Source organism: Actinoplanes sp. NPDC049598 (genome assembly GCF_040675435.1).
In the GTDB taxonomy this organism is placed as follows: domain Bacteria; phylum Actinomycetota; class Actinomycetes; order Mycobacteriales; family Micromonosporaceae; genus Actinoplanes.
The window spans coordinates 401,240-514,130 of the sequence record NZ_JBFAOX010000001.1; the positions used below are offsets into that span (position 1 = coordinate 401,240).

Here is a 112,891-nt window from a genome sequence, read left to right on the forward strand (position 1 = left end):
TGGCAGCAGGTGCGCGACAGCGAGGTCCTGCCGCTGATGAAGGAGGTCTCGGGCGACCTCGACCGGATGCGGACGGCCGAGAACGCCGACGCCAGGACGAACGCCGAGGGTGCCCGCTCCGACTACAGCGTGAGCCGGACCATCACCATCGCGCTGCTGATCGTCGGGTCGGTGATCGCCCTGGGCATGGGCTGGTTCGTGGCCCGGCAGATCGTCCGGTCGATGGCCCGGGTCAAGTACGTGTGCGACGGGCTGGCCGAGGGCGACCTGACCCGTACGGCCGGTCTGAACTCGAACGACGAGCCGGGCCAGATGGGGCGCTCGCTCGACGTCGCCATGACCCGGCTGCGCGAGACCGTGATGACCATCAGCTCGTCGGCCACCGCGCTGGGCAGCGCCTCGGACCGGATGTCGCAGGCCTCGGGCGAGATCGCCGTCTCGGCCGACGAGTCCACGGCCCAGGCCGAGACCGTGTCGGCCGCCGCCGAGCAGATCTCGCGCAGCGTGGACGCGGTCAGCGCCGGCAGCGACGAGATGGGCGCGGCCATCCGGGAGATCTCGCAGAACGCGGCCGAGGCGGCCCAGGTCGCCAACGAGGCGGTCGGGCTGGCCGCCAGCACGTCGCAGACCATGACCAAGCTCGGCGAGTCGTCGGCCGAGATCGGTGACGTGATCAAGGTGATCACCTCGATCGCCGCCCAGACCAACCTGCTGGCCCTGAACGCGACCATCGAGGCGGCGCGGGCCGGCGAGGCCGGCAAGGGCTTCGCCGTGGTCGCCTCCGAGGTGAAGGATCTGGCCCAGGAGACCGGCCGGGCCACCGAGAACATCTCGGCCCGGGTCGAGACGATCCAGGCCGACACCGGCGGCGCGGTCGTCGCGATCGAGGAGATCAGCCGGGTCATCGCCCGGATCAGCGACTTCCAGACCACGATCGCCTCGGCCGTGGAGGAGCAGACGGCGACCACGGCCGAGATGAACCGCAGCGTCTCCGAGGCCGCCTCGGGGACCGGCCAGATCGCCGAGAACATCACCGGCGTGGCCGCGGCGGCCCGGCGCACCACCGACGGCATCGCCCGCTCCCGCGAGGCGACGGCCGAGCTGGCCACGATGTCGACCGACCTGAGCGCGCTCGTGTCCCGCTTCCGGTATTGAGTCAGATTCCCCGGCGCCCGGCCGATGGATCAGATGTGACGCGGTCCCTCGAGCCCGGCAGCACGAAATGGGTGCTGGGAGCGCTGGCTGCCTTCTTCACCCTGCTCGCCGCGGTCGACCTGGTCATCTACCACGGCCCGGCCCGGCTGATCCTGGCCGGGGTGGCCTGGGCCAGCGCCGTCGTGCTGGCGATCGCGGCCGTGTTCGTGGCCCGGCCCCGGCGCGGCCGGCAGCCGGCCGCGCTGAGCCTGTTCTCCCTCATCCCGGTGCTCAACGGGCTCGTGCCGCTCTACGCCACCGGCGAGCTGCACCAGACCAGCGGGCTGATCCTGCTCATGGTCGGTATCGGCGTCGCGGTGACCTCGACCGGCATCGCCGTCGCGGGCGCCGCGACCTCCGTCGCCGGCTGGATCGTCGCCGTGGCGCTCCGCGACGATCTGCACACCAGCGAGCTGACCTACTACGCCATCCAGTTCGGCCTGGCCCTGACCATGGGCGCCCTGCTGCGGATCGGCCTGATCCGCCGGCAGCGGCAGATGCGGGTCATGCGCGACGAGCTGACCATGGCGGCCGAACGCTTCCGCGGCGTCTTCGAGGGCTCACCGGCCGGCATCGGGCTGGCCGGGGCCGACGGCCGTTTCGTGACGGTCAACCCGGCGCTGTGCCGGCTGCTCGACCGCCCGGCCGAGGAGCTGGCCGGCACGGACGTCTTCGCCCAGGCCCACCCCGACGACCGCTTCGACCCCGACGAGATCGGCCGCCGGATCGCGGCCGCGCCCGACGGGGTGGCCCGCATGGAGATCCGGTTCTGCCGGCCGGGCGACGACACCCGCTGGGTCTGGCTCACCCTCAGCCGCACCGACAACGACCTCACCCTGGTCCAGATGCAGGACGTCACCGCCCGCTACCAGGCCGAGCGGGCCACGCGGGACTCGGAACGGCTGCTCACGGCCGTTGCCGGCGTCGCCCGGCGGATCCGGACGGGCGAGGACGCCCGGGTCAACATCATCAATGCCGTACGGGACCTGGCCGGCTCCGACGACGTCATGCTGATGGAGCCCGTCAGCGCCACCGAGGAGCTGGTCATCACGGCCGCCTCCGGCTCCCACCTGGTCGGCACGCGGATCTCCCTGGCCCTGACCTCGATGAGCGCCGAGGTCTACCGCACCGGGCAGCCGGTGTTCCGGGCCGACCCGGCAGCCGACCCGGTCGTCTCGCCGGCCCTGCTCGAGCTGACCCGGGCCCGCTCGCTGCTGTGGCAGCCGGTCATCGCCGACGGCGCCGTCATCGCCGTGCTCTGCGTCTCCTGGACCCACCGGCTGCCCGACATCGGCGACCGGCGGGCCCGGGCCGTGGCCCTGCTGGCCGACGAGACCGCGCTCGCCCTCGAACACGAGCAGCTGCTGCGCCACCTCGAACGGATGGCCTACACCGACACGCTGACCGGGCTGGCCAACCGCCGCGCCTGGCAGGCCCAGCTGCCCCGGATCATCGCCCAGGCCCGCCGGACCGGGGCGCCGCTGACCGTCGCCATCGCCGACCTCGACCACTTCAAACGCTTCAACGACACGTACGGGCATCCGGCCGGCGACGCGTTGCTGCGCCAGACGGCGTCCGCGTTCACCGAGGCGCTGCGCGACAGCGACCTGATCGCCCGGTGGGGTGGCGAGGAGTTCGCCATGGCCCTGCCGGACTGCCCGGGGCCGGACGCGGCGCAGGTGCTCGACCGGGTCCGGGCGGCGACTCCCGGCGCCGAGACCTGCTCCATCGGGTACGCGACGTGGGACGGGCGGGAGACGGTCGAGCAGCTGCTCTCCCGCGCCGACGATGCCCTCTACCGGGCCAAGGAGGGCGGCCGCAACGCCGTCCGCGAGGCCGCCGTCATCGTCTCGGGCGCTCCTTTGGAACGGCTCACTTCCGGAGGCTGAACTCGATGCGGGCCCCTTGGCTGTACGTCGTGTCGAGGCGGATCGTTCCCCCATGGTGCTCGACGATCTTCTTGCAGATGGCGAGCCCGATGCCCGTACCGGAGTAGACGTCCCGCGGATGCAGCCGCTGGAAGATCACGAAGATCTTGTCGGCGAACTCGGCCTCGATGCCGATCCCGTTGTCGGCCACCGAAAACGTGTAGAACTCCTCGTCCTCGGCCATCGTGATCACCACCCGCGGCGGCACGTCCGGGCGGCGGAACTTGATGGCGTTGCCCAGCAGGTTCTGCCACAGCTGGCTCATCAACGTCGGGTCGCCCGGCACGGTCGGCAGCTTCGGCCGCTCGATCTCGGCCCCGTTCTCCTCGATCGTCAGGGCCAGGGTGTCCTCGACCCGGCCGACGATCTCGTCCAGGTCGACCGGCTCGCGCTCGTCGTACATCCGCCCGATCCGGGAGAACGCCAGCAGGTCGTTGATGAGCTGCTGCATCCGGGTGGCGCCGTCGACCGCGAACCCGATGTACTGCTGCGCCCGGTCGTCCAGCTGACCGGCGTACCGCCGCTGCAGCATCTGGCAGAACGAGGCCACCTTGCGCAGCGGCTCCTGAAGGTCGTGCGAGGCCACGTACGCGAACTGCTCCAGATCGGCGTTCGACCGGTGCAGCTCCGCCGCCTGCTGCTGGCTGGCCGCGAGACTGTCGGCCAGCCGCCCGCGCATCGCCTCCACGTCCTCGGCCAGCCGGGCCACGTCGACCGGCCCGCGCGGCGTCACCCGATGCCCGAATTCGCCGCCCGCGACCCGCCGCACCGACGCGCTGAGCTCGTTCAGCGGCCGCAGCACGACCACCCGCAACAGCACGGCGATCGAGGCGATCAGCACCAGCAACGCGACGACCAGCCCCAGGAACGCGGTGTTGCGCAGCCGGCGGCTGTCCGACAGGTCGGAGCGGGCCTGCGCGCGCAACGCCACCAGCTTCTGATCCAGGTCGGCCAGCGGCGCGCGGACCTCGTCGAACGCGGTCTTGCTGCGGGCCACCAGCGTCGCATCCTCGCCCCGGGCCCGGACCAGCGGCTCGGCGGCGGTCTCCCGCCACGACGCCATCCGCTCCTCGACCCGGCCCAGATCGGTCAGGGCCGCCGGCTGGCCCCGCAGCAACTCCCGCAACTGCCCGGCCAGCCGGGCCTCGTCGGCTCGGCCCTGGGCGTACGGATCCAGGAACTGCTGCTCGCCGCTGAGCACGAAGCCGCGTACGCCGGTCTCCTGCCCGACAACCGCGGCGGTCAGCTCGGCCACCGCCGTCCGGGCCGGCGCGATCCGGTCGTTGAGGCGGTCGGAGACCTCCGTCGTCCGGGACAGCAGCTCCGCGCCGACCACAGCGGCCGCGGCGATCAGCACCACCATGGCGATGAGGACGGACGCGAACCAGCGCTGACTGGTCCACCGGGCACGCGTGATCACGCAAGCAAGGTACGCGAGGCCGGATCCGGCCCGTGATGACGGATCCGCCACGCCACCGCGGGGCACGGATGATTTGGAAATCCGCTGACGATTCGGGCGTTTCAGGGGAGGGCAGGCCGGGGAAGGACCAAGGCGGAAGGCAGAGTCTCAACGAGGGAGTTGTGATGACAGCGGTGAACAACCCGGCCACCGTGGACGAGTGTCTGCGTGTCGGCGCCGGTTTCTCGCAGGGCGACCGCAACTGGATCGCCGAGCAGTTCGTCACGCTCGACCACCGGCTGGCCGGCTTCCACGCCGACTCGACCGAGCTGGAGGTCATGGTCAAGGACCGCGATGCCCCCGGCCAGAAGGTCACCCTGGAATGCTGGATCGCCGGCCGGCAGAAGATCGTCACCACCTCGACCGAGGAGGACCTGAACGCCGCCCTGCACGACGTGCGCGACGACCTCCGCCGCAAGCTGGACGACGCCAAGACCCGCCAGGAGCCCCGCAACAACCGCCACCTGCGCGAGCGCCCCGAGCCCGAGGCTGTCGAGCTCGTCGAGTGAGCACCCACAGCTGACATGCCGAGGGGCGCCTCCGGGCGCCCCTCGGTCGTTCTCAGCCCTGCTGCTTGGCCCATTCGGCGACGCGGCGGGCGCTTTCCTCCTCGGACAGGTCCTCGACGCGGGTCATGACGGACCAGCGGACGCCGTACGGGTCGCGGATGCTGGCGAAGCGGTCGCCGGAGACGAAGGTGGCCGGGGCCTCGCGGATGGTGGCGCCGGCAGCCTCGGCCCGGGCGACCACGGAGTCGACGTCGGGCACGTAGAGGCCGATGGAGTAGCAGTCCTGGTCGCCCCCGGGCGGGGGGACGAGGCTGTACGCGGGTGACGGCTCACCGAGTTGCAGCAGGCCCTGCCCGAAGTCGAGGACCGCGTGGGCGACCGCGCCGTCGAACTCGGTGACGTCGACGACGCGGACGCCGAAGATCTTCTGGTAGAAGTCGATGGCGCCGCGCGCGTCCGGGATGACCAGGAACGGGGTCAGGCTGGTGGCGCCGTGCGGAATGCCGTTGGTGGTGTGCCGGCCGTCGGCGGCCGGGTGGGTTTCGGTCATGGTGCAGGATCGTAGGTATGGGCGGGCGCGGGGAGCTTGAAGATTCGCGACCGCGGGGGATTCTGTACCCGGCTCGGCTGCCGACCTTCGAGCGGGTGCCGGCGCCCGCGCGGGTGGCGGCATGGGTGCGCTGGTTCTGGATCCCGGAGTGGCGGATCGAGCCGGGGCGGTCCTCCCGGCAGCATCTGATCGCCTTCCCCGCCTGCAACCTCGTGGTGGAGCCGGACGGGGTCGGCCTGGCCGGGCCGACGACCCGCGCGTCGCATCGCGACCTCACCGGGACCGGATGGGGCGTGGGGGCGCTGCTGCGGCCGGCCGCGGTGCCGCACCTGGTCGGGGATCCGGGAGCGTTGCGCGATACGTACCGGATGGTGGACCGGCCCGATCTGCACGAGGTGGTGTCCCGGGCGATGACCGGGGCGGACGATCGGCATCGCCGGGCGGTGGAGGCCTTCAGCGACTGGCTCGTCGCCACGCTGCCGCCGCCCGACGACGAGGCCCGGCTGGCCAACGAGGCGGCGGCCGCGATCGACGGCGACCCGGAGATCCGTACGGTCAAGGACGCCACCGACCGGCTCGGCCTGTCGGCCCGGGCGCTGCAGCGGCTCGCGTCGCGGTACGTCGGCCTGCCCCCGCTGGCGATGATCCGGCGGCGCCGCCTGCAGGAGGCGGCCGAACGTCTGCGCGCCGAACCGGAGACGACCCTGGCCACCGTCGCGGCCGACCTCGGGTACAGCGACCACGCCCATCTCGCCAACGAGTTCCGCTCGGTGCTCGGTTTGACGCTGAGCAACTACCGGCAGCAGGTGCAGGCCCGCCCCCGGTGACAAGGGCGGGCCTCACCGCGTACGGCTAGATCTTGCCTGTGCCGGCGCCGGAGGTGACGGTGGCCTTGACGGTGTTGTTGGCCTCCGGGGTGTAGGAGTAGGGGATGGCGGCGACGCTGGCGCCGTTGCGGACCTGCTCGGTGCCGGAGTTGACCTTGTAGTTGTTGAGGACCTTCAGGTTGCCGGACGCGGAGTCGCCGGTCTGGGTGACCGTGGGGCTGCCGACGTTCTCGAAGTAGTTGCGCTCGACGAAGACGCCGGCGTTCTCGGTGGAGGCGACGCCGTACGAGCCGATGTTGCTGTAGTAGTTGTTCAGCACGTGCACGGGGTTGCCGAACCGCACGCGCGGGTGGCGCTGGTTGGTGCCGTCGAACCAGTTGTGCACGTAGGTCACGCGCAGGTGGCCGATGTCCTGCGAGCCGTTGTCGTCGCTGTGGCCGAGCAGCATGGACTTGTCGTGGTCGTGCAACTTGTTCCACGAGACGGTGATGAAGTCGGAGCCGCGCTTGATGTCGATCAGGCCGTCGTATCCGTTGGCCAGGTCGTTGTGGTCGATCCAGACGTTGGTGGTGTTCGTCTGCACGTTGATCGAGTCGTCGCTCGCGTTCCGGAAGACCAGGTTCCGCAGGATGACGTTGCGGACGCCGGACAAGTTGAGGCCGCCGCCGGTGATGCCGGAGCCGGAGCCGACGCCGACCACCGTCTTGTTCGAGGCCACGTTGTACATGCCGGAGATCGAGATCAGGCCGGAGACCCGGACCGTCTGCGACGTGCTCGAGCTGAGCGCCGACTTGAGGGCGGAAGCGCTTGTCACGGTGACGACCGTGCTCGACGAACCGCCGGTCGTGCCGCCGTTGAGACTGGCGAAACCGACCGGGCTGCTCTCGGCGGCGGACGCCTCGAGCGGGCCGGCGACCGTGACGCCGCCTACAGCCAGGACGCCGGCCGACATCGCCGCGAGGACGGTGCGGCGGCGGAGTTTGGGAGCGGACATGGGGGATCCTTCCAAGTTTTGGGGGCCTTAGGTAAGCGCTTACCTCGGCCGACCATAGGGAGGGCATTTATGACTGTCAATGACTCTTTGAGGAAGGTGTCTTTACTGGCTCAGCGGGGGCCGAGAGTGCTCTTTCGATCCGTTGGCCGGAATCGGTGCCGGATCATCTAATTGACAGACATCAATGCAAAAACCTCGGTGCCGGTACGGTGGAAGCTGCAACCCGCCGCATCCAGGGCCGGCCGATTTGCATCCCCCGGCACACTGGTGGCCATGGTGATTGCGCCCGCGCCGGCCACCCCGTACCACCGGCTCGCCGCCTCTCGGTGGTGGCGGTCGGTGCTCGGGACCCTCTACATCGTCGTGAGCGGCGTCGTGATCGCGATCTTCGGCCTGCTCGCGGTGACGGTGGCCGCGACACTGGCCGGGCAGCCCGAGGACGCCGACGGGATCCCGTCGTTCGGGCCGCTGGTCACCCTGGCCATGTCGTTCCTGCTGATCGCCGCGCTGCTGCCGATGACCCTGACCGCCGCGGTGTGGATCCAGCGGCGGCCGGCGGGCACGCTGTCGTCGGTGACCGGGAAGCTGCGCCGGCGGTGGCTGCTCACCTGCCTGCCGGTCGCCGCGGTGGCGATCGTGGTCTTCCTCGGCGCGGGCATGGGCTTCGCGGCGGCGACGGGGGAGGACCTCGGGCTCGACGACGCGCTGGCCGGGTGGGGGCCGTTCCTCGGGACGACGCTGGTGCTCCTGCTCGTCGTGCCGCCGCAGGCGGCGGCCGAGGAATACCTCATGCGCGGATGGCTGCTGCAGGCGTTCGGTACGGTACGGCCGTGGCTGCCGATCGCGGTGCAGGCGGTGGTCTTCGCCTCACTGCACGGGTGGGGCACGCCGTGGGGCTTCGCCGACCTGGTCGTGTTCGGGATGGTGGCGGGCTTTCTGACCGTGCGCACGGGTGGGCTGGAGGCGGCGATCGCCCTGCACGTCATGAACAACCTGATCGGCTCCGGGCTGGCCGCGGCGTACGGCGACCTCTCGATGGACGAGACGGCGGCCGACATGCCATGGCCGATGGCGGTCGTCGATCTGCCGGTGCTGCTGGGGTATGCGTGGGTGGTCCTGCGGCTGGCCCGGCGGCGGCAGATCGCCACGGTGGTGCCGGAGGGCGCTTTCCCGCCACCGCCTCCGCCGCCGTGGATCCCGTCGCAGTTCGGTCCCGGCTGGCTCCCGCCGGTTCAGCCGGGGCTGCCTCCGATGGCGCCGTACCCGTCCGCTGCCTCGTCCCCGTCCGCTGCCTCGTCCCCGTCCGCTGCCTCGTCCCCGTCCGCTGCCTCGTCCCCGTCCGCTGCCTCGTCCCCGTCCGCTGCCTCGTCCCCGTCCGCTGCCTCGTCCCCCTCCGCTACCTCGTCCCCGTCTGTGGCCTCGCCGCCGCTTGAGCCGTCGCCCTGGGCGCGGGAGACGGGTGACCCGGGGTTGGGCGGCGCCTCTGCCTCCCGAACAGACAAGACCTGAAGTCCCCGTGCCGTATGCCGGCCTCCCCGTGCCGTATGCCGGCCTCCCCGTGCCGTACGCCGGCCACCCCGTGCCGTAGGCCGGCCTTCGTCGGCCGGCCGCGGGCGAGTGGCTGCGCTGGAGGGCGATCGCCCGGCCGTGACCGGGGGCGGCAGGGCCTCGGTCAATCACCCGAGCCGTGAGGTCGATCCTTCGAGCGGGAGCGGCGCAGGTGTTCGACGTAGGCCATGACCACGGTCGCCACCACCGGCACCGGCAGGGTCCACCAGGCCCCGTACACGAATCCCAGAACAACCGCGACCGGCAGGCCGAGCCCCAGCGTCAGGCCACCCGCGACGACGATCGGCGGCGGAAGGTCGTCGTCGGGCTCGGCGGGCGGCACGGTGGCGGCCGGCAGCTCCGGATGCGGCACCGGCAGATCGGCGAAGATCCCCAGCAGTTCGGACCGGGTGCGGGCCGCCCGCACGGCTTCGAGCCGCTGCTCGTACTCCGCGGGCTCGAGCCGTTTCTCGGCCAGGTGCTCCTCCAGCGCCTCGTGGGCCGAGTCGCGCTCCGGAGTTCCGATCAGCAGGTCGGCCGGTTCGGTCACGGCGCCAGGGTAGCGACTCGGGACCACGCCGAATAACGCAATAAAACCCCCAAACCACCTATATTGGAAGAATGCGCCTCGCTCTTTCCGCCCTCGTCGTCCTCGGAACGCTCGCCGCCCCCGCCGCCCCCTGGCCGCTCGGCGTCAGCCCGGCGCTGGCCTCGCCGGCCGCCGTCATCGACCAGTCCCGCGAGAGCGTGCTGGTCACCGGGCGGGGCGAGGTGTTCGGCGCTCCCGACACGCTGATCGCCGAGTTCGCGGTGGAGGCCGGCGCCGCCACCGTCGCCGAGGCCATGACCGCCGCCACCGCGGCGGGCACCAGGATGCGGGACGCCCTCGTCGGCGCCGGCGTCGCCCGCCCCGACTTGCAGACCTCGGATGTCAGCGTCACCGCCCGCCGCAACGACAAGGGCGAGATCACCGGCTACACCGTCACCCAGGGCCTCACCGCCAAGGTCCGCGACCTCGCGAAGCCCGGCCCGCTCCTGTCCGCCGCCATCGCCGCCGGCGGCAACGCGGCCCGCCTGAACGGCGTCTCGTTCACCATCGACGACAACGCCGCCCTCTTGGCCGAGGCCCGCCGGAAGGCCTTCGCCGACGCCCGCCGCAAAGCCGAGCTCTACGCCCAGGCCGCCGCCCGCCCCCTCGCCCGCGTCATCAGGGTGAGCGAGGAAACCACCGGCTACGCCGACCCGGGCACCCCCGACCGCGTGTACGCCGCCGCCGACGCCGCCGCCTCCATCCCCATCGAACCCGGCCGCCGCCGAGTCACCGCCACCGTCACCGTCGAGTGGGCCTTCGGCCCCACCAAGCCCAAGCTTTAGCCGTACGCCCGAAAGCCGCCCCTGCGCCCGCCGCCCAGACGCACGCGCGCTGCGTATTTCCGTCGACGTTGGTCGGACGGTCCGGGCGCACCCGCACTGCGCTTCCGACGACATTGTCGAGACGGCCCGGCGTGCACTCCGCGTGTCCCGTCGACGACGTCATTGGGACGGAGTTGCATTGCGGGCGTGCCCGCGTTGTTCCCCTCGACGACGGCCGCGCGTACATTGCGGGCGTGCCCCCGCTGCGCCGTTCCGACGACGTCATCGAGACGGCCCGGGCGATTCTGCGGGCCGAACGCACCCGCCTGTCGTCGCTGATCGGCGACCACGAGCTGCTGCTGGTCGGCGGCAGCTCCGTGCTCGGCGCCCTGACCAAGGGCGACGTCGACCTGCACCTACGGACCCCGCCCCACGCCTTCGCATCAACGGTCGCCGTGTTGCGCGGCATCTATCGCGTGGTCCTCCCCGAGATCTGGCAGCCCACCCTGGCCACCTTCGAACTCGACGCCACCCTGCCCACCGGTATCGCCGTGACCCCGGCCGGCTCCGAGCACGACCGCCGCTTCACCCGCACCTGGCAGCGCCTGGCCGCCGACCCGGCCCTGCTCCGCGCCTACAACGACCTGAAGCTCACCTCCCAGCACGCCCCGGACGACTACGAGCGGCGCAAATCCGCCTTCTTCGACACCCTGGCCACAGGCTGACCCCGCAGCCCGCAGCCCGCAGCCCGCAGCCCGCAGCCCGCAGCCCGCAGCCCGCAGCCCGCAGCCGCGCCGCGCAACCGGCGCGAACGCCGCGCCGCCCAACCGGCGCAACCGGCGCGAACGCCGCGCCGCCCAACCGGCGCGAACGCCGCCCCGCCGCGCCGCCCAACCGGCGCGAACGCCGCGCCGCCCAACCGCCGCGCCGCCCAACCGCCGCGCTGCCCCGCCGCGCTGCCCCGCGGGAGCCGGAGCCGGAGCCGGGGGATTGCCAGACGGGCGCTGGGTGTCCGGCCGGCCCCGTCGGTCAGTCGGCGAGTAGCTTGGCGAACTCGGCCGGGTCGATGATGGGGATGCCGAGTTTGGCGGCCTTGGTGGCCTTGGCCGTGGTGGTCTCGGAGGTGACCAGGGCGGTCGTCGTCGCCGAGACGTTGCCGCTGGCTCGGCCGCCCAGCTGTTCGATGCGTTCGCTGACCGTGGTGCGGGTGTAGCCCGGGACGCTGCCGCTGACCACGTACGTCCGGCCCTCGAGGGGTTTCTCGCCCTCGGTCTCCGGGACGCTCATGGTGACGCCGGCCGCGGCGAGCCGGTCGATGACGCCGGCCATGGCGGTCAGGCCGTCGACGACGTGCTGCGCCTTGATCAGGCCCATCTTGTCGATCTCGGCGATCTCCTCGACGGTGGCCGCCCGCAGCGCCTCCATGGTCTTGAAGCGGGCGGCCAGCCAGCGGCCGACGCTGCGCCCGGTCATCCGGATGCCGAGGCCGGTGATGACCCGGTTGAACGGCTGGGACTTGCTGTGCTCGAGCGACGCGATCACCTTGGCCGCGTTGAGCTTGCCGAGCAGCACCACCCCGCCGGCCTTGGTGTTGCCGACCGGCAGCTCGGCCAGCTGCTCCTCGGTGAGCTGGTAGAGGTCGGCCACGTCGGTGGCCAGGCCGGCGTTGACCAGGGCGACGCAGAGCGCCTCGCCGGCGCCCTCGACGTCCATGGCCTCGCGGCTGCACCAGTACTCGAGCGCGTTGGTGGCGCTGCACGACGCCGTATGGCAGCGCCAGAGCAGACTCGACTTGTCCCATGGCTCGCCGCACTGCGGGCACGTCTCGGGTGGCGCCCACGGGGTCAAACCGTGCGGCTGCTCGCCGATGGGCGCGGTCACCCGCGGGATGACGTCGCCGGCCCGCCACACGGCCACGGTCTGGCCGATGGCGAGACCCTGCTCCGCCACGAATTTCGGGTTGTGCAATGTCGCGTACGTAATGGTGGTGCCGTCGACGAAGACCGGGTCGAGCACGGCCCGCAGGGAGATGCGCCCGGTGCGCCCGACGCGGACCTCGATGTCGCGCAGGACCGTGGAGCCCGTGTCGGCCGGGTATTTGAAGGCGGCCGCCCAATACGGCGTACGGCTGCCGGAGCCGAGCCGCCGCCGCGTCGACTCGAGATCGGCCGTCAGCACCGCCCCGTCGATCGGGAAGTCGAGCCCGCGGCGCAGCTCACCGATGCGTGCGACGGCGGCCAGCGCGGCCTCGGCGTCGGCCGCGACCTGGACCTCGCCGGTGGCCAGCCGCCCGGCGGCCGGGAAGCCGAGCTCGACCGCGCGGGCCATGCGCTCCTGGTGGGAGGCGAAGTCACCCGAGATGTCGTACGCCGCGAAGGTCATCGGGGCCTCGTACGGACGGTCGGCGGCCCGGATCGACCCGGCGACCGCACCCCGCGAGTTGATGAAAGGCTTGCCGCCGGCCGCGACCCGGTTGGCGCTGGCCGCTTCGAAGTCGTCGACCGTCATGTAGATCTCGCCGCGGACCTCACCCGTCCACGGGCTCCCGAGCCGGTCCGGCAGCCCGGCGATGCCCCGCAACACCTGGCCCGTCACGTTCTCGCCGGTGCTGCCGTCGCCCCGCAACGCGGCCAGCGTGAGCCGCCCCGACTCGTACGTCACCCGGATCGCCAGCCCGTCCAGCTTCACCTCGACCAGGCACGGATCACCGCCCAGGCTCGCGACGAAGGCCCGTACCTCCTCCTCGCCGGTGACCTTGCCGAGCGACATCATCGGCTCCGGATGGCGCACGTCCCCACCGCCGGAGACCCCGGCCGCAACCCGCGTGGTGACGCCCCGGTCGTCCCAGTCGGGATGAGCCTTCTTCGCCTCGGCGATGCGATCGAGCAACGCGTCGTAGTCGGCATCGGTCATCAGCACGTCGCCGGTGTCGTAGTACGACTTGGCGGCGGCCTGCGCCTGATCGACAGCAGCAGCGAAGTCGGCTTCACCGAGCGGGGTCTCCGTCATGCCCACAACCTACGGGGTGGGTACGACAAGTTTCCGGCCTGAGATCATCGACCCGTACGACCGAACGAGAGGCCTGAATCCGATGGGCGCCAAAACCGCACTGCTCGCCTTCGCCGACGGCGACCCGCGCCCGGCCCTGCGCGGCGCGCTCCGATCCGACCCGGCGGAGGTCCTCGGCCTCGTCCGCGAGCTGCACCCCACCTACGAGGTGACCCCGATCGGTGACAGCTCCCTCGGCGACGACGCCTACCCGCCGGACGACACGAGTTACGCCACCATCCGGCCCGGTGTCGAACTGCTCTGCGACCGGCGCCTCGTCACCGGCTCGCCGTCGCGGCTGCCGGGCCGCCTGCTGAAGCGCGGAGCCCACCGCCGGATCATCCTGCACAGCATGCACTCGATGTCGGATGCGCTGACCTTCGCCGTCTGGGAGAACGGCGATCTCGTGCGCTCCCTGAGCCTTTCACCGGACGGCGGCATCGTCGAGAACATCGGCGAGCCGTACGGGTTCGAGCTGCCGTACTGGGCCGGTGACCGCCCCGTGGGTGCAACGCTGTCCGGGGACCCGTACGCCCTGCCCTTCCATCCCTTGGATTTGGGCGAGGACGCGCTGCGTTTCCTGTTCGGCTTCATCCTCGAGGGCCAACCTCACCCCGACGACACCGACCCGTTCGACGTCCATCTGCACGGCTTCCGGGTGGCCGACCCCACCGGCCGGGAACAGGCCGAGCGCGAGGCCGCCATGCAAGCCCTGCTGGCCCGCATGAAACCACCTCGCCGTTACGAGATGCAGCCGGACGGCACCTTGCGCGAGATCACCGCCGACGGCTCGTGAACTCTGCGACCAGCCGGGTCGTGCCACTATTGGCCGGTGGTCGGTGTCGCGTGGCAGCGGGAGTTCGATCGGCAGGGCGCGTCCCTGGAGGTACGGCGCCGTGAGGGTGTGGATCCCAGTCGCGCTGCACGGGTGGAGCGGGACGGCCGTCGCGCCGATCTGGTGCTCAGCTCCACGGACGGCCGGTTCTATCTCGCGCTCCGGGCCGGTGAAACCGTTCTGCTGCAAGGATTCGCCGCGGATCTCGAGGCGGCGGCCGGCGCGGCCCGGATCTGGCTGGCCGGGAGCCGGCCCGGGGCGGCCGCGGCGGCCTGGCCGTTCCTCGGATCGGTCGCCTTGGCCGAAGCGCGTGAGCGTGGGGATCGCCGCGAGTCGGCTTGGCTGTGGCTGTACGAGAACCACTGCGCCAACCCGATAGGTCTGCGGCTGGCGTCCTTCCTCGCGCCGGCGTTCCACGAACCGCGACTTCGCGCCCTGCGCCCGTACACCAGTCACTGGGCGTTGAACTTCAGCAGCACCCCGCAGTGGCCCTTCACCGGAACCTTCCCAACCGTTGTCCCGGCCGAGACCCCCGGCCGGTACGTCGTGTACACACGCGACCGTCATCCCCAGCCCGAGACCGACGCGCCCGAGTCGCTGCGACTCGTCCTGAGCGACCTGCCGGACTAATCCGGCCGGCGGGCGACGAAGGTCCCGCGGCCGACCACGGTGACGATGGTTGCCAGCTCGGCCCGGTGCCGTGCGGTGCCGGGCCAGTGGCGCCGGCAACAACTGACCCTGCGACGCCCGGCTCAAGCCTAAGGCGGTTGTTCGCGCGCTCCCCGGCGCGCCGCGTGTCAACCCGTCGTGCTCAGGGAGCCGGGAGTGCGCCGCCGCCGTACCGATGCGCAGTCAGCCGAGGTACGTGGGGCGGATCGATGGCGGGATCGGGCCTTTGTTGCGGCGGCCCTGGCCGGTTTCCTCCCAGGCGTGGGCGAGGATGCCGACGCTGCGGCTCAGGACGAACAGGCCGCGGGCCAAGGGAGCCGGAAAACCCAGCTCGGCGTAGATGACGGCGGTGGCGCCGTCGATGTTCATGGGGACGGGGTGCAGGGCCTTCTCGACGGCCAGGGCGGCGCGCAGGTGGTCGCCGGAGACTACGCCGGCCGCTGCGGCTTCGGCGGTGAGGGCCAGCAGCGGGTCGCGGCGGGGGTCGCGGGTGTGGAAGCGGTGGCCGAAGCCGGGCAGGTAGCGGGTGCCGCGGGCGCGCCATTCGGCGATGACGGTCTCGGCGGGGGCCTGGCGGGTGACGATCTCGGTCAGGAGCTGTACGCATTGTTCGCCGGCGCCGCCGTGGGAGTCGCCGAGGACGTTGATGGCGCTGGCCATCGCGTTGTTGAGGCCGACTCCGCAGGTCGCGGCCATGCGGGCCACGGCGATGGACGGGGCGTGCGGGCCGTGGTCCACGCCGGCGATCAGGGCGGCCTCGAAGAGCCGGGCCTGCTCGGGGGTGGGCCGGGTGCCGCGCAGCATGAACCATGTCATCTCGCCGAAGCCGATGGTGCCGATCAGGTCCTGCACCGGTTCGCCGCGCAGGGAGATGACGTTGGGCTCGATGCGGGAGACGGCGGTGCCCCACCAGTCCGCGGCCTGGGAGTCGGTCATGGTCAGTAAACCTCGATCTTGCCGGTGGGTCGCGGGCTGTAGCTGTCGTTGTAGAAGTACTCGCCGCGGCGTTCGAACGTGTAGGTGAACGACTCGCCCGGCTGGAGCACGAAGTCGAACAGCCCTTCGAAGAATTGCGTGGCGCCGTGCGGATGGACGTTGTCGGCCGGGTTCACGAAAGTGACCGTCGTGCCGGCCGGAACACGCAAATGCGTGGGCGCCATGCCGTTCACGGCCGTGGATTCGACCGCGCCGACGGTTCCGGTGGCCGCGTCATAGGTCCGGGCCAGGACGACGGTGTTGTTGACCGCGCTCCCTTCGACCGGGCCGCCGGAAACGGGGCGGCGGATGACCGGCGGCGGCGGTGTCGGGGCCGGCTTCACCGTGCCGCCCAATTTGAAGGTCCAGAGGAAATCGCCGCGGGGTGCGGAATCGCCGTACGGAATGCCGGTGCCCCCGGCGTAGACCGACAGGTATTCGGTGCCGTCCACCTCGTACATGATGGGGCTGGAACTGATGGCCGCGCCGCACTGGAAGCGCCACAGCTCCCGCCCGGAGAACGCATCCAGGCCGATGAGGTTGCCGTCGGGCTGGCCGATGAAGATGAGGCCGCCGGCCGTGCTGAGCACACCGTTGCCGTGGGCCAAGGAGTACGGCATGCGCCGTTTCCACCGCACTTCGTTCGTCGACGGGTCGACGGCGACCACGCCGCCGGTCTGGTATTCGCCGGGCGGGCGCAGGCCGTTGCTGCTTTCCGAGAGGGAATGGGCCGCGGCCACATAGCCGTACCCGGTGTAGACCAGGCCCGTGGTGTGGCTGTACGACTGGTGATTCCAGCACGCCCCGCCGCCATGACCGGGTGTGGAAAGCACCGGCACGTCCCAGAACGGGTCGTACAGCTTGCCGATTTTGTAGTTGGGCACGGCCCGGTTCGGATCACCCGGCACCGAGGTGCCCAGCGGCTGCGGCACGACCCTGTTCTCGATCCAGCCGCCCTGGCGCGGGAAAGGCTGGGTGGGCCACGTCTTCTGGCGCGGTTCCTGCGGTACGGGGATTTCGTCGATCCCCAGCGGCGCGGTGCCGTCGGTCCGGTCGAGGATGTAGTACATCCCGGTCTTGCTGCCGTAGACGACGATTTTGCGGAGCCGGCCGTGGATGCGGACGTCGGCCAGGACCGGGGCCATCACGTTGTCCATGTCCCAGATGTTGTGGTGCACCGACTGGAAATGCCATCGGTATCGGCCGGTCCTGATGTCCATCGCGACGATGGAGCTCGAGAAGAGGTTCTGCCCGCCGCGGCCGGAGCCGTCCTGCGATGACCCGCTGCCGCGCGCGTTGCCGAACGTCCAGTAGATCAGCTCGAGCTCCGGGTCGAGCGCCGGGTGCATCCACGGCGTGGCCCCGCCGACCTGCCAGGAGTCGCCCTCCCAGGTGTCGTTGCCGAGCTCGCCCGGCCCCGGCGCGCCCCAGAAGTGCCAGACCAGCGAGCCGTCGGTGGCGTCGAGGGCGAGCGCGGCGGCGCGGGCGGTGTCGTGGGTGCCGACGTGCAGCAGACCGTCGTGGTAGGTGACGGCGACCTTCTCCATCGTGCCGTACCCGGTGATCTGCCGCTCCCAGGCGACGGCGCCGGTGGCCTGGTCGAGCGCGATGATCCAGTTGCCCTTGCCGTGGGTGAACACCTTGCCGGCCCCGACGGCGACGCCCCGTCGCGTCACCGTCCCGCGCGTCTGCGCGTACGTCCAGAGGGTCTTGCCTGTCCGCCCGTCGACCGCGTGCACGTTGCCCAGAGCGGACTCGATGTAGAGGACGCCGCCGACGGCCACGGCCGTGCTCTGGTTGGTGCCGGTGGTGAGGCCGCCCTCGATGCGGTTGACCCAGGCGCCGCCGAGCCGGCGGACGGTGCCCTGGTTGATGTCGCGCAGCGCCGAGTAGTTCTGGTTGCCGTAGTTGCCGCCGACCTTGGGGAAGTCGGATCCGCCCGGGGTGCCGCAGGCCTGGGGCCGGGCCGAGGCGGGCGAGGGGGTCACGCCGACCAGCGCGGCCGCGGCGATCGTCCCCTTGAGAACGGTGCGGCGTTGAACTTCCATGAGTTCTCCTCCGTCGAGAGGTCCATCTGACGGACCTCGCGGTCCATCTAGAGGTACGCAGCGTACGACGGGCATGGAAAGTAATCCATGCTTGCGCAGCGCGAAACATCGTCCTTATATTGAGCCCGGCCGTTAAATCGGAACACACGGTCCGCCTGGCGGACCACCGAAGGGCGGGTCAGAGTGACGAACAGGCGCAATGTCCTCCGAGGAGCCGCCGCGGCCACCGCCGCGGCCGCCGTGGGCACGACCGCGGGCGCGGGACCGGCCGAGGCGCACGCCGGCGGCCGGGAGCCGACCGTCAAGGAGCCGATCACCGGCACCATCCCGCGCGGCCAGGAGAAGTACTTCGACCCCTACTACAACGTCGTCCGCGGCCAGGTTCCCGCCTCCTACCACCCGTGGGTGGCCAATCGCCAGGACAGGGTCCTTCTCTACAGCCGTACGGCCGGACCGCGCCACGCCCATCTCGGCCCGGCCCTGCCCGCGGGGCTCAACCCGCCGCTGACCGAGGCGCACGTGCTGCAGAACGCGATCGTCAAGTGGATGGGCGAGGTCGGCGTGCAGGTCGACTGGACCGAGGACGTCACCCTGATGCCCGGCATCGGCAGCACCTACAAGGCGGTCGTCTTCGGCAGCACCAGCCGCGACACGCTCTTCAAGCACGGCACGGCCGTGCAGCCCAACGCCGCGGTCAACACGACCACCCCGGCCCATCTGGATGCCGCCCGGACGGCGTTGCGCCAATACATGCGGGCGGGCGGCGGCTTTGTGGGAATTCATAACGCGATCGGCGGTACGGAGTACAACTGGCCCTATTACGAAGGGCTGTGCGGCGGTACGCAGTATTACGACCACGGCGCCAATCAGAACGGCACGGTCGTCACGCTCACCAAGGACTCGTCGACCGCGGGACTGCCGGCCCGCTGGGAGTTCAAGGACGAGTGGTACAACTGGATGCCGTTCCCGACGCGGGTCAAATTCCTGCTGGCCGTCGACGAAGGATCGCTGGCCACCAAGTCGAGCACGCATCCGGGCCACGGCCGATTCCACCCGATCTCCTGGTGTCAGTACTACGACGGCGGGCGGTCGTGGGTCACCGCGCTCGGGCACGACTCGCAGGCGTACATCGACGGGTCCGGCTTCGCCGGTCAGGCGTTCTTCAAGAAGCACGTCGTCAACGGGATCCTGTCCGCCATGGGCAAGATTCCCTTCTGCAGCTGAGGAGTGGAGATGGAGAAGAAGACCTGGACCAGGCCGCGCACGGAGAACCTCGAGTCGCGCGCGGAGATTTCGGGCTACGCCGGAGTCGACCGTCCGTGGCTGACCAAGCGCTGAGCCGCAAGGATTTCGCCGCCGAGTTGCGCTCCCTCGCGCCCCGCTATTGGGACGGGCATCCGTTCCATGTGCGGCTGCACGCGGGGGAGTGCGGCCCCGGTGAGGTTCGCTCGTGGGTGGCCAATCGCTGGTACTACCAGCAGATCCTGGCCCGGAAAAACGCTGCCGTCATTGCCAATTGCCCGCTGCCGGAGGTGCGCCGGCAATGGCTGTCCCGGGTCGTTTTCCACGACGGCGCCGCGCGCGAGGACTGGCTCGTCCTGGCCGACGCGGTCGGGCTCTCCCGGGATGAGCTGCTCGATGAGCGGCACGTCGCCCGGGGGACCAGATTCGCGGTGGACGGTTATCTGGACTTCTGTCTGCGGCGGCCGTGGATCGAGTCGGCGGCAGCGGCGCTGACCGAGATGTTCTCGCCCGATCTCATGACGGCGCGTGTGGTGGCGTGGCGGGCACACTACGACTGGATCAAGCCGGACGGGTACGCGTACTTCGAGAACCGCATTCCGGTCGTGCGGGATGACGCGCGGTACACGCTCGATGTGGTGCTGAATCACTGCCTTTCTAGAGAGTCGCAAACAGCTGCGGTCGCCGCGCTCGCCTTTAAATGCGACGTGCTCGGGGCGATGCTCGACGCGATCGACTATCAGGGCGGCGTCGGGTGAGGCCGGGGCTGGCTCACGGGGTCCGGCTCGTTCATGATCCGGTACGGGATGTCGACGCGCTGCTCTATCCGGAGGGGAGCCTGCTGCTGGACGGGCCGGCGCCGGACGTCGTACGGGCCTGCGATGGTCGTCGCTCTTATTCCGACATCGTCGCCGAACTGGCTCGGTCCTATGACGACGTGCGTCCGGGTGATGTGATCGATCTGATCGACGATCTTGCAGCTCGTCGCCTGCTCGTTGATCGCGGTGCCGCGGTGCAGGTCGGAAATGTCGCCGGAAAGCGTCTCGACCGGACGCCGCTGCCGATCGGCATGGTGGCCGAGCTCACCTACCGATGCCCGCTGAGCTGCGGCTACTGCTCGAATCCGGTGGCGGCCGGGCGCGACGAGCTGACCACCGAGCAGTGGCTTTCACTGCTGACCCAGGCGCGTGACCTCGGCGTACTGCAAGTGCATTTCTCGGGCGGCGAGCCGGTGCTGCGACCGGATCTGCCGGCGCTGGTGGCCCATGCGCGGGCGCTCGGCCTGTACACGAACCTCATCACCAGCGGCATCGGCCTGACCGCGCGGCGCCTCAGCGGTCTCGACCATGTGCAGCTCTCCGTGCAGCACGCCGACGCCGCCGCGGGCGACACCATCGCCGGCCTGCGCTCGGCCCACCGCCGCAAGATCGAGGCAGCCACGCTGATCCGGGAGGCCGGCCTACCGCTGACGGTCAACGTGGTGCTGCACGCGGCCAACGTGGAGGCGCTCGAAGAGATCGCGGCCTTCGCCGCGAGCCTGGGCGCGTCCCGGCTCGAGCTGGCCCACACCCAGTACTACGGCTGGGGCCTGCGCAACCGCGCCGCCATCATGCCCACCGCCGACCAGATCCACCGCGCCGACGCCGCTGCGGCCCGGGCGCACGGCCGCTTCGACATGGAGATCGTCTACGTCCGGCCGGACCACCACACGGGCCGGCCCAAGCCCTGCATGAACGGCTGGGGCGCGCGCCAGTTCGCCGTCAGCCCGTCCGGCGTCGTGCTGCCGTGCCTGGCCGCCGAGCAGCTGCCCATCGAGAAGCCGACGGGCCCGCTCGAGCAGATCTGGTTCGACTCGGAGCTGTTCAACCGCTTCCGCGGCACCGCCTGGATGCCTGATCCGTGCCGCAGCTGCGACCTGCGCGAACTGGACTTCGGCGGCTGCCGCTGCCAGGCCTTCCAGCTCACCGGCGACGCCGCCGCCACCGACCCGGTCTGCTCGTTGTCGCCGCACCACCGCGACCTGATCCCCGTCGGTGGCCCGCGTCCGCCGGTGATCCCGCGGCGCTACCGGTGAGCGCCGGCGAGTCACCCCGGCCCGCGGCGGCCGGGGGCCGCGTCTTCGGCGGGCGCGCGGCCACCCGGCGGCGCCGGTGAGGGTCCGGGTTCTCGGCAGCGCGGCCGGTGGTGGCTGCCCGCAATGGAACTGCGCCTGTGCGACCTGCCGCCGCGGACATCACCGGCTGCAGGACTCGGTGGCGGTCTCCGGCGACGGTCGCGCGTGGTATCTGATCAACGCGTCGCCGGACATCCGCGCCCAGCTTCTCGGCACGCCCGAGCTGCGTCCCGGGCCCGGCCTGCGCGAGACCCCCGTGCGCGGGGTGCTGCTGACGACCGCCGAGCTCGATCACACCATCGGCTTGCTCTCGCTGAGGGAGGCGGTCTCGCTGGTGGTGTACGCAACCACGGCGGTCACCACCGCACTGGCTCCGCTCCGGGCGCTGCTGGCCGCGTACAGCAATGTCGAATGGCGCGAGTTGCCCGCCGAGCTGGACCTCGACGGCGGCCTGAAGGTCCGCCGGCTGACCGTCGGCGCCAAGCGCCCCCGCTACGCGGCCGAGGCAAGCGGCGACGACTGGGTTTCGGCGTTGCGGCTTTCCCCAGCCCCGCCGAACAGCGACCGAAGATCAGCGCAGCGGACGGATGCAAGCGCAGTGGCCCGCGGCGACCGCATACGAACGCAGCGTTCGTATACGAACCGATCCTTTGTATACGCCACGTGTCTGCCGGCCTGGACCGAGGAGTTTCACCGCTTCATCGCCGGGGCCGACGAGGTGCTGCTGGATGGCACGTTCCAGACGGATGACGAGCTGACGCGGATGACCGGGCGGCCGGGGAGCGCGGCGAGCATGGGGCATTTGCCGATGGCCGAGTCGCGGGGGCACTTCGCGCGGCATCCGGGGACGCGGTTCCGGTTCGGGCATCTGAACAACACGAACGACGCCGCCGGCCCGGACGTGGCCGAGGACGGCATCGAGCTCATCTGATCTCCCGGGCGCTCTTGACAGGGGTGCCGTCGGGCGAGAATAACTAACGTACTGGTTCGTACAAAGAACTGGAGAGCAACGTGGACCGTCGGTTCCTGGTCGGCCTGATCGGCGCGAACATCGCCACGTCGATGAGCCCGGCGCTGCATGAGCTCGAGGCCGACCGGCACGGGGTGCGCTACCTCTACCAGCTCATCGACCCCTCGACGCGCGGTCTCGACCTCGGTGATCTGCTCGTCTCGGCGCGGCGGCTCGGCTTCCGGGGGCTGAACATCACCCACCCGTACAAGCAGGATGTCCTGAAGTTCCTCGACGAGCTCTCGCCGGAGGCCGCCCTGCTGGGCGCGGTCAACACGGTGCTCTTCGACAGGGAGCGGGCCACAGGCCACAACACCGACCGGTACGGGTTCGCGTCCGGCCTGGCCCGGCAACTGCCCGGCGTCGCGACCGGCCACGTCGTGCAGCTCGGCGCGGGCGGCGCCGGCGCGGCCGTGGCCTCGGCGATCGCCGGCACCGGGACGCGGCTGCTCACCCTGGCCGACCTCGACCGCGAACGCGCCGAGCGGCTGGCCGAGGCGATCGGCGGCAGCAGCGCCACGACGGTCGAGGTGATCGGCCCCGACGAGGTGCCGGCCCGGCTAGTGGGCGCCGACGGCCTGGTCAACGCGACCCCGATCGGCATGGAAGGCGGTCACCCCGGCCTGCCGGTGGCAGTCGAGCACCTGCGGCCCTCGCTGTGGGTGGCCGACGTGATCTACCGCCCGCTGGAGACCCCGCTGATCGCGGCCGCCCGCGCCCGCGGCTGCCGGGTCGCCGACGGCGGGGGCATGGTCGTCTACCAGGCGGCGGCGTCGTTCGCCCACTTCACCGGGCTGAGCCCGGACGAGGAGCTGATGTACGCCGATTTTGTCAGGCTGACCGGGAGTCGCCGTGAATGACGAGTTGTCCACACTGGGCGGCTGTCCACAGCGGCCCCGACCCGCTCCCGCCAACGCCGGTAGACTGGCCTGCGGGGGCTCCCCCTGGGAGGGCGGGCCCGCGGGGGTTGGACGATCACTGCCGCAGTTCCTCCGCCAGCGCCGCCCCACGCCACCGCCGCAGCAATTCCGGCAGCTCCGCGTTGTGCTCCCCGAGCACCGGGGGCGCCGAGACCGGCCCCAGCTGCTCTCCGTCCACCAGCACCCCGCTCCCGGCGACCCGCAGCTGCCCGTCGCCGCGGGCGACCGCCGCGGTGGGGGTCCCCGCCGGGAAGGGCAGCGACGCGAAGAACTCCCGCGAGGCGAGCTGGTCCGACGACACCGCCTCGGGCACGCTGGCGATGCGGGCCGCCGGCACCCCGGCCGCGGGCAGGATGCGTTCCCATTCCGCCGCCGTCCGCGCGCGGAGCGCCTCGTTCAGCAGCTCGTTCAGTTCGGAGCGGTTCTGCTTGCGCGCTTCCCGTTCGGCGAAGCGTGGATCGGTCACCAAGGACGGCCGGTCCACCAGGCGGCACAGGGTCTCGAACTGCTCTTGCCGGTTGGCCGCGATGTTCAGCGCGCCCGCCGCGGTCTCGAAAGTGCCCGACGGCGCGGCCGTGGCGTTCTGGTCGCCCATCGGCTGGGGCTCGACCCCGCTGACCACGTAGTTGGAGACGGCCCAGCCCATCGCCGACATGGACGCCTCCAGCATCGACACGTCCAGGAACCGCCCCTCCCGGCGCGGATCGGCCAGCGCCGCGGCGATGGCGAGCGCCGCGCTGAGCCCGCCGACCGTGTCCGCCACCGGAAAGCCGACCCGCTGCGGGGCCGTCGACGGGGTCCCGGTCACGCTCATCATCCCGGACAACCCCTGGATGATCTGGTCGTACGCCGGCGCCTGGCTCAACGGCCCGGACTGGCCGAACCCGGTGATCGCGCAGTAGATCAGCGCCGGATTGAGCACCCGCAGCCGTTCCCAGCCCAGGCCGAGCCGGTGCATGACGCCCGCGCGGTAGTTCTCCACCAGCACGTCCGCATGCTCGGCCAGCTCCAGGAACACGGCCCGGCCGGACGGCTCCTTGAGGTCGAGCTCGACCGACTTCTTGCCCGCGTTCTGCGCGAGGAAGGACGCGCCGAGCCGGGCCCGGTTCAGCGACGGATCCGGCCCGAGCTGACGGGCCAGGTCACCCCGCCCCGGCATCTCGATCTTGAGGACTTCGGCCCCGAGCAACGCCAGGTGATAGGTGCAGTACGGGCCGGCGAGCACATTGGTGAGATCGAGGACGCGGACACCGTGGAGCGGCCGGTCGGCCATCAGCGGTACTCCTTCCTGTCAGAGCAGCTAGAAGGACGCGCCGAGCGGATGGTCGAAGCCCCGCTCGTTCATCTGGGCGGCCGCCTTGAGCAGCGACTCGGCGAAGGCGGCGACCCGGTCGTCGCCGAAGCGGACGGTGGGGCCGCTCAGGGTCAGCGCGGCCACGACCGTGCCCGAGCGCCCGAGGATCGGCACGGCCACGGCGGACAGGCCGTTCTCCCGTTCACCGTGACTGACCGCGTACCCCTGCTGGTCGGCCTCGTCGATCCACTCGCGCATGCGGCGGACGTGGCCCTCGCCGTAGGGCGAGGACGCGGCGATCCGCTCGAGCAGCGGGTCCCCGGCGTTGCGCAGCAGCACCTTGGCCGAGGCGCCGGCCCACATGGGCAGCTCGTCGCCGACGTGCACGACGTGCCGCAGCGGTTGCGGGCTCTCCTGCTGGGCGATGCAGACCCGCACGATGTCGCGGGCCACGTAGACGTTCACGGTCTCCCGTTCCCGGGCGGCCAGCTCCCGCATCATCCGCTGGGTCTCCGGTGGAAGCTCCCAGCTGCGCCGGGCCAGGTGCGCCCACCGCCACAGGCCGGGCCCGGCCATGTAACCGGAGTTCGTCGCCCACAGCAGACCGCTCTGCTCCAGGGTCTGCACGAGCCGGATCACGGTCGTCTTGGCCAGGCCGGTCGCGGCGACGATGTCGCGCACGGCGATCAGCGGCCGGTCCTCGCTCAGCAGGGACAGGATGTCCAGCGCGCGCTGGACACTGCGGACGCCGGGGCCGTCTTCGTCGCGGGTCACGATGCCTCACTTCCTCTCAAGGGCTGCCCCTGATTGTGGGGTCATCGGCTCGTAACTTTCTCGACCCGGCCTCTTGCCTTCCGCTGGCGGCCAACCGTACGTTACACCGGAGTCCGCACAGCGGTCCAGAGTAGGCGCAAGCGGTCCGCTAGACGGACTACAGCGGAAGGGGAGGCGAAGATGGTCGAGCGAACGCCGACGCTCCTCGGTGGAAAATGGATCTCCGACGGGCCGGTCGCCGAGCGTGTCGGCCCCTACCTCCGTACGGTCGTGAGCGCCGCCCGCATCGCCGAGCCGGGCGACGCCCGCGCCGCCGCGGAATACGCCAGGGCCAGTGCCCGTACGATCGCTTGCCTCGCCCCCGCCACCCGGGCCGCCGTCCTCGATCGGGCGTCGGCCCTCGCGGTCGAACGCCGCGACGCGATCGCCCGGCTGCTCGCGCTGGAGCTGGGCAAGCCGTTGCGCGACGGCCGGGGCGAGCTGGACCGGGTCGCCGACACGTTCGCGGTCTGCGCGGCCGAGGCCCGGGCCATCGGCGGCGACCTGCTTCCGGTGGCCGGCTGGGCCCGCGGCGTCGGCAACACGGCGCTCACCTATCGGGCGCCGGCCGGGGTGGCGCTGGCCATCACGCCGTTCAACGCGCCGGCCAACCTGCTCGCGCACAAGCTGGGCGCCTCGTTCGCGGCCGGGAACAGCACCATCGTCAAGGCCCCGCCCCAGGCCCCGGCCGTTTCGGCGGCCGTGGTGGCGCTGCTGCTCGACGCGGGCGCGCCGGTCGAGGCCGTCCAGCTGCTGCACGGTGGGGGAGAGGTCGGCGCCGAGCTGTGCGCCGCGCCCGAGGTGGCCGTCATCAGCTTCACCGGCAGCGCGGAAACGGGAGCGGCGGTCGCGCGGGCGGCCGGCGCCAAGCGCTTGGTCCTGGAGCTGGGCGGCAACGCGGCCACCATCGTGTGCGACGACGCCGATCTCGAACAGGCCGCGCAGGTGTGCGCCCGCACCGGCTACAGCAATTCGGGTCAGAGCTGCATCTCGGTGCAGCGGATCTACGTGGACCGCCGACGAAAAGACCGATTTGTCGAGCTGTTGACCGCGGAGGTGAAGAGACTCCGCGTGGGTGATCCGCTCGACCCCACCACCGACGTCGGCTCGATGGTGGACGACGCAGCTGCTGAACGCGTCCAAAAATGGGCGACGACGAGCGGCGGCGAGATCACCGTCGGCGGCCGCCGCGACGGCGCGACCCTGAGCCCGACCGTTGTCGTCGACCCGCCGGAATACGCCGAGGTCGTCGTCAAGGAAGTGTTCGGCGCACTCGTGACAGTCCTGCCGTTCGACGATTTCGACGCGGTGCTCGAGAGGTGCAACGCCAGCAGCTTCGGCTTGCAGGCCGGGCTGTTCACGAACGACGCCGGCCGGATCTTCCGAGCCTGGCGTGAGCTCGAAGTCGGCGGCCTGATCGTCAACGGCTCCTCCAACTACCGCCTCGACCACGTCCCGTTCGGCGGCGTCAAGGACTCCGGCTTCGGCCGCGAGGACCCCCGCCACATGGTCGAGGACTACACCGTCGTCAAGACGCTGATCCTGCGTGGCCTGTCGATCTGGGGAGAGAACTGATGAAGACCGCCGCCGACGCCCTGGTCGAGCAGCTCACGAGCTACGGCGTCACGCACATCTTCGGCACGTGCGGGCACACGAACATCGCGCTGCTCGACGCGCTCGGCCGCAGCGACATCGACTTCGTCATCGCCCGCCACGAGCAGACCGCCGCCCACGCCGCCGACGGCTACGCCCGGGCCACCGGCAAGCCCGGTGTGCTGCTCATGCACGTCGGCCCCGGCATGATGAACGCCGTCACCGGCGTCGCCACGGCCGCCCTGGACTCGGTTCCGCTGGTCGCCATCTCCGGCGACATCCCGTCCTACATGTACGGGCGTCATCCGCACCAGGAAGTCAACCTGCACAACGACGCCGACCAGGCCGCCATCTACCGCCCGTTCGTCAAGCGGGCCTGGCAGGTGCAGCATGCGGCCGACCTGCCCCGCTTCACCGAGCGCGCCTTCTGGACGGCGACCAGCGGCCGGCCCGGCGCGGTCCTGCTCAACGTCCCGATGGACATCTTCAACCGGGAGGCGCCCAGCGGCGACCATCCGCTGCCGGTCACCACCACGAAGCCCGATCTGTCCCCGGCGGACGCCGACAAGATCGCCGCGGCGCTCGTCGGGGCGGAACGGCCGCTGATCTACGTCGGCGGCGGTCTCCGTAACAACGAAAGCCTGAAGACGCTCGCCGAACACCTGGACATCCCGGTCGCGCACTCGCTGATGGCCAAGGGCACCCTGCCCGACGACCACCCGCTGGTCATGGGCATGACCGGCTTCTGGGGCCTCAAGGAGACCAACGAGTACGCCCGGAACGCCGACGTCGTCCTGGCCATCGCGACCCGCTTCGCCGAGACCGACTCCAGCTCGTGGGATCCCGAGTACACGTGGCGCTTCCCGCCGTCGCGGTTGATCCAGATCGACATCGACCCGGCTGAGATCGGCCGCAACTACCCGGTGGAGATCGGTGCGGTGGCCGATGCCGGTCTGGCCACCCAGCGCATTCTGCACGCCGTACAGCAGCAGAAGCCGGAGGGAACCGACCGGCCCTCCCTCCGCTCGGAGATCGGCCAGGCCCGGGCCGAGCTCTTCGCCGCCAGCGCCGAGCGCGGCCGCAGCGACCAGTTCCCGCTGCGCCCCGAGCGGATCCTGGCCGACGTACGGGCCTCGCTGCCGTCCGGCGCGGTCCTGGTGACCGACGTCGGCTGGAACAAGAACGGCGTCGCCCAGTGCTACCCGCTGCCCGCCGACGGACGCTTCATCACCCCGGGCGGCGCCTCCACCATGGGCTTCGGCCCGGCCGCGGCCCTCGGCGTGCAGCTGGCCCAGCCGGAGCGGGTCGTCGTGGCGCTGATCGGCGACGGCGGGATGAGCGCCCAGCTGCCCGCGCTGCCGATGGCGGTCGAGCAGGGCCTCCCGGTGATCTTCCTGGTGATGAACAACCGTGCCCACGGCACGATCTCCGACCTGCAGTCGAGCTTCTTCGGCCGCAGCTACGGGTGCGACTTCGTCGACCCGGACGGCAACCCGTACAGCCCCGACTTCGCCGCCCTCGGACGCGCCTGCGGCGCGGACGGCTACGTGGTGGCGGAGCCGGGCGATCTCACCGTCGCCCTCAAGTCGGCCGTCGAGCGCCGCCGCCCCGCGGTGATCGACGTCCCGATGGTCAACGAGCCGGTGCCCACCCCGGGCCACTGGAACATCAAAGACATTTATCAGGGTCAATTCAAATGATGAGGTGACACGCACATGTTCCTCCGCATGAGAGCCACCTTCGCCGTCCTCGCCGTCGCCCTCGCCGCCGCCGCGTGCAGCGCGCCCGGCTCCGACAAGGAAGAGGCCGGCAACGACTCCGGTCCCATCAAGATCGCCGTCGTCGACGCGCAGAGTGGCCAGCTCAGCTCGCTCGGCGCCTGGGAGCTCAAGGGCGCCCGGCTCGCCGTCGACGAGTGGAACGCCAACGGCGGCGTCAACGGCCGCCAGATCCAGCTCGACGTCTTCGACGACCAGGGCGACCCGACGATCGGCACCAACCTCGCCCGCAAGATCGACAGTGAGGGCTACATCGCGATGATCGGCACCGCCGAGAGCGCGGTCACCATCGCCATGGCGCCGCTGCTCAAGCAGGCCGAGATCCCCAACATCACCTCCGGCCAGTCGCCCGGCCTGGTCGCCACCAAGAGCGACTTCCTGTTCCTGAACGGCCCGACCTCCACCACGTACGACGAGACCCTGGCCAAGCACATCGTCGACCAGGAGGGCATCAAGAGCATCGCGATGATCACCAACAACGGCGGCTACGGCAAGGGCGAGCACGACGCGTTCCTGAAAGCCCTGCAGAGCCGCAACGTGACCCCGCTGGCCGACCAGGTCGTCACCGCCGACCAGAAGGACTTCAGCGCGGTGCTCACCTCGATCCGCCAGAAGAACCCGAAGGTCATCTTCCTGGGGGCCGAGGAGGTCGAGTCCGGCCTGATCGTCAAGCAGGCCCGCGACCTCGGCATCACCGCCACCTTCGCCGGCGCCGCCCCGCAGGGCACGCCGGTCTTCCTGGACACCGCCGGCGCCAAGAACGCCGAGGGCACGATCGTCAGCTCGCCGTACCTGAGCAACGACATCGACGAGGCGTCCAAGAAGTTCGCCGCCGCGTACAAGGCGAAGTTCAACGAGGAGGCGGAGCTGCACGGCGCGAAGGCGTACGACGGCACCCAGATCCTGCTGACCGCGCTCAAGACGAGCAACGTCGCCACCGGCAAGGCCCTGTCCGACGCGATCCGCGGGACCAAGCACGACGGCCTGCTGGGCGACTTCGCCTTCGACGAGACCGGGGTCGGCATCTTCGAGACGTCGATCGGTGTCATCAAGGGCGGCCAGCTCGTCGCCGCCGAGAGCTGACCGGGATGCAGGTCTTCTTCCAGACGATCGTCGGCGGCGTCAGCCTGGGCGCCGTCTACGCCCTGGTGGCGCTGGGGTTCTCCCTGGTCTACCGGACGATGGGGCTGGTCAACTTCGCGCACGGCAACGTGGTCACGGTCGGCGCGTACCTCGCCTCGACCTTCTACCTGTCGACCAAGCTGCCGTTCGCCCTGGCGATGATCGTCGCGATCGTCGTGACCGGGGCGATCGGCCTGGTCATCGAGCGGGTGCTGCGCCCGCTGGAGAACAAGGACTTCGACCTCATGCTGATCGGCACGATCGGCTTCGGCATCGTGCTCGACGCGCTGATCATCATGATCTGGGGCGCCACCGGGCGGGCCGTCCCGTCGCCCGTGCCGACGGCCCCGATCGACCTGTTCGGGTTGCGCATCCGGACGTACGACCTCGTGGTCCTCGCGATCGCCGCGGTGGCCACCGTGCTGCTGGTGCTCTTCCTCTCCCGCACCAAGCGCGGGGCCGCCATGCAGGCGGTGGCGATGGACCACGAGGCGGCCACGGCCGTCGGCATCCATGTCGGCCGCAGCAACGCCGTCGCCTTCATGATCGGCGCCGGGCTGGCCGCGCTGGCCGGCGGCCTGGTCGGGCCTCTGCTGTACGTCAGTCCGGCGCTCGGCGGCGCGCTGGGCATCAAGGGCTTCGCCGCCGCCATCCTCGGCGGGTTCGGCAGCATCCCCGGCGCGATCCTCGGCGGCCTGGCCATCGGGATCCTCGACTCGTTCACCGCCGGGCACTTCCAGGGCTACTCCGAGCTGGTCACCTTCCTGGTCTTCACGGTGATCATCATGGTGCGGCCGACCGGTATCTTCGGCGAGCGGACGGTGAACCGGGCATGAGAAAGCCTCTCGCGGTGGTCGCGGCCGTCGGACTGGCGGCCTGGTTCCTGCCGTACGGACTCGACTCGTACGCGATCCACGTGGTGAACGTGATCCTCATCTTCGCGATCCTCGCCATCGGTCTCGGGCTGGTCATGGGCATCGCCGGGCAGGTGAACCTGTCCCAGGTCGCGTTCTTCGGCGTCGGCGCGTACGCCACCGCGATCCTGACCACGCACGCCGGGCTCGGCTTCTGGGTCTCCGGGGTGCTGGCCATCGTGGCCACCGTCGTGATCGGGGTCGTGATCGGCACGCCCGCGCTCCGGGTGCAGTCGCACTATCTCGGCATCGTGACGCTGGGCCTGGCCCTGGCCTTCACCAACTGGGTGACCAACGCCGAGATCGCGGGCGGGGCCGAGGGCATCTCCGGGATCGCGGCGCCCACGCTGCCGGGGATCGACCTGTCCAGCGAATACCTCTACTACTACCTCGAGCTGATCGTCTTCGCGGTCGCTCTCGGGTTCGGGCTCTTCGTGGTGCGCACCGCGCTGGGCCGGCGGATGCGGGCCATGCGGGACGACTCGCTGGCCGCGGGCGCGCTCGGGGCCGAGGTGCCGCTGCTCCGGATGACCGCGTTCATGCTGGCCAGCGTGTACGGCGGCATCGCCGGGGTGCTGTACGCCGGGCTGATCCGCTATGTGGCCCCGGAATCCTTCAACATCGCCAACATGTTCCTGCTGCTGGCCATGGTCATCATCGGCGGCCGGCAGAGCCTGATCGGCTGCGTGGTCGGCGCGATCAGCCTCGCCCTGGTGCGCGAGCTGCTGGTCGACCACCCGACGATCGCCCAGCTGGCGTACGGATCGGTGGTCGTGCTGGTCGTCGTCTTCGCCCCCACCGGCCTGGCCGGCCTGCCCCGCCGGGTCCGCACCTACCTCGACCACCGCCGCGGCACTCGCGGTGCCGCGGCCCAGTTGAGGCCCTTCCAGCCGTACGCCGCCGCCGGCGCCCCCTCTCCGGCCGCGCCGGACGCCTCTGCGCTCACCCCTTCCGCGGCCACCCCCACCTCCCATGATCAACTCGTTCTCCGGGTCGAAAGCGTGAGTAAGCAGTTCCGGGGCCTGAAAGCACTCGACGACGTCTCGCTGACCGTGGCGACCGGGGAGATCCGGGGCATCGTCGGGCCCAACGGATCGGGCAAGACCACCCTGTTCAACGTGATCAGCGGGCTCTACAAACCGACCACCGGGCGCGTGATCTTCCGCGGCGACGACCTGACCGGGCGGGCCCCGTACCGCCTCGCCCGGGCCGGCATGGCCCGCACCTTCCAGAATCTCCGCTTGTTCGGCGACCTCAGCGTCGAGGAAAACCTGCTCGTGGCGCTCGACCGGAGCCCGACCCACCACGCTTGGCGCTACATCCTGCGACCGCTCAGCGTTCTGCGGCGCGACCGGCAGCTGCGGCGTTCCGCCGCCGACATCCTGGAACGGTTCGGGCTCACGGAATTCGCCGCTCTCGCGCCGAAGTCCCTGCCGTACGGAATCCAGCGGCGGGTCGAGATCGCGCGGGCGGTGGCCGCCGACCCGTACCTCTTGCTGCTGGACGAGCCGGCGGCCGGGCTCAACGGTGAGGAGGTCCGGCAGCTGGCCGAGATCGTCCGGTCCATTCGCGACAGTGGCCGCACGGTCATCATCATCGAGCACAACATGGGCCTGGTGATGTCGCTCTGCGAGCAGATCACCGTCCTGGCCGGCGGCCGCGTGATCGCCTCGGGCGGGCCGGCCGAGGTCGCGGCCGAGCCCGCGGTCATCGAGGCGTACCTGGGGGATTCGATGAACACCGACGACCTGCCCGTCTCGGAGGCGACGCGATGACCACGGGGCTGGCGCTGACCGTCGAGGGGCTGACGGTCAACTACGGCGGGGTGAGCGCCGTACGGGATCTGAGCTTCGAGGTGCCCGGCGGTGAGGCGGTCGGCGTGATCGGGGCCAACGGCGCCGGCAAGACCTCCACGCTCAAGGCGGTGATGGGGCTCGTGCCGCGCAAGGCCGGCTCGCTGCGGCTGGGCGACGTCGATCTGGCCGGGGTCGGCGCCCGCGACATGGTCCGGCACGGCATCGGTTACGTGCCCGAGGGACGGCACGTCTTCACCGGGTTGCCCGTCGAGAAGAATCTGCTGCTCGGAGCGTACGCCCGGAAGTGGAACGCCGCGACCAGAGCGACCCTCGCGGAGGTCTATGACCTCTTCCCCGTGCTGGGGGAGATGCGGCACCGGCTGGCCGGAGCCCTGTCGGGCGGGCAGCAGCAGATGCTGGCGATCGGGCGGGCGCTGATGTCCCAGCCGAGGCTGCTGCTGCTGGACGAGCCGTCGATGGGGCTGTCGCCCAAGCTGGTCGAGGACATCCTGGCCGTGCTGAAGCGGCTGCGCTCGGAGGGGCTGACCCTGCTGCTGGTCGAGCAGAACGCCAAGCTGACCTTCGAGGCCACCAGCAGCTGCCTGGTGGTGGAGAACGGCGCGGTCGCCATGACCGGCACGTCGGCCGAGCTGCGCAACGATCCCCGGGTGCGCCAGATCTACTTGGGACTGTGATGCTGCTCGGCTCGCCGTTCCCCGCGCTGGGCCTGCGCAACCGGGTGGTCAGCCCGCCGATGGAGCGCAACTACGGCACGGCCGACGGGCGCCTGACCGACATGTACGTGTCCTACCTGCGGGCGCGGGCGGCCGGCGGGGCGGCGCTGGTCTTCACCGAGGCCACCTATGTACGGGCGGATGGGCGCGGCCGGGTGCGGCAGCTCGGGGCGCACGGGGACCACGTGCTGCCGGGGCTGGTTACGCTGGCCTCGGCCGTGCACTCCGCCGGAGGCCTGCTCGGCGTGGAGCTCAACCACGCCGGGCGGGTCGCTTCCCCTTCGGTGTCGGGCTTCCAGCCGGTGGCGCCCTCGGTGGTGCCCTTCCGGGGCGTCGCTCCGCGCGCTCTGCCGACGGACGAGGTGTCGTCGTTGGTGGCGTCCTTCGGGGCGGCGGCTCGCCGGTGTGCGTCCGCCGGGGTGGACGTACTGTCGCTTCACGCCGCCCACGGTTATCTCGTCCACCAGTTCATGTCCCCGCGCACGAACCGTCGCACCGACCGCTATGCCGACCCGCTCACGTTCGCGTCGGAAGTCTTGGGAGCCATCCGGACGGCCGGACTGCCGGTCTTCCTGCGGCTGTCGGCCTTCGAGGGCGTCGACGGCGGCCTGTCGGCGGAAAACACGCTGGCCCTCGCGGCCCGCCTCCCGCTGTCCATGGTGGACGTGCTGGACATCTCGGCCGGGTGCTACGAGGCGGGCGAGTGGATGGTCCAGCCCGGTGAGGTGGCGCGGGGCGTGCTGGCGCCGTACGCCGCCCGGTTCCGCTCGCTGGGCAAGCCCGTCTGCGTGGCGGGCCGCATCCCGACGGCCGCGGTGGCCGAGGAGATCCTGCAGTCGGGCGCGGCTGACCTGGTGGCGGTGGGCCGGGCTCAGCACGCGGACCCCGACTGGACCCGCAAAGCCCTGGCCGGAGTGGCCCCACGCCCGTGCATTGCCTGCAACCAGGGCTGCATCGACGAATTGCACACCCAGCGCCCGATCTGGTGCCTCGTCAACCCCGCTCCCTCGCCCGCTTCCTCTACGCCCACGCGCCGCGTCTTTGTCATCGGCGGGGGAGTGGCCGGGCTCGAGGCGGCGCACCGGGCCGCCTCCGGCGGACATGACGTGGTCCTGTTCGAAGCCGGGCCGGTGCTCGGTGGCCGATTCCGCTATGCCGCAACCCTTCCGGGCCGCCCGGAGTTCGCCCGGCTGCTCGACTGGTACGCGGCCGAGCTGGAGCGCCTCGGTGTGGACGTGCGCCTGTCCACCCCCGCGGACGCCGGCGCAGTCGCCGCTTGGCGGCCCGACGTTGTGGTGATGGCCTGCGGCGGCGCCGGCCACCTGCCCTCGATCCCCGGTGCCACCCTGCCCCGCGTCGTCGACCTCCCGGCCTGGCTGCGTACGGCGCCCGAGCCCCGTCCGGCCGAGGTCGTCACGATCTGGGGCGCCGACCGGGCCGGCATCGCCCTCGCCGACGCCGCCTCCGAGGCCGGGCACCGCGTCCTGCTGCTGGCCGCCACCGCCACGCTGGCCCCCGAGGCCGGCTTCCGCGAGAAGGTCCTGGTCGAGCGCCGCCTCCGCGCCCACCCGGACGTCGATATCCGCCTCGGCACCACCTTGGAGGCCATCACCGAGGACCGCCTCCTGCTCGGTGCCGCCGGCCTCCGTACCTGGACACCCGTCTCCGGCCCGGTGCTGGTCTCGCAGGGCATGGTTCCCCGCACGGTCGATCTCGGCCCCGGCCCGTGGTCGACCGTCACCATCGGCGAGGCCGGATCCGCCACCTCGGCCGCCGAAGCCATCCGCCAGGCAGCCGACCTACCCTTGACCGCATGTACCGAGACGAGGATCTTGCGCTGCTGACCCGCCCGCTCTACGCCTTCCTCACCGTCGCCCCGCGCGGCGACCGCTGGCCCTCACCCCGCCCGGTCTGGTTCGAAGTGGCCGACAACGGCGACCTGCACATGTTCTCCGAGCCGGCCTCACCGAAGCTCGACCGCCTCCGCGAGAACCCGCGCGCCTCCGTCGTCGTCTCGGCCCCGGCCGGCGAGCCCGAGCATTACGTGGCGGTCGAGGGCCGGGTCACCCTGCACGACGACGGCGCCGCCGAGCTGGCCACCCGCCTGGCCGGCCGGTACTGGACCTGGGACGACCCCGAGCACGCGAAACTTCTCGAAGCCTGGCAGACCCAGGGGCTCGTACGCCTCGTGCTGCACCCGGAGAAGGTGAGCCGCCTGGCCTTCTGACCCGTGGGACTACTCGGCCCGGCTCCAGGTCAGCTGCCAGTACTGCCAGTCCGCGGGGGCGGCCGGCCACTTCGGATCGGGCTGCCACCCGGTCTGTGGTTCCCAGCCGGCCGGCGGTTGCGGCCACTCCGGCGGCACCACGAACCGCACACCGGTCGGCCGCGGCGGCACCGGCACATGCGCCCGGGCCGCCGCCGCGGGTGCCGGAACGTGAGCCCGCGGCGCCGGCTGGGCCTCGACCCAGCTGGCCGGCAGCTCGTGGGCCCGCTGAACGTAGAGGACCACCTCGGCCTTCAGACGGTTGCCCTTGACGACGGCGCGCGCGGTCGTGGTGGCACCGCCGGCGGCCAGGTGGGTGACAACCGGGAGGAGCTCGCCGCTCATCTTCGGGGTGAGCTGCCCGACGCGGTGCCCGTCAACGCGTACCTCCACCAACTCTTTGGAAGTGCGCGCGGTCTGCTCGGTGATCGAGTGCAGGGTCGCGTAAACCCAGCCCTCACCTTCGGGCCGCAGGTGCGCGACCAGCGCGTCCATGTGTTTGTCCTCGCCGGACACTTGCATGGCCGCGCCGACCGGCAGCAGTCGATGCGTCCCGGCGGGCGGCGGCGCATTGAGTGGGAACAGCATGTGCGGCTCGGCCAGGTCGAGCCATACCCCACCGCGGAACGTCTTCCGCCCGTCGTAGTTCTCGTACTCGGATCCGTACGCCCGCGCCCCCACGACCGGCCGCCAGCCGGCCTGAACCACTTGCAGCAGGGCCGGCTGGTACTTCTTGGCGTTGTCCCGCGACAGGTGCCCGACCTGCCCGGTCGGCCCCCACACGCCCACCGCGTTGGGGTCGTACTGGTTGAGCGGGTCAGGTCGCAGCTCGACGACGAAGTCCAGCTCGTCGCCCTTGCTGTCCTTGAACAGCGCCTTGATCTGCTCCTCGTAGAAGGACTCACCCACGACCTCGAAGTACGCCCGGCCGCGCTGTCCCCAGAGCTCGAATGGTTCCGCCACGGCCCGTGACCCTAGACCCACTCCCGGCGCTGCACTGTCACCCTTTCAGGTGAACTCCTCACAGCCCTTCGTAGTCGGGCAGGTCGACGCCGTTGATCGCGCGGTCGACGACCGCCATGAGCGCCTCCATGTCGGGCTCCGCGGCGTCCTCGGCGACCGCGCGGCTCTGCACATGCAGCCGGCCGATCTCCTGGTTGGCCTCGACGAACGGGCGCATCCGCTTCTCGTACCCGGCGAACCCGGCCGCCGGATCCCACCCCGCGGCGGCCAGTTCCCCGGCCAGCAGGTAGGCCCCGACCAGGGCCAGCCCCGTGCCCCCACCGGAGAACGGCGACGAGCTGAACGCCGCGTCCCCGAGCAGCCCCACCCGCCCGCTGGACCAGCGATCCATCACCACCTGGGCGACCTGGTCGAGATAGAAGTCCGGGGCGTCGTCGAGGTGCGCGAGGATGCGTGGCGTCAGCCACCCCAGCCCGGCCATCCGCTCCCGCAGCAGCTCCTTCTGCGCCTTGACGTCCCGGTAGTCGATGGCGAAATCCGGCGCGGGGAACGAAAGCATGGCCATCGCCCGGGTGGCGTCCCGAACCGGCCGCAGCCCGGCCGACCGCCCCGACCCCTGATCCTGGTAGTCGATCAGCCAGCGATCCAGCCCGAACTCGTTGGGCACGCTGTAGAACGCCAGCACCAGACCAAGATGCCGGACGAACTGCTCGTGCGGCCCGAACACCATCGCCCGCAACGCCGAGTGCAGCCCGTCGGCCCCCACCACCAGGTCGAAGCGCCGCCGCGCACCGCCCGCGAAGGTGACGTCGACCCCGTCCGCATCCTGGGTGAGCCCGGCGATCCGGTCCCCGAAGACGTACTCGACACCGCCCCGGGTGTCGTCGTAGAGCACCCGGGACAGATCACCGCGCAGGATCTCGATCTCGGAGATGTACCCGTCCCCGCCGTCGTCCTCCGCCCGGAAGGTCTCCAGCACGTTCCCGTCCACGTCAACGGTGTACCCGCCGGCAGTCTCGGTGCGCGCCGCCCGCACCACCGCATCCAGCCCCATCCGCCGGATGACCTCCTTGGCCACCCCGCGCGCATCCACCGCCTGCCCACCGGGCCGCAGCTCGGGCGCCCGCTCCACCACGGTCACCTCGGCCCCACGCCGGCGCAACCAGTGCGCCAACGCCGGCCCGGCGATGCTCGCCCCTGACACCAACACCTTGACACCGCTCACAACGCCCCCTGCTGTCCCGATCCGAATCGATGATGTCGGAACTCAGACCTCAGCGCGACCAGAAACTCATCGCGTCACCGTCAACAAGTCCCGCGCCGGATCCACACAGCCCTAGCAGACAATCGCGAATTACGCCGTCAGCGCCCGGCGTACCACCAGCAAGCACGCGTCGGGGTCAGCTGCCCTCCGCGCAGCGGCCGAGGTCTCTCTGCGAATTGTTTGTGCCGGTCTGTTTGGGAATGCCTTCCCGCTGGCCGGAGACAGGTAATACGCTTCGATAGTGATACGTCTTTCCGGTTGTGTGACCGGGCACAGCGAAAGCGTTCTGTTGCAGCACCGACCGCCGTTAATTACCTTGTGATTTGAGGGGGTGGGCCAGCGGGACCCGGCCGGCTCGATCGAATAGGCAGCACCGTGGCGTGCGTCCGCGACGGCGGGTCGCGTCCTCGACCAGGTTCGGTCCACTTGATCAAGCAGCTGGGCGGGGCCAGGTGTGAGCAACGCGGCACCCGAGCGGTTGGCCGGGTCCCGGCGTGACGGCTCGCCGCATGCCGAAGCGGTCATCGCCGCGAGCGGGTGCAGCCGGGGCTCGGCTGTTGCCGACTCGACCACCACTAGCGGGTGGGGCCCGGCCTCGGCTCTTGGCGGTTCGATCGCCGCCGACAACCGGGGTGTGGACACGGGTGCTATCGGTTCTGTTGGCGCTGGCAGGTGGGGCGCGGCTGCGGGTTCTGCCGGTTTTGTTGCTGGTAGTTGAGGTGCAGGCTCGGGTGCCGTCGGTTCGATCGCTGCTGGTGCGGGGGATGTCAGTGTGAGTACTGCTGGCTGCGGCGTGCCGGGCTCTGCGGTGAGAGGCGCTCGCGTGGTGGGGGCGTTTGCTGCGGCAGGCTCGGCGGCGACAGTCCAGCCGGCCGGAAGCTGGGGCATGCGCCGCTCGCGGGCGCACCGGGCGAACTCGGCCCGGGCCGCCTCCACGGATCCATACATGCGGCGCTGCTTCTCGGCGTACCGTTGCGCTAATCCCCAATCGCGGCGCTTTTTCAGGACACGCCGGGTTTCTTCGCGGTCGGCAGAATAGTTTCTGGCCTTGGTGCGATCGCGCATCGCTGCCGTCTCGGCCCGGCCGAACAACGACATCTGCCCTCGCATGTAAGAATTGTCCCCCACCCGAGACGGTGGCGTCAGCGTTGGATCATGCCAACCTCGATGAATTCCGATATCAAGCCGAGCCGCCATTAGCGAAAAGGCTTATCGCGCAATGGTCAGGCCCAGGAGTGCCGTGACCGGCTGGCCGGGGTCGATGTCAGCCGCTGCGGATCGCATGCTCCTGGCTGGGCCTTCGCTGTGATCTTCGTGCGGGTGCGGCGGAGGCGTTCAGCACTGGTTGGGGCGGTGGCGTGCGGGCAGCGGCGTTGAACCTGTGGCAGGACGCCGGTGACTTGGTGGAGTGACCACAAGGCTGGAGTTGCCCCGACCAGACCTGCAAGGTTTTCAGATCGGTGCTGGTCCGGTGGGGCAGGGAGGGAGCATTCCCGGTGCTGATACCACTTTGGTCCTTTATCGGAGGTGCGTTGCTTGCTGGGCGGTTTGCAGTGCGCTAACGTGACCGTGTTGGTGACTTAGGTGGCCAGATCGTGAGCCTTCCCGGTTGGTTCAGAAGCGATCGAAGGGTGTGAAGCCCACCTGCCAACCAGCCACGTGATCAGCATGCGGGTTTCCTTCGTCGGCCGGGCGACGGGACAAAGGAGCCGACATGCAGCCGTTGAGCCTCGTTCGCCTGTTCTTTGGTCCCCTCGTGGTGGCCATCGCCCATATCCCGATCGTGTGGGTCGTGCTGTGCTCGACGCCGCTGTGGCTCCGGATGGCGTTCAGCGCCGGTGCTCAGGAGTCGGCGCTCAGCATCCTGAAGCAGCTCCGCGCGTGGAGCGGTGACATCGTGACCCGCGCGCACGGGAGCCAGCCGCGCGCTGTTGCCCAGCGGCGTCCGCCGCGCAATCAGCGGGGGCGGGGATGACCCACAGCGGCGCCAAGAACCGCGCCCGGACCCGAGCGCTGTACACCGGCGAGAACTTCCAGCTGGCTCAGGCGGCGATCCGGACGCTGCCGCCGAAGATGTCAGCGCTGCCGTCGGCCGGCACCGAAGACCAGCAACGGCTGGAGTCGGCGTTGATGGTGGCGCTGTGCCGGCCGGGGGTCGAGGCGTTCCTGCCGGTGGCGGCGGTGCATCCGCTGCCGCAGGGGCTGGAGCTCACGGTGCCGCCGCGTCACTTGCCCGAGTTCTGCCGGCGGGTATTGCCGCTGCCTGGAGGTTCACCGTTCGCGGTGAGCGGACTTCTGGCGTTGGCAGCCGATCGGCGGGTGCTGTTGCGACGGCCGGGCCAGGACGCATCGATTGTGATTCGGGCGTGCGGGAAGCCACGCTGGGACTCCACCGTGGCGGCGATCATGAAATTCGACAAAACGATTCACGTCGTCGCGTCACCGACCCTGGCCGAGAGATGGCACCGCACCTCGGCCGATGCTGATCCGGAAAGTGCCTGGATCGGCAGCCAATTACTGCGCCGGATCGGGCTCTTTCAGGAGCCGGCGGCGGCCGCCTGGGTGACACAGTGGCAGGCGCACCGGGTAACCGTCGAATGGCTCGCGGCCGAGGCGCCGGAGCCACTGGCCTCGGCGTTGCTGGCGCCGGCGTTCGGCCTCGAATTCCCGACCGACGGTCCGGTGGCCAATGTGGCGGTTCCCCGTCGTGTTACTCGTCGGTCCGACGCTTCCGGCCGGGGAACGTATGAGGCGGAATTCAATCACTTCTACGCCGCCAGCTTCCAGACGATTCTCCGAATGCTCATGATCGAGTTCCCCGAGGGCGACATCGCCGAGACGGCGGCCGCCAAAGCTTTCGCTGACGTATGGCGGAGACGGGACAGCCTGGCCGAGCGCGGCAATGCGTGGCACCGGGTCCTGAAGGCCGGACGGCGTAAAGCGTTCGGGCTTCGGGCGAGGCGACATCGAGAGGAGGAGCTCACGAGACTTGACCGGACGTACGACGTCACGAGAAGGTTCGCCGGGCCGGGGCAACGGGTGGTGGCTGAGCAGACTCTGCAGTCTTTCCTCCAACAACTGCCGCGCCGACAGGCGGAGGTGTGTGCACTACTCGCCGACGAGTACACCGTCGATGAGATCGCCAAAGTCCTCGAATGCAGTGTCAGATCAGTTCGCGAGAACCGGCGGGTAATCCGCCAGAAGTTCTCGTCGTACTGGGATGAGTAGTCGGTCGGATGGTCGGTGTCTACTGGTCCACCGTAGGTGGTGCTGAGAGAATCGCCTGGTGACAGGGGATGAGATAGAACGGACCGAGGATGGCCACTTCGTCGTCATCAAGGGGCGGCGGTGGCGGGCCACCGATCCGGCCATTCCGGAGGGCACGGCAGCGGCGTTGCGGAAGGCGCTGATGGCGGCGCGGCGGGATGTGGGCAGGGCCTTGCGGGCGGGGGAGGATCCGGCGGCGGCTCGGGCTCGGGTGCAGACGGCCAAGGTGGCGCTCGGGGAGCGGGGGACCCCCTGGTGGGAGCAGACGCTGGAGGAGCGGCGGCGGCGTTGGGAGGACGGCTTGCGGGCGACGGACGGCTGATGCCCGTGACCGGAGGCAAGGCTGCGGGGTTGAGCCTCGGTGAGCGTTGTGGCGCCGTCGTCGATGACCGATACTCCGGGTGGTGGGGTGGCGTGGTGCGCCGCCGCGGCTGTGACGACCGTGATTCTGGTCGTGGCGGGTGTGCGGGTGGTGTCGAGAGTGCGTGGCGCGCCGGGTAGCGGGTGGGGAGCGCTGGTGCCGGTTCTGCCGGGCTTTGCCGCCGGTGGGGTGGCGCTGCTCGTGGCGCTGCCGGGAATGGTGGCTGGTGAGGGCTTCGGGTACTTCGCTGCGCTCGGGTTTCTGGCGCCGTGGAGTTTGGGGGTCGGCGCCACGGGCTGGCTGCGCGGGCGGGTGGCCATGGGTGCGCTGATCGCGGTGGTGGCGTCCGGGGTCGTGTTCCTCGCCGTTGCGTTGGGGGTGGAGCTGCACGTGCACCTCTCGGTCGAGCCTCCCGACTGAGGCCTTAGGATCCTCGGATGAGCGATGCGACACGGCCTTTGCGCTGGTATGCCGGGCTGTGCTGGCTGTTCTTCGGGATCGTGCCGACGGTGCTGGTGACGCTGCTGGTCGTGCGGGGGCGGACGCCGGGGTCGGTCGGGCTGCTGCTGATCGGGGGGATCCCGCTGGTGCTGGCCGGGCTGGTGGCTCTGGTCCGGGGCCTGCGTGAGGCCGACCCTGAGCAGGCGTCGCGGCGGCTGCATCTGAGCATGGCGCTGGTGGCCGGGGCCGACGTGCTGCTGCTGGGCGGGAACGCGCTGATCCGGATGGGTAGCAGCTAGCCGGTAGTGCGATTTGGGGGCTCGCCTGGACGACACGCGGGCCCGAAGTGACCACCCTTGTAGGGCATGGGGGTCACTACATTCGCAGCGGAAGCGCCGATCGCCTCGGGGCTGGTGGTGGCGGGGCGCTACCGGCTCTGCTCGGTGCTCGGGCGCGGCGGCATGGGGACGGTGTGGCTCGCGCAGGACGAGCTGATGGAGCGGTGGGTCGCGGTCAAGCAGGTCGACCTCGGCTCGGACTGGACCGGTCAGGCGGCCCGCAAGCGGGCCCTCGCGGAGGCGCGCGCGGCGTCGCGGGTCGAGCATCCAGGGGTGGTACGGATCCACGACGTCGTACGCGACGACGACCAACCCTGGATCGTGATGGAGGCCCTGAGCGGGCAGAGCCTCGGCGATGCCGTCAAGGAGCAGGGGCCGTTGCCGATCGAGCAGGTCGTGCGGATCGGGCACTGCATCGTCGATGTGCTGGACGCGGCGCACCGGGCCGGGGTCGTGCACCGCGACGTGAAACCGGGCAACATCCAGCTGTGCGACGACGGGCGGGTGGTGCTGCTCGACTTCGGGGTGGCGCACGTGCCGGGGGCCGACTGGCGGCCGCCGCCCGGGGGGTTCGCCGGCAGCCCCGCGTTCGTGTCGCCCGAGCAGCTGCAGGGTGGCGAGCCGCGGGCGGCCAGCGACCTGTTCTCTCTGGGGGCGACGATGTACGCGGCGGTCGAGGGCCGCTCGCCGTTCGACCGCGGTGACCTGTTCGCCACGGTGCTGGCCGTGGCCGAGGGGCGGATGACCCCGTTCCGCCGGGCCGGCCGGCTGCGCCCGGTGCTCGAAGGGCTGCTGCAGCCGAAGCTGGGCCGGCGCTGGAGCGCGGCCCGTACGCGCGCGGCCCTGCTCAGCCTTTGATGAGGCGCTGGGCCCGGTGGGCCGCCATCCGGACCGGGTCGTTGGCGAAACCGTAACCGCGGTAGCCGTCCACCCGCTGCACGATCTCGAAGAAGACGCGATCGCCGACCACCGGCGTGAACAACTGCAGGTAGTGACCGTGCTCGTCCTCGTCGTACATCGCGCCCAGGCGGCGCAGCTCCGCCATGAGTGACGGCGGCAGATCCAGGCGGGCCGCCAGGTCGTCGTAATAGTTGCCCGGGATCGGCAGCACAGCATCGCCAAGGGCCGAGGCCGTACGGGCCAGGTCCGAGGTGGCCAGGGTGATGTGCTGCGGATGCCCGATGGCCGGGGCCCAGTCGCCGCGCCGCAGGACCGGCACGCTGAGGGCGAGGCGTACGCTCCGGGCCGGGTCCCGGATCGCGAGCGTACGGATCAGGCCGAACGGCGCCGCGAACTCGCCCGCCTCGTCGTCCACCAGGCCGAGCACCGTGCGGTAGAAGAGCGCCGCCTCGTCGTACCGGTCGAAGGGCTGAGCCAGCGAGAGATGGTCGATGCCGGTGATCCCGGCCCCGGCCGCCGGCTCGCCGGTCGGGAGGAAGTCGCCGGTGGGCGGGGTGCGGACGAAGAACACCTCGGTGCCGTCGGGGGCGGCGACCGCGGTCAGGTCGGCCTCGCGTTCCCGGTGCTGTCGGGGGAGCGGGGCGGCCAGAAGTTGCGCGGCGCGGCGGGCGCTGTGCTCGGGATCCGTACTCTCCAAAGCGAAAGCGCGAATCGCAGCCGAACCCTCGGCGAGGCGCGGAGCGCCGGAATTGAGCAGGATGCGGGCGGTGCCCTGCTCCCAGAGCTGGACGGCCTTGGACCGGTGCTGGCCGGAGTGGGTGAAGCCGAGGGCGCGCAGCACCGTCTCGAGCTCGGGGGCGGAGGTCGCGTCGACGCCCAGCTCGGCGAAGGCGATGCCGTTCAGCGCCGGGGCGGGCGTGAGGGCGTCGTCCCGCAAGGCGATCAGGGAGCGGCGGGCGTCGACGGCCGTACGGCGGGGGTCGGCCTGGCGGAAGACGTCGTTGAAGACCTCGAGGGAGAGCGGCCCGGTGTAGCCGGCGTCGAGGACGGCCCGGGTGAAGCCGGCCAGGTCGAGGCCGCCCTGCAGCGGGAAGAGGCGATGGTGGCGGCTCCACTGCAGGACGTCCATGGCGAGCCGGGGCGCGTCGGCGAGCTGAAGGAAGAAGATCTTCTCGGCCGGTACGTTGCGAATGTCCCGATAGTCGTCGGTCCGGGACAGCACGTGGAAGCTGTCCAGGCAGAGGCCGAGGGCGCGGTGGTCGGCCCGGCGGACGATGTCCCACGAGTGGTCCCATGTGGACACGTGGCGGCCCCATGCCAGGGCCTCGTAGGCGACGCGCATGTTCCGGGCGGCGGCGAGATCGGCGAGCGTACGGAGCTGGTCGGCGATCAGCGTGTCGTCGGGGATCGTGTCGGGCGCGACCGAGGAACAGATCAGGATCGTGTCGGCGCCCAGGCGGGCCATCAGGTCGAGCTTGGCCCGGAAACGTCGGGTCACGGCGGCGAACCGCTGTGGGGGAGCGCCCTCGGCGTCACGGAACGGCTGGTAGAGGTCGATACTCAGGCCGAGGTCGCTGACTTTCTGCCGGATGCTCTCGGGTGAGCTGCTCGACGCGATCAGGTCGTTCTCGAAGATCTCGACGGCGTCGAAACCGGCCGCCGCGGCCGCGTCCAGACGGTCGTCGAGGGTGCCGGAGAGGCAGACGGTCGCGATACTCGTACGCATCGGGCTCCTAATGAACGAACCGGTCCGTCCACCCTATGGAAAAGAACCACTAGAGTCGACACCATGACAGCGGAGCCGGCGCCGACCGAACGCGTCCGGGACGCCGGGCGCACCCGCGCCGAGATCATCGAGGTGGCCACCCACGAGTTCGCCGACCAGGGGTACGCGGGGGCCCGGGTCGACGAGATCGCGGCGAAGACGCGCACCACCAAGCGGATGATCTACTACTACTTCGGTGGCAAGGAAGGCCTCTACCTCGAGGTGCTCGAGGGGGCGTACCGGCGGATCCGCGCCCTGGAGCAGGAGCTCGACGTCGAACATCTCGAACCGGTGGCCGCGCTGCGCCGGCTGGCCGAGATGACCTTCGACCACCACGAGCAACACCCCGACTTCGTACGCCTCGTGGCCATCGAGAACATCCACTACGCCAAGCATCTGGCCGGCTCGTCCTCCCGCGAGGTCCTGGCCGCGCCCGCCCTGGAGGTCCTGTCGCGCATCATGGAACGCGGCCGCGCCGCCGGCCTGTTCCGCGACGACCTGGACGCCCTCGACGTCCACATGATCATCAGCGCCTTCTGCGTCTTCCGCGGCGCCAACCGCTACACCTTCCAGGCCATCTTCGACCGCGACCTGTTCGACCCCCGCCTCCGGGACCACCTCCGCAGCATGATCGGCGACTTGGTGGTCGCCCACGTCACCGCCGGCCGCCCCTGACCAGCCCGGCCCGTCACCGTCGGGCGTCGATGAGCCAGGGCTTGAGGGCGCGGTCGACGGCCTTCTCGACCGCGGCCTGGACCTGGGCCGGGTCGCCTGGGTCGTCCACGTCCTCGAGCAGCACCTGAAGCGCGGCGGTGATGGCCCCGACGAAGGCGCCCGTCATGGCTGCCGCGCCCACCTCGTCGAGCTCCTCCGGGAAGGCCTCGGCCAGCCGGCGGGCGATCTCGCGCTGAGTGTCGAACTGGACCTGCAGCGCGCGACCCCGCACCGAAGGCACCTCCCGGATGAACCGTAGCCGCAGCGCGGCCAACCGGCCGGACAGGTCGTCGCTGTCCTCGCCGACCAGACGCAGCGCACGCAGCAGCACGTCGGCCGGCCCCTCGTCGGGCTGGCGGGTGCCGATCGCGTGGACGGCGGCGCGCATCCGCTGATCGGTCTCCGGGAACAGCAGGTCTTCCTTGGCCGGGAAGTAGCTGAAGAACGTCCGCGTGCCGATCTCCGCCTCGGCCGCCACCTGCGCGATCGTCGTCGCCTCGAAGCCCTGTCGCTCGAACAGATCGGTAGCCGCGTCGACGAGTGCCTGCCGGGTCCGGGCGCGCTTGTGGTCGCGAAGGCTCACCGCGGCACCGTATCGCACTTGAGCTTGTCGGCACTCAATGCGGCTTGGCGCGCGGTGCGGTCCGGCGTTCAGTGCTTATTTGCACTCACTGCAAATCAGCACTCGTTGCGGTAATGCACTGAGTGCGGTTATCGTCCGAGGCATGACTGAGCGAACTGTGCTGATCTCGGGTGCCGGCATTGCGGGCGCGACCCTGGCCTACTGGATGGCCCGCCACGGCTGGCGGCCGACCGTGGTCGAGCTGGCGGCCTCTCCTCGATCGAGTGGCAACCCCGTGGACGTACGCAACGAGGCCGTCGCCGTGGCGTCGAAGATGGGGGTCATGCCGGCGCTGAAGGCGGTCGCCACCCACGCCACCGGCATGCGGGTGATCGACTCGGCGGGCCGGTCGGTCGCGCGGCTGCCGGTGGGCGACGGCACCGAGATCCCGCGTGGCGACCTGGCCGTGACGCTGCTCGACGCCGCCCGCGACGACGCCGAGTTCCTGATGAACGACACGATCACCGCGCTCGACCAGGACGCGTACGGCGTGGAGGTGACCTTCGCGCGGGCCGAGCCGGCGCGATTCGATCTCGTGGTCGGCGCCGACGGCCTGCACTCGACCGTGCGCCGCCTGGCCTTCGGCCCCGAGGGGGATTTCGTGCACCACCTGGGCCTGTACGTCGCCACGGTGACGCTCGGCGGACCGTCGTGGAGCCCCGACGAGGTGCTGCTCCACAACACGCCCGGCCGCCTGCTCGCCGTCCACCCCGGTCGCGGCACCGGCTTGGCGGCCTTCATCTTCCGGCACCCCGAGGTCCCCGGCCTGGACCACCGTGACACGGCCCGCCAGCGGCACATTGTCACCGCGGCGTACGAGAGCGCGGGCTGGCGTATCCCGGAGTTGCTGCACCGCCTGTCCGAAACCGACTTCTACTTCGACGCCGTCAGCCGGGTCACCGTGCCGACGTGGAGCCGAGGCCGTATTGCGTTGACCGGCGACGCCGCCTCCTGCGTGTCCCTCTTCGGCGACGGCTCCTCCCTCGCCATGGCCGGCGCCTACGCCCTGGCGACGTCCCTGGCTGACTCCGCCGATCTGGCTTCCGGTCTCCGCCGGTACGAAGCCCACCACCGGAAGCTGACCGACCCGAAACAGCGCCACGCCGCCCGAGCCGCCGGGCTGCTGGTGCCGCGTACCCGCCCCGGCCTGACCGCCCGCAACGCCGCCGCCAGAATGTGGTCCTCGACGCGCGCGGCGGCGTGAGCGCTCGGCGTGTCCGAGAAGGACGCCGGAGATCGCGGGCCTCGATCAGGCCGAACGGATGTGACGCAGGACACGTCACTGTGCGTACCCTGTCGGTGATGCCCATCGATCAGTGACGCCTGGAGGTCCCACCGTGAGCACCGCACAGCGCGCCCAGCCCGCCGAGATCGCCACTTGGGAACGGATCCAGCAGGAGACGCCGGCCTCGGTGGGTGCTCTGCTTCTCGACCGCGTGGCCCGTACGCCCGAGGCGGAAGCCTACAAATGGCCGGCCGACGGGCAGTGGCACTCGCAGACGTGGGGCGAGGTCGGTGAGATCGCCTCCGAGATCGCGGCCGGGCTGCTCGCGCTCGGTCTGCAACCGGAGGACCGCGTCTCCATCATGTCGGGCACCCGGGTCGACTGGATCCACGCCGACCTGGGCATCATGTGCGCCGGCGGGGCCACCACCACGATCTACCCGACGTCGTCGGCCGAGGACGTCAAGCACATCCTGGCCGACTCGCACAGCCGCATCGCGATCGTCGAAGGGTCCGAGCAGCTGCCCAAGGTGCTGACGCCGGGCACCCTGGTCGAGCACATCGTCATGATCGACGGCCCGGTCCCGGCCGGGGAGAACCGCGCGATCACCCTCGACGCGCTCCGCACCCGTGGCCGTGACCTGCTGGCCGACCGCCCGGCCGCCGTCACCGAGGCCACGGCCGCGGTCACCGCCGATCACCTGGCCACGCTGATCTACACCTCGGGCACCACGGGGCGGCCCAAGGGCGTACGCCTGCCGCACAGCCGCTGGACCTATGAGGCCGCGGCGGCCAAGGCGATCGCCCTGATCGAGCCGGACGACCTCGGCTACCTGTGGCTGCCGATGGCCCACTCGTTCGGCAAGGTGCTGCTGGCGGCGCAGCTTTCGATCGGCCACCCGACCGCCGTCGACGGGGATCTGACCAAGATCATCGAGAACCTGCCGCTCGTACGGCCGTCGGTCATGCCCGCCGTTCCGAGGATCTTCGAGAAGGTCCATTCGGGTGTCGTGGCGACCGTGCACCGGGAGGGCGGCGTGAAGGCCCGCCTGTTCGACTGGGCGATCGGTGTCGGCCGGCGCTACGCCCGCGCCCGGCGCGGCGGTAAGACCCCTGGCGCGCTGCTGACCCGGCAGTACGGGTTGGCCGACCGCCTGGTGCTGAGCAAGGTCCGGGATCGTTTCGGCGGCCGGATGCGCTACTTCATCTCGGGGGCGGCCCCGCTCTCACCGGACATCGCCGAGTTCTTCGACGCGATCGGCCTGCCCATCCTCGAGGGGTACGGCCTGACCGAGTCGGCCGCCGGCTCCACCGTCAACCGCAGCCACCACCTGGAGTACGGCACGGTGGGCCTGCCCCTGCCCGGCACCGAGATCGCCGTCGCGGCCGACGGCGAGATCCTCATCAAGGGCCCGGGCGTCATGGAGGGTTACCACGGCCTGCCCGACGCGAGCGCCACCATGCTCGAGGACGGCTGGCTCCACACCGGCGACATCGGCGAGATCACCCCCCGCGGCAACATCAAGATCACCGACCGCAAGAAGGACCTGATCAAGACCTCCGGCGGCAAGTACGTGGCCCCCCAGTCCCTGGAGACCGCCTTCGCCGCCTTGTGCCCCCTCTCCGCCCGCATCGTCGTCCACGGCGACGGCCGCCAATTCATCACCGCCCTGATCGACCTCGACCCCGACGCCACCCGAGCCTGGGCCTCTGAACAGGGCGTCCCCGGCACCACCCACGCCGAGATCGTCCGCCACCCGAAGACGGTCGCCGCCATCGACGGCTACGTCACCCAGCTCAACGCCGGCCTCGGCAAATGGGAGACCATCAAACGCTTCTCCATCCTGGAACGAAACCTGACCGTGGAGAACGGCGACCTGACACCCTCGCTGAAACTCCGGCGCCGCTACGTCGAGCAGCACAACGCCCACCTGCTCGACAAGCTCTACATCGACTCGTAGGACCAGCAGCTCCCGCCTCGCGGCCCGTGCGCTGACACCGACCCGCTTCCGCATCGCGCCTCCCGCGGGCGGGCCGGGAGCGGGGACGCCGCCCAGCGGAATGCGGTGGTGCGGCCCCACGCAGGGTGCGATGAAAGAGGGCCGCGCGAGGCGTAGTGCTGGGACCAACGCAGGTGCGGTGGAGCCGGCACGCGGGATCGTGAGATCAGGGCTGGCTTCCTTTCTGCTGGTGGGGGAGGAAGTCGTGGTGTTCGGTGCGGAGGCGGTCGATGCCGGGGTCGGCGCCGCGGGGGCTCAGGTGGTCGATCACGCGCCAGGCGTCGGCGAGGGCGCGGGCGAGGGAAGCCATCTCGGCGGCGTGCTGGCGCTGCTGGGTGGCGCGCACCTGCTCCAGGCGGCGGGCCCAGCCGGCGGCGACGGCCTGGGAGCGGTCGGGATCGGACTGCTGACGCGCGGCTTCGGCCTGCCGGAAGCTCTCGGCGCGGCGGCCCTCGGCCTCCGCCTCGGCCTGCCGTTCGGCTTCCGCCCGCCACCGCGCGGTGTCGGGCGAACGCCCGCCGGTGTCAGCCGAACGCCCGCCGGTGCCGGGCGACGCCGCGCCGGTGCCTGATCGCGACTGCGCAGTGGCGGGCGTCCGCGGTCCAGTGCCGGGCGACGGCGGGGCGGCACGGTTCGGAGGCGGGGCGGTGCCGGGTGGGCGGTCGGCGCCGTTGCGCTGGTGAGGGACGAGGGTGGCCATCGGGCGGCCGTGGTCGGTGATGGTGACCGGGCGGCCGGTCAGCGAGGCGACGCGCACCAACTGCACGAACCTGGTGCGGGCCTCGTTGACGGACACCTCGAAGTCGTGGTCGGACGGTGAGAAAGCTGCGGGCTGGGCCATACCCGCATGATGGCCCCGGGGTATGACAATTTCGATGCAGAGTTTCTATGCATAGAGTGCTTGCAGCGGATGAGGCGCGGAAACTACCGTCCGGCCCATGAGTGAGATCGTGATCACCGATGCCGTGCTGATGCGGGTGATGGCGCATCCGCTGCGCATGCGGATCGTGGGCTCGTTGCGGGTGGACGGGCCGGCGACCTCGGCCATCCTGGCCCGGCGGCTCGGCACCGACACCGGGCAGACCAGCCACCATCTGCGGATGCTGGCCCGGCACGGCTTCGTCGAGGACGCGCCCGAGCAGAACCGCGGCCGGGAGCGCTGGTGGCGGGCCGTCCACGAGGCCACCATCTTCGGCGGCGGCCGCCGGGAGGACGAGGTGGCTGTCGAGCGTACTTCCCGGGCCGCCTGGGCCGCCTGGATCGAGACCTTCCACGCCCAGGTCGCCCAGCGAGGGTGGAGCCCGGAGTGGCAGGCCGCCGGCAACGGCTCCGATCAGGTCATCCGCACCACCCCGGAACGGCTGGACCGCTTGCGCGAGCAGATCTGGGAGCTCGTCGAGCAGGCCCGCACCAACGAGCCCGGCGCCGAGCAGGTGCTGATCGTCCTGCAGACCTACCCGCATCGAGCGTCATGAGCGGCTCGCTGTGGCGCAACCGCGAGTTCAATCTGCTCTGGTCCTCGCAGACCCTTTCCGACCTCGGCGATGGTGTCGCCACTCTCGCATTCGCCCTGCTGGTGCTCGTGCAGACGGGGGACCCGGTCAGCGCTGGGCTCGTCGGCACCATCGCCTCGGTGGCCCGCCTCGTCTTCCGGTTGCCGGCCGGGGTGGTCGCGGACCGTTTCGACCGGCGGTGGCTTCTGGTCGCCTGTGACGGCGTACGGCTGCTGGTTTTTGCGGTTTTGACTGTGGCCGTTCTGACCGGCCGCGCGCCCCTGTTGCTGATCATCGCGGCGGCCACGCTGGACGCGGCGTGCGGCGCCCTTTTCAGTACGGCCGAGAACGCGTCCCTGCGCAGCATCGTGCCGGCCGAACAATTGCCGGACGCGGTCGCCCGCAACGAGGCCCGTAGCTATGGCGCCTCGCTGGCCGGCCCTCCGCTCGGCGGCGTCCTTTTCTCGCTCGGTCACGCGATCCCGTTCCTGGCCAACGCCGTCTCGTTCGTCATTTCCCTCGCCGCCGTCTCCAGCATTCGCAAGCCGCTGCAGGCGCCGAGGGACGAAGACGTGCCGGTACGCTTCACCGACGGCCTCCGCTTCGTTCTCACCCACCCGTTCCTGCGGATGCTGATGCTCATCGCCGCACCATTGAATTTCGCCATCAACGGCGTCGTCTTCGCCATCATCGTGGCCCTGCAACGCGGCGGCACCGCCCCACCGGTCATCGGCCTGACCGAAACCGTCATCGCCGTCGGCGGCCTGCTCGGCGCCCTGGCCGCCCCCTTCATCCAGCGCCGCGTGAGCCTGCCCGTTCTCGCCCGCACCATCTGCTGGCTGGCCGTGGTCCTTCTGTCCGTCGCCGCCCTGTTCACGTCGAGCATCGCCGCCGCCGTTCCGCTCGCCCTGACCGTCTTCCTCGGCCCGGCCGCCAACGCCGCGCTCTTCGGCTATCAGGCCGCGATCACCCCCGACCACCTCCAGGGCCGCGTCATCAGCGTCGTCATGATGGCCGCGATGTCCCTGGCCGCTCTCGCTCCGGTCATCGCCGGTTCCCTCGTGGCCGCCTTCGGCGCCCCCATCGCCATTCTCTGCTTCGCCGCCACGGTCACCGTTTCCGCTTTGTCCGCCACCTTCGGTACGGGTATGAAGGCGACCACCCCCGCCGAAGCCCTCACCGCCTGATGTCGACGTAGGTGGTGACCAAAGAATCCGACAACGCGAACTCCGCCACCGTCTCGCCGCCGTCCCGCACGATCTCGCAGTACGGATGCCAGACTGCGATCAGCCGGTATCCGTCCCAGGAGGAATTGGTCACCTGAAATCCGCGGGTCATGCACCCATAGCTGACGCCCATGGGGGCATCAGCTCAACGGAGCTGTCGACTCGCGGGTGATCAGGCGGCCAGGGAGGGTTTCCAGGCCTGAGGTGGGGTTGCCGTCTATGGCGGCGAACAAGCGCTGGGCGGCGCGGCGGCCCAGCTCCTCCAGCTGCATGTCGATGGTGGACAGGGGTGGGCGGGCGTTGGCGGCCAGGATCTCCCAGTTGTCGAAGCCGATCACGGCGACGTCGGTGGGGACCTCGCGGCCTTCCTGGTGGAGGACGTCGAGGACGCCGCGGGCGATCTCGTCGGAGCCGGCGAAGACGGCGTCGACCGTGGGGTCCTTCTGCAGCAGCATGCGGGTGGCGCCGCGGCCCCAAGCCTCCGACCACATGCCGAACCAGACCTGGTCGCCGGCCAGGGACAGGCCGGCCTCGGCCAGGCGGGCCTGGGCGCCGCGGGCCCTGTCCTGGGCGGCGCCGTAGGACGGGTCGCCGGTGATGTGGGCTATCCGGGTGCGGCCGCAGGACAGCAGGTGGTCGACGGCGAGGCGGCCGGCCGCCTCGTTGTCCGTGACCAGTGAGGCGTCCAGCGGGTCGTCGCTGGGGGCGTACGCGTAGACCACCGGCACCGGCAGGTCGCGGCCCAGCGACGGGCGGGTGTCGGGGCGGGCGCCGACCACTATCAAGCCGTCCACCCGGCGTGACAGCAGGGCGCGCAGATGATGCTTCTCGCGGATGGCGTCGCCGCGGGCGTCGCACAGGAAGACCGAGACCTGGTCGGAGCCGAACGCGTCCTCGGCCCCCATCAGGATCGGGATGGAGAAGCGGCCCTCGAGGTCGGACGTGAGCAGGCCGACCGTGCCCGTGCGGCCGCCGATCAGGGCCTGGGCCAGCGTGTTGGGGGAGAACGACAGCTGCGCCGCGGCCTCCATGACCCGGCTGCGGGTCTCCGCCTTGACCTGCGGCTGGCCGTTGAGGGCCTTGGAGGCCGTCGCGACGGAGACCCCGGCCAGCCGGGCCACGTCCCGCAGGGTGACCGGCCGGGTCGATCCATTTGATGTCGCCACCGGTCCATCATGCCAACGTGGCCGCACTCCGATGGGCGGCGGACCGGAAAGTGACTTCGTGGGGACACAGAGTTGACACGGGGGCACTCAAGCCATAAACCTCTATGGACGCCAGCGCGAGGGGGAGACGGCCCGTGGCCACGAAGACGCGTGACTACTACCAGGTGCTCGGTGTGGCCCGGTCGGCCACGCCGGCCGAGATCCAGCGGGCGTACCGGGCGCTGGCGCGGCGGTTCCACCCGGATGTCAACCGGGAGACGGGGGCCGAGACCCGGTTCAAGCAGATCACCGAGGCGTACAACATCCTGTCCGACGAGCGCAAACGCGCGATGTACGACCTGGACCGGGGCCTGGGTGGGTTCTTCTCCACCGAGCAGCCGATGGGCAAGCGCATGCCGCGCTTCGACGCCGGCGTCGAGCTGGTCGAGGTGACGGTCGAGGAGGCGTACGCGGGTGGGCGGCGCCACCTGACGATCGAGTTCGGCACGGCCGTACGGGTGGTGGAAGTGACCGTGCCGCCGGGCGTGACCGACGGCCGCCGCATCGCGCTGCCCGGCATGGACATGTCGGTGACGATCCGCATCGCGCCGCACCCGAAGTACCGGGTGCAGGGCCGCGACGTGTTCGTCGATCTGCCGCTGGCGCCGTGGGAAGCGGCGCTGGGCGCGACCGTGCCCGTGGACACCCCGTCCGGCCCGGCGCAGGTGCAGGTGCCGGCGGGGTTGTCCTCGGGGCGCCGGGCTCGCCTGCGGGGCCGGGGCCTGCCCAACCCCGACGGCGTTCCGGGTGACCTCTACGCCGAGATCCGCATCGTCGTCCCCACGGAGATGAGCGCGGGGGAGCGACGCCGCTGGAAGCAGCTGGCGAAGAGCTCGAATTTCAACCCACGGGAGAACTAGGACGCGTACAGACCGAAGGTGGTCCGGCGGCGCAGCCGGAAACCGATCGACTCGTAGAGCCGGATCGCCGTCGCGTTCGCGGCCGACGTGTGCAGGAACGGCGTCTCCCCGCGCTCCCGGATGCCGTGCGCGACCGCCCGCACCAGCCGGGTCGCCAGCCCCCGGCCGCGGTAGGCGGCGTCCGTGCAGACCGCGCTGATCTCCGTCCAGCCGGGCGGGTGCAGCCGTTGACCGGCCATGGCGATCAGCGCCCCGTTGTCCCGGACGCCGAGGTAGCCGCCGAGTTCGATCGTGCGTGTCCGGAACGGGCCCGGGCGGGTCCGCTCGATCAGGTCGAGGATCTCCGGCACGTCGGCCGCACCGAGCGGAACCGCCTCCGGGGCCGGCGCGTCGGCCAGCGCCTCGTCGACGAACTGCACCCCGTCCACCTGGTCGATCAGCCGCCAGCCGGGGTGTGCGGAGGGGACCGGGCCGGCCACCGCCACCTCGGCGCCGGGCCCGGTCAGCTCCAGCAGGTCCTTCCAGGCGGCCGGGTCGGACGGGTCCTCCAGCGCGTGGAAGGGCGCCACGTCGGGCTGGTAGCGCGCCGCCCGCCCGTACCGCTCGGCGAAGCCGCTGTGCGGGCCGTTGAGCGACTCCCAGGCCGCGTTGTCCAGGACCGTCGTGTCCGGCGAGACCGTCGTCATTCCGGCACCTTCAGACCGAGGTGGTCACGCAGCGTCGGACCCTCGTAGTCGGTACGGAAGACGCCCCGCTCCTGCAGCAGCGGCACCACCGTGTCGGCGAACTCGTCGAGCCCGCCCGGCGTCACGTGCGGCACCAGGATGAAGCCGTCGCTCGCGTCCGCCTGCACCAGTTCGTTGATCGACGAGGCCACCGACGTGGGCGTGCCGATGAAGTTCTGCCGCCCGGTCACCTCGATGATCAGCTCGCGGATGGAGAGCTTCTCGGCTTCGGCGCGAGCCCGCCACTCGTTGGCCACGGCGATCGGGTCGCGGTGCATCCGTACGCTGGCCCGCCCGCGCGCGATGTGGTTGTCGGACACGTCCGGGTCCACCGACGGCAGCGGGCCGTCCGGGTCGTACGAGCTCAGGTCCCGGTTCCACAGCTGCTCGAGGAACTTGATCGCGGTCGCCCCGCTGACCTGCTGCCGCCGGACGATCCGGGCCTTCTCCTGGGCCTCGGTCTCGGTGTCCCCGAGCACGAAGGTGGCCGCCGGCAGCACCAGCAACTCGTCGCGTTCCCGGCCGTACTTGGGCAGGCGGCCCTTGACATCGTTGTAGAACGCCTGGCCCTCGGCCAGCGTGCCGTGCCGGCTGAAGATGGCGTCGGCCGTGGCCGCCGCGAATTCGCGCCCCGCGTCCGAGTCACCGGCCTGCAGGATCACCGGCCTGCCCTGCGGACTGCGCGGCACGTTGAACCGGCCCGCGATGTCGAAGTGGTCGTCCTTGTGGGTGAAGGCGCCGGCGTTCGGGTCGCGCAGGAACGTCCCGGTGGTCTTGTCGGCCGCGATGGCGTCGGCCGGCCACGAGGCGAACAGCTCCTTGGCCGTCTCGAGGAACTGGGTGGCCCGGCTGTACCGGTCCGACTCGGCCAGGAAGCCGCCGCGCCGGAAATTCTCCCCGGTGAAGGCGTCCCATGAGGTCACCACGTTCCACGCGGCCCGGCCGTCGGAGAGGTGGTCGAGGCTGGCGAACTGCCGGGCCACCTCGTACGGCTCGTTGAAGGTGGAGTTGATCGTGCCGGCCAGGCCGAGCCGGGTCGTCACGGCGGCCAGCGCCGCCAGCACGGTGAAGGTGTCGGGGCGCCCGACCACGTCCAGGTCGTAGATCTTCCCGGCCTGCTCGCGCAGCCGCAGGCCCTCGGCCAGGAAGAAGAAGTCGAACTTGGCGCGTTCGGCGGTCTGCGCCAGCTTCACGAACGAGGAGAACTCGATGTGGCTGCCGGCCTCGGGGTCGCTCCACACCGTGGTGTTGTTGACGCCGGGGAAGTGCGCGGCGAGGTGGATCTGCTTAGGCAACGGGTGCCTCCTGACGGTAGCGGTTCGCGGGCCGGCCGAGCCCGAGCAGGCCGCGCAGGGTGGCCGACTCGTACTCCGTGCGGAAGGCGCCGCGCGATTGCAGCTCCGGGACGAGGCCGCGGGTGATGGCCTCGAGGTCGGCCGGCAGCCGGCCCGGCCGCAGCCGGAAGCCGGTCAGGCCCGCCTGCTGCCAGTCGAGCAGCAGGTCGGCCAGCTGGGCCGGGGTGCCGGTGAAGATCGAGGCGTCGGACGTGTACACGGCGCCGTGCAGCTCGTCCAGGCGCGCCTTCGCATCCCGGGCGGCCTGCTCGCTGTCCTCCAGGAAGACGACGAGGTCGCCGAAGACGTGCGGCAGGGATGACACCTTGGCCACGATCCGGCGGGCGTTGTCGGCGTCGGCCGGGGTCACGTAGACCAGATCGGCCGCCTTGACGGCGAAGGCGTACGGGATGTCGGCGTGCCCCAGGGCCGTGACCAGCGGCTGGCCCTGCGGTGGCCGCGGCGTGATCGACGGCCCCTTGACGCTGAAGTACTTGCCGTCGAAGTCGATGTAGTGCAGCTTCTCCCGGTCGATGAACCGGCCGGTGGCGGCGTCGCGGATCTCGGCGTCGTCCTCCCAGCTGTCCCAGAGCCGCCGGACCACCTCGACGTAGTCGGCGGCCTCGTCGAACAGGTCCTGGACGACGGCGGCGTCCAGGGCGGCCGGATCGAGCGGCGGGATCGTTCTCCGTCCGAAGTGCCCGGCCTCTTCCGGGCGGGCGGAGAGCTGGGCCCGCCAGCCGGCCCGGCCCGTGCTCACGTAGTCGAGCGTCGCGATCGCCTTGGAGATGTGGAACGGCTCGGTGTGGGTCACGGTCGCCGTCGGCACCAGGCCGATGTTCTGCGTGACCGGGGCGACCCGGGACGCGATCAGCACCGCGTCGAGGCGGCCCTCGACCCCGTTGCCGGCGATGCCGACGGAGTCCTCGATCGTGACGAAGTCGAGCTTGCCCGCCTGGGCCTCGCGGACCAGGTCGACCCAGTAGGAGGCGGTGAACAGCTCCGAGGGGCGGGCCTCGGGCAGCCGCCAGGCGGCGGGGTGCCAGCCGGCGCCGTCCAGCGCGACGGCGAGATGCAGCGGTTGTGCCATGATCACTTACCTTCGGTCGGGAGTCCGGGCGGGTTGATCTCGCCGGCGTCCACGGCCTCGTTGGCCAGGTTCCAGCGGTCGAGGATCTTCTTGTAGTCGCCCGACCTGATCAGCTCGTCGAGCGCGGCCTTGTACGCCTTGACCAGGCCATTGTCCTTCTTCGTGGTCAGCGCGATCAAACCCTGCAGCGAGGCGCCGGCGCCCGAGTACGTGCCGACGATCTCGGTCTCGCCCGCGGTGGCCACGTGGTAGGCCGAGGTCGGGTTCGGCCCGAGGTAGAGGTCGATCGCGCCCGAGCCCAGGGCCAGGTAGGTCGCCTGGTTGGTCTGGTAGTACTTGATGTCGACCTTGGGCCGGCCCGCCTTGACGTTCTCCTCGCTCCACTCGACCAGGATCTTCTCCTGGTTGGTGCCGGAGCCGACCGCGACCTTCTTGCCGGCCACGTCGGCCGGGCCGGTGACCTTCAGACCGGAGCCCTTCTTGGCCTCGAAGGCCAGCTCGTCCTTGCGGTAGGTGACGAAGTCGTACTTCTGCTTGCGCTCCTCGGTGACCGTGATGTTGGAGGCGCCGAGGTCGTACTTGCCGCTGTCGAGACCGATGAACAGGTTCTCCCAGGACGTGTTCTGCAGGTCCGGCTGCAGGCCGAGCACGCCCGCGATGGCCACGGCGATGTCCGGCTCGCTGCCGATCAGGGTCTTGTTGTCGGTGGCGGTGAAGGCGAGCGGCGGGAAGCCGGAGCCGGCCGCGCCGACCCCGATGATCAGCTTGCCGCCGGCCCTGACCTTCTCCGGCAGCAGGGCGGCGGCCGCGTCGACCTTGGCCGGGATGATCCGCTGCTGGTCGGGGGAGAGGTTGAGCTTGACCGTGGTGGCTCCCTCGACCGCGGCCGCCGCCTTCGGGGTCTCGTCCGGGGCCGAGCAACCGGCGAGCCCGGCGACGAGCGCGACGGTGACGAACAGGGTTCTGCGACGCATGAACATCTCCTAGACGAGAACTTTGGAAAGGAAGGCCCGCGTGCGTTCGTGCCGGGGGCTGTCGAGCACCTCGGCCGGGGGCCCCTGCTCGACGATGCGGCCGCCGTCGAGGAAGACGATGGTGTCGGCCACCTCGCGGGCGAAGCCGATCTCGTGCGTCACCACGACCATCGTGGTGCCGGCCCGGGCCAGGTCCCGCATGACGTCGAGGACCTCGCCGACCAGCTCCGGGTCGAGGGCCGAGGTGGGCTCGTCGAACAGCACCAGCTTGGGGTCGAGCGCGAGGGCCCGCGCGATCGCGACGCGCTGCTGCTGCCCGCCGGACAACTGCCGCGGGTACGCCTGCGCCTTGTCGGCCAGACCGACTCGGTCGAGCAGTTCGAGGGCCCGGCCGGGGTTGCGCCGGGCCTCGCTCACGTTCTCCAGCGCGGTCAGGTGCGGGAAGAGGTTGAAGGTCTGGAAGACGAAGCCGATGTTGGCCCGCTGCTTCAGGATCGTGCGCTCGGGCAGCTCGTGCAGCTTGTCGCCGGCCTGCCGGTAGCCGATCAGCTCGCCGTCGACGCGTACCGTTCCCCGGTTGACCTTCTCCAGATGGTTGATGCAGCGCAGCAGGGTGGACTTGCCGGAGCCGGAGGGCCCGAGGACCACGGTGACGCTGCCGGCCGGCACGTCCAGGCTGATGTCGCGCAACACCTCGAGGGGGCCGAAGGACTTGTGGACGTTCTTGATCTCGATCATCGGCGGTACCCCCGGCCGAAGTGGCGCTCGGTGTAGTGCTGCAGGACCGAGAGGACCGCGGTCAGGATCACGTACCAGACGGTCGCGACCATGAGCAGCGGGACGACCCGGCCGCTGCGGCCGTAGATGACCTGCACCTGGTAGAAGAGCTCGCCGATGGCCAGCACGTAGACCACCGAGGTGCTCTTGAGCAGGTTGACCAGCTCGTTGGCCGCGTTGGGCAGGATCGCCCGCATGGCCTGCGGGAGCACGATGCGGCGGAACTGGCGCAGGCGCGGAATGCCGAGGGCGGCCGCCGCCTCCATCTGCCGCTGGTCCACCGACAGGATGCCGGCGCGGACGATCTCCGCCGCGTACGCCGCCTCGTGCAGGGCCAGGCCGAGCAGGGCCGCGCCGAACGCGCTGACCAGGCTGCGGGTCTCGAAGTGCAGGAAGCCGGGGCCGAACGGCACGCCGATCTGCAGCTTGTCGTAGAGGTAGCCGAGGTTGGCCCAGAACAGCAGCTGCACGATCAGCGGGACCGACCGGAAGACCCAGATGAAGGTCCAGCTGACCGACTTGAGCACCGGGTTCTTGGACAGCCGCATCGGGGCCAGCAGGATGCCGCCGGCGAAGCCGAGCACCGCGCCGGCGAAGGTGAGCTCCAGGGTGATCAGCAGGGCCTGCATCACCGACTCTTCGAAGAAGTAGCCGAAGAAGGTGCCCCAGTCCCAGCCGGGGTTGGTGGCCAGGCCGTGCAGGAACTGGGCGACCAGCACGAGCACGGCCGCCGCGGCGACCCAGCGCCACGGGTGGCGGGCCGGCACGATGGTCAGATCGGGGGTTTCCGGCGACGCTGCCGGTGCGGGTGGCGGATCGCTGCTCGTGCGGCGAACCGCCGCGCGAGCCGAGGACAGAAGACTCACGGGCGTCCCTCCGGAGTGGCTTGTTGTGGTGAACGCTAGGTGCGGACGGGCATTGCCCTCAAGTCCTATCGGCTCTATATGTTTTACGAAGTTGTCAACGCCCGGATCTCTTGCTCATACCCCACTTAAGCCATAGGAATAAGGGAGTCCGTCTCTGTGGAGGTATCGATGCGACACCGTCCTTGGCTCGCCGCGGCTGCGTCTCTCGCGCTGCTCGCGGGCTGCTCCTCCAGCGGCGGCACCGCCACCGACGCCGGTGCTCCGGTCTCCGGCGGCTCCCTGACCTGGGCCGTCGAGACCGAGCCGATCACTCTCAACCCGCATCAGTACGCGCAGGCCAAGGCGCGCCTGCTCGTCTGGAACAACTTCGAGGCCCTGCTCACCCACGACGACAAGGGCGGGTACGTGCCCTGGCTCGCCACCGGGTACGAGGTCTCACCGGACGGCAAGACGTACACCGTCAAGCTGCGCACCGACGTCACCTTCAGCGACGGCACCAAGTTCGACGCGGCGGCGGTCAAGGCCAACGTGGACCAGCTGCTCACCGACGGCTACGCCCCGGCCGTACGAGGCGTACAGCTCAAGAACCTCAAGGACGTCGAGGTCGTCGACCCCGCCACGATCAAGTACAACCTGACCCGGCCGGACGTGCTGATCCTGGACTTCCTCTCCTCGCCGCAGGGCGCCATCGTCTCGCCCAAGTCACTCAAGGAGGCGAAGAACCTCAAGGCGGGCGGCCCGGAGCTGGCGGGCACCGGGCCGTTCATCCTGGACAAGTACACGCCCGGCCAGGAGCTGCACTACGTCAAGAACCCGAACTACAACTGGGCGCCGGCCAACGCCGGGCACACCGGTCCCGCCTACCTCGACGAGGTGACCTACCGCTTCCTCAAGGAGTCGTCGGTCCGCGTCGGCGCCCTCACCTCGGGCCAGGTGCAGGTGATCGAGGGCGTGCCCGCCACCGACCAGGCGCAGATCACCGCCAACCCGTCGCTGACCCTGAGCAAGGGGCTCAACTCGGGCTCGGCCTACTCGTACTACTTCAACACCTCGCACGCGCCGTTCGACGACATCCGGGTCCGGCAGGCGTTCCGCGACGCGCTCGATGTCGACACCGTGTTGCAGGGCGTCTACCGGGGCACAGCCACCCGGGCCTGGAGCGTCATCTCGCCGACCAGCCCGCTCTACGACAAGACCCTGGAGAAGACATACGGCAACGACGCCGCCAAGGCGAACTCGGAGCTGGACGCGGCCGGCTGGTCCACCCGGGACGCCGAGGGCTTCCGGACCAAGGACGGCAAGCGGCTGACCGCCCGGCTCGTGCAGTCGGCGCCGTTCGTCCGCGACCGCCGCGACATCCTGGCCCAGGCCGTGCAGGCCGCGGTCAAGCAGAGCGCCGGCATCGACCTCAAGGTATCCGTGGTCGACCAGGGCACCGCGACCAAGGCGCTGGAGAACAACGAGTACGAGATCTTCGACAACTCGCGGGCCGACACCGACGCCGGGGCCGCGCTGAACCTGCTGCTGCGCTCGGACGGCGCGATCAACCGGACCGGGGTCAAGGACACCGCGCTGGATTCGCTGCTCACCGATGGGGTCTCGCTGTCCGACCCGGCGAAGCGCGCGAAGGTCTATCAGGATCTGCAGCAGAAGGTCATCGCCAAGGACGCGCTGATCCAGCCGCTCTACGCGCCGGCCGACCAGATCGCCTCGGCCAAGACCGTGGGCGGGCTCGGGTTCGAGCCGACCGCGGGGGTGCCGGACAACGCGTACAACGTCTGGCTGAGCAAGTGATCGTCCTCCGCCGCCTCGGCACCGGCCTCGTGGTCCTGTGGGCCGCCGCCACGGCGGCCTACCTGGCCCTGCTCGCCGCGCCCGGGGACACGGTCGACGCCATCATCGGCGACGGAGCCGACACGCCCCTGATCCGCTCGCAGATCATCCAGGAGTGGCACCTCGACCGCCCGGCCGTGGTGCAGTACCTCGACTTCCTGTGGCGGGCCCTGCACGGCGACCTGGGCCGCTCCTACCTGCTGCAACGGCCGGTGGCGGAGGTGATCGGGGGCCAGCTGGCGCCGACGCTGACGCTGGCCTTCAGCGCCGGTGTGCTCGGCATCGTCCTGGCCCTGGTGCTGGCGGTCACCACCCGCCGGCCCTGGGCCCGGCGGATCAGCTCGACCGCCGAGCTGATCCTGGTCTCCACGCCGCCCTTCCTGATCGGGATCATCCTGCTCAGCGTCTTCTCGTTCCGGCTGGGCCTGTTCCCGGTCTCGGGTGGCCAGGGCTTCGCGTCGCTCGTCCTGCCGGCCGTCACGCTCGCCCTGCCGGTGGCCGGGGTGCTGACCCAGGTGCTGCGCGACGGCATCGACCGGGCCCTCGAGGAGCCGTTCGTGGTCACCGCCCGGGCCCGCGGGCTGGGGGAGCGGGCCGTGCTCGTGCGGCACGCCCTGCGGCACGCGCTGCTGCCGACCGTGACCCTGATCGGCTGGCTGTTCGGCATCCTGCTGGGCGGCGCGGTGATCATCGAGACGGTCTTCGGCCGGCCCGGCCTCGGCCAGGTCACCCTGAGCGCGGTGACCAGCGAGGACATGCCGGTCGTACTCGCCGTCGTGGTGTTCTCGGCCTTCGTCTACGTCGTGCTCAACACCCTGGCCGACCTGGCCTACCTGATCATCGACCCTCGGCTGCGGAGGAGTTGACGTGACCATCGCCCTCGATCGGCCCGTCCCGGTTCGCTTCCGGCGCCCGCGCGGCCTCGGCGTCGCCTTCGCCGCCGGCTTCCTGTTCCTGGCGGCGCTGGCCGCCGCGGCGCCCGGTCTGCTGGCCGGCGACCCGCTGGCCGCCGACCCGCTGCACGTGCTCGAGGGGCCCAGCGCGGCCCACTGGTTCGGCACCGACCAACTCGGCCGGGACGTCTTCGACCGGGTCGTGCACGGCGCCCGGCACTCGCTGACCATCGGGATCGCGGCCACCCTGGTCGCGGCCGGCCTCGGCATCCTGCTCGGCCTGCTGGCCGGGCTCTCCCACAAGTACGCCGACGAGGCGCTCAGCCGCGGTTTCGACGCCCTCGCGGCGTTCCCGCTGCTGCTGCTCGCCCTGCTGTTCGTCGCGGTGGCCGGGCCGGGCACGGTCGGGCTGATCGTGGCCATCGGCATCGCCACCCTGCCCCACTACGCCCGGGTCGTCCGCTCGCAGACCTTCGTGGTCCGCCAGGCCGGCTACGTGACGCAGGCGGTCGCGTTCGGCGACTCGCGCTTCCGGCTGGTGCTCCGGCACGTGCTGCCGAACGTCATCGGCCCCATCCCGGTCCTGGCGGTGATCGGGCTCGGCGAGGCGATCCTGGCCGCGGCCGGGCTGAGCTTCCTCGGCATGGGACCACAACCGCCGTCCCCCGAGTGGGGCGCGATGCTCTCCGAGGGTCGCGGCTATCTGAGCATCGCCTGGTGGACGTCGATCCTGCCCGGCGTGGTGGTCACCCTGCTGGTCATCTCGCTGACCGTGGTGGGCCGGCGCCTCCAGCGCCGGTTCGAGGGGAGGCAGGCATGATCGCCGTACGGGATCTGCACGTGTCCTTCCCGGTCGGCCGCACGGTCGTCGAGGCCGTGCGCGGCGTCGACCTGGACATCGCCGCCGGCGAGTGCGTGGCGCTGGTCGGGGAGTCCGGCTCGGGGAAGTCGGTCACGGCCCGGACCCTGGTCGGCCTGACGGGGGCCCACGCCCAGGTCTCCACCTCGCGCTTCGAGATCGACGGCCAGGACGTACGCGGTTACACCGAACCCGACTGGCAGCGGCTGCGAGGCGGTTACGCCGGGCTCGTGTTGCAGGACGCGCTGGTGTCTCTCGATCCGCTGCGCACGGTCGGCGCGGAGATCGGCGAGGTGCTGCGGGTGCACAAGGTTCCGGGCGACCGGGACCAGCGCGTCAGGTCGTTGCTCGAGGCGGTGCACGTCCCGGAGCCGGAGCGCCGCGCGAAGCAGTATCCGCACCAGCTCTCGGGTGGATTGCGGCAGCGAGCGCTGATCGCCTCGGCCATCGCCGGGGGGCCGCCGCTGTTGATCGCGGATGAGCCGACGACGGCCCTCGACGTGACGGTGCAGGCGCAGATCCTCGACCTGCTCGCGGAACGGCGGGCGGCCGGCGAGACCTTGTTGTTGATCAGCCATGACCTGGCTGTGGTGTCACGGCTGGCCGATCGCGTACTCGTGATGAAGGACGGCCGGGTCGTGGAGTCGGGGGCCACTGCCTCGTTGCTGGCCGCCCCGGCCCATCCGTACACCCGGCAGTTGGTCGAGGCGGTGCCCTCGGCCGCCTCGCGGGGCCGCCGCCTCTCCGGGCCGTCCCTTTCCGTGCTCGCCCCGCCCGAGGACAGCGTTGTCACCGAGGGGGAGCGGGCGAGCAGCAACGACGCGGCGGCCCCTCCCGCTGACAGCGTTGTCATCCGGGCGGAAGGGCTGCGCAAGACCTATGGCAAGCACACCGTCGTGGACGGGGTCGATCTGACTGTGCGGCGCGGGGAGATCGTCGGGCTGGTTGGGGAGTCCGGATCGGGGAAGACCACCGTTGCCCAGTTGCTGTTCGGGCTGGTGCCGCCGACGTCCGGGACCGTGGCGTTCGAGGGCGCGTCATGGACCGGGTTGAAGGAGCGGCGGCGTCGTCCGCGACGCCGCCGCCTCCAACTCATCTCGCAGGATCCGCTCTCCGCGTTCGACCCCCGCTGGACCGTCCGGCGGATCATCGGTGAGGCCAACGGCGCCGAGAAGCCGGAGCCGCTCCTGGAGCGGGTCGGTCTCGCGGCCGACGTGCTCGACCGCTATCCGCGGCAGCTCTCCGGCGGGCAGCGGCAGCGGGTGGCGATCGCCCGGGCCCTCGCCCCGCGGCCGAGCCTGATCATCTGCGACGAGCCGGTCTCCGCGCTCGACGTCTCCGTGCAGGCGCAGGTGCTCGACCTGCTGGCCGACATCCGGGCCACCGACGGCACGGCGCTGCTGTTCATCTCGCACGACCTCGGCGTCGTGCACCACCTCGCCGATCGCGTGCTCGTCATGCGCGACGGCTCGGTCGTCGAATCAGGGCCGATCGACGACGTCTTCCACACCCCGCAACACGAGTACACCCGCGCCCTGCTCGACGCGGTACCGAATCTGGAGGTGTCGCCGTCATGAAGTTCCTGCTCATCACGCTGATCGCCAAACCCGACCCGACCGTGAGCGACCACGCCCGCCTGCGCGAGGTGGTCGACAACGCCGTGCTGGCCGAGGAGCTCGGCTTCGACGGCTACGGGGTGGGCGAGCGCCACGAGCGCCCGTTCATCTCCTCCTCACCGCCGGTCGTGCTCAGCCACATCGCGGCTCGTACGGAAAGGATCCGGCTGTTCACCGCGGTCACCACGCTCAGCTTGCTCGACCCGGTCCGCGCCTACGAGGACTACGCCACGCTGGACAACCTCTCCGACGGCCGGATCGAGCTGATCATCGGCAAGGGCAACGGGGCCGCCCAGGCCAAGCTGTTCCACGTCACCACCGAGGACCAGTGGGACCGCAACCGCGAGTCGTACGAGCTGTTCCGCCGCCTCTGGCGCGAGCCCAAGGTGACCTGGGAGGGTCGCTTCCGCCCGTCGCTGACCGAGGCCGAGACCTGGCCGCGGCCGCTGCAGAAGCCGATCCGGGTCTGGCACGGCAGCGCCACCAGCCGCGAGAGCGTCGACCTGGCCGCGCAGTTCGGCGACCCGCTGTTCTCGGCCAACGTCACCAACCCCATCGAGCCGTACGCGGAGCTCATCCGCTACTACCGCGAACGGTGGGCGCACTACGGGCACGACCCGGCGGACGCGCTGGTCGGCGCGGGCTCGGCCGGCTTCTATGTGGCGCGTACGTCGCAGGAGGCCGTGGAGACGTACCGCCCGATCCATGACGCCCGGATCGCGCTGTTCCGCAAGGTCGGCGTCGAGCCGGTCTTCCCCACCCTGGAGGACGCGATCGAGCGCAGCTCGATCCTGGTCGGCAGCCCGCAGCAGATCATCGACAAGGTGCTGCGCTACCACGCTTCGTTCGGGCACGAGGTGATGCACCTGCACGCCGACGGGGACGGGCTGACCGACAAGCAGCACCGGAAGACCTTGGAGCTGTTCCAGTCCGAGGTGGCGCCGGTGCTGCGCAAGGCAATCCCCAGCCGCCCATTCGCTTCTCCACTCACAGGGAGCGCCGCATGACCGTCCCGCTGTCCATTCTTGATCTCGCCCCGCTGGTCGACGGCGGCGATGCGCGTGACGCGCTGCGCCGCACGCTCGACCTGGCCCGCTCGGCCGAGGAGTTCGGCTACCACCGCTACTGGGTGGCCGAGCACCACCTGACGCCCGGCGTGGCGAGCTCGCAGCCGGCCGTGCTGCTCGGGGCGATCGCCGCGGTCACCGACCGCATCCGGCTCGGCTCGGGCGCGCTGCAGACCGGCTTCCTGACCCCGCTGGCCGCTTTGGAGCAGTTCGGCACGCTCGACGCGCTCTACCCGGGGCGGTTCGACCTCGGGCTGGGCCGGTCGGCGCAGCGCCGGTCCTCCCCGCCGGCCTCATCGGTCGAGGTCGACGAGCACGTCGTCGACGGCTTGCTGATCCCGAAGCACTACAACTACCAGGTGCTGCTGAAATCGGGCCGGGCGCAGCTGTGGTTCAAGCTGCTCAAGCAGCCGGGTGCGGAACCGCTCGACCTGGACGCCGTGGTCGAGGACATCGAGATCCTGCGGGCCGGGCCGTACACCGACGGCGAGGGCAATTCGGCCCGCGCGGTGCCGGGCGAGGGCGCCGACCTGCAACTGTGGATCCTCGGCAGCAGCGGTGGCGAGAGCGCCCAGGTGGCCGGCGCGCGCGGTCTGCCGTTCGCGGCCAACTACCACGTCGCCCCGGCCAAGGTTCTGGAGGCCGTCGAGGCGTACCGGGCCGCCTTCAAGCCCTCGCAGGTCCTTTCGCAGCCGCACGTCATGGTCTCGGCCGACGTCCTCGTGGCCGACGACGACGAGACGGCGATCGAGCTGGCCCTGCCGTACGCCCTGTGGGTGCGCAGCGTCCGTCAGGGCGGCGCCGTCCCGTGGCCGACGCTGGAGCAGGCCCGCGCCCACCAGTGGTCCGCCGCCGACCGCGAGTTGGTCAAGGATCGCGTCGACACCCAGTTCGTCGGCTCACCGGAGACGGTCGTCGACAAGCTGGAGACCTTGCGCCGGGTGACCGGGGCCGACGAGTTGCTGATCACCACGATGGCGTCCGACCACCGGGATCGCGTGCGCTCGTACGAGCTGCTGGCTAAGCACTGGCCGGGCTGAGCAGCTCCGCCATCGCCGGAAGCTGGAAGAACTCGGCGGTGGCGGTCGCCGAGGGCGACCCCGCCGCCGGGTCGGCCCCGGCGGCGAGCAGCACCTTGACCGTCTCGGCGTTCTGCCGGAACACCGCGGCCGCCAGCGCGGTCTGACCCCGGTCGTTGAACCGGTCGGGGTCGGCCCCGTGCTCCAGCAGGGCGCTCACCGTGGCCGGGTGGTTGTGGTACGCGGCCAGGATCAGCAGGGTGTCACCCTTGCTGTTGGTCAGGTTGACCGGCAGCCCGGCCGCGACGTTGGCCGCCAGCTCCTCGGTGCCACCGGCCCGGGCCAGGTCGAACATCCGGTGCGCGTACGCGATCGTCTCGTCATCCAGCTCAGCCACGACGCCCCGGTACCCAGCAGTGGTCCCGCTAATCGCTTATGTCGCCGATACAACGCTCCGGCTCTAATGGGCGCGTGAATCCCACCACGCCGGCCCGCCGGCTGTTCCTCATCGCCGTGGTTCTGCTCGGCCTGGCGGCTCTGCTGTTCCCTTTGCGGCGCATGTTCCTGATGGCCGCGCCCCGCTGCTTCGCCGGGCATTGGCACGGCTGCTACGACACCGAGAACGGCCTGGTGCTGATGACGGTGGTGGGTGCGCCGCTGGCCGTCCTGCTCTCCTGGGTGCTGGCCCGCGTGCGGCACACCGAGTGGCGGCTGACGCTGGCCGAGGTGGGCCTGATCTACGGGACGATCCCGTTCGTGTGGATGACCCTGATGCCGGGGCCGGGCGCCGGCGTCGTCCCCGGCCGGGTGAGCCTGGTCCCGCTGCGCGACCTGGTCACGATGGGCCCCCTCGGGATCGGCGGCAACCTGCTGATCCTGGCGGCGGTCGGCTTCTTCGCCCCGATCCGCTTCGCGGCCCTGGCCTCCCTGCCCCGCATCCTGGCCCTGGGCGCGGCCTGCTCGATCCTGATCGAGGTCACCCAGTACGTCTGCCGGCTGGACCGCGTCTCCTCGATCGACGACGTCCTGGTCAACGCCACCGGCGCGGCCCTCGCCGCCCTGGCCTCCCGTCGCTGGTGGCGCACGGCCCCGGCCCCCGCGACGACGCCCGCGCCCTCACTCCCGCGATCTTGACGGCCGCGCCCCGGCTGGCCGCGCCCCGGCTGGCCGCGCCCCGGTAGGCCGCACCGCGGGCCGGTCAGCTGGCGAAGGCGCGCAGGGTGGCCTCGACCAGAGCGTCGGCATACTCGGGGGTGAGGGGGCCGGAGCGGTGCAGCCAGCGCTGGTAGAGCGGGGCGTAGAGCACCTCGAGCATCAGGTCGAGGTCGGTGCCGGCCGGTAGCCGGCCGGCGCGCTGGGCGCTGCGCAGGCGTTCCTTCTTGGCCTCGTCGACCGGGGCGGCCACCTTCTCGCGGTAGAGCGCGGTCAGGGCCGGATCGGCGATGACCTCGAGGTTGAAGGCGCGGAGGGGAGCCTCGAAGGCCGGATCGGCGAACTCGGCGACGGTGGCGCGCATGACGGTCTTGAGGTCGGCCTCGAGATCGCCCGTGTCGGGCAGGGTGATGCCCTCGCCCTGCTCGCTCAGCGCCAGGAACGAGTCAAAGATGACGGCGCCCTTGGAGGGCCACCAGCGGTAGATCGTCTGCTTGCCGACACCGGCCCGGCCCGCGATGGCCTCGATGGAGACCTTGGCGTAGCCGAGCTCGGAGACCAGCTCCCGGGCCGCGTCGAGGATGGCCGTCCGCGAGCGCTCACTGCGCAAGGCCGGGTTCGGCTTTCGAGGAGTCGCACTCCGCGCGGCCGGGCCGGCCCTCCGAGGGCGCTCGCCACGCGGGACGGGGTTCTTCTCTGGCACGGGCGGGAGCCTATCACCTTAGCGAGACGAGACGGTCCGTCTTGCCGATGGCTGGGCAGGTGCGCATACTCGGGAAGTCATGAGACGGACCGTCTCGTCTCGACCGAGGCAAGGGAGCGCGGCATGCGGGTCTGGTTCATCACCGGGGCGTCCAAGGGGCTGGGCCGGGCCTACACCGAGGCGGCGCTGGCGGCCGGGGACCGGGTGGTGGCGGCCGCCCGTGATGTCGGGCCGCTGGACGACCTGGCCGGCGCTCATCCCGAACGGCTCGTGCGGCTGACGCTCGATGTCACTGACCGGGCGGCCGTGTTCAGCGCGGTCGGTAAGGCCGTGAACGCGTTCGGGCGGCTTGACGTCGTGCTCAACAACGCTGGGGCGATGCTGCTCGGAATGGTCGAGGAGGCGACCGAGGAGCAGATCCGGGCGCAGTTCGACGTCAACTTCTTCGGGGCGGTCTGGGTGGCCCAGGCTGTCATTCCGCACCTGCGTGCGCAGGGGTCGGGGCACCTTCTTCAGGTCACGACCATGGGGACCGGGGGTGGGGTCGCCTCGACCGGGTTCTACACGGCCGGGAAGTCGGCGCTCGACGCGCTGAGTCAGGCGCTGGCCATGGAGGTGGCGCCGTTCGGGGTCAAGGTGACGATCGTGCAGCCCGGTGGCTACGGCACCGAGTTGTTCACGAGCGGCACCACGACAACCGAGCCCCGACCGGAGTACGAGGCGTTGCGGGCTCAACTGGCCGAGATGTGGGGTGAGGACGCCGGGCCTGATCCGAGCACCGCGGCTCCGGTGGTCATGGAGCTGGTCGACTTGCCGGAGCCGCCGCTGCGCTTGATCGTCGGCTCGGCCTCGTATGACATGGTCCGGCAGATGGACCAGGCCCGCGCGGCGGAGTACCAGGCCTGGGAAAGCCTGAGCCGCCGCGCGCCAGGCTGACAAGAGGGCGCCGGGCGCAGGCGGCCGTATCCGCGGCGTGAACAAACGGGCCGCCGGCGTCAACGGTGGATATCCAGCCGGCCGTTTCGCTCGCCGGGGGCGCAAGGTCGGGACATGGCATCGTCCGTGATCTCGTTCAGGTGGTTCTGATGACGCTCGCCGATCTGCTCCCGTCCCTCCGCATCGCCCTCCGCCCGCCGCTCGATCCCGCCGTCTGGCCGCTGACCACCCGCTGGACCGGCGGCGGCGACCTGCAGATCGGCGGCGTCCGCGTCAGCAAGCTGGCCGGCTCGTACGGCACGCCGTTGCACGTCCTCGACGAGCACGACGTCCGCGAGCGGAGCGTCGGCTACCTGACCGCTTTCGGGGAGCGCTCCGTGACGTACAGCGCCCGGGCGGGTCTGACCTTGGAAACCGCGACGTGGATCGCCTCGTCGGGGCTGGGCTGCCGGGTGTCCTCGGCGGCCGAGCTGCGGATCGCGCTGACCGCCGGTTTCCGGCCCGCCGACATCGTGCTGGGTGGGGCCGGCAAGTCGCTGGCCGACCTCGACGCGGCGAACGCATGTGGGGCGGCGGTGGTGGCCGGCTCGGTGGCCGAGGTCGAGCAGATCGCGGCCCGGGCCGTGCTGCCGCAACGCGTGTGGCTGCGGACCGTCCCGGCCCTGGCCGGCCGGCGCCGGACCAGGTACGGGGTGAAGTGCGGGACGGGCCCGGCCCTGGCCGCGGTGGCGGCGATCCGCTCCGCGCCCATGCTCGATTTGGCCGGGCTCGACTGCGACTGCGGGCACCAGCTGAGCCGTTTCCAGCCGTTCGAGTCGTCGGTGCGCGAGGTGCTCGGCTTCGCCACGGTGGTCCGGTCCCGCTACGGCATCACGGTGCCGGCGGTGAACCTCGGAGGTGGGCACGCGGCCACCTACCGCTGCGGGGACGACGGATTCGCGGTCGACGCGTTCGCGGTTCGGGCCCGGGCGATGGTGCGGCTGTCGGCCGAATACTTCGGGATCCACGAACCGCGGCTGACCGTCTCGCCGGGCCGGTCGATCATGTCGCGGGCCGGGGTGACGCTGACCCGGGTGGCCGCCGTCTCGTCGAACGTGGGCGGGCTGACCGTCTCCCTCGACGAGGGCGTGCCCGGGTGCGGCCCGGCGCCCTGCTCGGGGCGGCACTCCATCATGCTGGTCGGCCGCGAGTCACGGGCGGCCCTGCGGGCGGCGACCGTGGTCGAGACGTTCGGGCGTACGCAGACGGCGGCCGAGCTGCCGGCCGACATCGAGGCCGGCGACCTGATCGCCATCGCCGGCACGGGTGGCTACCACTACGCGCATTCACCGTCGGTGGGCGGCGCCGCGGTGCTCGGCGTGGCCGGTGGCACGGTCCGTACGATCAAGCGCCGGCCGACCCTGGAGGAGCTGGCCTCCTGACGGCGCTCCATCAGCGCCTGCGACTCGGCGACGAGCAAGCGGGACGTGGCGACCGGGACGGCGGAGGTACGCAGCGCCGGGCGATGGCGGCCACGGTGTCGCCGCGCGTACGCGGCCTGCAGGCCGTGGACGCTGACCCCGGCCGCCCGCGCGACCTCCTCCGGGGTGAGCGGCTCGGCGGCATGGGCGTCCATGTAGGCCTTGGCCCGGCGGAGAGTGGCCGGCGGCAAGCCGGGCCGCCGCGGGCCGGACCAGCGTGAGCGGGAAGCGGAGATTCTGCAGGTCGATCCGGTCCCAGCGGACCGTCAGGGGACTGCCGAGCGGCACCAGGTGGGAGTGGAACAGGAAGTCGGCCGCGGGCCGACCGGCTCGGGCGCACCCTAGGCTTTCTTCCGCTCCCGGAAGGCGGCCATGTTCATCCGGTTGCCGCACCGGACGCTGCAGAACCGCTTGGAGCCGTTGCGGGACAGGTCCAGCAGCAGGCCGGTGCAGTCGTCGGCCTCGCACAGGCGCAGGCGGCCGACCTCGTTCATCCGGATCACGTCGATCAGGGCCAGCGCGGCCTCGACCCGCATGCGCTCGGCCAGCGGGGCGTCCGGGTCGGTGGCGTGCATGTGCCAGTCCGAGTCGTCGTGGCGGGTGAGATAGGGCACGGCCTTCGCCTTGCGCAGCATCTCGTTGACGGCGGGCACCATGTCGTCGCGGTCGAGGAACCAGACCCGGCGTAGCTCGTCGCGGACGGCGCGCACCTCACGCAGCTCGGTCTCGTCGTGGTCGATGCGGCCCGAGTAATGCCAGCGTGCCAGCAGGGCGGCGAGCTGGTCCACGGTGGCCAGCTCGTCGTCGCCGCCGCGGGTCGCGCCCGGGTCGGTGTCGGTCAGATCGACGATGAACTCGAGCGCCTCCTCCGTGTCAGGGGCAAAAAGCAATTTGACTCCTCACTCAGGCGGCCCTAGCGTCAGGGGTGAAGCCAATTTAGCCCATCACGGGAGTCGTCATGAAGTTCTCGTCGCAGTCCGTCGGACTGGTCATCGCCGTGACCTCGGCGATGTCGTTCGGGACGTCCGGCGCCTTCATCAAGCCGCTGCTCGAGGCGGGCTGGTCACCGGCCGCCGCGGTCACGGTGCGCGCCCTCGTCGGCGGCCTGGTGCTGCTCCCGTTGCTGCTGATCTCCCTGCGCGGGCGCTGGGCGGCGCTGTGGCGCGGACGCTGGCGGGTCCTCGGCATGGGCGTCATCGCGGTGGCCTTCACCCAGCTCGCCTATTTCGCGGCGATCTCCCGCATCCCGGTCTCGACGGCGCTGCTGATCGAATACCTGGCGCCGCTGCTGCTGGTCCTGTTCACCTGGGCGACCACCCGCCGTACGCCCCGCCCCATGGTCTTCCTGGGGTCGGCCCTCGCGATCGGCGGGCTCGTCCTGGTCATCGGCCCGGGCGCGCTGCAGGCCGTGGACGGGGCCGGGCTGATGCTGGCCTTCGCGGCGGCGATCGGCTGCGCGGTCTACTTCGTGGTGGCCGCCCGCCCCAGCGACGGGCTGCCACCGGTCGCGCTGGCCTCGGCCGGGCTCATCGTGGGCAGCCTCACGCTGGCCCTGGCCTCGCTGGCCGGGCTGGTCCCGTTCGTCACCGTCACGACCGACGTCACCGTCGTCCATTCGACGACGCCGTGGTGGCTGCCGCTGCTGGTGGTCGCGGTGGTCGGCACGGCCATCGCCTACGCGACGGGCATCGCCGGCTCGGCCCGCCTGGGCTCCCGCCTCGCGTCGTTCGTGGGCCTGCTCGAGGTGGTCTTCGCGTCCCTGTTCGCCTGGCTGGTGCTGGGGGAGTCGCTCTCCGCCCTGCAGCTGATCGGCGGGGTGCTGATTTTGGCCGGCATCACCGCGATCCCGTCCGAGAAGCCCGCCGTCGCCGAGGAGATCCCGGTGCCCGTCCTTTCCTCCTAGCCGCCATCGATGATCAAGTCGGCCCGCCCGCGTACGTCGTCGGTGCCGTAGAAGTCGTCCTCCTGGCGCGCCCAGCGCTCCCAGTGCGGCTCGTAGGTGGCGCCGTCGCGCGCGAGGGCCCGCCGGCGGCGCAGCTCGTCCGGCGCTTCGACCCAGACCAGGCCACTGACGTACGGAGTGAGCACGCGCCCGCCGCAGCCGACACCCTCCACCACGAGAAACCCGGTCCGCGGCACCTCGTGCCACTCGGCGTACCCGTCCCCGGCCCAATCCCAGCGCCGCCACCGCGCCGGCCGGCCCGCTCCCAGCGGCGCCAGCACCCAGTCGTGCAGCGCGGCCACCCCACCCCGAAGCCCGTCCCACCCCGGATAGAGGTCGTCCATCCGGATCAGCGGCGCCCCGAGCCCCTCGGCGAGCGGCCGCGCCAGCTCGGTCTTGCCCGCCCCGGACCGCCCCTCGACCGCCACCACTGTCGTGTCACCCGCCGACGGCGCCAGGCCCCGGGCCCACGCCAGCACCTCGGCCGCCGTCATGGCTGCTCGCGGGCCGCAAAGAGCCGGGCCAGCTGGTGATCGATCAGGGCGATGGCCTGCCCCGGGGCGTACTGCCCGAGCAGCACCGGCGGCTGCAGGCCGCTCGCGACGGCGATCAGGAGCGCGGCCTCGGCCTCCGCGTCGAGCCCGGGATCCACCTGCCGCAGCAGGGCGGCCAGCAGGCCCTCAAGAGCTTGCGGACCTTCCCGTACGCTCGCCGCCAGCGCCTCGTCCGCCAGGAAGCGCACGAAGTACGCCGCATGGACGACCTGCTGCCGGCGCCGGTGCTCGTCGAGGGGAAGCAGCTCGAGCAGGACGGCCCGCACCAGCTCCCGCGGGTCGCCGGTCCCGCCGATCCGCCTGGACGCCCGGCTCTCGGCGTCCGCGTTGAGGATCTCCAGCGCGCCCAGCAGCAGTTGCTCGCGGGAGCCGAAGTAGTACTGCAACTGCCGCGCCGGCACCCCCGCCTCGGTTGCCACCTGGCGCAGCGTCACCTCCTCGAGCCCGCTGCGCTCGGCCAGCCGCCAGACCGCCTCCGCGATGCGCCGCCGGCGCTCCTCGTGATCGACCTGTCGCGGCATGGTGCGATCGTACCAATACGTGTTATGGTCCGACCGAACCACAACGCGGGGAGTGTCGACATGCACGTGGTAGCGCTGGTCATCGGCATGATCCTGTTGGTCCTGGGCGCTCAGGGCGGCATTCGGCTGCTCGCTGACCATGACAACACCGGAGTCCTGAGCTGGCTGCCGGGCGGTTTCGGCCCCGCCATGGCCGGCTTCGCCGTTCTCGTGGTGGCCGGTGTCCTCCTGGCCGGGTGGGGGAGTGACCAGCTCAAGAAGCGGCGCACGTAAATCGATTGTTCGCTTTCGCGCGCCGTCCTACCGTTGTGATCAGCACCGAGCCACATGAGGAGCGTCCCGATGAACCGCTGGTCTACCGCCGCCGAGCCGCAGCGTCTGCTGCCGCTCACGGCTGCCCGCGTCCACTCCGGATCGCAGCCCAGCCACCTCCGGACTCGGGAGGCGCCGCCCAGCGCCTGAGCCCCTCGCCCATCGCGAAGGCCGCCTCCCTGAAGCCGGGGAGGCGGCCTTTCGCCTTGTCGACAACTTTCAAAGACGATCCGAGGTCGTCCAAAGGCAGGACACCGGTCCCTGGAGCCGGCGACGGAGGTTCGATCCCTCCCCTCGGAGCGCGGGTCCTCGTAGCCCAACGGCAGAGGCACGACGTCGAGGGCGTCGCCGGTGCGGGTTCGAATCCCGCCGAGGACACGAAACACGGACGGGTACTAGCTCAGCTTGGTCAGAGCGCTCGCTTTGGGAGCGAGAGGCCGGCGGTTCGAATCCGCCGTACCCGACTTGGAGATGCCAGCCGACAGATGGCGCCGGCCGCGGTCTCGAAAACCGTTGGGGGTGACACCCGTGGGAGTTCGACCCTCCCCGTCTCCGCTCAGTACTTGCCGGTGCACTTCCATTCCGGGGAGCCGCCGGCCTGGTTGTCGTAGCAGGCCTTGTACTGCAGGTCGGCGTCGTTCAGCATCACGGTGTAGACACGGTTGCCCGAGTTGCGGGCGTCGGCGTACACCCAGTTGCGCTGGCTGCCGCTGAGGTAGTAGCTGAAGCCGGAGAAGACGGTGTAGCAGCAGCCGCGGGTCCAGGCGGTGCGGCAGCGTGGGCTGTAGCGCAGTTCCACGGTGGCGTAGCCGCCGTTGTAGGTGCGGGGGGAGAAGGCGTCGTTCTGGCACAGGTAGGAGTGGCCGTCCCGGCCGAGCACCGGGTAGCTGGCCGGGTCCTTGCCGTCGCACACGTAGCCGCAGGGGTCGGACGACGCCGCGGCGGCGGCCAGCACGGCCTGGAACGCCGCCGGGTCGACCACGGTCTCGGTGGCGCCGTCGGCCAGCCGGTAGGTGCGGGCCGGCAGCACCTTGCCGTCGTCGGAGCGGATCGTGGTGGCGGCCACGAAGGTCTTGCCGTCCGGGGCCGAGGCGGCCGCGGCTGGTGGGGCCACCGTGGCCACGAGGGCGAGCAGCGCGATCAGGGTCATCGAACGTCGCATGAGCGTCTCCAAGATGGACGGGATGGGGCCGTCGTCATTCTCGGAACCGCCGGATCGGCGTCACCACACGTTTCAGCGGAGCCCGAAACCTTCCGGCTGGGCGGACAACAAGGCCGAGCCCAGCGGCGTACGCGTGTGCAGGACCGCCTTGCCGGCCCGCACCGTCTGCACGAGGCGGGCGTCGCGCAGCACGGCGGTGTGCTGGCTGATCGATGCGCGGCTCACCCCGACGCGCTGCGCCAGCTCCGAGGTGGTGCGCCCGTCCTCCAGCGACTCCAGCACCGCGGCCCGGGTCGGGCCGATCAGGGCCGACAGGGCCGTGCCGGTGGCCAGCGCCCGGCTCAGGCTGTGCTCGATCGGGTACACCAGCACGGGCGGCAGGCCGGGGTCGAACAGGGTGTCGGGGGTGCCGAACGACAGGTACGACGGGACCAGCAGCAGGCCGCGGCCGTTGAGGTGCACCGTCCGGTGCTGGGGGACGTCGACGTGCAGGACCGGCGGCTCCCAGCGCATCATCGGCCGGAAGCTGTCGAGCAGGGCTTCCGTGCCGTGGTCGAGCAGCAAGCGGGCCCGCCGGCCGCGGTCGGCGTCGACCTGGGCCCGGGCGTCGCCGGCGAACGGCGCCACGACCGCGTCGTGATGCGAGCGCAGCGCCGCCGCCAGCTCCCGCAACGCGCCGGGCCGGCCGTCGGCGAGCTCCCGCATCCACGGGGTCAGCGGCACGCCGGTCCGGGCCAGCCGGGCCATGTCCGTCCGCAGCCGGGTGGCCGGCGTCGCCATCAGGGCGTCCAGGCCGCAGGACAGGCTGGTGGCGCCCTCGGCCGGGGTGAGGAAATCCGGGAAATACCGCTGCTGCACCAGCGGGGCGATCATGCCCAGATCGGATCGGTGGCCGGCCCGGAGAGCGTGCCGGCGCCACCGGCCGAAGGCCAGCTCGGGTCCGGGCCGCCGGAGCCGGAAGATGCTGATGACGGTCTCCCACAGCGGGTCGGCCCCGGTGGCCACCCGGATCCGCGTGACGTCGTCGGTGGTGAAGTGGATGCGCAGCACGTCGGCCCCCCGTCGTCGGGGTCATCCTATCGATGAGCGCGATTGTCTAAGGCTGAGCCGAACGGCATTGTCGGAGATCGGACGCTGCCTGGACGCCGGAGCGGCGCAAGCGCGCGCTCCGGCTGCCGCGGCCGCGCTGACTAGGCCGGGACGCTCAGCTGCTGTTCGAGCCGGACCTGCTCGGTGACGTCGTAGGCGTACTTGATCACCTTCACCGGGCGGCCGGACAGGTCCAGGATCGGGTTGTAGCTGGACTGGATCCAGACGTCCCGGCCGTCCTTGCCGTGCCGGTGGAAGCGGCCGGAGCGGAACTCGCCGCCGCGCAGCCCCGACCAGAACTCCTGGTACTCGTCCGAGGCGGCGTACTCGAGGGTGCAGAACATCCGGTGGTGCCGGCCGACGATCTCCTCCAGCGTGTAGCCGACCGTCTTCAGGAAGTTCTCGTTGGCTGTGAGGATCCGGCCGTCCAGGTCGAACTCGATGACGGCCTGGGAGCGGTCGATCGCGGCCAGCCGCCCGGCGAACTCGACGTTGCGCAGCTTCTCGGCCGTGACGTCGTTGGCGAACTTGACCACCTTCACCGGCTTCCCGTCGGCGTCGAGGATCGGGTTGTACGTGGCCCGGATCCACACCTCGTGGCCGTCCTTGGCGATCCGCCGGTACTCGGCCGAGTGGAACTCGCCCCGGGCCAGCTTCTCCCAGAAGGCCTGGTACTCCGGCCGGTCCGCCTCCTCGGCGGCCACGAACATGCGGTGGTGCCGGCCGGCGATCTCGTCCAGGCGGTAGCCCATCAGGCCGAGGAACATGTCGTTGGCCTCGAGCACGGTGCCCGTCAGGTCGAACTCGATGACCGCCTGCGAGCGCCGGATCGCGGTGACCTTGCCCTCGAAATCGGCGTTGCGGGTCTTGGCCTCGGTCACGTCGCTGGCGAACTTGACCACCTTCCACGGCTTGCCGTCGACACCGAAGATCGGGTTGTAGGTGGCCTGCAGCCAGACGTCGCGCCCGTATTTGCCGTACCGGTGGAACTCGCCGGAGGCGAACTCGCCCTGCCGCAGGCGGCGCCAGAAGTCCGCGTACTCGGCCGAGGCCGCGGTCTCGTCCGACACGAACATCCGGTGGTGCCGGCCGATCACCTCGGCCGCGCGGTACCCGACCACGGCCAGGAAGTTCTCGTTCGCGCTGAGGACGTGCCCGTCCAGGTCGAACTCGATGACCGCCTGCGACCGGTTGATCGCCTCGATCTTGCCCTGCGCGTCGGCCGCGGCCCGCTTGCCCGCGGTCACGTCGAGGGCGTGCTCGATCACCTTGACCACCTGGCCGGCCCGGTTCTTGACCGGCACCCAGCTGGAGCGGATCCACCGGTCGTGACTGCCCTGCCAGAGCAGCCGGAACTCACCCGTGCGGTTGCCGCCGGAACGCAGCTGCTCCCACAGGTCGGTGTACTCGGCCGAGCCGGCCACCTCGGCCGAGACGAACGAACGGTGCTCGGCGCCCACGATCCCGGCCGGGTCGAGACCCACCAGCGCGGCGAAGGCGTCGTTGGCCCGCAGGACCACGCCGTCCGGGCTGTACTGGGCCGTGGCCGACCCGCGCTCGTACGCCTCGACCTGGCTCTTGAGCTCGGCCAGGAGCTCGTCCGTGTTACCCGTGGTGACCGTCTGATCCGACAAGGTCCGTGTCCTCCCGCTCGCAGCAGTGTTGCCCATTCCGGCGCCGAGGCAGATCGGTCGCGCACGGCGCGACTTGAGAAGGACTGGTTGACTCAACCTGAAAATGGTGCTGATAATGCTAGCACTATGAGATGGACGGTTGATCATTCGGCGCGGGAGGCGCTGCCGGTGCAGATCATGGCGTGCGTCCGGCAGGGCGTGGCCTCGGGCGAGCTGGCCGTGGGTGAGCAGCTGCCGCCGGCGGTCGAGCTGGCGGCTGCGCTGTCGGTCGACCGCAACACGGTGCTGGCCGCGTACCGCCAGTTGCGGGACGAGGGCGTGCTGGAGTTCCGCCGGGGCCGGGGGGCCCGGGTGGCCTCCGCCGTCGCCGAGCCGGCGCCGGTGCTGGAGGCGGCCCAGGCACTCGTCTCGGTGGCGCGCCGGCACGGGATGGGGCGTCAGGATCTGCTGCGCCTGGTCGAGAAGCTGACGTGACACGTCGAGAGGATGGTGCCCGATGACGGCATCCGCACTGCCCGGCCCGGGCCGCTACTCGGTCTACACCGGCCGGGTGACCAACTGGCCGCTGGTGGTGGCGGTCGGGGTCGCCCCGATGCTGCCCCTGCTGCTCCTCGGCGGCCTGTCGCGCGGCGGCTGGCTCGAGCCCGGCGGGCCGGCGATCCCCTTGCTGGTCGCGACGATCGTCGCCCTCGTCAACCTGGCGACCGGGATGAGCGTCCGGGCGACGGCCGGGCCCAACGGGGTCTCGGCCTACTGCGGGGCGGTCGGCTGGCCCCGTCGTACGTACCGCCTGGCGGAGATCGCGTACGCCGAGGTGGCCGACCTGGCGCCGTCGCTGTCGCGGCTGTCCTTCGGCTTCTGGTGGACCCCGCGGCACACCTACTTCACGGTCCGGAACGGGCCTTCGCTCCGGCTGGTCCTGCGCAGCGGCCGCAACGTCTTCGTCACCGTGCCGGATCCGGGGGCCGCGGTCGGGATGCTGCGGGCGGCCGGCGTCACGAGTCCGCGGTAGGGCAGGGCGTGCCGCGGTCGAGACTGTAGCGGGCCTCGATGGTGTAGCTGCCGGGTTGTGGGGCGGACAGCTGGGTCCAGTCGCCGTATTGGGTGAGGCAGGCGGTGGTGTCGGCGCCGGCGATGGCCAGCCACGGCGACCAGGCGACGCGCAGGACGACGGGGCCGGGGCGGGGCAGGTTGACCGTGAGGGCGGCCGGGCCGGCGTAGGTGACGGTGGCCGGGGCGGAGACCAGCGGGTCGGCGCCCTCGACGCGGTAGATCTGCCAGCTGTCGTCCTGCCACACCGGGGTCAGCCATGGTTGCCCGGCGCCGATGACCCGCGCCTCGGCCACGCCGCCGTTGTCCAGTTCGGCGCGGGGCAGCACGACGAAGCCGACGCTCCAGTTCCGTAGCCACGTCCGGTACGAGTCGGCGGTCAGGGTGTCGTCGTAGAAGAGCGGGTTGCGCTCGACGTCGGCCTGCCGGTTCCAGCCGCGGGCCAGGTTCACGTAGGGCGCGATGCCGACCGCCTCCCAGTGGGTGCGCATCGGCACCACCTCGACCCGGCCCTGGTCGGCGCCGAGACGGTGCAGCTCGGAGATCAGCGGGGCCGCGGTGGCCACGGGGGCCGGGCGGGCCAGGTCGAGCGCCGGCTGGGAGAGGGTCCAGGCGACCAGGCCGGCGGCGGCCGCGTAGGTCACGGCCATCCGCCGGCCGCGGCCGGACTCGACGGCGGCGCAGATCAGGATGGCCCCGCCGCCGAGTAGTGCCAGCCGTTCCACGTTGCTGCCGATCGGGGTGGGAAGCGCCCAGCACAGCACGGTGCCGGCGGCGTACACCCAGGCCCCGGCGCGCACGATGCGCCAGGCCGGCGGGGTCAGCAGGGCGACGGCGGCGGCCGAGGCGGCCGTGACGAGGGCGGCGTACCACGGGAACGGCTGCACGCCGGAGAACGGGAACAGCAGCGCGGTGACGGCGATGACCACCGGCGGGCCGGGCGCGATCAGGTACGCGTGCCGGCGCCGGCCGGTCAGGAACAGCGCCGCCGCCAGCACCTCGATGAACAGGCCGGCGACCGGGCTGCAGAGGGTGGCCACCGTGCCCAGGATCAGCGCGAGCACGGGCCGGGGCCGCCACCGTCCGGCGCCGTCGAGGACGGCGACGGTGGCGGCCAGGGCGAACAACAGGCCCAGGAGGTACGTGACGCGGCCGGCGGCGAGGTTGCACCAGACCGCGACCGACAACCAGGCGGCCGGCAGCAGCGGGCGGGTCAGGCCGGAGCGGGTGAGCAGCAGGCCACCGAGGGCGGCGCCGGTCGCGCAGGCGAGCACGCCGGTGGTCCGTACGCCCAGCCAGGCCATCAGATAGGGCGACAGCACGCTGTACGAGGCCGGGTGGATCCCGCCGTACCAGGAGAGGTTGTAGGCCAGTCCCGGATGGTTGCGGACGAAGTTGGTCCACGCGTACTGGGCGGCGAGGTCCCCGGCGTCGCGGGCCATCCATACGGCCCAGATCACGCTCAGCGCCGCGGCAAGCGCGCCCGCCACCACCCAGGGCCGCCGCCACCATCCGAAAGTCACCCGCGCAAGGTAGTGGAGGAGATCCACTGAGGGGAAATTCTCCGCGTGTATATACGCGAGGTATACCCCGGGGGTACATTAACCGGCATGAGTGTTCCGCTGACCCTTCTCGGGCTGCTCGAGCGCGAGCCCAGCCACGGCTACGACCTCAAGCGCGACTACGACACCTTCTTCGGGCGGGGCAAGCCGCTGCCGTTCGGCCAGGTCTACTCGACGCTGGGCCGCCTGACCCGGGACGGCAAGGTCGTCGTGGCCGGCGTCGACCCGGGTGACGGGCCCGACCGCAAGCGCTACCTGATCACCGAGCAGGGCGCCACCGAGCTGGAGCACTGGCTGGTCGAGCCGGTGGAGCCCGAGCCCCACCTGCAGACCGTGCTGTTCGCCAAGGTGGTGCTGGCGCTGATGCTGGACCGCCCGGCCGAGGAGTACCTCGACACCCAGCGCCGGGCCCACCTCGCCCGCATGCGCGAGCTCACCGAGATCAAGCGGTCCGGCGAGCTGGTCGACGGCCTGCTGGCCGACCACGGCCTGTACCACCTGGAGGCCGACCTGCGATGGATCGAGACGACCGGGGCCCGGCTGGACGCCCTGCGAAAGGCGGTACGGAGATGACCACCCTGCTGCACGCCAAGGACGTGACGTTCTCCTTCGGCTCGACGCCGGCCCTGCGCGGGGCGAACATCGAGGTCGCCGCGGGCGAGATCGTGGCCGTGATGGGCCCGAGCGGTTCCGGCAAGTCGACGTTGCTGCACTGCCTGGCCGGCATTCTCGTCCCGGCCGGCGGCGAGATCGTCTTCGACGGCGCCCGGATCGATTCGCTGAGCGAGGCCCGGCGTAGCCAGTTGCGGCGGGACAGCTTCGGGTTCGTGTTCCAGTTCGGGCAACTGGTGCCCGAGCTGACCGCGGCCGAGAACGTCGCCCTGCCGTTGATGCTCGGCGGGGTCCGGCGGGCGGCGGCGCTGCGTACGGCGTACGGCCGCTTTGAAGGTCTCGGTCTGGACGGTCTGGGCGGCCGCCGGTCGGGGGAGCTGTCCGGCGGGCAGGCCCAGCGCGTGGCCCTGGCCCGGGCGATGGTCAGCGAGCCGCGCGTGCTCTTCGCCGACGAGCCGACCGGCGCGCTCGACTCGGTCACCGGCGAGCAGGTGATGGATCTGCTGGTCGACACGGCCCGGCGGCAGGGCACCACGGTCGTCCTGGTCACCCACGAGCCGCGGATCGCGGCCTACGCCGACCGCGAGGTCATGGTCCGCGACGGCCGCGTGACCGCCTGGGAAGGGGCCGTCGCGTGATCCGCTTCAGCCTGCGCCTGGCCGTGGCCGGCGGGCGGGAGGCCGTGACCCGGCTGGTCGTCATCGCGGCCGCCGTGGCCGTCGGCGCCGGTCTGCTGCTGGCCACCTTGGCCGGGGTCAACGCGGTCAACGATCAGCTCACCCGCTTCGCCGCCCTGTACCCGCAGTCCGCCGCGGCGGGCGGCGCCGCTCAGCCGCTGTGGTGGAGCACGCGCGAGGACTACTTCCACGGCGAGCCGATCGTCCGGATCGACGTCGCCGCCACCGGGCCGGCCTCACCGGTCCCGCCCGGCCTGCCCCGGACGCCCGGCGCGGGGGAGTACTACGTCTCGCCCGCCCTGCAGCGCCTTCTCGAGGACACTCCGGCCGACCAGCTCGCGGACCGCTACCCCGGGCGCAACGCGGGCCTGATCGGCGACGTGGCCCTGCCGTCGCCGGACTCCCGCGTGCTGATCACCGGCGGCAACCCCGCCGACGTCGCCGACCTGCCCCAGGCCAGGGCGCTCACCAGCGTCGGCGACAACCCGCCGGCGCTCCCCGAGACGGCGGTCGACCTCATCATGAGCGTCATCGTGGCCGGGCTGCTCTTCCCCGTGCTCATCTTCATCGGCACGGCGACCCGGCTCAACGCCGCCCGCCGGGAACAGCGCTTCGCCGCCATGCGGCTCGTCGGGGCCACCCCGAGGCAGATCTCGGTGGTCGCCGCCATCGAGGCGGCGGCCGCGGCCCTCGCCGGTACGGCCGTGGGCTTCCTGCTGTTCGCCGCGTTCCGCGGGTCGCTGGCCGGCATCCCGTTCACCGGTGACCGGTTCTTCGCCGACAGCATCTCGCTCGGCGCGCTCGACGTGCTGCTGGTCGCCGTCGGCGTGCCGGCCGGGGCGGCGGCGGCCGCGGCGCTGTCACTGCACCGCGTACGCGTCTCGCCGCTCGGCATCTCCCGGCGGACCACCCCGCGCCCGCCCCGCTGGTACCGGCTGATCCCGCTCGGGCTCGGCCTGGCCGAGCTGGCGTTCTTCCTCGTCGGCCCGATGCCGCGGACCTCCGACGGCCAGATGGCGGTCTTCGTCCCCGGCCTGCTCCTGGTGATGGCCGGCCTGCTCGTCGCCGGGCCCCTGCTGACCATGGCGAGCGCCCGCATCCTGGCCCGGCGCTCGACCGGGCCGGCCACCCTGATCGCGGCCCGGCGCCTGGCCGACAATCCGAAGGCCGCCTTCCGGGCCATCAGCGGCATCATGCTCGCGCTCTTCATCACCAGCGTGGCCACCGGCGTGATCACCACCATCGTGGCCAACCGCGGCAGCGCCCCGGCCGGCACGACTGGGAGCGCGACCGTGGCCCTGTGGGCGTTCGAGGGCAAGACCCTGCCGACCGGGGCTCTGGAGCGGGTCCGGGCGGTTCCCGGCGTCCGGTCGGTCACCGAGCTCCGCGAGAACCCGGACGAGCACGCCGACCCCGGCCTGGTCGCGTGCGCCGAGCTGCCGGCCGCCTACGGGCGCTGCGCCCCCGGGGCCACGGTGGCCCAGGTCGCGACCGACTTCATCCCGTGGCAGGCGAAGTCGGCCGACCCCGCCCGGGTCTGGCCGGCGTCCGCGGTCCCGGTCGGTGAGCTCGGCCGGCTTCCCCTGGAGTCGGTCGTCGTGCAGACCGACGGGTCGGCCGCGGCGATCGAGCGGTCGCGCACCGTCCTCGAGACGGCGTTCCCCGGCTTCCGGATCGCGCCCAGCGTGCCCGGCGACTTCGAGTCGGACTTCGCCGACACCCTGCGCGGCTGGCAGCAGCTCGCCAACGTCGTCATCGTGGCCGGCCTGGCCATCGCCGGCTGCAGCCTCGCGGTCAGCGTCATCGGCGGCCTGACCGAACGCAAACGCCCGTTCAGCCTGCTGCGGCTCAGCGGCGCCCCGGTCCGCGTCCTGCGGCGCGTGGTCGCCCTCGAGAGCGCCGTCCCGATGCTCGTCGCCGCGGCGTTCGCGGTCGGGATGGGCCTGCTGGCCGCGCAGCTGTTCCTCAAGGCGCAGATGGGCTACACCCTGGAGCCCCTCTCGCCGGCGTTCTGGCTGATCGTCGCGGCCGGTCTGGTGGCCTGCCTGGCCATCATCGCCTCGACGCTGCCACTGCTGGAACGCATCACCGGCCCCGAGACGGCCCGCAGCGAATGATCCGGGTCGCTTAGGGGTTATCTCGGGGTAAGGCCCGGAGGCTCATCCATCGACGGGACGGCAGGCTGAAGCCGTGCTCACCGATCTCGCGAACGCCGCCACCGCCTTCGTCGACTGGCTGTCCACTCTCGACCAGTGGACGGTCCTGATGTTCACGTTCCTGAGCTCCGGGGTCGAGATGACGTTCCTGGCCGGGCTGCTCGTGCCGGGCGAGTCGGTGGTCATGCTGGCCGGCTCGCTGCCGGGGCCGGCCGGCTTCGCCGCCGTTCTGGTGGTGGGCACGCTGGGTGCGCTGGCCGGGCAGACCATGGGGTACGCGGTGGGGCGCGCCTTCGGTCCCCGGCTGCGCGCCACACGCCTGGGGCGGCGGATCGGCGCCGACCGGTTCGACCGGGCCGAGGCCTATCTGCGCGACAAGGGTGCCCCGGCGCTGGTGGCGGTGCGGTTCGTGGCCGTCATCCACGCGGTGGTGCCGATCGTGGCCGGGGTCGTGGGCATGCCGTTCCGCCGGTTCATCGTCTGGTCGGCCGTCGGCACCACGATGTGGGTGGCCGCGTTCGCCGGGGTGGGCGCGCTCACCGCCGGGGCCGACGCCACCGGCGGGCTGGGCCTGGTGCTCACCGCGGTCGGCGCGACCTGCCTCGGCGTGGTCCCGTTCGCGGTCCGCCGGCTGCGCCGGCTCACCACCGGCCGCCGCCCGGCCGAGATCCTGCAGACCGCATAGGGGACACGATCGCGGGTAAGCGACGATCATGGCATCCGGTGTTCTCTTCGACGTCGACGGCACCCTGGTCGACAGCACGTACCTGCACGCGGTGGCCTGGTGGGAGGCGCTGCGCCAGCGCGGCGCGGACGTGCCCATGGCGAAAATCCACCGAGGTATCGGGATGGGCTCGGACAAGCTGCTCGACCACCTGCTCGGGCCGGACCGCGACAAGGACCAGGACGAGCAGACCGCGGCCGCCCACGACGTGCTCTACGGGGCCTGGTGGGAGCGGCTGCGCCCGCTGCCCGGAGCGGCCGAGCTGCTGCGGGCGGTCGCCGAACGCGGTCTCGGCGTCGCGCTCGCCTCGTCGGCCAAGGGGCCCGAGCTCGAACAGCTGCGCCGGGTCATCGACGCCGACGACGTGCTCGCGGCGGCCACCTCGTCGGCCGACGCCGAGCAGACCAAGCCCGCGCCCGACATCCTCGAGGCGGCCATCGACCAGTCCGGCATCGACCCGAGCTCGGCCGTCTTCGTCGGCGACTCGGTCTGGGACGTCGAGGCGGCCGCCCGCCTGGACATCCCCTGCATCGGCCTGACCTGCGGCGGCACCTCAGCCGACGAGCTGACCAAGGCCGGCGCCGTCGCCGTCTACGACGACCCGGCCGCCCTGCTGGCCGCCCTTAACGACTCCCCGATCGCGGCCCTGCGGGCAGATGACCCGAGTCGTTCAGGCTGATCACGGTTGGTGGGTGGTCGGCGTCCCACTCGATGACGGTGAGGGCCCCATTCTCGAAGTCGAGGCCGATCCAGCGCCACTCCGGGGCGTCCAGGGCGTGCCGGGCGAACCAGCCGATCACGAAGTTGTGGGTGATCAGCAGTTCGTGCCGGTCCTGGGCGCCGGTCACGCCGAAGTGGGCGACGGCGGCCCGCAGGGCGGTGGCGTCCTCGTCGCGCTCGTCGGCGGGCACGCTGTCGAGCCAGCGGTGCCATCGCGAAGGGTAAAGGTCGCGGTTAGCGGGGGAGGGCACGGGCGTACGGTCCCGGACGTGATCGCAGGCGTGCCGGGGTGACCGCGGCAGATGGGCCGCGACGATATCGGCCGTCTCGGTTGCCCGCGGCAGGGGGCTGTGGTGGATCGCGGTGAACGGCACGTCACTCAGCCGCCGGCCCAGCCGGTCCGCCTGCTCGCGGCCGAGCGGCGAGAGCCCGCCGCCCGCGGCCTCGCCGTGTCTTACCAGGTAGAGCCGGGTGTGACCCATGGCCGTCCTCCTCAGGGCTCCGCCGGGAGCGCGGATCGCAGTTCCCGGCGCCGGGTGATGCCGAGTTTCAGGTAGACCTTGCGCAGGTGCCACTCGACCGTCCGGGCGCTGAGGAACAGCTCGGCCCCGATCTCGGGGTTGGTCCGGCCGTCGCGGGCGCGGCGGGCGATGGTCCGCTCCTGCGGGGTGAGCTCGGCCCGGCTCGCGGCCGGGGCGGGGCGCGGGTCGACCCGGTCGCCGATGGCCGTGAGCTCGTCCCGGGTCCGGTCGGCGAAGGCCTCGGCGCCGATCGCGGTGAATCGGTCATGAGCCAGGCGGAGCTGCGTACGGGCGTCGCCGTGGCGGTCCTGCCGGCGCAGCCACTCGCCGTACATCAGGTGGGCCCGGGCCGAGGCGACGGCGCCGCGGCTGCGGCCGAGCCGGTCGATCGCCTCCCGGTGGTGGTCCTCGGCGGCGAGGCCGTCGGTCAGCAGGGCGCGGCACCTCGCCTCGATGCCCAGGCTCCACTCGGTGCCGCTCGGGCCGGTGAGCTCGGCCAGCCGGTCGAGCGCCCGCCGGGCCCGGAGCCGGTCCCCGACTCCGGCCGCCGCCTCGACCAGCTCGGGCAGGGCCCAGTTGGCGAAGCCGGTCTCGTGCGGGGAGGCGGTGCCCACCTCGGCTGCGGCCAGCGCCTCGCCGAAGTTACCGAGGCCGTTGTGCAGCACGCTCAAGCTGTGCTGGACCAGGGTCAGGCCCATGCCCTCGCCCCGGGCGGCCACCACGTCGAGCACGGCCGGGGCCAGCGCGGCCGCCTCGTCCGGCCGGCCACGCCACCCGGCCACCGCGAGTGCGCCGTAGGCGGGCAGGGTGTCGCCGGTGGCCGCCGTAATGGTGTCGATCTCCTCGACCAGCGCGGACGCCGCGGCGAACTCGCCCGCGTGCAGGTGCATGCCGATGCGCACGCTCAGCGCGATCGGCAGCAGGGACAGCGCGCCGGTCTCCCGGGCGAGCTGCACGTACCGGGCCGAGAGGGCCTGCCAGCCGTCGTCGTCCCAGATGTCGTGGGCGCTGTGACAGGCGATGTAGAGCCAGCGCAGCGCGTCCTCCACCCCCAGCTCGGCGTTCTGGAAGGCCGTAGTGGCCTTGCGCACGAGCGGTACGCCGGCGCGATAGCCCTCGGTGTAAAGCCGGCTCAACCCGTCGAGCAGCATGTCGGCTGGGCGGGGCAGGGCGGCGGCGGCCGGGGCGTCACGGGCCGCGGCGGCCACCTCGGACAGGCCGCCGGCCGAGGCGAAGCGGCCCGCGTACAGGGCGGCGGTGATCGCGTCGAGATAGGTGTCCCGAGCCAGGGCGGCGTCGAGGGGTTCCAGCCGGCGCGCGGTCTCCAGCAGCAGCCGGGGGCCGTCCCCGCTGCGCTCGGAGGCGAACGCCATCTGTCCTTCCAGGAGCTGGATCATCGCTGTCCGCCGGTCGTCGGGCGGCCCGGCCACGGCCCGGGCCAGCAGGGCGGCGGCGGCCGCGCGGTCGCCGGCCTGGTATTTGGCGCGGGCCGCGGTGACCGCACGGTCGGCCTGGACCGCCGGGTCGACGGTCAGCTCGGCCGCCCGTTCCAGGAAGGCGGCGGTGGCCGCCAGCCCGCCCCGGCTCCGGGCCCGTTCGGCCGACGCCTCCAGCTCGGCCGCGACGGACTCGTCGGGGCCGGCCGCGGCCTGGGCCCGGTGCCAGGCCCGGCGGTCGGGGTGCGGACCGGCCGCGGTCGCCTCGGCCAGGGCGGCGTGGACCCGCCGCCGGTCCTCGGGTGAGGCGTTGCGGTAGACGGCCGAGCGGGCCAGGGTGTGCCGGAAGATCACCTGGACGCCGATCTCCACCAGCCCCGCCTCCTGCGCGGCCTCGCCGGCCTCGGCCGCCGCGGCGCCCAGCCCCAGCCGGCCGGCGGCCCGCCACAACAGCGTCGCGTCCCCGCTCGGGTCGGCCGCCGCGATCAGCAGGAACAGCCGCGCCTCGGCGGGCAGCCGGTCGATCCGGCGGCGGTAACTCTGTTCGATCCGGCCGGTCAGCGGTAGCGCCCCCGGCAGCCGGAAACCACCGGCCAGGCCGGCCGGTGACAACCCGGCCGGCAGCTCGAGCAGGGCCAGCGGGATGCCCCGGGCCTCGGCCAGCACCGCCTCGCGCACGTGCGTGTCCAACGGCCAGCGGATCACCGAGGCGAGCAGCTCGCGGGCGTCCGGCTCGGGCAGACCGGCGACGGCCAGCTCGGGCACGCCCCGCAGCTCCGGCCGGGGCTCGCGGGCCGAGAAGAGCATGAGCACCGACTCGGCCTGCAGCCGGCGGGCCACCACGCCCAGGACCCGGGCCGAGGCGGCGTCCAGCCACTGGGCGTCGTCGATCACGCACACCAGCGGCCGCTCCGCCGCCACTTCGGACAGCAGGCTCAGCACGGCCAGCCCGACCAGCAACGGATCCGGCGCCGGGCCGGCGCTGCGCCCGAAGGTGGTGGCCAGCGCGTCCGCCTGCGGGGCGGGCAGCCGCTCGAGGTGGCCCAGCATCGGCCCGCAGAGCTGGTGCAGGCCGGAGTACGGCATCTCGCCCTCGGACTCCATGCCGGTGACCCGGGCCACCCGGACGCCGGACGCCGCGGCCACCCGCCAGTCGAGCAGCGCGGTCTTGCCGACGCCGGGCTCGCCGATCAGCAGCAGCGCGCCGCTGCGGCCGTCGCGTACCTCGTCGAGCAGCCGGTCGAGTCGCCCGCGTTCGATGATCCGGTCCAGCACTGAATTCGCCCCCCAGCGGCCGCGGCGCGCGCCCGGCCCGGGAAGGATCTTACGAAGACGGTCAGCGGCCGGGGTGGCGCCGGACGGCGGGCAGGCGGCTGGCCCGGATGGTGGCCCGGCGGGGGCCGATGATCTGGCCCTGGTCGGTGACCTCGATGCCCTCCACCTCGTACCACACCTCGCCGTCCTGCTGGATGGGGGCGGAGGCGAGCACGCGGTCGATCCGGATGCGCAGGGGACCGCTGCCGAAGCGGTAGTCGGCCTCGGCGAACGTCCGGATCTGGCCGGTGGACGGGTCGTGGGTGGTCATCTCACCTCATCGGCAGGCGGGGAAACTGGAACCATCATGGACCCTGAAAAATCGCGCGCCAAGGGCATCTGCACGTGCATATGCAATCGCCCGACGGAAGTTTGTCCGATTGGCTGAGTCGGGCCGCCGTATGCCTCATGCGTGCCGGGCCAGGGGCGGCGCGGCTGTTGAAACGGTTTGCCTCAGAGGTGGGTGCTGGGCTTGCGGCCGGTCATCTGCTGCCAGAGCCAGCCCGCGGGCACCGTACGGCCGTACAGCACGTACTCGCTGACCACATGGTTGGTCATGGTGTCGACCAGGTCGCGCCGGGCGCTGCGGCGCCCGGCGAACAGGATCTGGTCACCCGTCTCCACGGTGGTGTCGTCGGCCGGGCCCAAGGTGGACTCGTCGCCGCGCAGCAGCAGCAACGGCACGGCGGCGATCCGCTGGTCGCGGTCGTGCGGGCAGTGCATGAGGTCGCCCAGCCGGGCCGAGCCCGAGGCCAGCCAGCTCATCAGGGCCGGCGCCTCCCGGCCGGTCAGCGTGACCTTCCACAGTCCGTCCAGCTTGGCCCCGCAGTGCTCGCCCAGCGAGGCGATCGTCGCGGCCGCCCACTCGTCGCCCCGCTCCGGCATCTCCTGCAGGAAGCGCCAGGTCAACGGCGTGCTGAGCTGGGCGTAGATCTCCCGGGCGGCCATCTCGGCCGGGATCAGCAGCCAGTCGGCGTCCATCGCGGCGAACAGCGGCGCGTTGCGCGGGCGGTTCTGCCGGGCGCCGATGAACAGCGCCGGGTTCTCCTTGCGGGCCGCCGCCACCAGCGACAGGTTGGTCGCGTCGTTGTGCGTGCCGGCCACGAAGCCGACCGCGCCCGCCAGCTCGGCCCGGGCCATGACCGCAGGTTCGGAGGCGTCGCCGGCGATGATGCCGGGCTCGCTCGCCTCGAGGTCGATGATGGTCACCTCGAGCCCGTCGGCCCGCAGGTCGGCGACCAGTTTGTGGCCGAACCGGCCGAAGCCGCAGACCACCCACCGGCCCGAGGTCGGCGGCCGGCCGCGGTCGGGCAGGACCGCCCCCTCGCCCCTGATCAGCCAGGACAGCAGCTGGAAGGAGGACGGCTGGTGCAGGGCCAGCCGGATGTGGTCGCCGAACCGGTCGAACGGGTTGACCACCGTCGGCGAGCCGAAGGCCCGCATCCGGTGCTCGATCACCGGCGACACCGTCCGGGCGATGACCCGCAGGCCGGGCCGGATCAGGGCGGCCGTCATGGCCACGGTCAGGTTGACCTCGTCGTTGTTGGTCAGCGCGACCACCCCCTCGCACTGGGGATGCTCGAGCCCGGCCGCGCCCAGCATGTGCGGGTTGGCGCCGTCGGCCACCAGGCCCGGGACGTCGGCGTAGTAGGCGTCGATGTCGAGCGAGTCGACGTGCTCCGGGGTGGTGTCCAGCACGACCAGGCGCCGCCCGAGCGAGTCCAGCGCGTGCCCGAGCAGTTGGCCGGTCTGCCCGTACCCGACGACCACCAGGAACGGCTCGCGCATGCGTACCACCTGGCGGGTGAAACGCCGCAAGGCCAGGGCCTCGCGAAAGGCGCGGTCCCGGACGAGGGTGAGCAGCGAGCCGATCGCGTAGGCCCACCCGATGACGCTCAGATAGATCGACACGATCACCCAGAGCCGCTGGGCCCCGGTGAACTCGTGCGGGATCTCGCCGTACCCGATGGTCGTGGCCGTGTAGCTCATGAAGTAGAACGCGTCGAAGAAGCCCATCCGCACCGGGCGGCCCTGCGGGTCCTGGCCGGGCATCAGGGTCAGGCCGAGGACGCTGACCGCGAAGATGACGATCAGGACGATCAGCGGGACCCGCATCCGCCGCAGGATCAGGAAGATCGTCGACGACGGCTCGGTCGGCTGGGTGATCGTCGTCCGGCCCCGCGGGTGTCTCCTTGCGGCCATCAGCGGCGGTTGAACGACACGGTCTCGATCACGAGGAGCGCGACCGAGACCAGGTTGGCCAGCAGCGCGCCGCCCGAGAGCGACACCACGCTCGCCGTGGCCTCGCCGGTCATCCCCGCGCCGGAGATCTGCGTGGCGTACACCCAGGCCAGGGTGGCGGCGATGAGCTGAAGGTCGGCGACCAGGCTGGTGGCCAGGTGGACCGCGCCGATCTGGGTGCGGTCGCCGAATTTCAGCACGGTCGCGATCAGGTTGACCACGACGGCGGCGAACAGCTCGTACTCGTTGTGCAACGCCGGATCGGAGATGTCGCCGATGAAGAACCCGAAGTTGAGCGTCGCGGCAAGGAGCACGAAGAAGCCGAAGATGACCTTTTCGAGACTCACGGCATCACGCTATCGGGACGACGCGTCGCGCGCTCGCTGAGCGTCGGCCCGGTGGCGGCGCTTCTCGGCGTACATGTTGGCGTCGGCCCGCTCCAGGGCCGCCGCGAAGCCGTCCTTCGGGGTCACGGCGGTCCAGCCGATCGAGGCGGCGACGGCGGCGCCCTCGAGCTCGAGGCGCATCCGGGCCATCACCGCCTCGGCGTCGGCCTCGGTGCACTGGGGCAGCAGCACGCCGAACTCGTCGCCGCCCAGACGGGCGACGACATCGGTCTCCCGGACGGCGCCGGCCAGGGCGGTGGCCGCGGCCTTGATGTACGCGTCGCCGGCGGTGTGCCCCTGCGAGTCGTTGATCGCCTTCAGCTTGTCCAGATCGATCATCACGACCACGGTGGGGTCGGCCAGCCGCTCGTACAGCTTCTCGGCCCGATCGAGCAGCCGCTGCCAGGCGCGGCGGTTGGGCAGGCCGGTCAATGGGTCGGTGTCGGCGCTGACCTGCTCGCGCAGCAGCGCCCCGGCCGAGCGGTCCTGGGCCCGGTCGGCCGACAGGGCCGCGGTCAGCAGCCGCCCGAGCAGGGCCAGCAGCGGCTCGGCGCCCGCCATCCGGGCGTCGCCGGTGTGGCTGTGCGGATCGAGGCCGCAGATGGCGCCGAACACGGAGCCGTCCGGCTCGCTGATGACCGCGCCCGCGTACGTGTTGATCTGGATCAGGTCGTTGACGCCCGCCCCCGCGTACAGCTCGACGGCCTGGGCGTCGAGGGCGACGGCCGGCGCCTGCCGGGCCGCCATGTGGACGCAGAAGCTGTCCTCCCACGGGTGGCTGTCGCCCTGATGCAGACCGTAACCGTTGCTGTCGTCGAGGTAGAGGTATGTCTGCCGGCCGTTCTCGACCCGGGTGACCGCCCAGAAGGCCAGCGGCATGCTCTCGTGCAGGTACTCCAGCACGAGGTGGGCGGCCTGGGCGAAGGTGCCGGCCGGGGCCGGGGTGGGCGCCGACGGGGGCACCGCCCGCCGTTCGGTGGTGGCCTTGGGTGGCTCCTCGTCCGGGCGGGGCGCGCCGGTGGCGTCCACGGGCAGGGTGAAGGTGAACCGAGAGCCGCGCCCGGCCGGGTTGTCGGCGGCCCTGATGGTGCCGCCGTGCCGTTCCACGATCTTGCGGCAGATGCCGAGGCCGAGCCCGGTGCCGCTGTACCCGGCGCCGCGGTGGGCCCGCTGGAAGTTCTCGAAGACGCTGTCCTGCTGGTCGGCCGGGATGCCGATGCCGTTGTCGTCGAGCGTCAAGGTCACCATGTGGTTCTCACGGGCCGCCGCGATGGTGATCTCCGGGGTGACGCCGGGCGCCGTGTACTTGATCGAGTTGCTGATCAGGTTCTCCAGCAGCTGCCGGACCAGCACCGGGTCGGCGTAGGCGCCGCCCAGCTCGCCGATGTGGAAGCCGGGCGGCGGCGCGCCCGTGCTCTGCGCCTGGTCGATACGGGCGATGGCGATGTCGTTGACGACGGCGCCCAGGTCCACCACCGACGGGGCGATCGTGGCGTCCCGGGCCGTGGTGAACGCGAGCAGGTCGTTGATCATGTCGCGCATCCGGGCCGACGCCCGGCGGATGCGCCGGATCCCGTCCTCGGCCTCCTCGCTGGCCGGGTGGCCGGGGGTGTCGGCGAACACCTCGGCCAGGGCCTCGCTCCACCCGTCGATCGTGGCCAGCGGGTTGAGCAGGTCGTGGGCGACCACGCCGGCGAAGTTGGCCAGCTCCGTGCGGTGCCGCCGCTCGGAGGTGACGTCGTGGAAGACCGTGACGGCGTACCGGCGGCCGGCCGCGTCGGCCGCGATCGGGGTCGAGTTCACGCTCAGGATGCGCCCGTCCGGCAGGCCGGGGTTGCGGATCAGGACGTCCATGCCGCGGACCTCGTCGCCCTCCAGAGCCCGGCGGTGCGGCAGCTCGTCCGGCTTGAGCGGGGTCCCGTCCGGATGGGAGAGCCCGTAGAAGTCCGGATGCCGCATCGCGCCGGTGGGGCTGCTGACGCCGCCGGTCAGCCGGCGGACCGCCGGGTTGCGCAGCAGGATGCGGCCCTGCTCGTCCATGACGGTCAGGCCCTCGGTCATCGAGTCGACGATCGTGGTCATCAGCTGGGCCTGGGCGGCCGCGGCCTCCTGGGCCGACCGCAGGTCGCGCAGGATCAGCTGGCGCTCGTCGCGGCCCAGCGCGAGCGCCAGCCCGACCACCGAGATCATGCCGACGAACGCCTGCGCGACCAGGGCCCGCCCGGCATTGGAGTCGATCAGGGCGAACGGGCCCAGACCGGCCAGGGTGTAGAGGACGGCGACCGTGCCGAAGGCCAGATCGTGCAGGATCACGAAACCGGTGTGCAGCCGGGTGCCGGCCCAGACCGTCATCACGATCACCGAGAAGGTCAGCGGCAGCTGCTTGGGCGAGCCGAAGACCGCGGTGTAGACGGCGATCGACAGGGCCATCACCACGACGTACTCGAGGCGCTTGACCGGCGCCAGCCCGGTCCAGATCCGGCCCAGCCGCACGGCGCCGCGCCGGTGGATCAGATAACCGACCCGCAGGCCGGCCGCGCCGATGAGCAGGATGCTCACCGTGTTGCGGGTGAGCCACACCGCGGTGGCCGGGCCGGAGTAGACGCCGTTGACCACCCAGACCCCCGTCGGGCCGATCAGCGCGCCGACGGCGGTGGACAGGAAGGCGGCGGCGACCAGGCGCCACAACTCCTGCGGCCGGGACAGCTGGCGGTCCCCGCCGCCGCCCCACAGGGCCGGGAGCCACCGCCGGAAGAGCACGGCAAACGAGCCGGCCTGGGCCAGGTTCGCCACCACGAACCACAGGGCGAGCACGGCCGGGGCCCCCGTCGCCGTGTTGACGACCATGGTCACGGCGGACAGGGCGAGCGCGTCGAGCCAGCGCCAGCGGGACCGCCACTGGGCCAGGAACCACACAGCCGAGACGCCGGCCGCGGGCCAGACCATGCTCAGGTTGGTCTCGTCCATCACCGTCAGGCGGCCGGCCCAGGTGCAGAACACGTAGAGGGCGGTGAAGACGAGCGTGCGCAGCAGGGACGTGCGCAGCGTCATGCCCGCACGCGGCTCAGTCATCAGCGCACCGCCCTTTCCTGAGGTCCTATCGACCCGTTGGGGGATTCGATGAGCGACTGCGGCAAGTGCGTTCTGTGCTACACCGCGTACATCAGGTCCTAGCGTCCGTTCCCGGCGGCGACACAGGATGTGATCCGAGCGGAAACCCCGCCGAAACATCCCCTCCCGGTTTACCGGTCATTGGCAGGGACGGACATGAAACGTATCAAGCCCTTCTCGGAGGGGAAGTCGGATGCATAGACGCCTGATCGGCGGGGCGGCGGTGCTGGCCCTGCTCGCGCCGTTCTTCACGCCCTCGGCGGCGCAGGCGGCAGACCAGCTCGTCGAACGCCTCCGAGCGGACGCTGCGCGAGATCTACGACCTGCCGTTCGAGATCGCCGTCGACCGCGGCGGGCCGTCGAGCGTGATGTGCTCCTACAACCAGATCAACGGGACGTACGCCTGCGAGAACCCGCGCCTCAATGAGGTGTTGAAGGGTGACATCGGGTTCGACGGCTACGTGATGAGCGATTTCGGATCGGTCCACTCGACCGCGGCGTCGCTGGTGAACGGACTGGACCAGGAGCTGAACCGGCCGATCTGGTACACGCCGGCCCGGCTCGACGCGGCGCTGGCGGCCGGCCAGATCACCCAGAAGCATATCGATGCCGCGGCTTGGCGGGTCGTCCGGTCGTACATCCAGGGCGGTCTTTTCGACCATCCGCTGCCCGCGACGGCGGTGGCCGATGCCTCGACGCCGGCGCACAAGGCGATCGCCCGGACGACGGCCGAGCAGGGATCCGTCCTGCTGAAGAACGACGGGCTGTTGCCGCTGGCGCCGAAGAAGGGCGACGAGATCGCGGTGATCGGGCCGACCGCGTCGTCCACCCCGACGGACGGGATCAGCGCGAACTCGGTGTGCTCGCTGCCGTGGCGGTTCGGGAATCCGACCACCCTGCAATGCGAGGACCTGGTGCCACCGGAGACCGCCATCCGCGCCCGGGCCGCGCGGGCCCAGGCGGCGGTCACCTTCAACAATGGCAGCGACATCGCGGCCGCGGCGACGGCGGCGGCATCGGCGGAGGTCGCGGTGGTCTTCGGTTACCAGCGGGCGGGGGAATTCACCGACCTGGCCGATCTGAAACTGCAGGGGAACGGCGATGCGCTCATCGCCGCGGTGGCCGCGGCGAATCCGCGTACCGTCGTGGTCCTGCAGACCGCAAGCGCGGTCGAGATGCCGTGGATCGGGCAGGTCCCGTCCGTGCTGGAAAGCTGCCACGGCGGTGAGCAGATGGGGCCGGCGCTGGCGTCGCTGCTGTTCGGGGACAGCAATCCGTCGGGCAAGCTGCCGATGACGTTCCCGCGTTCGCTGGCGGACACTCCGACGGCCGGGAGCGCGGGGCAATACCCCGGTGTGGTGGACGCGGCGGGCATTCGGCAGGTGGATTACAACCAGGGACTCAAGGTCGGGTACCGCTGGTATCAGAGCCAGGGGATCCGGCCGCTGTTCCCGTTCGGGCACGGCTTGTCGTACACCAAGTTCGCGTACTCCTCGGTGAAGGTCTCCGGGGACGGGCGTCATTCGCTGAAGATCCGGTTCACGGTCGAGAACACGGGCCGGCGCGCGGGGACCGAGGTCGCCCAGGCATACGTGTCGCTGCCCGCGGTCACGGGGGAGCCGCCGTCCCGGTTGATCGGGTGGGAGCGGGTGACGTTGCAGCCCGGTCAGCGGCGGACGGTGGAGGTGTCGTTGAGCCGGTCCGACCTGAATGACCTGCACCTGCTGCAGTACTGGGACTCGACGTGGCGTACGGCCTCCGGGGTTTATGGCGTCACGGTGGGCGGCTCGTCGTCCGGTGGGCTGCGGACTTCTTTTGTCGTACCCCGGCCCTAGAGTCGTCGGCATGGCAACGGTGCGCACCGAAGACTGGGACGGGGGCGTGGGTAAACGCCCCCGCCACGACGGCGACGAGTTCATCGACCTCGACCTGTGCGAGGTCACGCTCGACGGCGTCGAGTTCTCCGGCTGTACGTTCCGCAACGCCCGCTTCAACTGCGCCGAGCTCACCGGCGTCGCGTTCCTCAACTGCAGCTTCGTGGCGTGCAACTTCTTCGACGCGTCGCTGGCCGACTGCAAGCTGGTCGGCAGCTCCTTCGACCGCTGCTCGTTCGACCTGACAACGGCCTCGGGCGGCGACTGGTCGTTCAGCTCGCTGCGCGGGGCCGACCTGTCCACCGCCACCCTGACCGGCCTGCGCATGCGGGAGGCCGACCTGACCGGCGCCCGCGGCCAGGGCGCCACCCTGACCGGCCTCGACCTCTCCGGCGCTCAATGGCACCAGGCCGACCTCACCCGCTGCGATCTACGTGGCACCGACCTGACCAGCCTCGACCCCACCACGACCACGATCAAGCACGCCATCATCACCCCCGACCAGGCGGTGGTCGTCGCCCTGGCGCTCGGTCTGGAGGTGCGCCCTGCCTAGGATCCTCATCGTCACCGCCGGGTCGCGAGGCGACGTCGCGCCCTTCACCGGACTGGGCCGGCGCCTGCAGCAGGCCGGGCACGAGGTCGCCCTGGCCGCTCACGACCGCTTCGCCGACCTGGTACGGGCCGCCGGCCTCGAACACCGCCCGCTGCCGGGCGATCCGGTGGCGCTGACCCGCGCCCGCACGGCAGCGCCCTCACCCGAGGAGGCCCACGCCGTCTTCGCCGCGTTCCTCGACGAGCTGGGGGAGGGGATCGTGTCCGCGGTGGCGGCCGGGACCGACGTCGTGCTGTCCGCCTTCGGTCCGGCCCCGCTGAGCCGGGCGGTGGCCGACGGTCATGGCCTTCCAAGCGCGGGGGTCTTCCTCGCGCCGGGAGTGCCGACAGCGGAGTTCCCGCCGCCCGGGTGGCCCGGCAAGCCGGCCGCCGGCAACCTGGCGGCGGGACGGGAGGCGCTCGCCCGATCGAGCACCCTGTACGCGGGCGTCCTCGGCCGGCTCGGGGCCCGGCTCGAGATCGTTTCCCCCTCCTGGCCGGTCTTCCACGGCTACAGCCCGGCCGTGGTGCCACGGCCGCCGGATTGGCCCGCGAACGTGCGGGTGACCGGTTATTGGTGGCCGGCCTCCTCGACGAGCTGGCGGCCGCCGCCGGCCCTCGTCGAGTTCCTGTGGGCCGGGCCGCCACCGGTGTTCATCGGGTTCGGCAGCATGACACCGTCGCGCGAGCAGCTCGCCGAGATCGTCGCGGCCGCGGTGGAGCGGGCCGGGGTGCGCGCGATCGTGCAGGCCGGGTGGGCCGGCCTCGGCGCGCCGAGCGACCGTCTCCTGTCGATCGGCGAGGTCCCGCACGAGTGGCTGTTTCCCCGGGTCGCCGCCGTCGTCCACCACGCCGGGGCCGGCACGACCGGAGCGGGGCTCCGGGCCGGCGTGCCGGCCGTCGCCGTGCCGGTGCTGGTCGACCAGCCGTTCTGGGCCGACCGCCTGCACCGGCTCGGCGTCGCCCCGCGACCGCTGCCGATGGCCGAACTGACCGCCGGCGAGCTGGCGGCGGCCCTCCGCTCCTGCCTCGACGACCCGTCGTACCGGGAACGGGCCGCCGACCTCGGCCACCGCCTCCGCGCCGAGGACGGCGCCGCCCCGGTCATCGCCCATCTCGTCTAACTGGCCGGCGGGCCGAACCAGCGGGTGAGCTGGGCGTCCAGATCTTGTTGGCAGTCGCCGATCCAGGCGACGTGCCCGTCGGGTCTCAGCAGGACGCCCGGCGCGTCCACGGCCGCTTCCGGGTCGGCGATGTGGTCGACGCGGTCCGGCCAGCCGGCGGCGGTCAGGCTTCCTGTGCGGTCCAGCAGGACGCCGCGGCCGTGGTGCATCCGGTCGTAGAGGCGACCCGCTCCGATCTTGACGTCGGGTAGGCGGCGCCCCTGCAGGTCCGGGCCCGGCCCGAAGTCGTACCGGACGCCGATCGCGGTGATCTTCTCCAGCAGATAGCGGTTGACGTCGTCGAAGTCCATGAGCTCGGTGAGCAGCCGCAGGGCGGCCCGCGGGCCCGGGCCGCCAGAGAGCAGTTCGGTCTGGGCGCGGGTGTTGTCCAGCACCTCCGCCGCGACCGGACGGCGTTCGGTCTCGTAGGTGTCCAGCAGCGTTTCGGGAGCCCAGCCGCGGACCTGGGCCGCCAGTTTCCAACCGAGGTTGAACGCGTCCTGGACGCCCAGGTTCAGGCCCTGCCCGCCGATCGGCGGATGGATGTGGGCGGCGTCACCGGCCAGCAGCACCCGCCCGGCCCGATAGTGGTCGGCGAGCCGGGTGGCATCCCCGAAACGGGACAACCAGCGCGGTGAATGCACACCGAAATCGCTGCCGGCCAAGGCAACAAGCTGTCGCCGGAAATCGTCGATGGTCGGCGGCGCGGAGCGGTCGCTGACCCCGGCGGCGGGAATGATGACCCGATACACCGCCTCGCCGAACGGCGCGACCATGAACCGCTTGTCGGTCGCCCGGATCGCCGCCACCGCCGCCATGACCTCTTCCCGCGGCACACCCAGTTCCATCTCGCCCATCAACGTGTCGTTGCGCGACGGCTCACCCGGGAAGCCGACACCGAGCAGCTTGCGCACAGCGCTGCGCGCCCCGTCACAGCCGACGAGATAGCGCGCCCGCAGCCGTTCCCCACCGGCCAGCTCGACGGTCACCCCGTCGTCGTCCTGCGCGAAGCCGGCCAGCTCGGTGCCGCGCCGAATGTCCGCCCCCAGCGCCGTCGCATGCTCCTCGAGCAGCTGCACGATGACCGGTTGCGGGATGCCCAGCAGGAACGCGTACGCGGAGTCCAGATCCTTGGGCGCCGGCTTGTCGATGCCCGCGAAATAGGCGCCGGCCGGCCGTCGTCGCCCACGCTCGACGACCCGCTCCAGCAGCCCTCGCATGGCCAGCAGCTCCAAGCTGCGGATGTGCAGGCCGACGATCCGCACGAACGACGCCGGCTCGGTCTGTTTGTCCAGCACGAGGACCCGTACGCCATGCAGCCGCAACTCGGCGGCGAGCACCGCCCCGACCGGCCCGCACCCCGCAACAATCACGTCGTACGTGAGCGCCGCCTGCCCAGCTTGCTCAGCCCCGCTGGTCCGGGGTAGCGGACGGCCAGGATCAGCGCGCGTCGGGGAGTGGTGAACAGTCGTATAGTCCGCAGACGGCTCAGCGGCGGAGGGTAGCGAGTACACAGGTGTTGCCTTTCAGGAGTGCCTGACGATGAGGCGCTCCCGGCGACACCTACGTCAATCGCCCGACCGTGACGGCAAGGGGGAGCACCCACTTCGATACAACGTTCATGGGTCTCACCTCCAAGGGCGAAGTCGCGGTCCGCTGCAAGCTACAACCTCAACTACGTCCCCGTCCACCCATCGAGCTGTCCCGACCTGCCGCCGGTACCGCCCAGAGCCGGGCCCGTTCGTCTCCCTCGGCGGTGTGGGCCAGCACGGCACCGCGGTTCCCGGCCAGTTCGACCACGGCTTCCGGGTTCGCTCGCAGATTGAGCCACCAGGCGGGATCGCCCTCGCCCCAGCCGTTCATGGCCAACGTGACCAGACGCGGACCGTCCTCGAAGTAGCCGAGGATGACGCTGCGCTCGATCCCGCTCCGGCGCCCGACGGTGGTCAGCCGCATCGCACCCCACCGGCCGGGCCGCGGCCGCCACAGTCCGAGCCGGCCGCGGGTGACCCGGTAGAGGGCTCGGTGCGTTCTCCAGACGAGGCGGACGACCCGGCGCGGCGGCATCTTCGGTCTTTGCCCTGACGGTTTCTTGGTCATGGCTGTGTCCTCCCAGCGGCCGGGTCGTCTCCTCTCACCACTGTGGTCCGGCCGGTTTGGCGGCACCAGGGACGTAGGGCCGGTCCGTGGCCCGGGGCGGTCACTCGCCGGGCGGGGCCGGGGTGAACAGGGCGAGCAGATCGCCGATGCGCCGACCGGCTTCGGCCGGATGCCGGAAGGGACCGGACCGGTGGACGGTGTATTGATTGCGGCGGCCGACACGGGTGTGCTCCAGGTAGCCCGCCTCCTCGAGGTCGGCCACGATGGCCTGCGCCGCGCGCTCGGTGATGCCCACGATCTGCGCGATGTCGCGGAGCCGGGCGCCGGGGTCACGCGCGATGGCCAGCAGCACGTGCGCGTGGTTGGTCAGGAAAGTCCAAGCCGGCATCCCGTACGCCTCCTATTGTCAAACGAACTGTACTTCGTGAATAATGGTTCGTAGTTCGAGGGGGAGTACCCGAAGTCCGGCGTGTCGCCGTCAGGACGGATCCGGCCATCCGGGTCCCGGTGACACGGCCACCGCGATGGTGGTGCGGGAAGACCTTCGACCGGAGTCGCCGGCCCGTGCGGCCGGCCTGGTCGGAGGGAGTTCCGCGTGTCTGTGGCCTGGTGGGGCTGGGTCCTTGTGATGGGTGCCGTCGCGGTGATGCTCGCGGTCGATCTGTTCCTGCACCGCGACAACCACGTCATCGGTTTCCGGGAGGCGGCGACCTGGTCGGCCGTCTGGATCGGCGCCGGTCTGCTGTTCGGCGCGCTGCTGTGGTGGTGGCAGGGCGCCGACGTGGCCGGCACCTACTACGCCGGCTACCTGATCGAGAAGGCGCTGTCGATCGACAACGTCTTCGTCTTCGCGCTGATCTTCTCGGCGTTCGCGGTGCCGGCCGCGCTGCAGCACAAGGTGCTGTTCTGGGGCGTCGTCGGCGCACTGGTGATGCGACTGGTGTTCATCTTCGTCGGCGCGGAACTGCTCGAGACATTCTTCTGGACGGCGTACGTCTTCGGCGCCTTCCTCATTTGGACCGGCTACCGGATGGCCTTTCGCCACGGCGAGCAGAGCCCGCCGGAGAACAACCTGGTCGTTCGCCTCGTGCGCCGCGTCGTGCCGACCGATCCCGCCTACCACGGCGCCCGGTTCTTCACCCACGTCGACGGCCGCCGCGTGGCGACCCTGCTGTTCGTCGTGCTGATCGCCGTCGAGGCCACCGACCTCATCTTCGCCATCGACTCGGTGGCCGCCGTCCTGGCCATCACCACCAGCACCTTCCTCGTCTGGACGGCCAACGCCTTCGCCTTGCTGGGCCTACGCAGCCTGTACTTCTGCCTGGCCGGCCTGCTCCGCCGCTTCGTCCATCTGCACTACGGGCTCGCCGTGCTGCTCGCCTTCGCCGGCGTCAAGCTGATCCTCTCCGAGACGCCGGTCGGCAAACTGCCGATCCCGGTCACCCTCGGCTTCATCGTGGCCACGATCGGCGTGTCCATCGGATCGAGCCTGCTTCGCACCGCAGCCGGCAAGGACCCGGCCCGGTAGTGCCTGGGGCATGTGTCCCGCCGGGTCGGGACCAAAGGTCCTGCTGCGCCGGGGCTGCGTCCGCCTAACGTTCGAGGTGAGACGACCTGGACGTCCAAGGAGGAGCGATGACCGTGGTGCCCATGGTGGAGACTCTGGTGAGCGGTGGCCTGCGGGCGCTGGCCGAGTACGCCTCGTTCGACCAGGACCGGATCGACCTGATCGTCAGGAAGGCGTCCGTGGCCGCGCTCGACCAGCACGCCACGCTGGCCCGGCTCGCGGTCGAGGAGACCGGCCGGGGAGTGTTCGAGGACAAGGCGGTCAAGAACCTGTTCGCCTGTGAGCACGTCACGCACAGCATGGCGAAGCTACGGACCGTCGGCGTGATCGCCGAGGACGAGATCAACGGCATCGTCGAGATCGCCGACCCCGTCGGCGTCATCGCCGGGATCACGCCGGTCACCAATCCCACCTCGACCACGATCTTCAAGGCGCTGATGGCGCTGAAGACCCGCAACCCGATCATCTTCGCGTTCCACCCGGCGGCCCAGCGGTGCAGCGCCGAGGCGGCCCGGGTGGTCCGCGACGCTGCGGTCGCCGCCGGCGCCCCACCCGACTGTGTTCAGTGGATCGAGGAACCCTCGCTCGAGAACACCGCGGCGCTCATGCACCACCCCGGAATCGCGACGATCCTGGCCACCGGCGGCAACAGCATGGTCCGGGCGGCCTACTCGGCCGGCAAACCCGCGCTGGGCGTCGGCGCCGGCAACGTGCCCGCGTACATCGAGGCGAGCGCGGACATCGACCGTGCCGTCCACGACATCGTGCTCTCCAAGTCCTTCGACAACGGCATGATCTGCGCCTCCGAACAGGCTGTCATCCTCGATGAAGAGATCTACGAACAGGCGATCGCCGCTTTCGGCAAGCTGCACGCGTACGTGGCCACGGCCGCCGAGAAGGCACAGCTCGAGCAGTTCATTTTCGGTCCCGGAGCGGGCGGCGCCGGCTGCGACGACGACCGGCTCAATCCCGACGTCGTGGGGCGCCCGGCGGCCTGGATCGCCGAGCAGGCCGGCTTCCGCGTGCCGCCGGACACCTCGATCATCCTGGCCGAGGTCGGCGCGGTCGGGCCGGCCGAGCCGCTGACCCGGGAGAAGCTCGCCCCGGTGCTGGCCGTGCTGCGAGCCGGCTCGCGTGAGGAGGGTCTGCGCCACGCCGCCGAGATGGTGGAGTTCCACGGCCTCGGGCACAGCGCGGTGATCCACACCCAGGACGCCGAGCTGGTGAAGGACTTCGGGCGCATGGTGAAGGCCGTACGGATCATCTGGAACTCGCCGGGCTCGCAGGGCGGCATCGGCGACATGTACAACGCGTTCCTGCCCTCGCTCACGCTGGGCTGCGGCAGCTACGGGGGCAACTCGGTGTCCGACAACGTGTCCGCGGTGAACCTGATCAACATCAAGCGGATCGGCCGCCGTACTAACAACCTGCAGTGGTTCAAGGTGCCATCGAAGATCTACTTCGAGCCGCACGCGATCCGCTACCTCGCCGACATGCCCGGCGTCCGGCGGGTCACCGTGGTGACCGACGAGACGATGACCATGCTGGGCTTCGTCGACCGGATCAACCGGGTCCTGCAGAGCCGGCCGGACCAGGTCGCCCTGCAGATCATCGACGACGTCGAGCCCGAGCCGCGGATCAGCACTGTGGAGCGCGGGGCCGCGCTGATGCGCGCCTTCCGGCCCGACACCATCATCGCGCTCGGCGGCGGATCGGCGATGGACGCGGCCAAGGTGATGTGGCTGAAGTACGAGCACCCCGAGGTCGGCTTCGACGACATGCGCCAGAAGTTCTTCGACATCCGCAAGCGGGCCTTCACCTTCCCGGCGCTGGGCGAGCGGGCGCAACTGGTCTGCGTGCCGACCACGTCGGGTACCGGGGCCGAGGTGACGCCGTTCGCGGTCATCACCGACCATGTCACCGGCAAGAAGTACCCGCTCGCCGACTACGCGCTGACTCCCACGGTGGCCATCGTCGATCCCGAGCTGGCGGCCGGCCTGCCCCGGGTGATCGCCGCCGACAGCGGATTCGACGCGCTGACCCACGCGATCGAGGCGTACGTCTCGGTGTATGCCAGTGACTTCACCGACGGGCTGGCCCTGCACGCGATCCGGCTGATCTTCGCCAATCTCGAGCGTTCGGTCGTGGACGGCGATGCGCGGGCGCGGGAGCACATGCACAACGCGGGCACGATCGCCGGGATGGCCTTCGGCAGCGCGTTCCTCGGTATCGTGCACGCGATGTCGCACACGCTCGGCGCGACCTTCCACATCGCTCACGGCCGGACCAACGCCGTGCTGCTGCCGCATGTGATCCGTTACAACGGCGCCGCCCCGGCCAAGCTGTCCGGCTGGCCCAAGTACGAAAGCTACCGGGCGCCGGAGCGCTTCGCCGAGATCGCCCGGATGCTCGGCCTGTCCGCGGCCACAGCGGCCGACGGTGTCGAGGCCCTCGCCGCGGCCGTCGAGAAGCTGCGCGACGCGGTCGGGATCGAGCCGTCGTTCGCCAAGGTGGGTGTCGACGAGAGCGCCTTCCTGGCCGCGCTGCCGCAGCAGGCGCTCAATGCGTACGAGGACCAGTGCGCGCCGGCCAACCCACGGATGCCGATGCTCGAGGACATGCAGCAGCTGATGCGGGACGCCTACTACGGCTGACCACGTTCTCCGGGACGATCGGCCCTGGACAGCCCACGATCCGGGGGCTGTGCTGGAAGGACACGAGACGATCCGGGGTGCCGGCCCCGGCGAGGCCGTTCGGGCCGAACACCGTCGAGCCTTCCAGGCCCGGCTGGCCAGGGTCGAGCTCGGGAGAGACATAACCGCGCCCGGGAGATGGTCGGGATGATCGAGGGTCGCGCGCTCATGGTGCACTCCGGCAGCACTAACCGCTTCTTCCTCGTCTGGCGTTCCGCGCCTACGTCTATCGGATCGTGGCCCCCGCGACGGCGTTCAACGCGGTCGGCTACAGCAGCCCGGTCACGCTCCATGTCTCCTGACCCGGTGTGGAGGCGGTTGGTTCGCTACGGGATCAGTGGCGGCGCCAGCGCGCTGACCCATTTCGGGGTGGGGCTGACCCTGGTCGAGGTGGTACGGATACGGCCGGTCGTGGCCTCCTCGGTGGGATTCGCCGCGAGCATCGTCGTCTCGTACCTGCTGCAGCGGATATGGGTCTTCCAGTCCACGACCGGCCACGTGGTGGCCGGCGCCAAGTTCCTGGTGGTGACCGCGATCGCCTTCGCGCTGAACGCGGTGATCCTCTGGCTCGGCGCTGAGGTCATGCGCGGCCCCTATCCGGTGGTGCAGTCGATCGCGCTGGTCGCCATCCCGGCCGTGAACTACTCGCTCAACTCGCGATGGACCTTTCGGGGCGCGCCGCGCCGCGTGGCTGACCGGCGGGGAGGATGAACGATGCTGATCTCAGTCGTTGTCCCGTGCTTCAACGAGGAAAGCGTCATCGACGTCCTCGACGGCAAGCTCCGAGAGGCGCTGGCCGCCGTGGACGACCCGGACGTCGGCTACGAGCTCTACTACGTCGACGACGGTAGCGGCGACTCCACTCTGGACCGCCTCCGCGCGCTGGCCAAGGAGCACCCGGCTGACACCCGGTACGTCTCCTTCAGCCGGAACTTCGGAAAGGAGGCGGCCATGCTCGCCGGTCTCCGGCGAGCCCACGGCGACGCTGTAGTGATCATGGACGCCGACCTTCAGCATCCGCCCGAGCTGATCGGCCGCATGCTCGAGCTGTACCGGCACGGCCACGACCAGGTGGTGGCCCGCCGCACCCGCGACGGCGACCGGCCGTGGCGAACGCTGACCGGCCGGCTGTATTACCGGGTGGTCGGCAAGATGGCGCACGTGCGGCTCACCGACGGCGCCGGTGACTTCCGGCTGCTCTCCCGGCCGGCGGTCGACGCCCTGCTGAGCCTGCCCGAGTACTACCGCTTCTCCAAAGGACTCTTCTCCTGGATCGGCTTCGACACGGTCACCTTCGACTATCACAACGTCGCCCGAGGGGCGGGGTCGAGCAAGTGGCGGTTCGCGAGCCTGGTCGAGTACGGCATCGACGGGGTGCTGTCCTTCAACAATCGCCCACTGCGGCTGGGCATCTACTTCGGGCTGGCCCTCGGCGGCCTCGGCCTCGCCTACGCGGCCTGGATCGCGATCGCCGCCCTGACCGTGGGCGTGCGCACCCCCGGCTTCGCGAGTCTGGTGGTGGCGGTGGTCGGGCTGGGCGGCCTGCAGATCTCGATGCTGGGCCTGATCGGCGAGTATGTCGGGCGGATCTACGTCGAGTCCAAGCGGCGGCCGCACTTCCTGGTCAAGGAGTCTGCCGGGCCGGACAGCGAGGAGACGCCATGAGTGAGCGGGTGCGCCGGCTCGTGACCGTGGTCGCCGGCACGGCCGGCGTCGCGTGTTTCTCGCTGTTGGCGGTGTTCGCCTTCCTGGGCTTGTTCGTCCGGCCCAGCGCCGACGACTGGTGCGTGTTGTGGAAGACCCGGGACCTGGGGGTCCTGGGCATCACCAAGGACTACTACCTGACCCAGAACGGGCGGATCGCCAACGCTTTCGTCAGCGGGCTGGTGAGCCTTGACGACTCCCAGGGCATGCGGTACTTCCCGGCGTTCCTGGTCGCCGCGTTCGGTCTCGGCCTGGTGCTGCTGCTGCGGCGGGTCTGGTCGATGCTGGGCTGGGAGGCGCCGCTGCCGGTGCTGATCGCGGTGGCCGGTGTGATCGAGCTGGTGCTCTTCGCGGGGGCACACGATCCGTACCAGGCGGTGTTGTGGCTGCCCGGGTCGATAAGCCACACCCTGCCCACTGTCATCGCGGTCTGGGCGGTGTACTTCGCCTTGCTCGCCGGCCGGTCCCGGCGGTGGTGGGTCCGGGCCGTCTCGGTGGCCGGCGCTCTGCTGGTCGGCGTGGTCCTGGGCACGCTGGCCGAACCGGCGCTGGTCATGTTCGGTCTCCTGGCCGCCACGGCCGGCCTGATGGGCGTCCTCCGGCGGCGGCCGGCCCGCAGCTGGTACACGTTCCTGTGGTGCGCCGCCGTGTGTGCCGGCCTGGTCGCCGGCTTCGCGATCCTCTACGCCGCGCCCGGGGCGCAGGTGCGGCGGGGACAGGGCAAGACCCTCTCCACGATGCTGTCCGAGTCCCTGCTGACCGACGCCGCCGGCGACTGGGCCCGCATCATGCACGTCGTCACTTCCCAGTGGACGTACGCGGCGGTGCTCGTGGCCGGAGTGCTGCTGGGAACCGTGACCCGCCCGGCCGGGACACACCGCCGGCTGCCTCCGGCACCGGTCGCGGTCGCCCTGCTCCTGACGGCGCCGGTGCTGCTCGCCGGTTCGTACCTGGTCGTCCTGGGGGTCCGGCAGGGCTACGGAAGCACCGGCTGGCGGGATGCCCGCATCTGGTTCAGCTACGTGGCGCCGATGACGCTGGGCCTGTGCGCCTACGGGGTGCTGCTGGGCCGGGCCCTGGCCCATTTGCTGGACCGCGGGGCCGAGCCGGTCCGCGAGGGCGTCCTGGCCCTGACGACCGTCCTCGCCGGTGCGGTCCTGCTGGGCGGCGCGGCCGCCCTGCTGCCGGTGGTCGAGAAGCAGGCCGACTTCACCATCGCCCGTGCCCGGGCCTTCGACGCGCAGGACGCCCGCATCCGGGCCGAGGTCGCACGGGGCGCCACCGAGGTCGTCTACCGGCCCCTGCAGGTGCCGGCCCTGGCCGAGCCCAACCTGCGCCCCGGCTACCCGAACTTTTCCGACAAGTGCGCCAGCGACTACTACCGGGTCGTCCGCCTCCTCCCGCCACCCAAACGCGCCAGCGACTGAGCTGGGGCGGGCCCTCGCAGGTCCGTACGGCCGAGGTCCGGTCGAGGCAGGCGCGATCGCGGGTCGTACCAGTGCTGGTGGCAGGCCTGCACGGTCGGCCGGCGGCCAGGAACGCGTCGAGCGCGACCTGGGTCTCCGACCCGAGCACGGCCAGATCGCCGTTGCGGATCACCTGTCCTGTCGCCGTTCGCCTGGAAAGCCAGCTCGTGCCGGATCTGGAAGCCGGGCGGAAGCGGACGCCGCGTAGCGAGGCATCGATGTCGTCCCGAGCGATGTCGATCCCCAGCACCCCGTGCCCATCGGTGGGCCGCCCTGGCGGGCGGCGGTCGGCGCGGCCAGCAGCAGATCGGCCGCGGCGCCGAGCAGGCACCGTCGCGTCACCGCGGCAGTGTGGGCGATTTATGGCATCCTTCGGTCTTATCAGCAGGAGGAGCCGGCGGAGTGCCCTCCTCCGGAAGACGCCTCAACGAGGGCCTCTTCGCTCGCCGTCGCGGGTAACACCTCGGGATCGAGGTCGAGGGTGGACAGCAGGCTGCGGTTGCGGGCCACGTCCACGAGCTCGCGCAGCGTGCGTTCGACCCAGTCCGCCCTGGCGGTGAGCCCTCGTGACCGCAGTGCCGCGCTCGCTCCCTCCGGCGGTGGTGAACCTGGTCTCTTCGTCACGCTAGAACGGCGCGCCGAGGACGGCCAGGGCCGATCGCCTCTGATCGCCGGCCTGGGGTTTAGCCGCCGGAGAGTGCGGTGACGGCCACCGGATCCGGCAGGTGATCACTTTGGGCAGCCCGATCCGCATGTCGCATCCGGCCCAGACCCGCGCCATGACCTACTACAACTCGCAGGCGCACCGGCACGTCCCGCACTCGCGGCTGCCCGCCTCGGAGCTGGTCCAGCCCCGTTGCCGGTGCCCGCGACCTCGATCCTGTCGCGGTGGGACGGCATCGTCTCGCACCAGGCCTCGCTGCATCCGCCCGGCGACCGGCGGGAGAACATCGCGGTCATGGGGAGTCATCTCGGTCTCGGGCAGCACCCGGCCGCGCTCTGGGCGGTCGCCGACCGGCTGGCCCAGCCGGAGGGGACGTGGCGCCCGTTCCAGCCTCCTGTCTGGCTGCAGCCGCTCTTCCCGCCACCGCCGGACGGGGCCGGCATCTGACCTGTACGCTCCGGCCTTGTGACCCTGCCCGGCCCGGGCCCGCAATGGGATCGTGGTCCGTGGAGGAGCACGATCATGGGCAACGGGCACGAGTGGGCGGAGCGGTTCGCCGGCCTGGCCGACTCCCTGTATCCGGCCGACGCCGGGGCCATCGCGCAGCGAGCGGTCGCGGCGGCCACCGAGCTGGTGCCGGCCTGCGATGACGCGGCGTTGTGCCTGATGGACCGGCATGGTCGGCCGGTGCCGGCCGCGGCCAGCGGTGAGGCGACGGCCGCGGCCCACCGGACGTGGCACACCGCTGGGGACGGCCCCTGCTTCGCCACCATCCGGACCGGGGCGGTCCACCCGATCCCGGACCTGCGCCGTAACGGCCGATGGCCGGCGGCCAGCCGTCACGCCGCCGAGCGCGCCCCGATCTGTGGTGTCCTGATCCTGCCGGTCAAGGCCGGTCCGGACGTCCTGGGGGCCCTCATGGTGGCCGAGCGGTCCGGGTCCGCGGCCGGCCCGGCCACCATTGCGCTGGGCGGCGTCCTCGCCACGCACACCGCCGTGGCGCTGGCCGGCGCGGCGGGTCGCGCGCGCGGCGCCGAGCTGACCGAGGCGCTCCGGTCCAGCCGCCTGATCGGCATGGCGGTCGGCATCGTCATGGCCCGGCGCCGGCTCACCCCCGAGCAGGCCTTCGACCTGCTGCGCCGCCATTCCCGGCGCGGCAACGGCAAGATCCGCGAGCTGGCCCTGGAGATCCTCCACACCGGCCGGCTGCCGGACGACTGAGCGCCAGGGGCCATCCGGCACACCATGACTTACTTCATCCAGGGTCTTGCCTTGACGACGGGCAAGGACAACGGTGGAGGCGAGACGCATCCCGCTTCGACTTGACGGTCTGCCATCCGGGCGTGCGCTGGGAGTTGAAAGGTGAAAACGGCGACGGAGCGTGACCTCGCGAGCGGGGTGACCACCGTACGGCTGGTGGGCGAGCTCAACCGGAGCACTGTGACCACAGTGCGGCGGGCGCTCGGGAAGGCGGCCGCCGAGTGTCCGGCGGCGGTGATCGTCGACCTGTCGGGTCTGTTGCGGACGAGCGGGACTCTGCTCTCCGCGTTCGCGGCGGCCTCGCACCAGGCCTGGGAGGCCTGGGGGGTGCCCGTGCTCTTTTACGGCGCCGATCCAGAGCTCGGCCGCGATTTGGGGGCCTTCCGGACGTACGTCGCTCTGTACGAGGACGTCTTCCAGACGATGATCGCGGTGCGCGCCTACGCCCCGCGGTACCTGTCTGAACGGCTACCGCCGGTGCCCTCGAGCGCCGCCGGGGCGCGGGGCCTGCTCGGCGAGGCGTGCCTGATGTGGGGGCTGAACCACTTGCGGGACAACGCCCGGCTGGTGGCCTCGGAGTTGGCGGCCAACGCGATCCGGCACGCCGGCACGGAATTCGACGTCGTCTGTTCCTACGCCGGCCGGTACCTGCGGATCTCGGTGCGCGACGGCAGCCAAGCGATGCCCCGCGTGGTGGAGCCCGACGGCACGAGCGGTGGCATCGTCCGGGCCGGCTCGGGCCGGGGCATGCCGATCGTCGCGGCCGCCAGCACCCACTGGGGCGTCACCCGCCTCCCGGCGGGCAAGAACGTCTGGGCACTGATGAGGGCCGCTCCCGGGGGCACGAGCAGCGACCCCTGCCCTCGGTGAGCTAGGGCGCCGGCTCCGTGGTGACCGGGCCGGGCGCGGAGGTCCGGGTGGCCGACGGCGCCGGGCCGGTCGGCGTGGTGGCCGTGGTCGCCGACGGTGTGGTGGCCGTGAGCGCGGTCGTGCCCGTGGGCGGTGGCGTGCCGGTGGGCGTGGTCGTGCTGCCGGGTGTCGTCGGGTCCCCGCCGGGGTTGCGGCTGGTCGCCGGTGCCGGGTGGGGCGGCGAACTGTCCGGTGGGGCGGTGGTGGCCGCCCCGGAGCCCGCGCCCTCGCCCGCCGGCGGCGCGGTGCTCTCCGACGTGGCCCGCGCGGGCGGCGACGCCGGCGCCGAGGTGGACGGCGCCGGGGATCGCGGGAACCATCCGAAGGGGTCGGCGACGGCAACGGCCACTCCGGAGACGACCAGCGCGAGCGACAAGGCCAGGACCATGACGAGAGGGCGCCGGCGAGGCCGTCGAAGCCGTGGGGCGGCCGGCGGCGACGCGGGGAAGCTTCGCAGCGTGACGGTGGGGTCGTCCGGATCCGGCAGGGCTGCCGCCCGGTCAGCCGCGGCCGCCATCGCCGCGGCTGAGGCGAACCGGGCCCGCGGATCCTTCGCCATCGCGGTCGACACCACGGCTCGTACGGACGGGGGTATATCGGCCGACAGCGGTGGCGGGTCGTCGTTGACGTGCTGCAACGCGATCGTCAGTGGGCTGTGGCCCTGGAACGGCGGGTGCCCGGCCAGGCAGTGGAAGGCCACGGCGCCCAGCGAGTAAACGTCCGACGCGGGGCCGGCCGGATGCTTGGACACCTGTTCGGGCGAGATGTAGTACGCGGTACCGACGACCTCCTCGGCGCCGGTGAGCGCGGCCGACCCGGGCGAACGGGCCACCCCGAAGTCGACCAGGACCACGGAGCCGTCCGGCTGGACGATCATGTTGCCGGGCTTGACGTCCCGGTGCACGATGCCGGCATCGTGGGCGGCCTGTAGGGCCCGGCCCACTTGGGCCACGATCGACATGGTCTCGGCCGGCTCCAGCCACCCCCGCTCGGCGAGCCGGTGGCTCAGCGGTTGGCCGTCCACCTGGGCCATCACGAGATAGGCGTCGCCGCCGGCCTCTTGGCCGTAGTCGTAAACTGCCACGACGCCGGGGTGGTCGAGGGCGGCCAGGGCCCGGGCCTCGTCGCGGAACCGGATCTGGAAGTGCGCGTCGGCCGCCCGGTCCGAGCGCAGGGTCTTCACCGCGACCCGGCGACCCAGCTGCAGGTCGGTGGCCCGCCAGACCTCGCCCATGCCGCCGCCCGCGATCCGGTCGTCGAGCCGGTAGCGGCCGGTCAGCACGTCTCCGGTCCGGTGCGTCATGGTGGCCCCCGAGCGCCGCGTCGGCGCGGCACTTTCAGCATGGCGCCGGCTGAACCGCTCCGGCAGGGGCGGAGGGCCTCTCTCGGCGATCCGGGTGGGTCCGGGGACCCACCCGGATCGGAAGATCGAAGGACCTTCGGCACCGCGACATCATGTCCTCGAGCCGTGGGCCTGCGTCGGTGGTCATGCGGTACTCGAGGAAGCAGCCCCACCGGGATGAATCATGGTCACCGTGCCGTCGAGGAAGATCGTGGATCACAGGGCCGCCCGGAGCCGCGTCGTCCACGCCTACTTCCGATTGAGCGTTCACGCCGAGTTCCAGCCCGGTGATCCAGCCGAAGTCGATCAAGTGCCATCTTCCGGCAATCTCCGCCTGACTCTGTTCCACGTGCGCC

Annotated in this window: 104 protein-coding genes, 4 tRNA genes and 1 pseudogene (1 of these 109 only partly in view); 68 read left to right on the forward strand and 41 right to left on the reverse strand. The window is 71.4% G+C overall.

The window, feature by feature from the left end; translation table 11 throughout:
* A protein-coding gene (locus AB0J66_RS01995; RefSeq protein WP_364654867.1) for a methyl-accepting chemotaxis protein crosses the window boundary here: on the forward strand, positions 1-1,155 show its 3' portion. The gene continues 438 nt to the left of window position 1, outside the view; 1,155 of the gene's 1,593 nt are visible here — the last part of the coding sequence; its start codon lies beyond the left edge, outside the window; it ends in the stop codon at positions 1,153-1,155.
* 35 nt (positions 1,156-1,190) lie between these two features.
* Positions 1,191-3,083, forward strand: a complete 1,893-nt coding sequence (locus AB0J66_RS02000; protein ID WP_364654869.1) for a diguanylate cyclase — start codon at positions 1,191-1,193, stop codon at positions 3,081-3,083.
* Here the strand turns inward: AB0J66_RS02000 and AB0J66_RS02005 are convergent.
* Complete coding sequence (locus AB0J66_RS02005) at positions 3,067-4,542, reverse strand: ATP-binding protein (protein WP_364654871.1); 1,476 nt, start codon at positions 4,540-4,542, stop codon at positions 3,067-3,069. The two genes, AB0J66_RS02000 and AB0J66_RS02005, sit on opposite strands and share 17 nt — an antisense overlap.
* A gap of 164 nt (positions 4,543-4,706) precedes the next feature.
* On the opposite strand from AB0J66_RS02005, the gene AB0J66_RS02010 reads away from it, so the two are divergent.
* Positions 4,707-5,090: an HPF/RaiA family ribosome-associated protein gene (locus AB0J66_RS02010; protein WP_364654872.1), complete on the forward strand. Its 384-nt coding sequence runs from the start codon at positions 4,707-4,709 to the stop codon at positions 5,088-5,090.
* 52 nt (positions 5,091-5,142) lie between these two features.
* On the opposite strand, the gene AB0J66_RS02015 is transcribed toward AB0J66_RS02010, so the two are convergent.
* Positions 5,143-5,640, reverse strand: a complete 498-nt coding sequence (locus AB0J66_RS02015) for a VOC family protein (RefSeq protein WP_364654874.1) — start codon at positions 5,638-5,640, stop codon at positions 5,143-5,145.
* Positions 5,641-5,657: 17 nt separating this feature from the next.
* On the opposite strand from AB0J66_RS02015, the gene AB0J66_RS02020 reads away from it, so the two are divergent.
* Positions 5,658-6,467, forward strand: a complete 810-nt coding sequence (locus AB0J66_RS02020; RefSeq protein WP_364654876.1) for a helix-turn-helix domain-containing protein — start codon at positions 5,658-5,660, stop codon at positions 6,465-6,467.
* A 25-nt stretch (positions 6,468-6,492) separates the two neighbouring features.
* Here the strand turns inward: AB0J66_RS02020 and AB0J66_RS02025 are convergent, their stop codons facing one another.
* Positions 6,493-7,461: a pectate lyase gene (locus AB0J66_RS02025; RefSeq protein ID WP_364654878.1), complete on the reverse strand. Its 969-nt coding sequence runs from the start codon at positions 7,459-7,461 to the stop codon at positions 6,493-6,495.
* Between the two features lie 273 nt (positions 7,462-7,734).
* Between AB0J66_RS02025 and AB0J66_RS02030 the strand changes: the two genes are divergently transcribed.
* Positions 7,735-8,970 carry a type II CAAX endopeptidase family protein gene (locus AB0J66_RS02030; protein ID WP_364654880.1) on the forward strand — a complete coding sequence of 412 codons (1,236 nt, stop codon included), beginning with the start codon at positions 7,735-7,737 and terminating at the stop codon, positions 8,968-8,970.
* 163 nt (positions 8,971-9,133) lie between these two features.
* Here the strand turns inward: AB0J66_RS02030 and AB0J66_RS02035 are convergent, their stop codons facing one another.
* A complete protein-coding gene (locus tag AB0J66_RS02035; RefSeq protein ID WP_364654881.1) occupies positions 9,134-9,559 on the reverse strand; it encodes a DUF1707 domain-containing protein in 426 nt (141 codons plus the stop codon).
* A 71-nt stretch (positions 9,560-9,630) separates the two neighbouring features.
* Here AB0J66_RS02035 and AB0J66_RS02040 point away from each other — a divergent pair, with 71 nt between their 5' ends.
* Both AB0J66_RS02040 and AB0J66_RS02045 read left to right on the forward strand, forming a co-directional pair.
* Entirely contained in the window at positions 9,631-10,383 is a 753-nt protein-coding gene (locus AB0J66_RS02040; RefSeq protein ID WP_364654882.1) for an SIMPL domain-containing protein, read from the forward strand.
* 233 nt (positions 10,384-10,616) lie between these two features.
* Complete coding sequence (locus tag AB0J66_RS02045; RefSeq protein ID WP_364654883.1) at positions 10,617-11,087, forward strand: hypothetical protein; 471 nt, start codon at positions 10,617-10,619, stop codon at positions 11,085-11,087.
* Positions 11,088-11,391: 304 nt separating this feature from the next.
* On the opposite strand, the gene ligA is transcribed toward AB0J66_RS02045, so the two are convergent.
* Positions 11,392-13,371, reverse strand: a complete 1,980-nt coding sequence (gene ligA, locus AB0J66_RS02050) for an NAD-dependent DNA ligase LigA (RefSeq protein WP_364654884.1) — start codon at positions 13,369-13,371, stop codon at positions 11,392-11,394.
* 82 nt (positions 13,372-13,453) lie between these two features.
* Between ligA and AB0J66_RS02055 the strand changes: the two genes are divergently transcribed.
* Both AB0J66_RS02055 and AB0J66_RS02060 read left to right on the forward strand, forming a co-directional pair.
* Positions 13,454-14,206, forward strand: coding sequence for a hypothetical protein (locus AB0J66_RS02055; protein WP_364654885.1), 753 nt, complete (start codon positions 13,454-13,456; stop codon positions 14,204-14,206).
* A gap of 36 nt (positions 14,207-14,242) precedes the next feature.
* Positions 14,243-14,875, forward strand: coding sequence for a DUF6193 family natural product biosynthesis protein (locus AB0J66_RS02060; protein WP_364654886.1), 633 nt, complete (start codon positions 14,243-14,245; stop codon positions 14,873-14,875).
* A gap of 222 nt (positions 14,876-15,097) precedes the next feature.
* On the opposite strand, the gene AB0J66_RS02065 is transcribed toward AB0J66_RS02060, so the two are convergent.
* Together AB0J66_RS02065 and AB0J66_RS02070 are read right to left on the reverse strand one after the other, a co-directional pair.
* On the reverse strand, positions 15,098-15,850 hold the full coding sequence (locus AB0J66_RS02065) for a citryl-CoA lyase (protein WP_364654887.1): 753 nt from the start codon (positions 15,848-15,850) through the stop codon (positions 15,098-15,100).
* A gap of 2 nt (positions 15,851-15,852) precedes the next feature.
* A complete protein-coding gene (locus AB0J66_RS02070; RefSeq protein ID WP_364654888.1) occupies positions 15,853-17,937 on the reverse strand; it encodes a PQQ-binding-like beta-propeller repeat protein in 2,085 nt (694 codons plus the stop codon).
* Between the two features lie 183 nt (positions 17,938-18,120).
* Between AB0J66_RS02070 and AB0J66_RS02075 the strand changes: the two genes are divergently transcribed.
* From AB0J66_RS02075 to AB0J66_RS02095, 5 genes are all read left to right on the forward strand, one after another.
* Positions 18,121-19,161 (forward strand): ThuA domain-containing protein, encoded by a 1,041-nt coding sequence (locus AB0J66_RS02075; RefSeq protein ID WP_364654889.1) that lies wholly within the window; start codon positions 18,121-18,123, stop codon positions 19,159-19,161.
* Positions 19,162-19,256: 95 nt separating this feature from the next.
* Positions 19,257-19,937 (forward strand): pyrroloquinoline quinone biosynthesis protein C, encoded by a 681-nt coding sequence (locus AB0J66_RS02080; protein ID WP_364654890.1) that lies wholly within the window; start codon positions 19,257-19,259, stop codon positions 19,935-19,937.
* Positions 19,934-21,253: a pyrroloquinoline quinone biosynthesis protein PqqE gene (pqqE, locus tag AB0J66_RS02085; protein WP_364654891.1), complete on the forward strand. Its 1,320-nt coding sequence runs from the start codon at positions 19,934-19,936 to the stop codon at positions 21,251-21,253. Before AB0J66_RS02080 ends, pqqE begins: the two co-directional genes overlap by 4 nt.
* Positions 21,254-21,329: 76 nt before the next feature.
* Positions 21,330-22,223 carry an MBL fold metallo-hydrolase gene (locus AB0J66_RS02090; protein WP_364654892.1) on the forward strand — a complete coding sequence of 298 codons (894 nt, stop codon included), beginning with the start codon at positions 21,330-21,332 and terminating at the stop codon, positions 22,221-22,223.
* 80 nt (positions 22,224-22,303) lie between these two features.
* On the forward strand, positions 22,304-23,161 hold the full coding sequence (locus AB0J66_RS02095; protein ID WP_364654893.1) for a shikimate dehydrogenase: 858 nt from the start codon (positions 22,304-22,306) through the stop codon (positions 23,159-23,161).
* A gap of 115 nt (positions 23,162-23,276) precedes the next feature.
* Here AB0J66_RS02095 and AB0J66_RS02100 read toward each other — a convergent pair whose 3' ends face one another.
* Both AB0J66_RS02100 and AB0J66_RS02105 read right to left on the reverse strand, forming a co-directional pair.
* Positions 23,277-24,494, reverse strand: coding sequence for a CoA transferase (locus AB0J66_RS02100; protein WP_364654894.1), 1,218 nt, complete (start codon positions 24,492-24,494; stop codon positions 23,277-23,279).
* 27 nt (positions 24,495-24,521) lie between these two features.
* Positions 24,522-25,289 (reverse strand): IclR family transcriptional regulator, encoded by a 768-nt coding sequence (locus AB0J66_RS02105; protein WP_364654895.1) that lies wholly within the window; start codon positions 25,287-25,289, stop codon positions 24,522-24,524.
* Between the two features lie 180 nt (positions 25,290-25,469).
* On the opposite strand from AB0J66_RS02105, the gene AB0J66_RS02110 reads away from it, so the two are divergent.
* The 8 genes from AB0J66_RS02110 to AB0J66_RS02145 are packed head-to-tail and all read left to right on the forward strand — an operon-like array spanning position 25,470 to position 35,492.
* Positions 25,470-26,903, forward strand: a complete 1,434-nt coding sequence (locus tag AB0J66_RS02110; RefSeq protein ID WP_364654896.1) for an aldehyde dehydrogenase family protein — start codon at positions 25,470-25,472, stop codon at positions 26,901-26,903.
* Entirely contained in the window at positions 26,903-28,621 is a 1,719-nt protein-coding gene (locus tag AB0J66_RS02115) for a thiamine pyrophosphate-binding protein (protein ID WP_364654897.1), read from the forward strand. Before AB0J66_RS02110 ends, AB0J66_RS02115 begins: the two co-directional genes overlap by 1 nt.
* A gap of 27 nt (positions 28,622-28,648) precedes the next feature.
* On the forward strand, positions 28,649-29,782 hold the full coding sequence (locus AB0J66_RS02120; protein ID WP_364654898.1) for an ABC transporter substrate-binding protein: 1,134 nt from the start codon (positions 28,649-28,651) through the stop codon (positions 29,780-29,782).
* Positions 29,783-29,787: 5 nt separating this feature from the next.
* A complete protein-coding gene (locus tag AB0J66_RS02125) occupies positions 29,788-30,657 on the forward strand; it encodes a branched-chain amino acid ABC transporter permease (RefSeq protein ID WP_364654899.1) in 870 nt (289 codons plus the stop codon).
* Positions 30,654-32,510 carry a branched-chain amino acid ABC transporter ATP-binding protein/permease gene (locus AB0J66_RS02130; protein WP_364654900.1) on the forward strand — a complete coding sequence of 619 codons (1,857 nt, stop codon included), beginning with the start codon at positions 30,654-30,656 and terminating at the stop codon, positions 32,508-32,510. Before AB0J66_RS02125 ends, AB0J66_RS02130 begins: the two co-directional genes overlap by 4 nt.
* Positions 32,507-33,226 carry an ABC transporter ATP-binding protein gene (locus AB0J66_RS02135; RefSeq protein ID WP_364654901.1) on the forward strand — a complete coding sequence of 240 codons (720 nt, stop codon included), beginning with the start codon at positions 32,507-32,509 and terminating at the stop codon, positions 33,224-33,226. Before AB0J66_RS02130 ends, AB0J66_RS02135 begins: the two co-directional genes overlap by 4 nt.
* On the forward strand, positions 33,226-35,109 hold the full coding sequence (locus AB0J66_RS02140; protein WP_364656022.1) for an FAD-dependent oxidoreductase: 1,884 nt from the start codon (positions 33,226-33,228) through the stop codon (positions 35,107-35,109). The genes AB0J66_RS02135 and AB0J66_RS02140 overlap by 1 nt, the downstream gene beginning before the upstream one ends.
* On the forward strand, positions 35,079-35,492 hold the full coding sequence (locus tag AB0J66_RS02145; RefSeq protein ID WP_364654902.1) for a pyridoxamine 5'-phosphate oxidase family protein: 414 nt from the start codon (positions 35,079-35,081) through the stop codon (positions 35,490-35,492). The genes AB0J66_RS02140 and AB0J66_RS02145 overlap by 31 nt, the downstream gene beginning before the upstream one ends.
* 9 nt (positions 35,493-35,501) lie before the next feature.
* Here the strand turns inward: AB0J66_RS02145 and AB0J66_RS02150 are convergent, their stop codons facing one another.
* Together AB0J66_RS02150 and AB0J66_RS02155 are read right to left on the reverse strand one after the other, a co-directional pair.
* Complete coding sequence (locus AB0J66_RS02150) at positions 35,502-36,494, reverse strand: HIRAN domain-containing protein (RefSeq protein WP_364654904.1); 993 nt, start codon at positions 36,492-36,494, stop codon at positions 35,502-35,504.
* Positions 36,495-36,552: 58 nt separating this feature from the next.
* The gene (locus AB0J66_RS02155) at positions 36,553-37,698 is read right to left on the reverse strand and encodes an FAD-dependent monooxygenase (protein WP_364654906.1); all 1,146 of its coding nucleotides are present in this window, start codon (positions 37,696-37,698) and stop codon (positions 36,553-36,555) included.
* 1,774 nt (positions 37,699-39,472) lie between these two features.
* On the opposite strand from AB0J66_RS02155, the gene AB0J66_RS02160 reads away from it, so the two are divergent.
* The 6 genes from AB0J66_RS02160 (at position 39,473) to AB0J66_RS02185 (ending at position 43,023) form a co-directional block, all read left to right on the forward strand.
* Positions 39,473-39,733 carry a hypothetical protein gene (locus tag AB0J66_RS02160; RefSeq protein WP_364654908.1) on the forward strand — a complete coding sequence of 87 codons (261 nt, stop codon included), beginning with the start codon at positions 39,473-39,475 and terminating at the stop codon, positions 39,731-39,733.
* A complete protein-coding gene (locus tag AB0J66_RS02165) occupies positions 39,730-40,986 on the forward strand; it encodes a sigma factor-like helix-turn-helix DNA-binding protein (RefSeq protein WP_364654910.1) in 1,257 nt (418 codons plus the stop codon). The genes AB0J66_RS02160 and AB0J66_RS02165 overlap by 4 nt, the downstream gene beginning before the upstream one ends.
* A gap of 58 nt (positions 40,987-41,044) precedes the next feature.
* A complete protein-coding gene (locus tag AB0J66_RS02170) occupies positions 41,045-41,347 on the forward strand; it encodes a hypothetical protein (protein ID WP_364654912.1) in 303 nt (100 codons plus the stop codon).
* A 39-nt stretch (positions 41,348-41,386) separates the two neighbouring features.
* Entirely contained in the window at positions 41,387-41,806 is a 420-nt protein-coding gene (locus AB0J66_RS02175) for a hypothetical protein (RefSeq protein ID WP_364654913.1), read from the forward strand.
* 17 nt (positions 41,807-41,823) lie between these two features.
* Complete coding sequence (locus tag AB0J66_RS02180) at positions 41,824-42,126, forward strand: hypothetical protein (protein WP_364654915.1); 303 nt, start codon at positions 41,824-41,826, stop codon at positions 42,124-42,126.
* Between the two features lie 66 nt (positions 42,127-42,192).
* A complete protein-coding gene (locus AB0J66_RS02185) occupies positions 42,193-43,023 on the forward strand; it encodes a serine/threonine-protein kinase (protein WP_364654917.1) in 831 nt (276 codons plus the stop codon).
* Here the strand turns inward: AB0J66_RS02185 and AB0J66_RS02190 are convergent.
* The gene (locus AB0J66_RS02190; RefSeq protein ID WP_364654918.1) at positions 43,013-44,791 is read right to left on the reverse strand and encodes a TIM barrel protein; all 1,779 of its coding nucleotides are present in this window, start codon (positions 44,789-44,791) and stop codon (positions 43,013-43,015) included. The two genes, AB0J66_RS02185 and AB0J66_RS02190, sit on opposite strands and share 11 nt — an antisense overlap.
* Positions 44,792-44,854: 63 nt before the next feature.
* Here AB0J66_RS02190 and AB0J66_RS02195 point away from each other — a divergent pair, with 63 nt between their 5' ends.
* Complete coding sequence (locus AB0J66_RS02195; protein ID WP_364654919.1) at positions 44,855-45,505, forward strand: TetR/AcrR family transcriptional regulator; 651 nt, start codon at positions 44,855-44,857, stop codon at positions 45,503-45,505.
* A gap of 13 nt (positions 45,506-45,518) precedes the next feature.
* Here the strand turns inward: AB0J66_RS02195 and AB0J66_RS02200 are convergent, their stop codons facing one another.
* Entirely contained in the window at positions 45,519-46,127 is a 609-nt protein-coding gene (locus AB0J66_RS02200) for a TetR family transcriptional regulator (protein WP_364654921.1), read from the reverse strand.
* A gap of 142 nt (positions 46,128-46,269) precedes the next feature.
* Here AB0J66_RS02200 and AB0J66_RS02205 point away from each other — a divergent pair, with 142 nt between their 5' ends.
* Positions 46,270-47,370: an FAD-dependent monooxygenase gene (locus tag AB0J66_RS02205; RefSeq protein ID WP_364654922.1), complete on the forward strand. Its 1,101-nt coding sequence runs from the start codon at positions 46,270-46,272 to the stop codon at positions 47,368-47,370.
* A 133-nt stretch (positions 47,371-47,503) separates the two neighbouring features.
* Positions 47,504-49,351: a long-chain fatty acid--CoA ligase gene (locus tag AB0J66_RS02210; protein ID WP_364654924.1), complete on the forward strand. Its 1,848-nt coding sequence runs from the start codon at positions 47,504-47,506 to the stop codon at positions 49,349-49,351.
* 205 nt (positions 49,352-49,556) lie between these two features.
* Here the strand turns inward: AB0J66_RS02210 and AB0J66_RS02215 are convergent, their stop codons facing one another.
* Positions 49,557-50,231: a type II toxin-antitoxin system prevent-host-death family antitoxin gene (locus AB0J66_RS02215; RefSeq protein WP_364654926.1), complete on the reverse strand. Its 675-nt coding sequence runs from the start codon at positions 50,229-50,231 to the stop codon at positions 49,557-49,559.
* 97 nt (positions 50,232-50,328) lie between these two features.
* Here AB0J66_RS02215 and AB0J66_RS02220 point away from each other — a divergent pair, with 97 nt between their 5' ends.
* Both AB0J66_RS02220 and AB0J66_RS02225 read left to right on the forward strand, forming a co-directional pair.
* Positions 50,329-50,865: a helix-turn-helix domain-containing protein gene (locus tag AB0J66_RS02220; RefSeq protein WP_364654927.1), complete on the forward strand. Its 537-nt coding sequence runs from the start codon at positions 50,329-50,331 to the stop codon at positions 50,863-50,865.
* Positions 50,862-52,070 carry an MFS transporter gene (locus AB0J66_RS02225; RefSeq protein WP_364654929.1) on the forward strand — a complete coding sequence of 403 codons (1,209 nt, stop codon included), beginning with the start codon at positions 50,862-50,864 and terminating at the stop codon, positions 52,068-52,070. Before AB0J66_RS02220 ends, AB0J66_RS02225 begins: the two co-directional genes overlap by 4 nt.
* Here the strand turns inward: AB0J66_RS02225 and AB0J66_RS02230 are convergent.
* Both AB0J66_RS02230 and AB0J66_RS02235 read right to left on the reverse strand, forming a co-directional pair.
* Positions 52,060-52,221, reverse strand: coding sequence for a hypothetical protein (locus tag AB0J66_RS02230; protein ID WP_364654931.1), 162 nt, complete (start codon positions 52,219-52,221; stop codon positions 52,060-52,062). The genes AB0J66_RS02225 and AB0J66_RS02230 overlap by 11 nt on opposite strands.
* A 28-nt stretch (positions 52,222-52,249) precedes the next feature.
* Complete coding sequence (locus AB0J66_RS02235) at positions 52,250-53,275, reverse strand: LacI family DNA-binding transcriptional regulator (RefSeq protein ID WP_364654932.1); 1,026 nt, start codon at positions 53,273-53,275, stop codon at positions 52,250-52,252.
* Between the two features lie 134 nt (positions 53,276-53,409).
* Here AB0J66_RS02235 and AB0J66_RS02240 point away from each other — a divergent pair, with 134 nt between their 5' ends.
* The gene (locus tag AB0J66_RS02240) at positions 53,410-54,174 is read left to right on the forward strand and encodes a DnaJ C-terminal domain-containing protein (protein ID WP_364654933.1); all 765 of its coding nucleotides are present in this window, start codon (positions 53,410-53,412) and stop codon (positions 54,172-54,174) included.
* On the opposite strand, the gene AB0J66_RS02245 is transcribed toward AB0J66_RS02240, so the two are convergent.
* From AB0J66_RS02245 to AB0J66_RS02270, 6 genes are read right to left on the reverse strand one after another with little or no spacing between them, the layout of a single operon-like run.
* Positions 54,171-54,860: a GNAT family N-acetyltransferase gene (locus AB0J66_RS02245; protein WP_364654935.1), complete on the reverse strand. Its 690-nt coding sequence runs from the start codon at positions 54,858-54,860 to the stop codon at positions 54,171-54,173. The two genes, AB0J66_RS02240 and AB0J66_RS02245, sit on opposite strands and share 4 nt — an antisense overlap.
* The gene (locus AB0J66_RS02250) at positions 54,857-56,194 is read right to left on the reverse strand and encodes an NtaA/DmoA family FMN-dependent monooxygenase (protein WP_364654936.1); all 1,338 of its coding nucleotides are present in this window, start codon (positions 56,192-56,194) and stop codon (positions 54,857-54,859) included. The genes AB0J66_RS02245 and AB0J66_RS02250 overlap by 4 nt, the downstream gene beginning before the upstream one ends.
* Positions 56,187-57,323 carry an LLM class flavin-dependent oxidoreductase gene (locus AB0J66_RS02255; protein ID WP_364654937.1) on the reverse strand — a complete coding sequence of 379 codons (1,137 nt, stop codon included), beginning with the start codon at positions 57,321-57,323 and terminating at the stop codon, positions 56,187-56,189. The genes AB0J66_RS02250 and AB0J66_RS02255 overlap by 8 nt, the downstream gene beginning before the upstream one ends.
* Before the next feature lie 2 nt (positions 57,324-57,325).
* On the reverse strand, positions 57,326-58,297 hold the full coding sequence (locus tag AB0J66_RS02260) for a transporter substrate-binding domain-containing protein (protein ID WP_364654939.1): 972 nt from the start codon (positions 58,295-58,297) through the stop codon (positions 57,326-57,328).
* A 9-nt stretch (positions 58,298-58,306) separates the two neighbouring features.
* Positions 58,307-59,035 carry an amino acid ABC transporter ATP-binding protein gene (locus AB0J66_RS02265; RefSeq protein WP_364654941.1) on the reverse strand — a complete coding sequence of 243 codons (729 nt, stop codon included), beginning with the start codon at positions 59,033-59,035 and terminating at the stop codon, positions 58,307-58,309.
* On the reverse strand, positions 59,032-59,940 hold the full coding sequence (locus tag AB0J66_RS02270) for an amino acid ABC transporter permease (RefSeq protein WP_364654943.1): 909 nt from the start codon (positions 59,938-59,940) through the stop codon (positions 59,032-59,034). The genes AB0J66_RS02265 and AB0J66_RS02270 overlap by 4 nt, the downstream gene beginning before the upstream one ends.
* A 168-nt stretch (positions 59,941-60,108) precedes the next feature.
* Between AB0J66_RS02270 and AB0J66_RS02275 the strand changes: the two genes are divergently transcribed.
* The 6 genes from AB0J66_RS02275 to AB0J66_RS02300 are packed head-to-tail and all read left to right on the forward strand — an operon-like array spanning position 60,109 to position 67,248.
* The gene (locus AB0J66_RS02275) at positions 60,109-61,734 is read left to right on the forward strand and encodes an ABC transporter substrate-binding protein (RefSeq protein WP_364654945.1); all 1,626 of its coding nucleotides are present in this window, start codon (positions 60,109-60,111) and stop codon (positions 61,732-61,734) included.
* Positions 61,731-62,639, forward strand: a complete 909-nt coding sequence (locus AB0J66_RS02280; RefSeq protein WP_364654947.1) for an ABC transporter permease — start codon at positions 61,731-61,733, stop codon at positions 62,637-62,639. Before AB0J66_RS02275 ends, AB0J66_RS02280 begins: the two co-directional genes overlap by 4 nt.
* 1 nt (position 62,640) lies before the next feature.
* Complete coding sequence (locus tag AB0J66_RS02285) at positions 62,641-63,486, forward strand: ABC transporter permease (protein WP_364654948.1); 846 nt, start codon at positions 62,641-62,643, stop codon at positions 63,484-63,486.
* Complete coding sequence (locus AB0J66_RS02290; RefSeq protein WP_364654950.1) at positions 63,483-65,102, forward strand: ABC transporter ATP-binding protein; 1,620 nt, start codon at positions 63,483-63,485, stop codon at positions 65,100-65,102. Before AB0J66_RS02285 ends, AB0J66_RS02290 begins: the two co-directional genes overlap by 4 nt.
* Entirely contained in the window at positions 65,099-66,148 is a 1,050-nt protein-coding gene (locus AB0J66_RS02295) for an LLM class flavin-dependent oxidoreductase (RefSeq protein ID WP_364654951.1), read from the forward strand. Before AB0J66_RS02290 ends, AB0J66_RS02295 begins: the two co-directional genes overlap by 4 nt.
* A complete protein-coding gene (locus AB0J66_RS02300; RefSeq protein ID WP_364654953.1) occupies positions 66,145-67,248 on the forward strand; it encodes an LLM class flavin-dependent oxidoreductase in 1,104 nt (367 codons plus the stop codon). The genes AB0J66_RS02295 and AB0J66_RS02300 overlap by 4 nt, the downstream gene beginning before the upstream one ends.
* On the opposite strand, the gene AB0J66_RS02305 is transcribed toward AB0J66_RS02300, so the two are convergent.
* Positions 67,229-67,582 (reverse strand): ankyrin repeat domain-containing protein, encoded by a 354-nt coding sequence (locus tag AB0J66_RS02305; RefSeq protein ID WP_364656024.1) that lies wholly within the window; start codon positions 67,580-67,582, stop codon positions 67,229-67,231. The genes AB0J66_RS02300 and AB0J66_RS02305 overlap by 20 nt on opposite strands.
* Before the next feature lie 116 nt (positions 67,583-67,698).
* On the opposite strand from AB0J66_RS02305, the gene AB0J66_RS02310 reads away from it, so the two are divergent.
* Positions 67,699-68,361, forward strand: coding sequence for a VanZ family protein (locus tag AB0J66_RS02310; protein ID WP_364654954.1), 663 nt, complete (start codon positions 67,699-67,701; stop codon positions 68,359-68,361).
* A 64-nt stretch (positions 68,362-68,425) separates the two neighbouring features.
* Here AB0J66_RS02310 and AB0J66_RS02315 read toward each other — a convergent pair whose 3' ends face one another.
* Positions 68,426-68,989: a TetR/AcrR family transcriptional regulator gene (locus AB0J66_RS02315; RefSeq protein ID WP_364654956.1), complete on the reverse strand. Its 564-nt coding sequence runs from the start codon at positions 68,987-68,989 to the stop codon at positions 68,426-68,428.
* A gap of 216 nt (positions 68,990-69,205) precedes the next feature.
* Between AB0J66_RS02315 and AB0J66_RS02320 the strand changes: the two genes are divergently transcribed.
* Together AB0J66_RS02320 and AB0J66_RS02325 are read left to right on the forward strand one after the other, a co-directional pair.
* Positions 69,206-70,018 carry an SDR family NAD(P)-dependent oxidoreductase gene (locus AB0J66_RS02320; RefSeq protein WP_364654958.1) on the forward strand — a complete coding sequence of 271 codons (813 nt, stop codon included), beginning with the start codon at positions 69,206-69,208 and terminating at the stop codon, positions 70,016-70,018.
* 149 nt (positions 70,019-70,167) lie between these two features.
* Positions 70,168-71,439 (forward strand): hypothetical protein, encoded by a 1,272-nt coding sequence (locus AB0J66_RS02325; protein WP_364654960.1) that lies wholly within the window; start codon positions 70,168-70,170, stop codon positions 71,437-71,439.
* 380 nt (positions 71,440-71,819) lie between these two features.
* Here the strand turns inward: AB0J66_RS02325 and AB0J66_RS02330 are convergent, their stop codons facing one another.
* Positions 71,820-72,368, reverse strand: a complete 549-nt coding sequence (locus AB0J66_RS02330; protein ID WP_364654961.1) for a CGNR zinc finger domain-containing protein — start codon at positions 72,366-72,368, stop codon at positions 71,820-71,822.
* Positions 72,369-72,436: 68 nt separating this feature from the next.
* Between AB0J66_RS02330 and AB0J66_RS02335 the strand changes: the two genes are divergently transcribed.
* Positions 72,437-73,381: a DMT family transporter gene (locus AB0J66_RS02335; protein WP_364654963.1), complete on the forward strand. Its 945-nt coding sequence runs from the start codon at positions 72,437-72,439 to the stop codon at positions 73,379-73,381.
* Here the strand turns inward: AB0J66_RS02335 and AB0J66_RS02340 are convergent.
* Positions 73,378-73,914, reverse strand: a complete 537-nt coding sequence (locus tag AB0J66_RS02340) for a dephospho-CoA kinase (RefSeq protein ID WP_364654965.1) — start codon at positions 73,912-73,914, stop codon at positions 73,378-73,380. The two genes, AB0J66_RS02335 and AB0J66_RS02340, sit on opposite strands and share 4 nt — an antisense overlap.
* Complete coding sequence (locus tag AB0J66_RS02345; RefSeq protein ID WP_364654966.1) at positions 73,911-74,495, reverse strand: TetR family transcriptional regulator C-terminal domain-containing protein; 585 nt, start codon at positions 74,493-74,495, stop codon at positions 73,911-73,913. Before AB0J66_RS02345 ends, AB0J66_RS02340 begins: the two co-directional genes overlap by 4 nt.
* Positions 74,496-74,555: 60 nt before the next feature.
* Here AB0J66_RS02345 and AB0J66_RS02350 point away from each other — a divergent pair, with 60 nt between their 5' ends.
* The 5 genes from AB0J66_RS02350 to AB0J66_RS02370 all read left to right on the forward strand — a co-directional run bounded on the left by AB0J66_RS02350 (position 74,556) and on the right by AB0J66_RS02370 (position 75,362).
* A complete protein-coding gene (locus tag AB0J66_RS02350; protein WP_364654967.1) occupies positions 74,556-74,768 on the forward strand; it encodes a hypothetical protein in 213 nt (70 codons plus the stop codon).
* 268 nt (positions 74,769-75,036) lie between these two features.
* Positions 75,037-75,107, forward strand: a tRNA-Gln gene (locus tag AB0J66_RS02355).
* Between the two features lie 5 nt (positions 75,108-75,112).
* Positions 75,113-75,185 (forward strand) — tRNA-Leu (locus AB0J66_RS02360).
* Positions 75,186-75,196: 11 nt separating this feature from the next.
* A tRNA-Pro gene (locus AB0J66_RS02365) sits at positions 75,197-75,271 on the forward strand.
* Between the two features lie 3 nt (positions 75,272-75,274).
* Positions 75,275-75,362: transfer RNA gene (locus AB0J66_RS02370), tRNA-Ser, on the forward strand.
* A gap of 1 nt (position 75,363) precedes the next feature.
* Here AB0J66_RS02370 and AB0J66_RS02375 read toward each other — a convergent pair.
* The 3 genes from AB0J66_RS02375 to AB0J66_RS02385 all read right to left on the reverse strand — a co-directional run bounded on the left by AB0J66_RS02375 (position 75,364) and on the right by AB0J66_RS02385 (position 78,692).
* Positions 75,364-75,969 (reverse strand): DUF2690 domain-containing protein, encoded by a 606-nt coding sequence (locus tag AB0J66_RS02375; protein WP_364654969.1) that lies wholly within the window; start codon positions 75,967-75,969, stop codon positions 75,364-75,366.
* A gap of 72 nt (positions 75,970-76,041) precedes the next feature.
* Complete coding sequence (locus tag AB0J66_RS02380; protein ID WP_364654970.1) at positions 76,042-77,019, reverse strand: helix-turn-helix domain-containing protein; 978 nt, start codon at positions 77,017-77,019, stop codon at positions 76,042-76,044.
* A 140-nt stretch (positions 77,020-77,159) separates the two neighbouring features.
* On the reverse strand, positions 77,160-78,692 hold the full coding sequence (locus AB0J66_RS02385) for a PAS domain-containing protein (protein ID WP_364654972.1): 1,533 nt from the start codon (positions 78,690-78,692) through the stop codon (positions 77,160-77,162).
* 126 nt (positions 78,693-78,818) lie between these two features.
* Between AB0J66_RS02385 and AB0J66_RS02390 the strand changes: the two genes are divergently transcribed.
* Positions 78,819-79,166, forward strand: coding sequence for a GntR family transcriptional regulator (locus AB0J66_RS02390; RefSeq protein WP_364654974.1), 348 nt, complete (start codon positions 78,819-78,821; stop codon positions 79,164-79,166).
* A 22-nt stretch (positions 79,167-79,188) separates the two neighbouring features.
* A complete protein-coding gene (locus AB0J66_RS02395; RefSeq protein WP_364654976.1) occupies positions 79,189-79,704 on the forward strand; it encodes a hypothetical protein in 516 nt (171 codons plus the stop codon).
* Here the strand turns inward: AB0J66_RS02395 and AB0J66_RS02400 are convergent.
* Complete coding sequence (locus AB0J66_RS02400; protein ID WP_364654977.1) at positions 79,688-81,265, reverse strand: MFS transporter; 1,578 nt, start codon at positions 81,263-81,265, stop codon at positions 79,688-79,690. The genes AB0J66_RS02395 and AB0J66_RS02400 overlap by 17 nt on opposite strands.
* 87 nt (positions 81,266-81,352) lie before the next feature.
* Between AB0J66_RS02400 and AB0J66_RS02405 the strand changes: the two genes are divergently transcribed.
* The 5 genes from AB0J66_RS02405 to AB0J66_RS02425 all read left to right on the forward strand — a co-directional run bounded on the left by AB0J66_RS02405 (position 81,353) and on the right by AB0J66_RS02425 (position 86,152).
* Entirely contained in the window at positions 81,353-81,877 is a 525-nt protein-coding gene (locus AB0J66_RS02405; RefSeq protein ID WP_364654979.1) for a PadR family transcriptional regulator, read from the forward strand.
* Positions 81,874-82,554: an ABC transporter ATP-binding protein gene (locus tag AB0J66_RS02410; RefSeq protein ID WP_364654980.1), complete on the forward strand. Its 681-nt coding sequence runs from the start codon at positions 81,874-81,876 to the stop codon at positions 82,552-82,554. The genes AB0J66_RS02405 and AB0J66_RS02410 overlap by 4 nt, the downstream gene beginning before the upstream one ends.
* On the forward strand, positions 82,551-84,710 hold the full coding sequence (locus AB0J66_RS02415) for an ABC transporter permease (RefSeq protein ID WP_364654982.1): 2,160 nt from the start codon (positions 82,551-82,553) through the stop codon (positions 84,708-84,710). The genes AB0J66_RS02410 and AB0J66_RS02415 overlap by 4 nt, the downstream gene beginning before the upstream one ends.
* 73 nt (positions 84,711-84,783) lie before the next feature.
* Positions 84,784-85,434: a DedA family protein gene (locus AB0J66_RS02420; RefSeq protein WP_364654983.1), complete on the forward strand. Its 651-nt coding sequence runs from the start codon at positions 84,784-84,786 to the stop codon at positions 85,432-85,434.
* 28 nt (positions 85,435-85,462) lie between these two features.
* Complete coding sequence (locus AB0J66_RS02425) at positions 85,463-86,152, forward strand: HAD family hydrolase (protein WP_364654985.1); 690 nt, start codon at positions 85,463-85,465, stop codon at positions 86,150-86,152.
* Here AB0J66_RS02425 and AB0J66_RS02430 read toward each other — a convergent pair.
* The 6 genes from AB0J66_RS02430 to AB0J66_RS02455 form a co-directional block, all read right to left on the reverse strand.
* Complete coding sequence (locus AB0J66_RS02430; protein WP_364654986.1) at positions 86,097-86,675, reverse strand: histidine phosphatase family protein; 579 nt, start codon at positions 86,673-86,675, stop codon at positions 86,097-86,099. The genes AB0J66_RS02425 and AB0J66_RS02430 overlap by 56 nt on opposite strands.
* Positions 86,676-86,686: 11 nt before the next feature.
* Positions 86,687-89,425 carry an AAA family ATPase gene (locus AB0J66_RS02435; RefSeq protein ID WP_364654988.1) on the reverse strand — a complete coding sequence of 913 codons (2,739 nt, stop codon included), beginning with the start codon at positions 89,423-89,425 and terminating at the stop codon, positions 86,687-86,689.
* A 61-nt stretch (positions 89,426-89,486) separates the two neighbouring features.
* On the reverse strand, positions 89,487-89,735 hold the full coding sequence (locus tag AB0J66_RS02440) for a hypothetical protein (protein WP_364654990.1): 249 nt from the start codon (positions 89,733-89,735) through the stop codon (positions 89,487-89,489).
* Between the two features lie 182 nt (positions 89,736-89,917).
* Positions 89,918-91,666: an NAD-binding protein gene (locus AB0J66_RS02445; RefSeq protein WP_364654991.1), complete on the reverse strand. Its 1,749-nt coding sequence runs from the start codon at positions 91,664-91,666 to the stop codon at positions 89,918-89,920.
* Entirely contained in the window at positions 91,666-92,052 is a 387-nt protein-coding gene (locus tag AB0J66_RS02450) for a DUF6394 family protein (RefSeq protein WP_097327907.1), read from the reverse strand. Before AB0J66_RS02450 ends, AB0J66_RS02445 begins: the two co-directional genes overlap by 1 nt.
* Positions 92,053-92,061: 9 nt before the next feature.
* Positions 92,062-95,163, reverse strand: a complete 3,102-nt coding sequence (locus AB0J66_RS02455) for a diguanylate cyclase (protein WP_364654992.1) — start codon at positions 95,161-95,163, stop codon at positions 92,062-92,064.
* Positions 95,164-95,492: 329 nt separating this feature from the next.
* Between AB0J66_RS02455 and AB0J66_RS02460 the strand changes: the two are divergent.
* The 4 genes and pseudogenes from AB0J66_RS02460 to AB0J66_RS02475 all read left to right on the forward strand — a co-directional run.
* Positions 95,493-96,665: pseudogene (locus AB0J66_RS02460) on the forward strand (glycoside hydrolase family 3 C-terminal domain-containing protein); the annotation flags it as partial.
* Between the two features lie 33 nt (positions 96,666-96,698).
* Positions 96,699-97,037: a fibronectin type III-like domain-contianing protein gene (locus AB0J66_RS02465; protein WP_364656025.1), complete on the forward strand. Its 339-nt coding sequence runs from the start codon at positions 96,699-96,701 to the stop codon at positions 97,035-97,037.
* A gap of 10 nt (positions 97,038-97,047) precedes the next feature.
* Positions 97,048-97,629, forward strand: a complete 582-nt coding sequence (locus AB0J66_RS02470; RefSeq protein ID WP_364654994.1) for a pentapeptide repeat-containing protein — start codon at positions 97,048-97,050, stop codon at positions 97,627-97,629.
* Positions 97,630-97,636: 7 nt separating this feature from the next.
* Positions 97,637-98,791 carry a glycosyltransferase gene (locus AB0J66_RS02475; protein WP_364656027.1) on the forward strand — a complete coding sequence of 385 codons (1,155 nt, stop codon included), beginning with the start codon at positions 97,637-97,639 and terminating at the stop codon, positions 98,789-98,791.
* Here the strand turns inward: AB0J66_RS02475 and AB0J66_RS02480 are convergent.
* From AB0J66_RS02480 to AB0J66_RS02490, 3 genes are all read right to left on the reverse strand, one after another.
* Complete coding sequence (locus AB0J66_RS02480) at positions 98,788-100,203, reverse strand: FAD-dependent monooxygenase (protein WP_364654996.1); 1,416 nt, start codon at positions 100,201-100,203, stop codon at positions 98,788-98,790. The two genes, AB0J66_RS02475 and AB0J66_RS02480, sit on opposite strands and share 4 nt — an antisense overlap.
* A 298-nt stretch (positions 100,204-100,501) precedes the next feature.
* Entirely contained in the window at positions 100,502-100,930 is a 429-nt protein-coding gene (locus AB0J66_RS02485) for a nitroreductase/quinone reductase family protein (protein ID WP_364654997.1), read from the reverse strand.
* A gap of 100 nt (positions 100,931-101,030) precedes the next feature.
* Complete coding sequence (locus AB0J66_RS02490) at positions 101,031-101,318, reverse strand: helix-turn-helix domain-containing protein (RefSeq protein WP_364654999.1); 288 nt, start codon at positions 101,316-101,318, stop codon at positions 101,031-101,033.
* Positions 101,319-101,525: 207 nt separating this feature from the next.
* On the opposite strand from AB0J66_RS02490, the gene AB0J66_RS02495 reads away from it, so the two are divergent.
* The 8 genes from AB0J66_RS02495 (at position 101,526) to AB0J66_RS02530 (ending at position 111,154) form a co-directional block, all read left to right on the forward strand.
* Positions 101,526-102,458, forward strand: coding sequence for a TerC family protein (locus tag AB0J66_RS02495; RefSeq protein ID WP_364655001.1), 933 nt, complete (start codon positions 101,526-101,528; stop codon positions 102,456-102,458).
* 107 nt (positions 102,459-102,565) lie between these two features.
* On the forward strand, positions 102,566-105,151 hold the full coding sequence (gene adhE, locus AB0J66_RS02500; RefSeq protein ID WP_364655002.1) for a bifunctional acetaldehyde-CoA/alcohol dehydrogenase: 2,586 nt from the start codon (positions 102,566-102,568) through the stop codon (positions 105,149-105,151).
* Positions 105,152-105,496: 345 nt separating this feature from the next.
* Positions 105,497-105,901 (forward strand): GtrA family protein, encoded by a 405-nt coding sequence (locus tag AB0J66_RS02505; protein ID WP_364655003.1) that lies wholly within the window; start codon positions 105,497-105,499, stop codon positions 105,899-105,901.
* Positions 105,902-105,904: 3 nt separating this feature from the next.
* Complete coding sequence (locus AB0J66_RS02510) at positions 105,905-106,855, forward strand: glycosyltransferase family 2 protein (RefSeq protein ID WP_364655004.1); 951 nt, start codon at positions 105,905-105,907, stop codon at positions 106,853-106,855.
* Positions 106,852-108,321 (forward strand): DUF6056 family protein, encoded by a 1,470-nt coding sequence (locus tag AB0J66_RS02515; protein ID WP_364655005.1) that lies wholly within the window; start codon positions 106,852-106,854, stop codon positions 108,319-108,321. Before AB0J66_RS02510 ends, AB0J66_RS02515 begins: the two co-directional genes overlap by 4 nt.
* A 901-nt stretch (positions 108,322-109,222) precedes the next feature.
* Positions 109,223-109,471 (forward strand): hypothetical protein, encoded by a 249-nt coding sequence (locus AB0J66_RS02520; protein ID WP_364655006.1) that lies wholly within the window; start codon positions 109,223-109,225, stop codon positions 109,469-109,471.
* Between the two features lie 75 nt (positions 109,472-109,546).
* The gene (locus AB0J66_RS02525) at positions 109,547-110,245 is read left to right on the forward strand and encodes a GAF and ANTAR domain-containing protein (RefSeq protein ID WP_364655008.1); all 699 of its coding nucleotides are present in this window, start codon (positions 109,547-109,549) and stop codon (positions 110,243-110,245) included.
* Between the two features lie 141 nt (positions 110,246-110,386).
* Positions 110,387-111,154: an ATP-binding protein gene (locus tag AB0J66_RS02530; RefSeq protein ID WP_364655010.1), complete on the forward strand. Its 768-nt coding sequence runs from the start codon at positions 110,387-110,389 to the stop codon at positions 111,152-111,154.
* 1 nt (position 111,155) lies between these two features.
* Here the strand turns inward: AB0J66_RS02530 and AB0J66_RS02535 are convergent, their stop codons facing one another.
* Positions 111,156-112,496 (reverse strand): serine/threonine-protein kinase, encoded by a 1,341-nt coding sequence (locus AB0J66_RS02535; RefSeq protein ID WP_364655012.1) that lies wholly within the window; start codon positions 112,494-112,496, stop codon positions 111,156-111,158.
* Between the last annotated feature and the right edge of the window lie 395 nt (positions 112,497-112,891).

Coding starts and splice junctions, on each gene's coding strand:
- AB0J66_RS02245 (WP_364654935.1), bottom strand. CDS start 54,860: ATGACGACGGTCTCGCCGGACACGACGGTCCTGGACAACGCGGCCTGG.
- AB0J66_RS02290 (WP_364654950.1), top strand. CDS start 63,483: ATGATCGCCGTACGGGATCTGCACGTGTCCTTCCCGGTCGGCCGCACG.
- AB0J66_RS02255 (WP_364654937.1), bottom strand. CDS start 57,323: ATGGCACAACCGCTGCATCTCGCCGTCGCGCTGGACGGCGCCGGCTGG.
- AB0J66_RS02325 (WP_364654960.1), top strand. CDS start 70,168: ATGACGCTCGCCGATCTGCTCCCGTCCCTCCGCATCGCCCTCCGCCCG.
- AB0J66_RS02120 (WP_364654898.1), top strand. CDS start 28,649: ATGAGAGCCACCTTCGCCGTCCTCGCCGTCGCCCTCGCCGCCGCCGCG.
- AB0J66_RS02195 (WP_364654919.1), top strand. CDS start 44,855: ATGACAGCGGAGCCGGCGCCGACCGAACGCGTCCGGGACGCCGGGCGC.
- AB0J66_RS02225 (WP_364654929.1), top strand. CDS start 50,862: ATGAGCGGCTCGCTGTGGCGCAACCGCGAGTTCAATCTGCTCTGGTCC.
- AB0J66_RS02345 (WP_364654966.1), bottom strand. CDS start 74,495: ATGCCGCGACAGGTCGATCACGAGGAGCGCCGGCGGCGCATCGCGGAG.
- AB0J66_RS02395 (WP_364654976.1), top strand. CDS start 79,189: ATGACGGCATCCGCACTGCCCGGCCCGGGCCGCTACTCGGTCTACACC.
- AB0J66_RS02160 (WP_364654908.1), top strand. CDS start 39,473: ATGCAGCCGTTGAGCCTCGTTCGCCTGTTCTTTGGTCCCCTCGTGGTG.
- AB0J66_RS02510 (WP_364655004.1), top strand. CDS start 105,905: ATGCTGATCTCAGTCGTTGTCCCGTGCTTCAACGAGGAAAGCGTCATC.
- AB0J66_RS02205 (WP_364654922.1), top strand. CDS start 46,270: ATGACTGAGCGAACTGTGCTGATCTCGGGTGCCGGCATTGCGGGCGCG.
- AB0J66_RS02515 (WP_364655005.1), top strand. CDS start 106,852: ATGAGTGAGCGGGTGCGCCGGCTCGTGACCGTGGTCGCCGGCACGGCC.
- AB0J66_RS02455 (WP_364654992.1), bottom strand. CDS start 95,163: ATGACTGAGCCGCGTGCGGGCATGACGCTGCGCACGTCCCTGCTGCGC.
- adhE (WP_364655002.1), top strand. CDS start 102,566: ATGACCGTGGTGCCCATGGTGGAGACTCTGGTGAGCGGTGGCCTGCGG.
- AB0J66_RS02410 (WP_364654980.1), top strand. CDS start 81,874: ATGACCACCCTGCTGCACGCCAAGGACGTGACGTTCTCCTTCGGCTCG.
- AB0J66_RS02405 (WP_364654979.1), top strand. CDS start 81,353: ATGAGTGTTCCGCTGACCCTTCTCGGGCTGCTCGAGCGCGAGCCCAGC.
- AB0J66_RS02025 (WP_364654878.1), bottom strand. CDS start 7,461: ATGTCCGCTCCCAAACTCCGCCGCCGCACCGTCCTCGCGGCGATGTCG.
- AB0J66_RS02130 (WP_364654900.1), top strand. CDS start 30,654: ATGAGAAAGCCTCTCGCGGTGGTCGCGGCCGTCGGACTGGCGGCCTGG.
- AB0J66_RS02340 (WP_364654965.1), bottom strand. CDS start 73,914: ATGACGGCGGCCGAGGTGCTGGCGTGGGCCCGGGGCCTGGCGCCGTCG.
- AB0J66_RS02335 (WP_364654963.1), top strand. CDS start 72,437: ATGAAGTTCTCGTCGCAGTCCGTCGGACTGGTCATCGCCGTGACCTCG.
- AB0J66_RS02165 (WP_364654910.1), top strand. CDS start 39,730: ATGACCCACAGCGGCGCCAAGAACCGCGCCCGGACCCGAGCGCTGTAC.
- AB0J66_RS02525 (WP_364655008.1), top strand. CDS start 109,547: ATGGGCAACGGGCACGAGTGGGCGGAGCGGTTCGCCGGCCTGGCCGAC.
- AB0J66_RS02145 (WP_364654902.1), top strand. CDS start 35,079: ATGTACCGAGACGAGGATCTTGCGCTGCTGACCCGCCCGCTCTACGCC.
- AB0J66_RS02230 (WP_364654931.1), bottom strand. CDS start 52,221: ATGACCCGCGGATTTCAGGTGACCAATTCCTCCTGGGACGGATACCGG.
- AB0J66_RS02430 (WP_364654986.1), bottom strand. CDS start 86,675: ATGGGTCACACCCGGCTCTACCTGGTAAGACACGGCGAGGCCGCGGGC.
- AB0J66_RS02215 (WP_364654926.1), bottom strand. CDS start 50,231: ATGGCCCAGCCCGCAGCTTTCTCACCGTCCGACCACGACTTCGAGGTG.
- AB0J66_RS02115 (WP_364654897.1), top strand. CDS start 26,903: ATGAAGACCGCCGCCGACGCCCTGGTCGAGCAGCTCACGAGCTACGGC.
- AB0J66_RS02295 (WP_364654951.1), top strand. CDS start 65,099: ATGAAGTTCCTGCTCATCACGCTGATCGCCAAACCCGACCCGACCGTG.
- AB0J66_RS02425 (WP_364654985.1), top strand. CDS start 85,463: ATGGCATCCGGTGTTCTCTTCGACGTCGACGGCACCCTGGTCGACAGC.
- AB0J66_RS02055 (WP_364654885.1), top strand. CDS start 13,454: ATGGGCGCCAAAACCGCACTGCTCGCCTTCGCCGACGGCGACCCGCGC.
- AB0J66_RS02265 (WP_364654941.1), bottom strand. CDS start 59,035: ATGATCGAGATCAAGAACGTCCACAAGTCCTTCGGCCCCCTCGAGGTG.
- AB0J66_RS02445 (WP_364654991.1), bottom strand. CDS start 91,666: ATGGCCGCAAGGAGACACCCGCGGGGCCGGACGACGATCACCCAGCCG.
- AB0J66_RS02010 (WP_364654872.1), top strand. CDS start 4,707: ATGACAGCGGTGAACAACCCGGCCACCGTGGACGAGTGTCTGCGTGTC.
- AB0J66_RS02015 (WP_364654874.1), bottom strand. CDS start 5,640: ATGACCGAAACCCACCCGGCCGCCGACGGCCGGCACACCACCAACGGC.
- AB0J66_RS02110 (WP_364654896.1), top strand. CDS start 25,470: ATGGTCGAGCGAACGCCGACGCTCCTCGGTGGAAAATGGATCTCCGAC.
- AB0J66_RS02535 (WP_364655012.1), bottom strand. CDS start 112,496: ATGACGCACCGGACCGGAGACGTGCTGACCGGCCGCTACCGGCTCGAC.
- AB0J66_RS02440 (WP_364654990.1), bottom strand. CDS start 89,735: ATGACCACCCACGACCCGTCCACCGGCCAGATCCGGACGTTCGCCGAG.
- AB0J66_RS02260 (WP_364654939.1), bottom strand. CDS start 58,297: ATGCGTCGCAGAACCCTGTTCGTCACCGTCGCGCTCGTCGCCGGGCTC.
- AB0J66_RS02490 (WP_364654999.1), bottom strand. CDS start 101,318: ATGCCGGCTTGGACTTTCCTGACCAACCACGCGCACGTGCTGCTGGCC.
- AB0J66_RS02100 (WP_364654894.1), bottom strand. CDS start 24,494: ATGGCCGACCGGCCGCTCCACGGTGTCCGCGTCCTCGATCTCACCAAT.
- AB0J66_RS02485 (WP_364654997.1), bottom strand. CDS start 100,930: ATGACCAAGAAACCGTCAGGGCAAAGACCGAAGATGCCGCCGCGCCGG.
- AB0J66_RS02375 (WP_364654969.1), bottom strand. CDS start 75,969: ATGCGACGTTCGATGACCCTGATCGCGCTGCTCGCCCTCGTGGCCACG.
- AB0J66_RS02020 (WP_364654876.1), top strand. CDS start 5,658: ATGGGCGGGCGCGGGGAGCTTGAAGATTCGCGACCGCGGGGGATTCTG.
- AB0J66_RS02300 (WP_364654953.1), top strand. CDS start 66,145: ATGACCGTCCCGCTGTCCATTCTTGATCTCGCCCCGCTGGTCGACGGC.
- AB0J66_RS02275 (WP_364654945.1), top strand. CDS start 60,109: ATGCGACACCGTCCTTGGCTCGCCGCGGCTGCGTCTCTCGCGCTGCTC.
- AB0J66_RS02350 (WP_364654967.1), top strand. CDS start 74,556: ATGCACGTGGTAGCGCTGGTCATCGGCATGATCCTGTTGGTCCTGGGC.
- AB0J66_RS02220 (WP_364654927.1), top strand. CDS start 50,329: ATGAGTGAGATCGTGATCACCGATGCCGTGCTGATGCGGGTGATGGCG.
- AB0J66_RS02040 (WP_364654882.1), top strand. CDS start 9,631: ATGCGCCTCGCTCTTTCCGCCCTCGTCGTCCTCGGAACGCTCGCCGCC.
- AB0J66_RS02190 (WP_364654918.1), bottom strand. CDS start 44,791: ATGCGTACGAGTATCGCGACCGTCTGCCTCTCCGGCACCCTCGACGAC.
- AB0J66_RS02070 (WP_364654888.1), bottom strand. CDS start 17,937: ATGGAAGTTCAACGCCGCACCGTTCTCAAGGGGACGATCGCCGCGGCC.
- AB0J66_RS02125 (WP_364654899.1), top strand. CDS start 29,788: ATGCAGGTCTTCTTCCAGACGATCGTCGGCGGCGTCAGCCTGGGCGCC.
- AB0J66_RS02180 (WP_364654915.1), top strand. CDS start 41,824: ATGAGCGATGCGACACGGCCTTTGCGCTGGTATGCCGGGCTGTGCTGG.
- AB0J66_RS02320 (WP_364654958.1), top strand. CDS start 69,206: ATGCGGGTCTGGTTCATCACCGGGGCGTCCAAGGGGCTGGGCCGGGCC.
- AB0J66_RS02065 (WP_364654887.1), bottom strand. CDS start 15,850: ATGACCGACTCCCAGGCCGCGGACTGGTGGGGCACCGCCGTCTCCCGC.
- AB0J66_RS02030 (WP_364654880.1), top strand. CDS start 7,735: ATGGTGATTGCGCCCGCGCCGGCCACCCCGTACCACCGGCTCGCCGCC.
- ligA (WP_364654884.1), bottom strand. CDS start 13,371: ATGACGGAGACCCCGCTCGGTGAAGCCGACTTCGCTGCTGCTGTCGAT.
- AB0J66_RS02470 (WP_364654994.1), top strand. CDS start 97,048: ATGGCAACGGTGCGCACCGAAGACTGGGACGGGGGCGTGGGTAAACGC.
- AB0J66_RS02185 (WP_364654917.1), top strand. CDS start 42,193: ATGGGGGTCACTACATTCGCAGCGGAAGCGCCGATCGCCTCGGGGCTG.
- AB0J66_RS02305 (WP_364656024.1), bottom strand. CDS start 67,582: ATGTTCGACCTGGCCCGGGCCGGTGGCACCGAGGAGCTGGCGGCCAAC.
- AB0J66_RS02135 (WP_364654901.1), top strand. CDS start 32,507: ATGACCACGGGGCTGGCGCTGACCGTCGAGGGGCTGACGGTCAACTAC.
- AB0J66_RS02390 (WP_364654974.1), top strand. CDS start 78,819: ATGAGATGGACGGTTGATCATTCGGCGCGGGAGGCGCTGCCGGTGCAG.
- AB0J66_RS02140 (WP_364656022.1), top strand. CDS start 33,226: ATGCTGCTCGGCTCGCCGTTCCCCGCGCTGGGCCTGCGCAACCGGGTG.